96 protein-coding genes, 1 tRNA gene and 1 pseudogene (1 of these 98 running past the window's edge) are annotated in these 115,343 nt (G+C 64.3%); 62 read left to right on the top strand and 36 right to left on the bottom strand.

Annotation, left to right across the window (positions count from 1 at the left end; genetic code table 11):
* From AC066Y_RS21165 to AC066Y_RS21145, 5 genes are all read left to right on the top strand, one after another.
* A protein-coding gene (locus AC066Y_RS21165; protein ID WP_478275557.1) for an MFS transporter crosses the window boundary here: on the top strand, nt 1-284 show its 3' end. 1,129 nt of this gene lie to the left of the window's left edge; 284 of the gene's 1,413 nt are visible here — the last part of the coding sequence; its start codon lies off the left edge, out of view; the stop codon is at nt 282-284.
* A gap of 18 nt (nt 285-302) precedes the next feature.
* Nucleotides 303-1,493, top strand: a complete 1,191-nt coding sequence (locus tag AC066Y_RS21160) for a M24 family metallopeptidase (protein ID WP_478275556.1) — start codon at nt 303-305, stop codon at nt 1,491-1,493.
* A gap of 378 nt (nt 1,494-1,871) precedes the next feature.
* Nucleotides 1,872-3,419, top strand: a complete 1,548-nt coding sequence (ilvA, locus tag AC066Y_RS21155) for a threonine ammonia-lyase, biosynthetic (RefSeq protein ID WP_478275555.1) — start codon at nt 1,872-1,874, stop codon at nt 3,417-3,419.
* A gap of 102 nt (nt 3,420-3,521) precedes the next feature.
* On the top strand, nt 3,522-4,250 hold the full coding sequence (locus AC066Y_RS21150) for a class II aldolase/adducin family protein (RefSeq protein ID WP_478275554.1): 729 nt from the start codon (nt 3,522-3,524) through the stop codon (nt 4,248-4,250).
* A gap of 141 nt (nt 4,251-4,391) precedes the next feature.
* Complete coding sequence (locus AC066Y_RS21145; RefSeq protein ID WP_478275633.1) at nt 4,392-5,375, top strand: TRAP transporter substrate-binding protein; 984 nt, start codon at nt 4,392-4,394, stop codon at nt 5,373-5,375.
* Nucleotides 5,376-5,450: 75 nt separating this feature from the next.
* On the opposite strand, the gene AC066Y_RS21140 is transcribed toward AC066Y_RS21145, so the two are convergent.
* Nucleotides 5,451-6,236, bottom strand: a complete 786-nt coding sequence (locus tag AC066Y_RS21140; protein WP_478275553.1) for an acetamidase/formamidase family protein — start codon at nt 6,234-6,236, stop codon at nt 5,451-5,453.
* An 829-nt stretch (nt 6,237-7,065) separates the two neighbouring features.
* Between AC066Y_RS21140 and AC066Y_RS21135 the strand changes: the two genes are divergently transcribed.
* The 8 genes from AC066Y_RS21135 (at nt 7,066) to AC066Y_RS21100 (ending at nt 16,493) form a co-directional block, all read left to right on the top strand.
* Nucleotides 7,066-7,986 carry a CoA transferase subunit A gene (locus AC066Y_RS21135; protein WP_478275632.1) on the top strand — a complete coding sequence of 307 codons (921 nt, stop codon included), beginning with the start codon at nt 7,066-7,068 and terminating at the stop codon, nt 7,984-7,986.
* Complete coding sequence (locus AC066Y_RS21130; protein ID WP_478275552.1) at nt 7,979-8,749, top strand: CoA-transferase subunit beta; 771 nt, start codon at nt 7,979-7,981, stop codon at nt 8,747-8,749. Before AC066Y_RS21135 ends, AC066Y_RS21130 begins: the two co-directional genes overlap by 8 nt.
* A 27-nt stretch (nt 8,750-8,776) precedes the next feature.
* On the top strand, nt 8,777-9,730 hold the full coding sequence (locus AC066Y_RS21125) for an LLM class flavin-dependent oxidoreductase (RefSeq protein WP_478275551.1): 954 nt from the start codon (nt 8,777-8,779) through the stop codon (nt 9,728-9,730).
* Nucleotides 9,731-9,767: 37 nt separating this feature from the next.
* On the top strand, nt 9,768-11,045 hold the full coding sequence (locus tag AC066Y_RS21120) for an ArgE/DapE family deacylase (protein WP_478275550.1): 1,278 nt from the start codon (nt 9,768-9,770) through the stop codon (nt 11,043-11,045).
* A 156-nt stretch (nt 11,046-11,201) separates the two neighbouring features.
* Nucleotides 11,202-13,628 (top strand): xanthine dehydrogenase family protein molybdopterin-binding subunit, encoded by a 2,427-nt coding sequence (locus AC066Y_RS21115; protein ID WP_478275631.1) that lies wholly within the window; start codon nt 11,202-11,204, stop codon nt 13,626-13,628.
* Nucleotides 13,625-14,464, top strand: coding sequence for an FAD binding domain-containing protein (locus AC066Y_RS21110; RefSeq protein WP_478275549.1), 840 nt, complete (start codon nt 13,625-13,627; stop codon nt 14,462-14,464). The genes AC066Y_RS21115 and AC066Y_RS21110 overlap by 4 nt, the downstream gene beginning before the upstream one ends.
* A complete protein-coding gene (locus tag AC066Y_RS21105) occupies nt 14,461-15,681 on the top strand; it encodes a xanthine dehydrogenase family Fe-S subunit (RefSeq protein ID WP_478275548.1) in 1,221 nt (406 codons plus the stop codon). Before AC066Y_RS21110 ends, AC066Y_RS21105 begins: the two co-directional genes overlap by 4 nt.
* 53 nt (nt 15,682-15,734) lie before the next feature.
* Nucleotides 15,735-16,493 (top strand): GntR family transcriptional regulator, encoded by a 759-nt coding sequence (locus AC066Y_RS21100; protein ID WP_212316333.1) that lies wholly within the window; start codon nt 15,735-15,737, stop codon nt 16,491-16,493.
* Nucleotides 16,494-16,632: 139 nt separating this feature from the next.
* Here the strand turns inward: AC066Y_RS21100 and AC066Y_RS21095 are convergent, their stop codons facing one another.
* The gene (locus AC066Y_RS21095; protein WP_478275547.1) at nt 16,633-17,820 is read right to left on the bottom strand and encodes a diaminopropionate ammonia-lyase; all 1,188 of its coding nucleotides are present in this window, start codon (nt 17,818-17,820) and stop codon (nt 16,633-16,635) included.
* Nucleotides 17,821-18,075: 255 nt separating this feature from the next.
* On the opposite strand from AC066Y_RS21095, the gene AC066Y_RS21090 reads away from it, so the two are divergent.
* From AC066Y_RS21090 to AC066Y_RS21015, 16 genes are all read left to right on the top strand, one after another.
* Complete coding sequence (locus AC066Y_RS21090) at nt 18,076-18,852, top strand: LamB/YcsF family protein (protein WP_478275546.1); 777 nt, start codon at nt 18,076-18,078, stop codon at nt 18,850-18,852.
* A 21-nt stretch (nt 18,853-18,873) separates the two neighbouring features.
* Nucleotides 18,874-19,533, top strand: a complete 660-nt coding sequence (npdG, locus tag AC066Y_RS21085) for an NADPH-dependent F420 reductase (RefSeq protein WP_478275545.1) — start codon at nt 18,874-18,876, stop codon at nt 19,531-19,533.
* A 3-nt stretch (nt 19,534-19,536) separates the two neighbouring features.
* The gene (gene cofE / locus AC066Y_RS21080; RefSeq protein ID WP_478275544.1) at nt 19,537-20,310 is read left to right on the top strand and encodes a coenzyme F420-0:L-glutamate ligase; all 774 of its coding nucleotides are present in this window, start codon (nt 19,537-19,539) and stop codon (nt 20,308-20,310) included.
* The gene (gene cofD / locus AC066Y_RS21075) at nt 20,307-21,245 is read left to right on the top strand and encodes a 2-phospho-L-lactate transferase (RefSeq protein WP_478275543.1); all 939 of its coding nucleotides are present in this window, start codon (nt 20,307-20,309) and stop codon (nt 21,243-21,245) included. The genes cofE and cofD overlap by 4 nt, the downstream gene beginning before the upstream one ends.
* A gap of 8 nt (nt 21,246-21,253) precedes the next feature.
* Nucleotides 21,254-21,946: a 2-phospho-L-lactate guanylyltransferase gene (gene cofC / locus AC066Y_RS21070; protein WP_478275542.1), complete on the top strand. Its 693-nt coding sequence runs from the start codon at nt 21,254-21,256 to the stop codon at nt 21,944-21,946.
* Entirely contained in the window at nt 21,946-24,351 is a 2,406-nt protein-coding gene (gene cofH / locus AC066Y_RS21065) for a 5-amino-6-(D-ribitylamino)uracil--L-tyrosine 4-hydroxyphenyl transferase CofH (protein WP_478275541.1), read from the top strand. The genes cofC and cofH overlap by 1 nt, the downstream gene beginning before the upstream one ends.
* Before the next feature lie 358 nt (nt 24,352-24,709).
* Nucleotides 24,710-25,885 (top strand): pyridoxal-phosphate dependent enzyme, encoded by a 1,176-nt coding sequence (locus tag AC066Y_RS21060; RefSeq protein WP_478275540.1) that lies wholly within the window; start codon nt 24,710-24,712, stop codon nt 25,883-25,885.
* Nucleotides 25,886-26,162: 277 nt separating this feature from the next.
* Nucleotides 26,163-27,326, top strand: a complete 1,164-nt coding sequence (locus AC066Y_RS21055; RefSeq protein ID WP_176529640.1) for an ABC transporter substrate-binding protein — start codon at nt 26,163-26,165, stop codon at nt 27,324-27,326.
* A gap of 110 nt (nt 27,327-27,436) precedes the next feature.
* Nucleotides 27,437-28,309 (top strand): branched-chain amino acid ABC transporter permease, encoded by an 873-nt coding sequence (locus tag AC066Y_RS21050; RefSeq protein WP_092116278.1) that lies wholly within the window; start codon nt 27,437-27,439, stop codon nt 28,307-28,309.
* Entirely contained in the window at nt 28,306-29,340 is a 1,035-nt protein-coding gene (locus AC066Y_RS21045; RefSeq protein ID WP_478275539.1) for a branched-chain amino acid ABC transporter permease, read from the top strand. Before AC066Y_RS21050 ends, AC066Y_RS21045 begins: the two co-directional genes overlap by 4 nt.
* Nucleotides 29,341-29,345: 5 nt before the next feature.
* Nucleotides 29,346-30,143, top strand: coding sequence for an ABC transporter ATP-binding protein (locus AC066Y_RS21040; RefSeq protein WP_478275630.1), 798 nt, complete (start codon nt 29,346-29,348; stop codon nt 30,141-30,143).
* Nucleotides 30,130-30,834 carry an ABC transporter ATP-binding protein gene (locus AC066Y_RS21035; RefSeq protein WP_478275538.1) on the top strand — a complete coding sequence of 235 codons (705 nt, stop codon included), beginning with the start codon at nt 30,130-30,132 and terminating at the stop codon, nt 30,832-30,834. Before AC066Y_RS21040 ends, AC066Y_RS21035 begins: the two co-directional genes overlap by 14 nt.
* Nucleotides 30,835-30,864: 30 nt before the next feature.
* Nucleotides 30,865-31,047 carry a hypothetical protein gene (locus AC066Y_RS21030; RefSeq protein ID WP_478275537.1) on the top strand — a complete coding sequence of 61 codons (183 nt, stop codon included), beginning with the start codon at nt 30,865-30,867 and terminating at the stop codon, nt 31,045-31,047.
* A 140-nt stretch (nt 31,048-31,187) separates the two neighbouring features.
* Nucleotides 31,188-32,312, top strand: coding sequence for a Re/Si-specific NAD(P)(+) transhydrogenase subunit alpha (locus tag AC066Y_RS21025; protein WP_342713340.1), 1,125 nt, complete (start codon nt 31,188-31,190; stop codon nt 32,310-32,312).
* 11 nt (nt 32,313-32,323) lie between these two features.
* A complete protein-coding gene (locus AC066Y_RS21020; protein WP_016841609.1) occupies nt 32,324-32,641 on the top strand; it encodes a proton-translocating transhydrogenase family protein in 318 nt (105 codons plus the stop codon).
* 43 nt (nt 32,642-32,684) lie between these two features.
* The gene (locus AC066Y_RS21015) at nt 32,685-34,082 is read left to right on the top strand and encodes an NAD(P)(+) transhydrogenase (Re/Si-specific) subunit beta (protein ID WP_478275536.1); all 1,398 of its coding nucleotides are present in this window, start codon (nt 32,685-32,687) and stop codon (nt 34,080-34,082) included.
* A gap of 171 nt (nt 34,083-34,253) precedes the next feature.
* Here the strand turns inward: AC066Y_RS21015 and AC066Y_RS21010 are convergent, their stop codons facing one another.
* From AC066Y_RS21010 to AC066Y_RS21000, 3 genes are all read right to left on the bottom strand, one after another.
* Nucleotides 34,254-34,430 carry a hypothetical protein gene (locus tag AC066Y_RS21010; protein WP_478275535.1) on the bottom strand — a complete coding sequence of 59 codons (177 nt, stop codon included), beginning with the start codon at nt 34,428-34,430 and terminating at the stop codon, nt 34,254-34,256.
* 226 nt (nt 34,431-34,656) lie between these two features.
* On the bottom strand, nt 34,657-35,286 hold the full coding sequence (locus tag AC066Y_RS21005; protein WP_478275534.1) for a thiamine pyrophosphate-dependent enzyme: 630 nt from the start codon (nt 35,284-35,286) through the stop codon (nt 34,657-34,659).
* A complete protein-coding gene (locus tag AC066Y_RS21000) occupies nt 35,280-35,804 on the bottom strand; it encodes a thiamine pyrophosphate-binding protein (protein WP_478275533.1) in 525 nt (174 codons plus the stop codon). Before AC066Y_RS21000 ends, AC066Y_RS21005 begins: the two co-directional genes overlap by 7 nt.
* 199 nt (nt 35,805-36,003) lie before the next feature.
* Here AC066Y_RS21000 and AC066Y_RS20995 point away from each other — a divergent pair, with 199 nt between their 5' ends.
* The 5 genes from AC066Y_RS20995 to AC066Y_RS20975 all read left to right on the top strand — a co-directional run bounded on the left by AC066Y_RS20995 (nt 36,004) and on the right by AC066Y_RS20975 (nt 40,543).
* Complete coding sequence (locus AC066Y_RS20995) at nt 36,004-37,017, top strand: ABC transporter substrate-binding protein (RefSeq protein ID WP_478275532.1); 1,014 nt, start codon at nt 36,004-36,006, stop codon at nt 37,015-37,017.
* A 25-nt stretch (nt 37,018-37,042) separates the two neighbouring features.
* Nucleotides 37,043-37,894 carry an ABC transporter permease gene (locus AC066Y_RS20990; RefSeq protein WP_478275531.1) on the top strand — a complete coding sequence of 284 codons (852 nt, stop codon included), beginning with the start codon at nt 37,043-37,045 and terminating at the stop codon, nt 37,892-37,894.
* On the top strand, nt 37,894-38,715 hold the full coding sequence (locus tag AC066Y_RS20985; protein WP_478275530.1) for an ABC transporter permease: 822 nt from the start codon (nt 37,894-37,896) through the stop codon (nt 38,713-38,715). The genes AC066Y_RS20990 and AC066Y_RS20985 overlap by 1 nt, the downstream gene beginning before the upstream one ends.
* Before the next feature lie 12 nt (nt 38,716-38,727).
* Nucleotides 38,728-39,828: an ABC transporter ATP-binding protein gene (locus AC066Y_RS20980; protein ID WP_478275529.1), complete on the top strand. Its 1,101-nt coding sequence runs from the start codon at nt 38,728-38,730 to the stop codon at nt 39,826-39,828.
* Nucleotides 39,829-39,982: 154 nt separating this feature from the next.
* The gene (locus AC066Y_RS20975; RefSeq protein WP_478275528.1) at nt 39,983-40,543 is read left to right on the top strand and encodes a hypothetical protein; all 561 of its coding nucleotides are present in this window, start codon (nt 39,983-39,985) and stop codon (nt 40,541-40,543) included.
* A 155-nt stretch (nt 40,544-40,698) separates the two neighbouring features.
* On the opposite strand, the gene AC066Y_RS20970 is transcribed toward AC066Y_RS20975, so the two are convergent.
* On the bottom strand, nt 40,699-41,496 hold the full coding sequence (locus tag AC066Y_RS20970) for an ABC transporter substrate-binding protein (RefSeq protein WP_478275527.1): 798 nt from the start codon (nt 41,494-41,496) through the stop codon (nt 40,699-40,701).
* A gap of 186 nt (nt 41,497-41,682) precedes the next feature.
* Here AC066Y_RS20970 and AC066Y_RS20965 point away from each other — a divergent pair, with 186 nt between their 5' ends.
* From AC066Y_RS20965 to AC066Y_RS20955, 3 genes and pseudogenes are all read left to right on the top strand, one after another.
* Nucleotides 41,683-42,342, top strand: a complete 660-nt coding sequence (locus tag AC066Y_RS20965) for a helix-turn-helix domain-containing protein (RefSeq protein WP_478275526.1) — start codon at nt 41,683-41,685, stop codon at nt 42,340-42,342.
* 3 nt (nt 42,343-42,345) lie between these two features.
* A pseudogene (locus tag AC066Y_RS20960) lies at nt 42,346-43,271 on the top strand (iron-containing alcohol dehydrogenase); the annotation flags it as partial.
* A gap of 105 nt (nt 43,272-43,376) precedes the next feature.
* Nucleotides 43,377-43,934: a dehydroquinate synthase/iron-containing alcohol dehydrogenase family protein gene (locus AC066Y_RS20955; protein ID WP_478275629.1), complete on the top strand. Its 558-nt coding sequence runs from the start codon at nt 43,377-43,379 to the stop codon at nt 43,932-43,934.
* Nucleotides 43,935-44,026: 92 nt separating this feature from the next.
* Here AC066Y_RS20955 and AC066Y_RS20950 read toward each other — a convergent pair.
* A tRNA-Ile gene (locus AC066Y_RS20950) sits at nt 44,027-44,102 on the bottom strand.
* A gap of 115 nt (nt 44,103-44,217) precedes the next feature.
* Entirely contained in the window at nt 44,218-45,186 is a 969-nt protein-coding gene (locus AC066Y_RS20945; RefSeq protein WP_478275525.1) for a Bug family tripartite tricarboxylate transporter substrate binding protein, read from the bottom strand.
* Between the two features lie 119 nt (nt 45,187-45,305).
* On the opposite strand from AC066Y_RS20945, the gene AC066Y_RS20940 reads away from it, so the two are divergent.
* Entirely contained in the window at nt 45,306-46,274 is a 969-nt protein-coding gene (locus tag AC066Y_RS20940; RefSeq protein ID WP_478275524.1) for a TAXI family TRAP transporter solute-binding subunit, read from the top strand.
* A 144-nt stretch (nt 46,275-46,418) separates the two neighbouring features.
* Here AC066Y_RS20940 and AC066Y_RS20935 read toward each other — a convergent pair whose 3' ends face one another.
* Nucleotides 46,419-47,630 carry an ABC transporter substrate-binding protein gene (locus AC066Y_RS20935; RefSeq protein ID WP_478275523.1) on the bottom strand — a complete coding sequence of 404 codons (1,212 nt, stop codon included), beginning with the start codon at nt 47,628-47,630 and terminating at the stop codon, nt 46,419-46,421.
* Between the two features lie 184 nt (nt 47,631-47,814).
* Between AC066Y_RS20935 and AC066Y_RS20930 the strand changes: the two genes are divergently transcribed.
* Both AC066Y_RS20930 and AC066Y_RS20925 read left to right on the top strand, forming a co-directional pair.
* Nucleotides 47,815-48,948: a molybdopterin-binding protein gene (locus AC066Y_RS20930; RefSeq protein WP_478275522.1), complete on the top strand. Its 1,134-nt coding sequence runs from the start codon at nt 47,815-47,817 to the stop codon at nt 48,946-48,948.
* 9 nt (nt 48,949-48,957) lie between these two features.
* On the top strand, nt 48,958-50,907 hold the full coding sequence (locus tag AC066Y_RS20925; RefSeq protein WP_478275521.1) for a molybdopterin biosynthesis protein: 1,950 nt from the start codon (nt 48,958-48,960) through the stop codon (nt 50,905-50,907).
* A 708-nt stretch (nt 50,908-51,615) separates the two neighbouring features.
* On the opposite strand, the gene AC066Y_RS20920 is transcribed toward AC066Y_RS20925, so the two are convergent.
* Together AC066Y_RS20920 and AC066Y_RS20915 are read right to left on the bottom strand one after the other, a co-directional pair.
* The gene (locus AC066Y_RS20920) at nt 51,616-51,951 is read right to left on the bottom strand and encodes a hypothetical protein (RefSeq protein WP_478275520.1); all 336 of its coding nucleotides are present in this window, start codon (nt 51,949-51,951) and stop codon (nt 51,616-51,618) included.
* A gap of 529 nt (nt 51,952-52,480) precedes the next feature.
* Entirely contained in the window at nt 52,481-55,042 is a 2,562-nt protein-coding gene (locus AC066Y_RS20915; protein ID WP_478275519.1) for a fused MFS/spermidine synthase, read from the bottom strand.
* Between the two features lie 232 nt (nt 55,043-55,274).
* On the opposite strand from AC066Y_RS20915, the gene mobB reads away from it, so the two are divergent.
* The 4 genes from mobB to AC066Y_RS20895 all read left to right on the top strand — a co-directional run bounded on the left by mobB (nt 55,275) and on the right by AC066Y_RS20895 (nt 58,466).
* Nucleotides 55,275-55,820: a molybdopterin-guanine dinucleotide biosynthesis protein B gene (gene mobB / locus AC066Y_RS20910; RefSeq protein WP_478275518.1), complete on the top strand. Its 546-nt coding sequence runs from the start codon at nt 55,275-55,277 to the stop codon at nt 55,818-55,820.
* A gap of 21 nt (nt 55,821-55,841) precedes the next feature.
* Nucleotides 55,842-56,111, top strand: coding sequence for a sulfurtransferase TusA family protein (locus tag AC066Y_RS20905; RefSeq protein WP_478275517.1), 270 nt, complete (start codon nt 55,842-55,844; stop codon nt 56,109-56,111).
* 334 nt (nt 56,112-56,445) lie between these two features.
* Complete coding sequence (locus AC066Y_RS20900; protein WP_478275516.1) at nt 56,446-58,098, top strand: OFA family MFS transporter; 1,653 nt, start codon at nt 56,446-56,448, stop codon at nt 58,096-58,098.
* Nucleotides 58,099-58,187: 89 nt separating this feature from the next.
* On the top strand, nt 58,188-58,466 hold the full coding sequence (locus AC066Y_RS20895) for a hypothetical protein (protein ID WP_478275515.1): 279 nt from the start codon (nt 58,188-58,190) through the stop codon (nt 58,464-58,466).
* A 309-nt stretch (nt 58,467-58,775) separates the two neighbouring features.
* Here the strand turns inward: AC066Y_RS20895 and lon are convergent, their stop codons facing one another.
* From lon to corA, 3 genes are all read right to left on the bottom strand, one after another.
* Nucleotides 58,776-61,151 carry an endopeptidase La gene (gene lon, locus AC066Y_RS20890; RefSeq protein ID WP_478275514.1) on the bottom strand — a complete coding sequence of 792 codons (2,376 nt, stop codon included), beginning with the start codon at nt 61,149-61,151 and terminating at the stop codon, nt 58,776-58,778.
* 11 nt (nt 61,152-61,162) lie between these two features.
* Complete coding sequence (locus AC066Y_RS20885; RefSeq protein WP_092116215.1) at nt 61,163-61,570, bottom strand: Hsp20/alpha crystallin family protein; 408 nt, start codon at nt 61,568-61,570, stop codon at nt 61,163-61,165.
* 178 nt (nt 61,571-61,748) lie between these two features.
* Nucleotides 61,749-62,765, bottom strand: a complete 1,017-nt coding sequence (gene corA / locus AC066Y_RS20880; RefSeq protein WP_478275513.1) for a magnesium/cobalt transporter CorA — start codon at nt 62,763-62,765, stop codon at nt 61,749-61,751.
* Nucleotides 62,766-63,029: 264 nt separating this feature from the next.
* On the opposite strand from corA, the gene AC066Y_RS20875 reads away from it, so the two are divergent.
* On the top strand, nt 63,030-63,305 hold the full coding sequence (locus AC066Y_RS20875) for a hypothetical protein (protein ID WP_092116213.1): 276 nt from the start codon (nt 63,030-63,032) through the stop codon (nt 63,303-63,305).
* 1 nt (nt 63,306) lies between these two features.
* The gene (locus AC066Y_RS20870; RefSeq protein WP_171947520.1) at nt 63,307-63,471 is read left to right on the top strand and encodes a hypothetical protein; all 165 of its coding nucleotides are present in this window, start codon (nt 63,307-63,309) and stop codon (nt 63,469-63,471) included.
* Nucleotides 63,472-63,480: 9 nt separating this feature from the next.
* Here the strand turns inward: AC066Y_RS20870 and AC066Y_RS20865 are convergent, their stop codons facing one another.
* The 6 genes from AC066Y_RS20865 to AC066Y_RS20840 form a co-directional block, all read right to left on the bottom strand.
* Entirely contained in the window at nt 63,481-64,242 is a 762-nt protein-coding gene (locus AC066Y_RS20865; protein WP_478275512.1) for a slipin family protein, read from the bottom strand.
* A complete protein-coding gene (locus AC066Y_RS20860; protein ID WP_478275511.1) occupies nt 64,239-65,636 on the bottom strand; it encodes an NfeD family protein in 1,398 nt (465 codons plus the stop codon). The genes AC066Y_RS20865 and AC066Y_RS20860 overlap by 4 nt, the downstream gene beginning before the upstream one ends.
* A gap of 119 nt (nt 65,637-65,755) precedes the next feature.
* Nucleotides 65,756-66,697 (bottom strand): 4-hydroxy-tetrahydrodipicolinate synthase, encoded by a 942-nt coding sequence (gene dapA / locus AC066Y_RS20855; RefSeq protein ID WP_478275510.1) that lies wholly within the window; start codon nt 66,695-66,697, stop codon nt 65,756-65,758.
* 12 nt (nt 66,698-66,709) lie between these two features.
* Entirely contained in the window at nt 66,710-66,964 is a 255-nt protein-coding gene (locus AC066Y_RS20850; protein WP_171947704.1) for a hypothetical protein, read from the bottom strand.
* Between the two features lie 114 nt (nt 66,965-67,078).
* Nucleotides 67,079-67,354 carry a hypothetical protein gene (locus AC066Y_RS20845; protein WP_478275509.1) on the bottom strand — a complete coding sequence of 92 codons (276 nt, stop codon included), beginning with the start codon at nt 67,352-67,354 and terminating at the stop codon, nt 67,079-67,081.
* A gap of 13 nt (nt 67,355-67,367) precedes the next feature.
* Nucleotides 67,368-67,832 carry a hypothetical protein gene (locus tag AC066Y_RS20840; protein WP_478275508.1) on the bottom strand — a complete coding sequence of 155 codons (465 nt, stop codon included), beginning with the start codon at nt 67,830-67,832 and terminating at the stop codon, nt 67,368-67,370.
* A 418-nt stretch (nt 67,833-68,250) separates the two neighbouring features.
* Here AC066Y_RS20840 and AC066Y_RS20835 point away from each other — a divergent pair, with 418 nt between their 5' ends.
* The 7 genes from AC066Y_RS20835 (at nt 68,251) to AC066Y_RS20805 (ending at nt 76,857) form a co-directional block, all read left to right on the top strand.
* On the top strand, nt 68,251-68,340 hold the full coding sequence (locus AC066Y_RS20835) for a K(+)-transporting ATPase subunit F (RefSeq protein WP_016846764.1): 90 nt from the start codon (nt 68,251-68,253) through the stop codon (nt 68,338-68,340).
* Between the two features lie 119 nt (nt 68,341-68,459).
* On the top strand, nt 68,460-70,163 hold the full coding sequence (kdpA, locus tag AC066Y_RS20830; RefSeq protein ID WP_478275507.1) for a potassium-transporting ATPase subunit KdpA: 1,704 nt from the start codon (nt 68,460-68,462) through the stop codon (nt 70,161-70,163).
* Between the two features lie 24 nt (nt 70,164-70,187).
* Nucleotides 70,188-72,299, top strand: a complete 2,112-nt coding sequence (gene kdpB, locus AC066Y_RS20825; protein ID WP_478275506.1) for a potassium-transporting ATPase subunit KdpB — start codon at nt 70,188-70,190, stop codon at nt 72,297-72,299.
* A 113-nt stretch (nt 72,300-72,412) separates the two neighbouring features.
* Complete coding sequence (locus AC066Y_RS20820) at nt 72,413-73,018, top strand: K(+)-transporting ATPase subunit C (protein WP_478275505.1); 606 nt, start codon at nt 72,413-72,415, stop codon at nt 73,016-73,018.
* Between the two features lie 39 nt (nt 73,019-73,057).
* Nucleotides 73,058-75,769, top strand: a complete 2,712-nt coding sequence (locus AC066Y_RS20815) for a DUF4118 domain-containing protein (protein ID WP_478275504.1) — start codon at nt 73,058-73,060, stop codon at nt 75,767-75,769.
* Nucleotides 75,766-76,455 (top strand): response regulator, encoded by a 690-nt coding sequence (locus tag AC066Y_RS20810; RefSeq protein WP_478275503.1) that lies wholly within the window; start codon nt 75,766-75,768, stop codon nt 76,453-76,455. The genes AC066Y_RS20815 and AC066Y_RS20810 overlap by 4 nt, the downstream gene beginning before the upstream one ends.
* 162 nt (nt 76,456-76,617) lie before the next feature.
* Nucleotides 76,618-76,857 carry a DUF6496 domain-containing protein gene (locus AC066Y_RS20805; RefSeq protein ID WP_478275502.1) on the top strand — a complete coding sequence of 80 codons (240 nt, stop codon included), beginning with the start codon at nt 76,618-76,620 and terminating at the stop codon, nt 76,855-76,857.
* A gap of 115 nt (nt 76,858-76,972) precedes the next feature.
* Here the strand turns inward: AC066Y_RS20805 and ku are convergent, their stop codons facing one another.
* Entirely contained in the window at nt 76,973-77,860 is an 888-nt protein-coding gene (ku, locus tag AC066Y_RS20800; RefSeq protein WP_478275501.1) for a non-homologous end joining protein Ku, read from the bottom strand.
* Between the two features lie 124 nt (nt 77,861-77,984).
* On the opposite strand from ku, the gene ligD reads away from it, so the two are divergent.
* A complete protein-coding gene (ligD, locus tag AC066Y_RS20795; protein WP_478275500.1) occupies nt 77,985-80,615 on the top strand; it encodes a DNA ligase D in 2,631 nt (876 codons plus the stop codon).
* 179 nt (nt 80,616-80,794) lie between these two features.
* On the opposite strand, the gene AC066Y_RS20790 is transcribed toward ligD, so the two are convergent.
* Nucleotides 80,795-80,959 carry a DUF3309 family protein gene (locus AC066Y_RS20790; protein WP_021080901.1) on the bottom strand — a complete coding sequence of 55 codons (165 nt, stop codon included), beginning with the start codon at nt 80,957-80,959 and terminating at the stop codon, nt 80,795-80,797.
* A 166-nt stretch (nt 80,960-81,125) separates the two neighbouring features.
* Here AC066Y_RS20790 and AC066Y_RS20785 point away from each other — a divergent pair, with 166 nt between their 5' ends.
* Nucleotides 81,126-81,434 carry a polyhydroxyalkanoic acid system family protein gene (locus AC066Y_RS20785; protein WP_092125961.1) on the top strand — a complete coding sequence of 103 codons (309 nt, stop codon included), beginning with the start codon at nt 81,126-81,128 and terminating at the stop codon, nt 81,432-81,434.
* A gap of 9 nt (nt 81,435-81,443) precedes the next feature.
* Here AC066Y_RS20785 and treY read toward each other — a convergent pair whose 3' ends face one another.
* The 6 genes from treY to AC066Y_RS20755 are packed head-to-tail and all read right to left on the bottom strand — an operon-like array spanning nt 81,444 to nt 95,468.
* Complete coding sequence (gene treY, locus AC066Y_RS20780; protein ID WP_478275499.1) at nt 81,444-84,227, bottom strand: malto-oligosyltrehalose synthase; 2,784 nt, start codon at nt 84,225-84,227, stop codon at nt 81,444-81,446.
* A gap of 4 nt (nt 84,228-84,231) precedes the next feature.
* Nucleotides 84,232-85,986: a malto-oligosyltrehalose trehalohydrolase gene (gene treZ, locus AC066Y_RS20775; RefSeq protein ID WP_478275498.1), complete on the bottom strand. Its 1,755-nt coding sequence runs from the start codon at nt 85,984-85,986 to the stop codon at nt 84,232-84,234.
* Nucleotides 85,983-88,055 carry a glycogen debranching protein GlgX gene (gene glgX / locus AC066Y_RS20770; RefSeq protein WP_478275497.1) on the bottom strand — a complete coding sequence of 691 codons (2,073 nt, stop codon included), beginning with the start codon at nt 88,053-88,055 and terminating at the stop codon, nt 85,983-85,985. The genes treZ and glgX overlap by 4 nt, the downstream gene beginning before the upstream one ends.
* Nucleotides 88,056-88,058: 3 nt before the next feature.
* Nucleotides 88,059-90,206 (bottom strand): 1,4-alpha-glucan branching protein GlgB, encoded by a 2,148-nt coding sequence (gene glgB / locus AC066Y_RS20765; protein WP_478275496.1) that lies wholly within the window; start codon nt 90,204-90,206, stop codon nt 88,059-88,061.
* A complete protein-coding gene (treS, locus tag AC066Y_RS20760; protein WP_478275495.1) occupies nt 90,203-93,508 on the bottom strand; it encodes a maltose alpha-D-glucosyltransferase in 3,306 nt (1,101 codons plus the stop codon). The genes glgB and treS overlap by 4 nt, the downstream gene beginning before the upstream one ends.
* Before the next feature lie 10 nt (nt 93,509-93,518).
* Nucleotides 93,519-95,468: an alpha-1,4-glucan--maltose-1-phosphate maltosyltransferase gene (locus AC066Y_RS20755; RefSeq protein WP_478275494.1), complete on the bottom strand. Its 1,950-nt coding sequence runs from the start codon at nt 95,466-95,468 to the stop codon at nt 93,519-93,521.
* Nucleotides 95,469-95,671: 203 nt separating this feature from the next.
* Here AC066Y_RS20755 and malQ point away from each other — a divergent pair, with 203 nt between their 5' ends.
* Both malQ and AC066Y_RS20745 read left to right on the top strand, forming a co-directional pair.
* Nucleotides 95,672-97,618 carry a 4-alpha-glucanotransferase gene (gene malQ / locus AC066Y_RS20750; RefSeq protein ID WP_478275493.1) on the top strand — a complete coding sequence of 649 codons (1,947 nt, stop codon included), beginning with the start codon at nt 95,672-95,674 and terminating at the stop codon, nt 97,616-97,618.
* Between the two features lie 18 nt (nt 97,619-97,636).
* Nucleotides 97,637-99,445, top strand: a complete 1,809-nt coding sequence (locus AC066Y_RS20745) for a glycoside hydrolase family 15 protein (protein ID WP_478275492.1) — start codon at nt 97,637-97,639, stop codon at nt 99,443-99,445.
* Between the two features lie 42 nt (nt 99,446-99,487).
* On the opposite strand, the gene AC066Y_RS20740 is transcribed toward AC066Y_RS20745, so the two are convergent.
* The 8 genes from AC066Y_RS20740 to AC066Y_RS20705 all read right to left on the bottom strand — a co-directional run bounded on the left by AC066Y_RS20740 (nt 99,488) and on the right by AC066Y_RS20705 (nt 108,259).
* Nucleotides 99,488-100,294 carry an HAD family hydrolase gene (locus tag AC066Y_RS20740; RefSeq protein WP_478275491.1) on the bottom strand — a complete coding sequence of 269 codons (807 nt, stop codon included), beginning with the start codon at nt 100,292-100,294 and terminating at the stop codon, nt 99,488-99,490.
* Nucleotides 100,291-100,779 carry a gluconokinase gene (locus AC066Y_RS20735; RefSeq protein ID WP_478275628.1) on the bottom strand — a complete coding sequence of 163 codons (489 nt, stop codon included), beginning with the start codon at nt 100,777-100,779 and terminating at the stop codon, nt 100,291-100,293. Before AC066Y_RS20735 ends, AC066Y_RS20740 begins: the two co-directional genes overlap by 4 nt.
* Before the next feature lie 41 nt (nt 100,780-100,820).
* On the bottom strand, nt 100,821-101,573 hold the full coding sequence (gene pgl / locus AC066Y_RS20730; protein ID WP_478275490.1) for a 6-phosphogluconolactonase: 753 nt from the start codon (nt 101,571-101,573) through the stop codon (nt 100,821-100,823).
* 2 nt (nt 101,574-101,575) lie between these two features.
* Nucleotides 101,576-103,069 (bottom strand): glucose-6-phosphate dehydrogenase, encoded by a 1,494-nt coding sequence (gene zwf, locus AC066Y_RS20725; protein WP_478275489.1) that lies wholly within the window; start codon nt 103,067-103,069, stop codon nt 101,576-101,578.
* A gap of 20 nt (nt 103,070-103,089) precedes the next feature.
* Complete coding sequence (gene gnd, locus AC066Y_RS20720; RefSeq protein ID WP_478275488.1) at nt 103,090-104,073, bottom strand: phosphogluconate dehydrogenase (NAD(+)-dependent, decarboxylating); 984 nt, start codon at nt 104,071-104,073, stop codon at nt 103,090-103,092.
* Between the two features lie 12 nt (nt 104,074-104,085).
* A complete protein-coding gene (locus AC066Y_RS20715; protein ID WP_478275487.1) occupies nt 104,086-106,932 on the bottom strand; it encodes a bifunctional transaldolase/phosoglucose isomerase in 2,847 nt (948 codons plus the stop codon).
* Nucleotides 106,933-107,150: 218 nt separating this feature from the next.
* Nucleotides 107,151-107,600: a DsrE family protein gene (locus AC066Y_RS20710; protein ID WP_478275486.1), complete on the bottom strand. Its 450-nt coding sequence runs from the start codon at nt 107,598-107,600 to the stop codon at nt 107,151-107,153.
* A 41-nt stretch (nt 107,601-107,641) separates the two neighbouring features.
* Entirely contained in the window at nt 107,642-108,259 is a 618-nt protein-coding gene (locus AC066Y_RS20705; protein WP_478275485.1) for a hypothetical protein, read from the bottom strand.
* Nucleotides 108,260-108,757: 498 nt separating this feature from the next.
* On the opposite strand from AC066Y_RS20705, the gene AC066Y_RS20700 reads away from it, so the two are divergent.
* The 5 genes from AC066Y_RS20700 to AC066Y_RS20680 all read left to right on the top strand — a co-directional run bounded on the left by AC066Y_RS20700 (nt 108,758) and on the right by AC066Y_RS20680 (nt 115,079).
* Nucleotides 108,758-110,701, top strand: coding sequence for a PrkA family serine protein kinase (locus tag AC066Y_RS20700; RefSeq protein WP_478275484.1), 1,944 nt, complete (start codon nt 108,758-108,760; stop codon nt 110,699-110,701).
* Nucleotides 110,702-110,812: 111 nt separating this feature from the next.
* Nucleotides 110,813-112,081, top strand: a complete 1,269-nt coding sequence (locus AC066Y_RS20695) for a YeaH/YhbH family protein (RefSeq protein WP_478275627.1) — start codon at nt 110,813-110,815, stop codon at nt 112,079-112,081.
* A 4-nt stretch (nt 112,082-112,085) separates the two neighbouring features.
* On the top strand, nt 112,086-113,630 hold the full coding sequence (locus AC066Y_RS20690; protein WP_478275483.1) for a SpoVR family protein: 1,545 nt from the start codon (nt 112,086-112,088) through the stop codon (nt 113,628-113,630).
* A 72-nt stretch (nt 113,631-113,702) separates the two neighbouring features.
* Complete coding sequence (locus AC066Y_RS20685; protein ID WP_478275482.1) at nt 113,703-113,846, top strand: hypothetical protein; 144 nt, start codon at nt 113,703-113,705, stop codon at nt 113,844-113,846.
* 42 nt (nt 113,847-113,888) lie between these two features.
* Nucleotides 113,889-115,079 (top strand): ABC transporter substrate-binding protein, encoded by a 1,191-nt coding sequence (locus AC066Y_RS20680; RefSeq protein WP_478275481.1) that lies wholly within the window; start codon nt 113,889-113,891, stop codon nt 115,077-115,079.
* Nucleotides 115,080-115,343: the final 264 nt, after the last annotated feature.

The raw sequence follows: 115,343 nt of genomic DNA, 5'->3' as shown, positions 1-115,343 counted from the left end.
CGGGGCGCGCGGTCGGCCTTGCCCAGCTCTCGAACGGGGTCGGCAAGATCGTCGGGCCGCTGTGCCTCGCATTGATCGCCGGCGCGGACAATGTCGTGCATCCCAGCGCGACCGCCTCGGCGGTGATGCCGGCGTTTCTTTTTCTTGCCGGCGCGGGTCTCTTGATTGGACTCGCCTTTACGTTCCTCGGCGTCGAGCCGCACGGACGCCCGGTGGCTCTGTTTGGCGAAAACGCAGGTGCGAGCAGTGCATCGAAGTCACTGGCCGCGAAAACTGCAATGTGAAAGACGGAAAGTTTCACGATGGACCATGCACCCGACACGATCGCAACGGCGACGCCGTTCGATACTGCAAAGCTCGATCGGCTGATGGATGAGGCGGGGCTCGACATCCTGATCGTCACCTCGCGTCACAATGTGCAATATCTGCTCGGCGGATATCGCTTCTTCTTCTTCGACGTCATGGAGGCGATCGGCACCAGCCGCTATCTGCCTGTCTTCGTCTACCAGAAAGGGCACCCTGAGAATTCCGTCTACATCGGCAACCGCATGGAGAAGTTCGAGCGTGAACTCGGACGGATATCGGCGCCGATCGTTAAAGCGAGCGCATGGGGAACGATCGATGCGATCGGCCTCGCCATTGATCATGTGAGAAAGCTCGGGGGATCCGCCAAGTGCGTCGGCATCGAGGCCGGCTTCCTGCCGGCCGACGCCAGGGATCACCTGCTTGCCGGTCTTGGCAACATCGAGGTCCGCGAGGCTCATTTCACGCTGGAGCGGCTTCGCGCCGTAAAGTCGCCGGCCGAACTGGATCTCATCAGAGAGGCTTCCGAACGGGTCGTCGATGCGATGCTGGCCACGCTCAAGAGCTGCGCGCCGGGCATGACCAAGAACGACGTCGTCGCCCGTCTGCGTCGTGAGGAGCAGCAGCGTGATCTCGTCTTCGAATACTGCCTGATTGCCGCGGGCAAGAGCCATAACCGCGCGCCGTCGAACCAGCGTCTTGAAGAGGGCGACGTGATCTCGGTCGATTCCGGCGGAAACTACCGGGGCTACATCGGCGACCTCAGCCGCACGGGCATTCTGGGCGAGCCCGACAGCGAGCTACGCGAGTTGCTGCAACAGGTCGAGGACATCCAGCAGGTGGCCCGGCGCGCGATCCGGCCGGGCGCCATGGGCGGCGACATCATTGCGGCGGGCGAGGCAGCCGTCAAAGGCTCTCCGCATCGCGCCGTGCTCGACTTCACCGCACACGGTATTGGGCTTGTCAGCCACGAAGCGCCGCGCCTCACCGCGACCGGCCCGGTACCTTACGCGCCCTATGACGCCGGCCGGCCGCTCGAATGCGGGATGGTGATCTCGATCGAAACCGCGCTGCTGCATCCGGCGCGCGGCTACATCAAGCTCGAGGACACGCTGCTCGTCTCCGAGGTGGGCTGGGATGCGCCCGGCGACCACGGCAGGGAATGGAATTCGTCGCGTCTCATGGCGTGAAGCGGTCGACGCCAGGGCGGCATTTTTGGCTGGGGAACCGATTCAGCTGCGGTGCTGGAGGCGTTCGCCGGCAATTTCGGAACAATAGAAATATATCCCTGAGTTGCCCGACGTGTCAAGTTGCCCGGTCGCGGCCGGCTGCTTTGCATGGGGTTGTTTTCGATATTTTGGCAGCGCCCCCTGCGACGGCCCAGATGACTTCATGTGCGCTCGGCCAGGGGATTGATCCGGCGGTCTTTGCTTCACTCGAGCCTCCGGTCATGCGATGCTTTAAGCTGGATGTAGCGGCGGCTCCGTGCCGTCTGCTCGCCGGGTCGGCGCCGACGATGGGCAGGTGCAACCGATATGGATTGCCTCCCCATCGACAGAAGCGACCTGATGACCACCGCCGCCAACGCGCTCCGCGACTACGCCCAACGCATCCTGACCGCCCGTGTCTACGACGTGGCGGTCGAGACGCCGCTCGATCCGATGCCGCGGCTCTCGGAGCGCCTGTCGCGCGCCGTCTTGCTGAAGCGGGAGGACTTCCAGCCGATCTTCTCCTTCAAGCTTCGCGGCGCCTACAACAAGATCGTCAGGCTGCCGGACGCGCAGCGAAGACAGGGCGTCATCTGCGCGTCGGCGGGCAATCACGCACAAGGGGTGGCGCTGGCGGCGCGCAAGCTCGTCATTCCCGCGACGATCGTGATGCCGCGGACGACGCCCGCGATCAAGGTCGAAGCCGTCCGGCGTCTGGGCGGCGACGTTGTGCTGCATGGCGACACGTTCGACGATGCGCAAACCAAGGCCAGGGAGATCGAGGTCGCGCGCGGCCTGACCTTCGTGCATCCGTTCGACGATCCCGACGTGATTGCCGGCCAGGGGACCGTCGGGATGGAAATCCTGCGCCAGCATCCCGATACGATCGAGGCGATCTTCGTGCCGATCGGCGGGGGTGGGCTGGCGGCCGGCGTCGCCGCCTTCGTGAAATTCCTGAATCCCTCGATCAAGGTCGTCGGCGTGGAGCCGGCAGACGCTGCGTCGATGGCGGCGGCGCTCGCCAAGGGCAGCGTTGTCGCGCTGGATCAGGTCGGACTGTTCGCCGACGGCGTCGCGGTCCGCAAGGTCGGAGCCGAGACGTTCCGGCTCTGCCGCGATCTGCTCGACGAGGTCGTCACCGTTGACACCGACGCCATGTGCGCGGCCATCAAGGATATCTTCGACGACGTGCGATCGGTTGCCGAGCCCTCCGGGGCATTGGCGCTCGCCGGCCTCAAGGCCTACGCCGAGCGCGGCGCACTGAGCGACGGAAGCCTGATTGCCGTCAACAGCGGGGCCAATCTGAATTTCGACCGGCTGCGCACCATTGCCGATCGCGCCGAGGTCGGCGAACACCGGGAGGCGCTGATTGCGGTCACGGTGCCGGAGAAGCCGGGCAGCTATCGGCACTTCATCCGCATCCTCGGTTCGCGGGCCATCACGGAATTCAACTACCGCTTCGCCGAGACGACGGCGCCGGCGCAGCTGTTCGTCGGCATCGCGCTGAGTCGCGGCGAGGCCGAGAAGCGGGAAGTCATGGAGTTGCTCCGCCGCGAGGGCTATCCGATCCTGGATCTGAGCGAGAACGAGATGGCCAAGGACCATGTGCGCTACATGGTGGGCGGCCGCGCGCCGCTTCTCAAGGACGAGGTGATCTACCGCTTCGAGTTTCCGGAGCGTCCCGGCGCGTTGCTGAAATTCCTCGAGAGCCTGGCGCCCGACTGGAACATTTCGCTGTTCCATTACCGAAATCACGGCGCCGATTACGGACGCATCCTGGCAGGCATCGAGGTCAAGCCTTCCGAGCGCGCCCGGTTCGTTCAGGCGCTGGATGCGCTCGGCTATCCCTACTGGAACGAGAGCGAAAATCCGGCCTATCGGCTGTTTCTCTCCGCCGAGAAGAGATGAAGCGGCGAGGTCCTACGCTGGTCCAGAGTAAAGAGGACGGTTGGCGGTGCAAGACATCGGCGAGCCGCCACGCAATCCGTGCTGAAGAGAAAGGCAGTCCGTATGACCCGTGAGGAACGACAATTGCGCGAGGCGATCATTGCCAAGTGCCGATGGATGAATGCGTCGGGTCTCAACCAGGGGACATCAGGCAACATCTCCGCCCGCTACAAGGACAGGATGCTGATCACGCCCTCGGCGACCCCGTATGATTCGATGAAGCCGGAGATGATCGCGTCGATGCCGCTCGAGGCCGACGATGGGACGTGGGAGGGGCCGTTGCAGCCCTCCACCGAATGGCGCTTCCATCTCGACATCACGCGCGCCCGGCCCGATGTCGGCGCCATCGTCCATACCCACTCGACCTATGCAACCGTGCTTGCGATCGCGCGCAAGCCGATCCCGGCCTGCCACTACATGATAGCGGCATTCGGCGGCACCGACATCCGCTGCGCCGGCTACGCGCGCTACGGCACCAAGGAACTTTCCGATCATGCGATCGCCGCGCTGGAGGGCCGCAATGGCTGCCTGCTCGCCAATCACGGCATGATCGCGCTCGGCGCCAATCTCGACAAGGCGATGTGGCTCGCAGTCGAGCTCGAGACCCTCGCGCGGCAATACTACCTCTCGCTTGCGCTCGACTCGCGAATCATCCTGAGCGACGAGGAGATCGCCGACACCGCGAAGGGGTTCTCGACCTACGGGTTGCAGGCGCCAAAGCCGAGCGAGGCCCGTGCGACGGCAAAGGCGGTGCCGCGCCGCGCCGAGAAGCGGCGTAGCAGCAAGCGATGACGGGCACTCGCCGGTCTAGGACGGCATGTTTGACGGCCCCGTCAGCATAGGCAAGACTGATCGAAGTCAAACTGTGCCTGCGGGATATATCCGGTGCGCGATTCCGATTCTGATTTGCCTTGGTCGACCAGTTGGGCCGGTCTGCGCTCTGCCATCGCGGCGCTTCTCATCGCGTCGACGGTCATCTTCAGCCTACCTGCGTCCGCTCAAGTGGCGTGGCAGATGGCGACGGAATATCCTCGAAGCAATATCTCCGGACTTGGCTTGGCAAAATTCGCGGAGCTCGTGTCCGCGCAGACGAACGGATACGTTACGGTCCGCAATGCGTTCGATAACGAGTTGAAGATCAGCTCCGGCGAAATGTTGCGTGCGGCCCAAGAGGGACGGATTGCCGGTGGCGACGCATTCGCGGGGCCGCTCGAAGCGTCCGATCCGGTATTTGGCCTGCCGTCGCTGCCGTTTGTCGTCCAGTCCATCGAGGCGGCGCGGACCATCAACGAGCGCGCGCGGCCACTCTATGAGAAGGCGTTGGCCGCACAGGGCCTCAAGCTCCTGTACATCACCATTTGGCCGTCCACCGGCCTCTGGAGTGTCCAGCCAATCTCGACGCCGGCGGACCTGCGATCCATTGCCGCGCGGACGTATGACTACAATTCGGCCGAGGTGATGCGCGCGGTCGGTGCAACGGCGGAGTATCTTCCGTTCAACGAGGCAATCGCCAAGGTAAGAAGCCATGAGCTGAATGCCATCCTTACGTCGGGCGACGGCGGGGCCGGCCGAAAGCTCTGGCAGGATCTGACCCATTTCACGGCGATCAACTACGCGATTCCGATCTCGATTGCCTTTGTACGGACCGATGCCTTTGAAGCGCTCCCGGAATCGGTTCAACGCCAGGTGATGCAGGTGGCTGCCGAGACGGAACAAAGCCAGTTCCAGCTTCTGGCCAATCGCACGGCCGAGAATTATGCGCGCATGCGTGCTAACGGGGTTGAGATCGCAGAGCCGGCGCCGGCTCCCGTTCTCGCCGCGCTCGAGCAAGGTGCGTCGGCACCCATCGCAATGTGGAAGGCCAAGGCTCCTCCGGAAGCCGTGGCTATCGTCGAGCGGGCGTTGCAGCAGCAATAGACGGTGGTGGCATCGCGCCGGCCGCGATCAGCCGCCATGGACGATGAGCCGTGGAGCTGTGCGCGGCGTGCAACACTAGTTCGTACGTTGGCTGCGGCCTTGCGGTGCATCCGCATTGACGGTCGATGTGCTGGCCGACCCGGATGCGGTCTCGACCCGAGGGATCGCAAGATGCAGATTGCGGCGAATGTGAAATTCGAACGTGCCGGCGAGCGCCGTTTCGATGGCGGAGAGGTGCGCAGCTCCATCGTCCAGCAACGCATGACCATGACCCGCCGAGAACAGTGCGCCCGCGACGAAGATCGGAAAATAGGCGGTGCATCCGACGCCGAGATCCCTGTTGTCGATGCGCCCGCTGAAACCGTTCGCTTCGTTCGGCTTGCGGGGGTCCCAGTTCACCGGCGGCGCGACACCAAAGTTGCCAAAGCACGGCGACAACCTCAGCTCCCGTCCCCAGGGCAGGCGCGCGATATTGCGCGCGCGATCGAGCGGGACATGCCGGCAGCAAAAGTCCAATGAGGTTTCCCGCGCAGCGCTCGTCGGGGCCCTCATGTTCCAACCCCAGTCCGATCGCAGGCGAACATCGAGGACACGAACCTCGAGCACGTCGCCTGGTTCGGCGCCCTCGATGTGGATTGGTCCGGTCAATAGCCGCGGTGCGGCTCCGTGGGACGCGGGGATGTCGCTGCAGCCAAGCGGTTCGACCAGGTCGCTCACGTGATCGAACGCTTCATCCGGCTCGGCCGATAGCGTTTCGATCGTCACCCGATCACCGGACGCTATTCTGATGACGGGACTGAGCCGACCATCCCACAGTCCCCAATGAAGATGATCTGGTGTCGAGGTAAGATAATGCTCCACGGTCCATCCTCTCTTGTTGGTTCTTGTTGACGCCTGTGCGCCCGCTGCGTCACCAGGCGGGCCACTTCAACCGGGTGATCGCTGTGGAAGCAGGGCGCTGCATGGCGACGCTTTCGAAAGTGACGTTGGCTCATAAGCACGATCTGTGCCAAGAGCCGTGATGCAGGACATCCTATCTATCGGCTTATGGTCCTAATACCCTCCGCTTCGAGCCGAGATTTTGAGCTGGCCAGGTCAACCATGTGGCAGTTCCGTCCGCTCGCGTAGCGGCTAGTCGGAACCGTGATAGGCGGGACGTCAAGTTGGAACAGTGCGCGCTGCTCGTCTCACGTGCAGCCGACCTGTCGTCTTCCGTCGCGGATCATCTGAGACGTGAGCAAACTCGCGCGTTCGACTCGTGATCTGCGATTCACCAAGCGGCACAATGATGCCGTAGCGCCTATTTCGAGGGCTTCGGCCTGTTTCGCGTCAAGGAATGGTTCAGCTTTGCCGAGTTGCCTGGTGATTTGGACGTTCTCAACCATCCGGCTGAAGGAGCGGCGATGACGCGCCGAGCAATTGCCACCGGACGCAGCAGCTCATCTCCCGCGGCAAGGACTCCTGCGGTCCTTCGATGGCCACTTGCTTCGCCATGGCATGTCGCGGCTGCTGTATCCGCCACGATTGGCTGTAGCGAAGATTCTGCTAGACGTATGGGACTAACATTAGTACGATAGTTTCAATTGGCAGGAAGGGCCTGCGGTTCGCTCCTCAGCCGCTGCCGGTTGCCGACAAGGAGGATGTTTTGCCGGATACCCTGGTGGAGCCGTACACGCGGCTCAGAGAGAAGATGGCGCAGCGCGACCGCAGCCTGCGCGAGAAGGTGGTGTCGCTCGAGGAAGCGGCAGGCTTCGTCCAAGACGGCATGAAAGTGGGTATTGGCGGGTCGACCATGTCCCGCACGCCGATGGCGCTGCTCTGGGAGCTGATCCGTCAGCATCGCAAGGATCTTTCGATTTCGCGCTGCATCGTCTCGACGGACGGCGACCTCGTGTTCGGATCCGGCATCGCGAACCACGTCGTCACCAGCTGGTTCGCCCAGGGGATTCTCTGGGGCCTGTCCAAGGTGATGCGGCACCACGTGGAGAATGGCGGCAAGCGCTACGAGGAATGGAGCCACATGGCCGTCGGCATGCGCTTTCGCGCCGGCGGCATGGGCGTTCCGTTCCTGCCGACCCGCGCCATGATGGGGTCGGATATCGTAGGTCAGCGTCCCGAAGCCAAGCAGATCGACTGTCCGTTCACCGGCGAGAAGCTGCTGCTGGTCCCCGCGCTCAATCCTGACGTCGCGCTGATCCACGTCCAGCGCTGCGACCCCTACGGCAACGCCCAGATCGACGGCCTGCAATTCATGGACATCGATCTCGCGCTCGCCGCCAACAGCGTGATCCTCACGACCGAGCGGATCGTCTCGAACGACCAGATCCGGCGCGCGCCGGACCAGACCAAGATCCCGTTCTTCTGCGTCGATGCCGTGGTCGAGGTTCCCTACGGATCGGCACCGCACGAGTGCTACGGCCTCTATGAGCCGATGATGCGGCACATGGAAGCCTATGTCGCGCAGGTCAACGCGGATCCCGTGAAGGGCATGCAGGAATATCTCGATCGCTATTTTTACAGCCCGAAGTCCTGGAACGAATATCTCTCGCTGATCGGCATGGATGAGGTGTTGGAGGCGACGCAGAAGGGCAGGAGCATCTATAATGACTGAGGCGCAGCGCTACACCGCAAGCGAAATTCTCGCGATCTTGAGCGCGCGCCAGCTGCAGGACGGGCAGGTGGTCTTCGCCGGCATCGGCGTGCCGCTGCTCGCTGCAACCCTGGCCCAGCGCACCCGCTGTCCAGCCCTGACCATCCTGTTCGAGGGCGGCGTGGTCGGCGCCTTCGTCGAGCCGGGCAAATTGCCGCCGTCGACCAATGACCAGCGCTGCACCAAGCGCGCCAACATGGTCCTCGGCAGCGCCGATGTCTTGCTGCTGCTCCAGCGCGGTTACGTCGATGTCGGCTTCATGGGCGGCGCCCAGATCGATCAGTTCGGCAATCTGAACTCGTCGTTCATCGGCGATCCGGCGAAGCCGAAGACGCGCCTGCCGGGTACCGGCGGCGGCAATGACATCTCCAGCCTGACCAACATGATCGTCGCGATGAAGCACGAGAAGCGTCGCTTCGTCGAAAAGGTCGACTTCATCACCAGCCCCGGGTTCATCCGTGGCGGCACCAGCCGGCGCGACTCCGGCCTGCCGAGCGGCGGCATCTGGCGCGTGATTACCGAGCTCGCCGTGTTCGGCTTCGACGACAGAACCCGCCGCATCAAGGTGCTCGCGCTCAATCCCGGCGTCAGCCGCGAGGAAGTGCAGGACAATACCGGCTTCAGGCTCGACTTCGACGAGAAGCTCCACGTCACGTCGCCGCCGACCGACCACGAACTCGAGACGCTGCGGATGCTCGATCCCGACCGTCTCTTCACCGCTTAAAGCTACACCAAGTCCGGAGATCTATTGATGACCACGCTTGCCAACACGTTTGGTATTGCCGCGCGCAACTTCACCGCTTATCCCGAAATGCCCAACGCCCGGGCGCTCGTCGAGTATGGCGTTCGGGTCGAGGAGCTCGGCTACGATTCAGTCTGGGTCTGGGATCACATGCTTCTCGGCGTGGATCCGAACTTCCCGATCATCGACTCCCTGACGACGCTGACGGGCATTGCCGCGCGCACGAAGCGGATCAAGATGGGCACCGGCATCCTGGTGCTGCCGCTCCGCAACGCGGTGGCGCTCGCCAAGCAGCTCTCGAGCATGGATCAGCTGTCCGACGGCCGCCTGATCATGGGCATGGCGTCCGGATGGTACAAGCGCGAGTTCGACGCGCTCGGCATTCCCTTCGAGAAGCGCGGCAAGATCATGGATGAAAATCTTGAGATCATGCGCCGGCTGTGGACCGAAGAGTCGGTTACCGGCGAGTACATGCGCCATAACATTTCGAAGGCGGTGATGTACCCCAAGCCGGCGCAGCCGCAAATTCCGCTGCTGATCGGCGGATACGCCGATCCCGTGCTGAAGCGCGCCGCTCTGAACGGAGACGGCTGGCTCACCTACTTCTATCGTCCTGCCGACTTCAAGAAGTCCTGGGACAAGATCATCAACTTCGCCAAGGAGGGCGGCAAGGATCCGTCGATTTTGAAGAACGCCTCGCAGCTGCCGATCATGATTGGCAAATCGCGGCAGGCGGTCGAAGCCGACATGATGGACTGGCTCAACAAGGAGTGGGATTTCCCGGCTCACAGCGACTGCAGCCGCGAGAGCGCCATCATGGGCTCGGTCGATGAGTGCGTCGCCCAGCTTCGCGAGCACATCGCGCTGGGCGTCCAGAAGATCATCTTCGTTCCGTACAAGTATCAGGCGGACCAGGTCGAGACCATCGCGCGTGAGATCATCCCGCGCCTGCGCGCCAAGTAACGAAACCGGAAAAACGCTCAACACAGGCGACAAGCAGATGACTGACCCCGTACGCAAGAAGATCCTCGACAAGGTCGACGCTTCGAAAGATCACGCGATCAAGTTCCTCCAGGATATGGTCGCGATCCCGAGCGTGACCGGCGACGAAGCCGCGATCCAGAAGCACATGCACGGCTACCTGACCGAGGTCGGTCTCGAGGTCGACATGTGGGAGACCAATTGGGACCAGCTGAAGAAGCATCCCGGCTATCGCCCGGTCGACCGCGGCTACGAGAACCGGCCCAACATCGTTGCCACTCTGAGGGGCACCGGCGGTGGCCGCTCGCTGCTTCTCAACGGTCATACCGACGTGATCCCCGTCGGCAACGGCGAGGGATGGAGCGACAATCCGTGGTCGGCCTCGATCAAGAACGGGCGCATCTATGGCCGCGGTTCGTGCGACATGAAGAGCGGCGTTGCCAGCCACGTGCTCGCGGTCCAGTACTTGAAGGAGCTTGGGCTCACTCCGAAGGGCGATGTCATGATCAACATCGTCATCGACGAGGAAGTCAGCGGACACGGCACGCTGGACACCGTCATCCGCGGATACAAGGCGGACGCCGGCATTTCCGGCGAGACCAGCGACCTGTTCGTGCAGCCGGCTTGCATCGGGCGTATCTGGTTCCAGATCGACATCGAAGGCAAGCCCGCCGGTATCCAGCAGCGCTACCTTGGCATCAGCGCCATTGAGCTCGGCAACAAGATCGTGAAGGCCGTGCAGGAGCTGGAAGACGAGCGCGTTGCGAACGTCAAGCACGCGCTCTATCCGAGCGCCATCGACTCCTTGCCCTGCATCATCGGCAGCTTCCAGGCCGGCAACTATCCGAGCGCCTTCCCGGCGAGCGCCGTTCTGAAGGGATCGATCGGCACGGTTCCGAGCGAGGACCATGAGGGCGTCAAGCAGAGCCTCGTCAAGAAGATCGCCGAAGTTGCGGCTCAGGATCCCTGGATGAAGGACCATCCGCCCGTGGTGAAGTTCGTCGGCTACGACGCCGAAGCCTCGGAGATTCCGGTCCAGCATCCGATCGTGCAGACCGTCTGCGACGTCTATACTGAAGTGACCGGCAAGAAGCCGACGATCTCGGGGCGCCAGGGTGCCGCGGATACGCGGTTCTTGAACAAGTACGCGAATACGCCGACCGTGATCTTCGGACCCGGCTCGACGGCGGTCATGCATGCGAACGACGAGTATGTGTCGATCGATGATTATCTGACGGCCATCAAGGTCATGGCGCTCAGCATCTACGACTGGTGCAATTCCGCCCCAACCAAGTAATCAAGGGGCCGGATCGATCGGGAAGGGGTCCATGATTTGGGCCCCTTTTTTGGCGGCGTCGGTGGTGCGAACTCGCTATTGTCGTATGCGGGAGGGTTCTCGAGACTCGACGCTCAATCCTGGTGATGCTATCTTTGCGATAATAGAATGAATTTGATGTTCGAGCCGTCGATCGCTCCGGACACGGACGACAAGAGGGGAGACGGAGTGGCAAAGCAGGGCGTTGGAGCTTCCATTCCCCGAAAGGAAGATGATCGCTTTCTCCGCGGACGAGGCGAATATGTCGGCGATATTCGTTTGCCCGGCATGCGCGACGTTGCGTTCGTCCGTAGTCCGCTTGCACATGCGCGGATCAAGGACATCCGTATCCCGCCGCATCTCCGCGGCAGCGTGTTCATTGCGTCGGATATCGCGGCCGATACGCGTCCCATTCGCGCTGTGTCCGGACTGCCGGGCTTCAAGCCTTCCGATCAGCCGATCCTCGCGTTCGAGAAGGTCCGTCAGGTCGGCGAATTGATCGCGATGTGCGTCGCCGATACCCGCGCGGAAGCCGAGGACATTGCGGCTGCGGTCGAAGTTGATTTCGAGGAATTGCCGGCCGTGCATGACATGCTGCTGGCGCGCCGTCCGGGCTCGGCCCTGGTGCACGAAGAGTGGGGCGACAATGTCTTCCTCGAGACGTTTGTCGACATCAACATGGAAGCGGCCTACGACGCTCCGATCAAGATCACGCGCGAGATATCGACCGCGCGACAGAGCATGGCGCCGATGGAGGGCCGCGGCACGGTTGCCGTCTGGCACAAGCGGATGGACCAGCTCGTCCTCTACACCGGCAATCAGCAACCGCACATCGTGCGCAACGGCCTGTCGGAATGCCTCAATCTCGATCAGCTGAAGATCCGCATCGTCTCGCCCGATGTCGGCGGCGGCTTCGGCTACAAGGGTATCGTGCTGACGGAGGATGTCTGTCTTGGTTGGCTCGCCATGCGCTGCGGCTATCCGGTGCGCTGGATCGAGGATCGCCGCGAGCATTTGACGGCAGGCGCGAATTGCCGCGAGCATCATTACAACATCACCGTCTATGCCGATCGCGACGGGAAATTGCGCGGCGTCGAGTGCGAGGCCTCGGTCGATTCCGGCGCCTATTCGTCGTATCCGTTCTCGGCATGCCTGGAGGCTGCGCAGATCGCCAGCATCCTGCCCGGACCGTACGACTTCCCATCCTATCGCTGCCGCACATGGTCGGTGTCCACCAACAAGTGCCCGATCCTGCCTTACCGCGGCGTTGCCCGCACCGGCGTTTGCTATGCGATCGAACTGATGATGGACGCCATCGCATACGAATGCGGTCTTGAGCCGTACGAGGTGCGGCTCAAGAACCTGGTACGGCCGGAGCAGATGCCGTTCGACAACATCACCAAGAAACATTTTGACAGCGGGAATTATCCGGAATCGCTGCGGCAGGCTCTGGCAAAGATCGATTTGGCTGGCCTCCGCGCACGCCAGAAGAGGGGCGAGCCGGACGGTCGGTTGATCGGGGTCGGGCTGTCAGTCTATTGCGAGCAGGGCGCGCACGGCACGTCGGTCTACGCAGGCTGGGGCATCCCGATGGTTCCGGGACACGAACAGGCGACCGCGCGGATGACTCCCGACGGCGGCCTCGAGCTGCGCATCGGCGCGCATTCGCACGGTCAGAGCATGGAGACCACGCTTCCGCAGGTCGCGCACGAGATCCTTGGCATCGACATCGCGCGCATCAAGCTGGTTCACGGCGACACCGAGTACACGCCCTACTCGACGGGCAGCTGGGGATCGCGCTGCGCGGTGATGTCCGGCGGCGCGGTCGCGACCGCCTCGCGTGAGCTCGCCAAGCTCATCAAGGGGATTGGCGCGCATCTGCTGCAGACGGAGGTCGAGAACGTCAAGCTCGAGAACGGCGCGGTCGTTGGTCCGTCCAACAGCGTGAAGATCGATGAAATTGCGCACACCTGGTACCGCAGGCCGCAGGATCTGCCGGCAACTGTCGATCCGAGGGGCCTTGAGGTCACCATCGGCTACAAGCCGGCGCGCGATTCCGGCACGTTCAGCTACGCGACCCATATCGCGGTGGTCGCTGTCGATCCGGAGTTGGGCGATATCGAGCTGATCGACTATGTGGTCGTCGAAGACGGTGGCCAGCTGATCAATCCCATGGTTGTCGACGGGCAAATCTATGGCGGGCTGGCGCAAGGCATCGGCACCGCAATGTATGAAGAAATGAACTTTGACACGTCGGGGCAGCCGCTCGCATCGACCTTTGCCGACTATCTGCTGCCGGGCCCGACCGAGGTGCCGGCACCCAAGCTTGGCCACATGGAGACGTTGGCGCCATATACGGAGTTCGGTGTCAAAGGTATCGGCGAGGGCGGTGCCATTGCGCCTCCCGGCGCAATCGGCAATGCGGTCAATGATGCATTGCGGCCTCTTGGAGCCCAGGTCTTGCACACACCAATGACGCCACGACGTGTCCTCGAGGCCATTCGGGCCGCAGCCGAGAGCCGCAAGGCGAAGGCGCCCGAACTTGCGGAAGGGTTGCCGGCGTGAAACCTGTCAATTTCGATTATGCGCGCCCCGATGCGGTCGATGCAGTGATCAGGCTCATCGCGGACGACAGTAGAACCGTCAAGATGATGGCCGGGAGCCAGTCGCTCGGGCCGATGTTGAACCTCAGGCTCGTGCAGCCTGATCTGATCGTCGATCTGACCGGGATCGAAGAGCTCCGTTGCTTCAGTGACGGCGCGGACGAAATCTCGATCGGGGCTTGCGTCACGCATGCCGATATCGAGGACCTTCGCGTCACCGACGTCACGCGCGGTGCGCTGCCGACGGTGGCCAATGGCATCGCATACCGCGCGGTGCGCAATCGCGGCACCATCGGCGGAAGCTTGACGCATGCCGATCCGTCCGCCGACTGGCACTCGATGCTCGCCGCAGTTGGGGCAAAAGTCGTGCTGCGCGGCCCGGCTGGAGAGCGGACCGTGGCCGTTGAGGACTACATGGTCGGCGCGCTTGAGGCCGACCTGCAGCCTGGCGAAGTTCTCGTTCGCGTCGTGGTGCCGCGACTGAGCAAATCGGCGCGCTGGGGCTATTACAAGAGCTGCCGCAAGACGGGCGAATTTGCCCACGCGATCGGCGCCTTCATGACCGACCCCGATCGCGGCGTCAGCCGTGCGGTGATCGGCGCGACGCAGAGCCGCCCGATCGTCATTGCCAAGGCAGGCAATGTGATCGGCGACGGCCGCGCGCCGCGTCTGAGCGACAATTTCAACGGCGGGGCCGTCGACGAAATTCTGGAGAAGGCAGGGATGGTCGACCCCCTGGACAAGCAAACCCATGTCGTCGCGCTGCGCCGCGCGATCGAGCAGGCACGGCCGCAATGAGCATCTGCAACCTCAACGTCAACGGGAGCGCCGTCAGCGCGGAGATCCAGCCGCGGACGCATCTTGCGGACTTTCTCCGCGAGAAGCTCAATCTGACCGGCACCCATCTGGGCTGCGAGCACGGCGTCTGCGGCGCGTGCACATTGCTTGTCGATGGTGTGCCCACGCGCTCCTGCATCACCTTCGCGCTGGCCTGCCAACAGGCCGACGTCACGACGATCGAGGGGCTCGACGACGACGAGATCACACGCGAGTTGCGCGCGGCCTTCACGAGGGAACACGGCCTTCAATGCGGCTATTGCACGCCGGGGATGGTTGTGTCGGCGCGCGATGTCGTGCTGCGCATGCAGGACCCCAGCGAGCGCGATATTCGCGTGGCCATGAGCGGAAACCTTTGTCGCTGCACCGGCTATGTCGGCATCGTCCGCGCCATCCAGGGTGTGATCGCAGACCGCAGGGGGCGAGGGATCGCGGCGATTCCAAACGGAAACCGGACGCGTCTTGGGCCTTCGGGCTCCGGCAATGCGACCGCGGTGACCGCGGCTGCGGCTCGGCCCAAGGCAAACGCCGCACCAACGGCGAAAAAGGCGGAAGCTCCGGCAGCGGCGGCGGCCTCGCTCAGGGATACGAGCTGGAAGCCGCAAACGACGTTCACGCAGAGCTTCACCGTCGGGCATCCAGTCGATGACGTCTGGAATTTCTTCTCCGACATCGGCGCGGTCGCCGCCTGTCTGCCAGGCGCATCGTTGGCCGGAGAGCCGGTCGACGGGCACGTCGACGGTCAGATCAAGATCAAGGTCGGGCCGATCTCTGCCGAATTTCAAGGCATCGCCGATGTGACGCGCGATGATGCGAGCCGCACGGGCACGATTGTCGGTGCAGGCAAGGACAAGCGCAGTAACTCGTCAACCCGCGGTTTGATCGGCTATGCCGTCAAGCCGGGTGACGTGGAGAACCAAACCAAGGTCGATCTCAGCATTGGCTTCACCTTGACCGGGGCACTGGCGCAGTTCAGCCGCTCCGGCCTGATCCAGGATATGGCCGGACGAATCATCGCTGTCTTTGTCCAGAACCTCGAGACGCGGCTCTCCCATCGATCGGGTGGAGGCGAGGGCGAGCCGGCCATGGTCAGGGAATTCGACGCCGGCGCGCTCATGCGCTCGATGGCGTTGGATTATGTGAGACGATCGCTTCGATGGCTCTTGCGACGATCCTAGTTGTTCGGCGATAAAAACTCGCCTTTGGCGATGAAATGGACTATCTTACTATCATGAATAAGGTAGTCCCAAATTACGAGCGCAGTCGGGTCCCCCTCTACGTGCAGGTTGCATCGGTCATGCGCCAACGGGTCGAGTCCGGGCGATGGCAAGAGGGCGACAAGATCTCGACCATCGAGGAGCTCGAAACCGAATTCGGCGTCGCGCGCGTTACGATCCGGCAGGCGATCGAGATGTTGCGGAACGAGGGGCTCCTCGACGCGCAGCAGGGACGCGGGACGTTCGTGTCCGGAAGACCCAAGAATCGTCACTGGCTGAACCTGGCCAACGATTTCGAGTCGATGGTCGATTCCGTCAGGAACAACGTCCTCAAGCGCGTTTATGTCGAGGAAAATGCGGATCCGCCCCGGCTCGCCGCGCATGAAGGCCGGCCCGCCGCCAGCTACGCGTTTCTCAGAAGCGTGCAATACAACGAGGACGAGCCGTTTTCGGTCGTCAACCTCCATCTGGCGCGCAACCTCTACCTCAAGGATCGCAAGCGCTTCACCCACACGGCCGCGCTGACGAAGATCATGGAGATGGACGACATAACGCTCGCCCATGCTCATCAGGTCGTGACGATCGGCGTGGCCGATCCCGAAACGGCTGAACTGCTCAAGATCGGCCTCGGCGAACCAACGGCCGATTGTCGCCTGGTGCTGGTCGACAGCAACGACATCGCCGTCTACGTCGCCAATATCCACTATCATCGTAGTTGCTTCGCGCTCCGTTCCGACCTTCTCGAAAAATCGAAGAAGCGAACGAAGGCCTGACGAACGAGCGGGCGCAAGGCCCGCTCCGAGGCCGCGCTGGAGCGTTTTCGAGCGAAGTGGCCACCGGTTCGAGTGAAGAAAACGCGTCAAAACAAGAATCTAGAGCTTCGGTTCTGATGTAATCAGAACCGAAAATGCTCTAGGCGAGGATGCTGGCCGGCGAAGCGCCCACGATTTCCGTGTAGCGCTGTTGGTCGGTCGCACCTTCAGTGTTGACCAGCAGGACGCGCGACGCCTGGTTCAAGCCCAGCGATTCACGCGCGGCGCTGCTCTTGGCGGCGCGCCAAAGGCCGGCCAATCCAGCTGCGCCACTTTCGCCGGCCACAATGGCTGGATCATCGCCCGTCGGATGCGCGAGGCGGCGCATCGCTGCCGCGGCATCCTCTTCGCCGACCATCATGAATGCGTCCGCCTTCCGCGACAGGATGCGCCAGGCAACCAGAGAAGGCTCGTAGCATTCCAGCATCGCCATGATCGTCGGCTCGCCATGGGCGATCTTGATCGGCGCGCCCGCGATGGCGCTTTGATAGAGGCACGCAGCCCGTTCGGGTTCGACGACCACGAATGTCGGCCGGCTCTTGCCAAAGACGACATCAAAGTAACCCGCGACCGCGGCCGCGAGGCCGCCAACGCCGGCCTGGATGAAGACGTGGGTGGGCGCCTCCGGCTGCTGCCGGAGGATCTCGTTCAGCATCGCCGTATAACCCTGCATGACCAGTCCGGGGATGCGCTCGTAGCCGGGCCAGGACGTATCAGAGACGACGATCCAATGGTTGTCCTGGCAGACCTTGTCGGCGACCGCGACGGAGTCGTCGTAGGTGCCGGGCACCCGCACGATTTCCGCGCCGAAGCGGGCAATCGCCTGCACGCGCTCATCCGTGACCCCGGAATGCACGAAGATGACCGCCTTGGCTCCGACCATCTGCGCGCCGGCCGCGACCGATCGCCCATGATTTCCATCGGTGGCGCAGCCGACCGTCAGGCTGCGCGCGATCTCGCGTATCGCTGGCGTCCCGATCTCGCTGATATCCACCGCGCGGCCCAGCTTGTTGCCGGCATGCTCCAGCAGTAGCCTGACGACGGCGTAGGATCCGCCCAGAGCCTTGAAGCTGCCGAGGCCGAGCCGATGCGATTCGTCCTTGATATGGATGGACTTCACCTCGAATTCGCGGGCGAGCGCCGGCAGCGATCGCAGCGGCGTTTCCGCGTGGTTCGGTCGGAAGGCGAGAAAGCGCTCGACTTCGCTCGCCTCTTCACGCGCCAGCGTGGCGGCATCCGCCGGGTCAAGTGGTTGGTCGTGAGATGAACTTGTATTCGACAGGAACATTCGAACCGGCCTTCGCGATGAGCTGTTTGGTGGGAGCTGCCGCCGCTGATCGGACGTGTCATCGTCGGGCAGCGTAGCTTGCCAGGATTGGAGATACATACTATCATTGGGATGATAGTTCAATGCGGATCTCGTGAAACGGCCGCTTGCTGTCGCCGCTCCAAAACGGTCTTCGGAAAAACGGGAAAAATGGTTTGCAAAAGAGATTGTCTTACCAATGATAGGACATTATAACTCAAGCAGACGAGGTGACGGATGACCATATCGATCAACTTGAACGCCGACATGGCCGAAGGATTCGGCGCCTACGACGTCGGTGACGATGCCGGAATCCTCCAGATCATCGGATCGGCCAATATCGCCTGCGGCTTTCACGCCGGTGACCCGCGGGTGATGCGCAACGTCGTGCGCGAAGCCAAGCGCCTCGGCGTCACGATCGGTGCTCATCCCGGTTTCAACGATCTCTGGGGCTTCGGACGTCGGCGCATCGATATGCGCCCCGATGACCTCGAATACATGGTCGCCTACCAGATTGGCGCGCTGCAGGCGATGGCGGCCTACGAAGGCGAGCGGGTTACCCACCTCAAGCCGCACGGCGCGCTCAACAACATGGCTGCCGAAGATGCCGAATACGCCCTTGCCATCGGCCGCGCCATCAAGGCCGTCGATCCGCGCATCATCTATGTGGCTCTCGCTGGGTCCGAGATGGAGAAGGCCGGCCGCAAGCTCGGGCTTCCGGTTGCCATCGAGGGCTTCTGCGATCGCCAGTACGACGACGACGGCAATCTGACGTCGCGCAAGATCGCGGGCTCCGTGATCAAGGACGCGACGGTCGCCACACGACAGGTGCTCGATATGGTGTTGAACAACACCATCACCTCCCGCAACGGCAAGAAGATCAAATGCAAGGTCCACTCGCTGTGCGTCCATGGCGACGAGCCGACGGGCGTCGCCACGGCGCGTGCGGTGCGGGAGGGCCTCGAGAAGGCCGGCGTCAAGCTCGTGCCGCTCACCGAAATGCCCCTCGACTAATCCCGGAAAGGCCACCGAGACATGAACACGAAACCGACAATTGCCATCCTTGGAGGAACCGGCGATTTGGGATCCGGCCTCGCGAAATGCTGGCTTGCGGCGGGCTACAAAGTCATTCTCGGTTCACGCTCCGCGGAGAAGGCCAGGAGCGCGGCCCAGACCATGACCGGCGACGTCGCGGGTGACGACAATTCCGCCGCCGCCCGGGCTGCCGACATCGTGGTCGTTGCCGTGCCGTTCGCGAGCCATGATGCGACGCTGAACGAAGTCAAGGACGTGGTTCAGGGCAAGATCGTCGTGGATGCCGCAGTGCCGCTGGTGCCGCCGAAAGTGTCCGTCGTCCAGCTTCCGCCGGCAGGTTCGGCCGCGCAGATCGCGCAGCAGTTGCTCGGGCCCGGCGTGCGGGTCGTCTCCGCCTTCCACAATGTGGGCGCGACAAAGCTGCATCAGGGCAGCCGGGCGGATTGCGACGTTCTGGTCTTTGGCGACGACAAGGCGGCGCGCGACATCGTCATCGGTCTCGCGAATGAAGTCGCATCCGCCGGCATCGACGGCGGCGTGCTGGCAAACTCGGCGGCCGCCGAGGCGCTGACATCCGTGCTGATCGGGATCAATCGGCGCTACAAGGTGCCCGGCGCCGGCATCCGCATCACCGGCCTGTCCACTAGCCCGGGTACCTGATCCATGCCTGTGGGGACGCGAGTCGAATACATCGCCGTGCAGGACATTCGGCGCGTCGAGCCGGGCGAGGATCTTGCCGCGCTCATCAGGCGGAGCCTCGCCGGGATGTCTCTCGAGCTCAAGCGCGGTGACATCCTCGTCATTGCGCAGAAAATCGTCTCGAAATCGGAAGGGCGGTACGTTCGGCTGAGCGACGTCGAGCCGTCCCCCCAGGCGATCGAACTCGCGGCGACGGTCGGCAAGGACCCGCGCTTCCTCGAGGTCGTGCTGCGCGAATCCTCCGAGGTCGTCAAGACGCGGCCGAACGTCGTCATCGCCGCGCACCGGCTCGGCTTCGTCATGGCCAACGCCGGCATCGATCAATCGAACATCGAGCACCGTGAAGGCGAGGAGCGCGTCCTGCTGCTGCCCAAAGATCCCGACGGATCCGCGCAGAGGCTGAGGGGCGCGCTGGACGCCGCCGGCGACCTCAATCTTGGAATCATCATCAACGACAGCTTTGGCCGTCCCTGGCGCAATGGTGTCGTCGGCGTGGCGATCGGCGCTGCGGGCATTCCGTCGCTGCTGAGCCAAATCGGCGTCCCCGACATGTTCGGCCGGGCGATGCGCGTCACCGAGATCGCCATCGCCGATGAGATCGCCGGCGCCGCCTCGCTCCTGATGGGGCAAGCGGGCGAGGGCATGCCGATCGTCCTCGTCCGTGGCCTCACGCTTGATGGACCGGTTTCACCTGCAGCTGCGCTCGCGCGACCCAAGAGCCAGGACATGTTCCGATGAGTGGCGCTGACCTCAACGTTGTTGCGCTGTGCGGCGGGGTCGGGGGCGCCAAGCTTGCCTATGGTCTCAATCGCCTGCTGGGCGCCAAGCTCGCCGTCATCGTCAACACAGGCGACGACTTCGAGCATCTCGGCCTCACGATCTCGCCGGACATCGACACGGTCGTCTATACGCTGGGCGAGCTTGCCGACGAAGAGCGTGGCTGGGGACGAGCCGGCGAAAGCTGGAACTTCATGGAGGCGCTCGGCGGCCTGAACGGCGAGACATGGTTTCGTTTGGGAGACCGCGACCTTGCCATGCACGTCCTGCGCTCGCGCGCGCTGAGCGCCGGCGTGACCTTGACCGATTTCACGGGCAGGATTGCATCGCATCTCGGCATTGAGGCGAGCATCCTGCCGATGACGGACGATCCGTTTGCGACGATCGTCGTGACGGCCGATCAGAAGCTCGCGTTTCAACGCTATTTCGTCGAGCTGCAGGCGCGGCCCGAGGTCAGTAAGATCGAATTCCAGAGCTCCAGCGGTGGAACGGCGACCAGCGCCGCATTGCGGGCCATCGGCGCCGCCGATGCCGTCATCGTCTGTCCGTCGAACCCGTATCTCAGCATCGATCCGATCCTGGCTGTACCCGGTATCCGGGCGGCCCTGGATGCGACCGAGGCTCCCATCGTTGCAATCTCGCCGCTGGTCGGCGGCCGCCCCATCAAGGGGCCGACCGCAAAGATCATGAACGAGCTCGGCGTCGCGACGAACTGCGCCTCGATCGTCAGGCACTATGGCTTCCTCGACGGTCTGGTGATGGATCGCGAAGACCAGGCCGACGCCGATGCGATCGGCATTCCCGTGCATGTGACGAACACGATCATGCGCTCGAAGGATGAGCGCGTTGAACTGGCACGCGAGTGCCTTCGATTTCTTGATCGACTAAACAGCTGAGCGGAGCGATGGACGATTCCGAAACCTGGGCCCTGGTGCCTGTCAAGCGGTTCAGTCAAGCAAAAGGCAGGCTGGGCGATATCCTGGTGGCGACCGAGCGCGCAAAACTGGCGCAAGCCATGCTGTGCGATGTTCTCGGAAACCTGCGGGATACGCGCGCGCTGTCGGGCATCGCCGTGGTGAGCGCCGATCCGGAAGCGTTTGCGATCGCCAAGCGCTTTGGCGCGGCCATGATCTTCGACGAGGTCGAGACCGGCGTTAACGCCGCGGTGCAGCGTGGCCTCGATGCGTTCCAACCGTACGGGCGGCGGGTTCTTGTTGTCCCCGCCGACATTCCGTTCGCCCGTCCGGAGGACTTCGAGCACGTCATCCGGCTGCTGGACCACACGCCGATCGTGCTCGTACCTGCGCTTTACGACGGTGGCACAAATGCCCTGGCGATGCGGTCGCCCGACATGCTGGAGCCTCGGTTTGGCGAAGACAGTTTCCGCGCCCACCGCTCCCTGGCGCGGCAGCGGCAACTGAGCTGCAGCGTGTTCAAGTCGCATGGCATCGGCAAGGACATCGACTGCCCGATCGATTTTGGTCCGTATCTGATCTCGTCGCAAAACCTCGGAACGACAGGTTCGTTTCTTGATGAGCTCAAGATTGCCGAGCGCTTCGGCAGCGACGACCATCCCGTCCCCGTGAGGCTGTTCTGATGACGTCCGTCTTGAATCTCCCGTTCGACCGTCGCCTGTCCCGAAGCGAGGCCTACGAGCTCATCGATCTTGCTGACATTGATGAGCTCCTAATGGCCGCCGCCAGGCGAAGGGATGCCGCGCACGGCGACGTCATCACCTATTCGCCCAAGGTGTTCATCCCGCTCACCCAGCTTTGCCGCGATGTCTGTCACTACTGCACGTTCGCTCACGCGCCGCGTTCGAACGTCAAGCCGTATCTCTCGATCGAGGAGGCGGTCGCCATCGCCAGGGCCGGCAAGGAGGCCGGCTGTCACGAGGCGCTATTTACGCTCGGCGACAAGCCCGAGCTTCGCTACCGCGTCGCGCGTGAGGAGCTGACAAGGCTGGGCCACGAATCCTCGCTGTCGTATCTCGCCGAAGTCGCCAGGGCCGTCTTCGAGCAAACCGGCCTGCTCCCTCACGTCAATCCCGGGATCATGAGCGAGCGCGACCTTGCCATGCTGCGCAAGGTATCGGTCTCGCAGGGCATCATGCTGGAGTCCGCGTCCGACCGGCTTTGCGCCAAGGGCGGCCCCCACTTCGGATCGCCGGACAAGGTGCCCGCCGTCAGGCTTCAGACGATCAAGACTGCCGGTGAGCAGGCCATTCCGTTCACATCCGGAATCCTGATCGGCATCGGGGAGACCAGGGCCGAACGGATCGATGCATTGCTCGCGCTGCGGGACTTGAACGATGCGCATGGCCATCTGCAGGAGATCATCGTCCAGAACTTCCGGCCGAAGGTCGGGACACGCATGGCCAATGCGCCGGCGCCCTCCGTGGACGATCATCTCTGGACCGTCGCTGTCGCCCGCTTGATATTCGAGCCGGAGATGAACATTCAGGCGCCGCCGAACCTCAGCCCGGCGGCCCTAGGGCGCGTCGTTGCGGCAGGGATCAACGATTGGGGCGGCGTGTCGCCGGTCACGCCGGACCACGTCAATCCCGAAGCACCATGGCCGCATCTGCGGCTCCTGGAGGCTGCAACGCGGTCAACCGGCAAGCGGCTCGAGAAGCGGCTGCCGATTTATCCGAGTTTCGCGCGCTATCCGTCGCGCTGGCTCGACAACAAGCTGCTGAAGTCGGTCCTCGATCGCATCGACGGCGACGGATTTCCGCGCACCGACGACTGGCATCCCGGCCACATCGGCGGGCTTCCATCGCGCGAGCTCGGATGGTTGAAATCCGCTCAGCGCACCCCGCACGGCGGCGAGGTCACATCCGTCATTGCCAAGGCCCAGCGCGGCGATGAGCTTTCGGAGGGCGAGATCGTCAGGCTGTTCCGCGCTCACGAGCGCGACTTTACCAGCGTCTGCCGGGCGGCCGACGAATTGCGGAGCAGCGTCAACGGCGACGTAGTGTCCTACGTCGTATGCCGCAACATCAACTACACCAACATCTGTTCCTTCAAATGCCAGTTCTGCGCCTTCTCGAAGGGGAAGATGAGTGAGAATCTGCGCGGGCGTCCCTATGACCTCGAGATGTCCGAAGTCGCGCAGCGGGTCACCGAGGCCTGGGACCGCGGCGCCTCCGAGGTGTGCATGCAGGGCGGCATCCATCCTTCCTATACGGGGCAGAAATATCTGGATATCTGTCGGGCCGTGAAGGGCGCCGTCCCGGCCATGCATCTCCATGCGTTCTCGCCGCTCGAGATCCATCAAGGGGCGCACACGCTTGGTATTTCTGTCGCCGAATTCCTGCAGGAGCTGAAGGCGGCCGGCCTGGGCACGCTGCCCGGAACGGCCGCCGAGATCCTCGACGACGAGGTGCGCGAGACGCTCTGCGCGGACAAGATCAGGACCCAGCAGTGGCTCGAAGTCATGCGCACGGCGCACTCGATCGGGCTCCGATCGACGGCCACCATCATGTTCGGCCATATCGAGCGCTACGACCATTGGGCGCGGCATCTGCTCCGGCTGCGGCGCTTGCAGGCGGAGACCGGCGGATTTACCGAGCTCGTGCCGTTGCCGTTCGTTCACATGGAAGCGCCGGTCTATCTCAAGGGCCGGGCGCGACCGGGGCCGACATTCCGTGAGGCGATCTTGATGCACGCGGTGTCGCGCCTCGTCCTCAACCCGCACATCACCAATATCCAGGCGTCCTGGGTCAAGATGGGACCGGAGGGGCTGCGGCACTGTCTTTCGGCTGGCGTCAACGACCTCGGCGGCACACTGATGGATGAGAGCATCTCGCGGTCGGCCGGCGCCTCGCACGGCCAGGAAATGACGCCGGAGGAGCTCGAATCGATCATCATTTCGGCCGGCCGTGTGCCGCGTCAGCGCACGACGACGTATGGCGTCGCGGATGACGTTCGGAGGCAGCGTTCATTTGACGCGGTCCATGAGCGGCAGACCAGCACGGGCATGCGATCCGCGGGGTGCTAGAGGACCCGGGCGAGGCCGTGAGATTCAACAGGGATGATTGGAAATGGCGTTTGTAATCGAGCCGAATGTCGTCGACAGGAAAGGCTGGCGGCAAGCCGCGGCGCAAGCGCGCAAACTTAACCTGAAGCTGCCGACCTTCTCGCAGCTCGCGCACCCGCCGCTTCCGTCGGCCAGGGTATGGGAGGACATTGCGGCGGTAGGGCCGGATGAGCCGAGCGCCGCGAACCTCTGGCGCATGCACTGGTACAATGCGGAAGACCGCAGGGGCAGGGACCTGGTGCCGGGCCATATCGTGCTGCCAAAAGAGATCTCCGGCGTCGATGCCAAGATCATCGTGTTGCTCGGCGATCGCTTTCCGATGATCGGCGCGCACAAGGTCCTGCCGGCCTATGCCGCCTTGATCGAGCAGCTCGTGACCGGGCGGTTCGATCCATCCAAACAGAAGGCTGTTTGGCCTTCCACCGGCAATTACTGTCGTGGCGGTGTCGCCGTTTCGCGGATCCTCGGCTGTCGCGGCGTTGCCGTCTTACCCGAAGGGATGAGCCGCGAGCGCTTCGAATGGCTCGAGAAGTGGGTGACGGAGCCAGGCGATATCATCCGGACACCCGGCACCGAGAGCAACGTCAAGGAGATCTACGACAAGTGCGCGGAGCTCAGGCGCGACGACAGCAACGTCATTCTCAACCAGTTCTCGTCGTTCTCGAACTACCTCATCCACTATGAGTGCACGGGGCGCGCGGCGGAAGATGCCTTCAAGGCGTTCAACCAGGACGATAACCACGAATTGGCGGCCTTCGTCTCAGCAACCGGATCGTCGGGGACGATCGCCGCGGGTGATTTTCTCAAGAGACGCTGGGGCTCGAAGGTCGTTGCGGTCGAGGCGCTCGAATGTCCGACGATGCTCAACAATGGCTATGGCGAGCACAACATTCAGGGGATCGGCGACAAGCACATCCCGCTCATTCACAATGTCATGAACCTCGACTTCGTTGTCGGGGTCTCGGACCGAACCACAGACCAGCTCAATCTGCTGTTCGGCTCGAAAGCGGGCCGGGATTATCTCGAGACGCGCCGCAGCCTCGAACCCGCGCTCGTGTGCGCCTTTGACCATATCGGCATCTCCGGGCTCGCCAACATCATCGCCTCGATCAAGCTGGCCAAGCAGATGAATTACGGGCCCGAGAAGGCCATTGTCACCGTGGCGACGGACAGCGCTTCCATGTACCGCAGCGAGCGCAAACAGTTCGAGGAGAAGCACTACGCGCGTGGCCTTGATCAGGTGAACGCCGCCGAAATCTTCGGCGCCTGCCTGCTCGGGGCCGCCTCCGACAACGTCGTCGAGCTGACGGAGCATTCGCGCCGCGCCGTCTTCAACCTCGGCTACTACACCTGGGTCGAGCAGCAGGGGGTTTCAGTCGCCGATTTTGAGCGGCGCCGTTCGCAGTCCTTCTGGAGCAAAATTCAGGACAGTTTGGGCGAATGGGATCAACTCACCATCGAGTTCAACAAAGAAGCGAATTTGGCGAACGCTTGACCGGCACGCGCGGCATCGTGTCCGTCGAAGGAGTTTCGAAATTGGTCTAGGCGAAAGCAATCGCGCAAATGATGAGCGGCTGCGTCAAATGAGGGCACTGCGAAAACAAAAATAGAGCAGGGCGCCTGCTTGACGACGGATTAGAAGTATCTTTAAGATACTAAGAATAGGATGATAGGATCATCCCGGCGGTGACAAATGGCCAGCGCCCATAAGCTGGCGCGCTGCACTGGTGTTTCGTTCCCTAGGCACGGCTCATGCGAGCACAGGAGGAAAGATGAAGCGAGCACACGGATTGATTACGGGCGCGGCCCTCGCCGCGGCGATGTCGACCGCACTGGCGACGGGCGCAGCGGCGCAGACCATCAAGATCGGTGTCAATGAGCCGCTCACCGGTCCGTTCGCCGCTTCCGGTACCTATGTCGTGAACGGCGCAAAGATTGCCGCCGACGAAATCAACGCCAAGGGCGGCTTGCTCGGTCGCAAGATCGAGCTGGTCATCGAAGACAACAAGAGCAATCCGACGGAGGCCGCTGCCGTCGCCGAGAAGCTGATCACCGGCGACAAGGTGCCCGTGATCATGGGTGCCTGGGGCTCGAGCCTGACGCTCGCGGTGATGCCCAAGCTCATGGAATACAAGGTCCCGATGGTGGTGGAGACCTCCTCCTCGAGCAAGATCACGACGTCGGGCAACTCCTACATCTTCCGCATCTCGCCGCCGTCGTCGGTCGAGGCGACCGAGTTCAAGTCCATCATGCCGTCGCTCGGCATCAAGAAGGCCGACTTCCTCGTCATCAACAATGACTGGGGCCGTGGATCAGCCGAGGACTTCGGCAAGATCATGAAGGCCCAGAACATTCAGGTCGGCCTCGTGGAGATCATGGATCAGGCCGCCCAGGACATGAGCGCGCAGCTTGCCAAGATCAAGGCAACCGACTCGGACACGATCATGGTCACGACCGCGGTCGAGCAGCTGACCCTGGTGTTGAAGCAGGCCGCAGCGCTCGGCATCACCAAGCGGATCGTCACCACCGGCGGCTCGCAAAATCCGGATCAGCTGATCGAGCAGGCCGGCGCCGCAGCGAACGGCTCCATGCATTTGACGACCTTCGCGCCCTGGTATCCGGACAAGACCCCGGACCCGGCAGCGACGAAGTATTTCCTCGGCGAGTGGAAAAAGCGTGGCTATGCGATCGCCGGCGCGACTGAAAGCTTCCGCGGCTACGACGGAATTCGCACGATCGCCAATGCGATCCAGCGGGCCGGCAAGGCAGAGCCCGCGGCGATCACCGATGCGCTTTGGACTACCGACTTTCCCGGCCTGAATGGTCAGATCAAGTTCCAGAAGCAAGGGCCGACCGGCAAGGAAAGCGGCCAGAGCATGCCCAACCTCTATCTGATCAAGATCGAGAACGAAAAGATCATCCTGTCGGGCTCCTGAGCTCGACGATAGCGGAAGGCGCCACCAAAATTGGTGGCGCCTTGGCATTGCCTCGCCCATAAACATGCTCTGAAGAGAGGATCAGCGGTCTTTCGGCCGAAAAAATCAGCATGACCGAGCTTCTGCAACACATCGTCAACACGCTCATTCTGGGCAGCACCTACGCGCTGCTGGGCATCGGGCTCACGCTCATCTTTGGCATCATGCGCGTCGTCAATTTCGCGCATGGTGAGCTTTACTCCTTCGGAGCCTATGCGCTGTATTTCGTCGGCGTGATGCTCGGCCTCAACTTCTTCCTTGCGCTGATCGTGGCGGTCGTCCTGGGCTGCTTTGCCGGTGCGCTGATCGAGGTCGTCTTGCTGCGCCCGATGCGTGGTGCGGACATCGATACGACCATGCTGGTCATGATCGGCGCCATGATCGTGATGCAGAATGGCGAGCAGTTCGTCTGGGGTGGTGTCGCGAAGTCGGTTTCGACGCCGTTCCCGGAACTTCCGCTCGTCATTGGTTCGATTTCGGTGTCCTGGTTGCGCTTGTTCGTCTTCTGCGCTGCCCTTGCCCTGATCGGCGTGTCCTATCTCCTGATCAACCGCACAAAACTCGGCAAGGCGATGCGCGCCACCTTCCAGGATCGTGATGCTGCTTCGCTCATGGGCGTCAACATCCAGTTCATCTACATGGCGACGTTCGCGATCGGCTCGAGCCTCGCGGCAGCGGCGGGTGCATTGCTCGGACCCGTCTACGTCATCTCCCCGCAAATGGGCAATCTCGCTTCGCTGAAGGCTTTCGCCATCGTCATCCTGGGCGGTCTCGGCAGCATCGGCGGGGCCACCATCGGCGGCTTCTTGCTGGCGTTGGCCGAGGAGCTTGGTGCCGGATACGTTTCGTCGGGTTACCGCGATGCCATGGGCTTTCTGATCATCATCGTCGTTCTCCTCTTCAAGCCGACCGGCCTCTTTGCACGCGCGGAGCGGATCGGATGAAGCGATTGATCCCCTATATCGCGCTCGCCGCATTCGCATCGGTCCCGCTTTGGCTGCACGATCCGTATCTGCTGAACGCCTTCATCACGACGGGTATCCTCATTGTCGCGGCGATGAGCCTCAATCTCCTGCTCGGATACACCGGACAGCTGAGCCTTGGTCACGTCGCATTCTTTGGAATTGGAGCCTACACCAGCGCGCTGGTGTCGCTGGGCTTCGATGTCGAGTTGATCGGCGGTATCCGAGTGGTTCACGAACCCTGGCCGGTCTGGACCGGGTTTGTGATCGGCACCCTGATTGCAGCGCTCTGCGGCTATGCCGTCGGTAAGCTGTCCTTCAAGGTGCGGGGCGCCTACTTCGTCATCGTGACCATCAGCTTTGCGGAAGTGGTCCGGCTGGTCGCCCTGAACTGGGTCGAACTGACCCAAGGGCCGCTGGCCTTGACCTCGATCCCGCCGATGACGCTGGGGCTGCCCGGAGTTGGCTATCTCGATTTCTACAGCAAGCAATCCAACTATTATCTCGTGCTTGCCGTCCTTGTGGTGTCCTACATCGTCATCCAGCGTCTCGTCTACTCCCGCGTCGGGCGCGCGATGATTGCGCTCAAGGAGAACGAGTCGCTGGCAGTCTCGGTCGGGATCGACGTCACCCGCTATTTGGTGCTGGCCGCGGTGTTTTCGGCCGGCATCGCGGGGGCGGCCGGCAGCCTCTACGCCCATTACCTCAAGATCATCGATCCCGACGTGTTTGCGTTTCTTTACACGGTCACGATGGTGATCATGGTCATCTCGGGCGGCAAGGGGACCCTTGCGGGACCCATCGTCGGCGGCCTCATCTTCGGCTTCATTCCCGTCGCGGCCCGGTCTTTCGCTACGCCTGAGATCCAGTGGATCCTCTATGGCCTGCTGATGATCATCATCGTCTTCGTGTTGCCGAAGGGCATTGTCCCCGCCATCGAGAAGTGGTTCGCAGCACCTAGCACCCGCGCGGATCCGGAGCCTCTCCAAGCCAAGATGCACGACACGCCATGAGCACCATGCCCTCCAACGCCCCGCAGCCAGTTCTGTCCGTTGAACATATCGCCGTGCATTTCGGCGGACTGATTGCGATCACCGACATGAGCTTCGTCGTCAACCAGGGTGAGATTGTCAGCCTGATTGGACCAAACGGCGCCGGCAAGACGACCGCCTTCAACGTCATCACCGGCTTTCTCCGGCCGACCAAGGGCGAGGTGCGCTATAAGAATACCTCGCTCAGCAACCTCAAGCCGCATGAAGTCACGTCGCTCGGCCTGGCGCGGACCTTTCAGCGCACCAGCGTGTTCCAGAGCGTGACTGTCTTCGAGAATGTGATGATCGGCTTGCATCGGCGGAGCCGGTCGACACTGCTGGATACGCTGCTGGCGCTGCCGCGCGAAGGGCGCGCCGAGGCGGAGTTGAGGAGTCTTGCGCACGAGCTGCTCGAGATCGTCGGGATCGCGCGCCGGGCCGACGAACTCGCCGGGTCGCTGTCTTACGGCGACCAGCGTCTGCTCGGCGTCGCCCTTGCACTTGCAACCGACCCGTCGATGCTTTTGCTGGATGAGCCGGTGTCGGGCATGAATGCGACGGAAACCGCCCGGTTCATGGAGCTGCTCAACAAGTTGCACGGCCGCGGCATGTCGATCCTGCTGGTGGAACACGATGTGCCCATGGTCATGGGCGTCTCCGATCGCATCGTCGTGCTCAACTACGGCCGCATCATTGCCGAAGGGCCGCCTGCGGTGATCCGCGGCAATCCCGAGGTCATTCGTGCCTATCTGGGTGAAGGAGCCAGCCGGCATGCTGCACATTAACGGTCTTGTTTGCCGGTATGGCAAGGTCGAAGCCCTCAAGGGCGTCACCTTGTCGATCGGGCAGGGGCAGCTGGTCGCTCTGATCGGAGCGAACGGTGCGGGCAAAAGCACGACATTGCGGGCGATCTCGGGAATCCTGCCTTCGGCCGCCGGACGGATCACGTTCGATGGGCACGACATTACGAAGTGCTCGGCGCAGGAAATCCTGAGCAAGGGAATCGCACATTGCCCCGAGGGGCGGCGGGTGTTCCCGGACATGACCGTCGACGAAAATCTCGATATGGGCGCCTATCTGCGCTCCGACCGTCGGGAGATCGCGGCGGATCGGGAGCGGATCTTCGGGATGTTTCCGCGACTTGCCGAGCGCCGGCATCAGGTGGCGGGAACACTGTCCGGCGGCGAGCAGCAGATGCTGGCGATCGGGCGCGCGATCATGTCCAAGCCCAGGCTCATGATGTTTGACGAACCATCGCTCGGCCTGGCGCCCAACATCGTCGAACAGGTGTTCTCGATCATCGATGGCATCAGGAAATCTGGGACGACGGTCTTGATGGTCGAGCAGAACGCCTACTCGGCCCTTGAGATGTGCGACTACGCCTATCTTCTGGAGACCGGTTCGATCGTTCTTTCCGGCAGCGGCAAGGATCTCATCGACGATGAACACGTGCGATCTGCCTACTTGGGTGGATGACGGTCAGTGAGCAGGAATGACGAGACTCTCATGGGCGGTGCGGCGCGAGCGAGGGGCGAGGTGGGTTCCGACGAATGCCTGGTGCTTCTCGCGTCGTTCATGAGGGTGCGGGATCGCAAGGCTCGTGCTGAGATCGTCAAGTTTGCGCAACGATGCGCCGACTTCGAGCCCGGCGGAATTGTCTCCTTTGGGCTCGAGACGCCGCGCGATTGATGCGTCGGCGTTGCCAAGCCCGAAAATCCTGCGACACGGGCGGCCACCCTGGGATCGAGGACGATCCTCTGGGAAATGCCGAGCTTGCGTCGCGGATCTGGTGAATGACCTCGTTGGTTCTCAAGAGTGGTGCTGTGAGCGTGAAGATCGCCGTTGCCAAGGAAATCGATGCGTCGGAGCCGCGGGTTGCGGTTTCGCCCGATACCATCAAGAAGTTCAAGGCGCTCGGCGCCGAGGTCGCGGTCGAGCCGGGCGCGGGCGTCAAGTCGGGGCTGCCCGATTCGGAGCTTGTCGCGGCCGGCGCCACCGTCAGCGCCGACGCGCTCAAGGATGCCGACATCATCATCAAGGTGAAGCGGCCGGAGGCCTCCGAGCTGGCGAAGTACAAGCGCGGCGCGCTGGTCATCGCGATCATGGATCCCTATGGCAACGAGGCGGCGCTGAAGGCGATGGCCGATGCCGGCGTGTCGGCGTTTGCGATGGAGCTGATGCCGCGCATCACCCGCGCCCAGGTGATGGACGTGCTGTCCTCGCAGGCCAATCTCGCCGGCTACCGGGCGGTGATCGAGGGCGCCGAAGCGTTCGGCCGGGCCTTCCCGATGATGATGACCGCCGCCGGCACCATTCCGGCCGCCAAAGTGTTCGTGATGGGCGTCGGCGTCGCCGGCCTGCAGGCGATCGCGACCGCGCGGCGGCTCGGGGCCGTCGTCACCGCGACCGACGTGCGGCCCGCCACCAAGGAGCAGGTGGAGAGCTTGGGCGCCAAGTTCCTCGCCGTCGAGGACGAGGAGTTCAAGAACGCGCAGACCGCCGGCGGCTACGCCAAGGAGATGTCCAAGGAATATCAGGCCAAGCAGGCCGCGCTGACCGCCGAGCACATCAAGAAGCAGGACATCGTGATCACGACCGCGCTGATCCCCGGCCGTCCGGCGCCGAAGCTCGTCTCGGGCGAGATGGTGAAGTCGATGAAGCCGGGCTCGGTGCTGGTCGATCTCGCGGTCGAGCGCGGCGGCAATGTCGAGGGCGCGAGGCCCGGCGAGGTGGTCGAGACCGACGGCATCAAGATCGTCGGCTACACCAACGTCGCCGGCCGGGTCGCCGCCTCGGCCTCGAGCCTCTACGCGCGCAACCTGTTCTCGTTCATCGAGACGATGGTCGACAAGGCCAGCAAGGCGCTCGCGGTCAACTGGGACGACGAGCTGGTGAAGGCCACCGCGCTGACCAAAGACGGCGCCGTCATCCATCCCAACTTCCAGCCGAAGTAAGGAGAGAAGCCATGGAGCATCTCGCGCAGGCCGTCGATCCGTTCGTGTTCCGGCTGTCGATCTTCGTTCTTGCCGTGTTCGTCGGCTACTTCGTGGTGTGGTCGGTGACCCCCGCGCTGCATACGCCGCTGATGAGCGTGACCAACGCGATCTCCTCGGTGATCGTGGTCGGCGCGCTGCTCGCGGTCGGCGTCGGCATGGTGTCGAGCGGATCGGGCTGGGCCCGCGGCTTCGGCTTCGTGGCGCTGATCTTCGCCTGCGTGAACATCTTCGGCGGCTTCCTGGTCACCCAGCGCATGCTGGCGATGTACAAGAAGAAAGCCAAGTGAGCGGCGTGCACCTCGGGGTGACGAAGACAAAGGGGGACCTGAGATGAACGCCAATCTGGCTGCTGTTCTGTATCTCGTGGCGGGGGTGCTGTTCATCCTGTCGCTGCGCGGCCTGTCGAGCCCGGCATCGTCGCGCCAGGGCAATTTCTTCGGCATGATCGGCATGGCGATCGCGGTCGCCACCACGCTGGCGAGCCATCCGCCGGCCGACGGCATCGCCTGGCTCCTGGTGATCGTCGCGATCGCGATCGGCGGCAGCATCGGCGCCGTGATCGCGCGCCGGGTGCCGATGACCTCGATGCCCGAGCTCGTCGCCGCGTTCCACTCGCTGGTCGGCATGGCCGCGGTGCTGGTCGCCGCCGGCGCGTTCTACGCCCCCGAGGCGTTCGATATCGGCACGCCCGGCAACATCCATCCGCAGAGCCTGGTCGAGATGTCGCTCGGCGTTGCGATCGGCGCCTTGACCTTCACCGGCTCGGTGATCGCGTTCCTGAAGCTGTCGGCGCGGATGAGCGGCGCGCCGATCATCCTGCCGTTCCGCCACGTCATCAACATCGTGCTCGCCCTGGCGCTGGTGTTCTTCATCGTCGGCCTGGTGATGAGTGGCAGCGCGCTCGACTTCTGGCTGATCACCATCATCGCGCTGGCGCTCGGCGTCTTGATGATCATCCCGATCGGCGGCGCCGACATGCCGGTCGTGATCTCGATGCTGAACTCGTACTCCGGCTGGGCCGCGGCCGGCATCGGCTTCACGCTCGGCAACTCGGCGCTGATCATCACCGGCGCGCTGGTCGGCTCGTCGGGCGCGATCCTGTCCTACATCATGTGCCACGCGATGAACCGCTCGTTCATCTCGGTGATCCTCGGCGGCTTCGGCGGCGAGACCGCGGCGGCCGGCGGCGGCTCGGGCGAGCAGAAGCCCGCCAAGCTCGGCTCGGCGGATGATGCGGCCTTCATCATGAAGAACGCCTCCAAGGTCATCATCGTGCCCGGCTACGGCATGGCGGTGGCGCAGGCCCAGCACGCGCTGCGCGAGATGGGGGATATCCTGAAGAAGGAAGGCGTCGAGGTGAAGTACGCCATTCACCCGGTGGCCGGCCGCATGCCCGGCCACATGAACGTGCTGCTGGCCGAAGCCAACGTGCCCTATGACGAGGTGTTCGAGCTCGAGGACATCAACTCGGAGTTCGCCCAGGCCGACATCGCGTTCGTGATCGGCGCCAACGACGTCACCAACCCGGCGGCGGAAGAGGACAAGACCTCGCCGATCTACGGCATGCCGGTGCTGCAGGTCTGGAAGGCCGGCACCGTGATGTTCATCAAGCGCTCGCTGGCCTCGGGCTATGCCGGCATCGACAACCCGCTGTTCTACCGCGACAACACCATGATGCTGCTCGGCAACGCCAAGAAGGTCACCGAGAACATCGTCAAGGCGATGTAGGGCGGGCGGCGTATGGCGCCAGCCTGTGCCAGGGCCTTGCGATTGGCTAAGCTGGAAGCAGACGGCCTATGAAGCGCCGGATCCGATCGGGCTCCGCGGCGACAGCGTGCGGCCCAGAATGAGTTCGAGGGAAGGCCATGCCTCACCGGATGACGAGCAAATCCACATGAGCTAGGCTTGGGGCACCGGCATTCGATGCTCGCTGCGTTGCGGCTGACCCGCAGCCGCTGTCTCACCAAACTTGTTCGTCTCGACCGCGGAGCCGCCGTCATTGAAGTGAATAACCGGCATGCCGACGGAAATCGACGCGGCCACATCGATCCGCAAGGCGTCCTGATTGCTGTGCATCGTTGTCGTCGTCCTTATCAAGAGCGAGCGAACCGGGGAGTAGTCTATCGTCCTATACATCGTACTAAGTGACGAACGGCGGACAAGTTCAAAGTTTCGACGTCCTATGCCTAAGATCGCAGCGTCTTCCGGCGGCCGGGTGGCATGTGGGAACATGTGAAAACGGCGGCCCGCTTCGGCAATGAAGCGGACCGCCATGGATTTGTGCAAGGGAAGTGCTGGTCGACTAGGGCCGCTCGAGCATCCCGCCGCCGAACAGCGTCGGGACGTAACGTGGTGCCTCGATCGCAGCCAGGAAGCGATGTTTTGTCGCGACCGGATCGAGTGAGATCGGCGGCCGCACGACTTCGATGTCGGGCTCTGTCGCCAGAACCAGGACTCCGACGCCATCGCGCCTTTCGGCCGCGGCGATGCCGGCGGCGAGTGCGCTCGGCGCATTTAGGTTCTCGGCGTGCTTGATTCCCGAGGCCCGCGCCAGTTGTGCCAGATCGAGCGTCGCGTTGGTCAAGGCTTGGCCACCCGAAGCTGCGTGAACGCCGTTCTGGATCAGGAGGATGGTGAGATTTGACGGGTTCATGGCGCCAATCGTGACGAGCGCGCCCATGTGCATGAGCAGGGCGCCATCGCCTTCGACAGCAATGACCGGACGGTCCGGTTGAGCGAGCGCCAGGCCCAGCGCCAGCGGGAGTGTCAGTCCCATGGCGTCTTCGAAGTAGAAGTTCTCTGGCGCGTGATGCACCGATGCCCACAAATACGAAGCATTGCCGAGCGACGTCACGACGAGCGCGCGGGACGGCAGACTGCCGGCAAGCGCTCTGTAGTATTCCGCCCGGGTCGGTCGTGCATTGGTCACCACTGGATATCCTCCCGACCCATGAGCAGGGCAAACGGACATGAGGCTTCTTCCGCATAGGTTGCGGCATGTTCGACCTGGGGACCGATCGGGCGGTATCGGTCGGTGCAGGCATGGGCGAGGCCGATGCCGCGGAAGACCAGCTCCGTCGCTCGGCCCTTCGGCACATGATAGAAGACCGGATCATCCGGCGTGCCGCGGTAGGACACCAGCATCAGAAGCGGAAATTGATAACGCTGCGCGAGCGACACCATGCCCGCACCCATGCTGAGCACACCGGCATTCTGCACAAGCAGGGCGGTGCGGACGCCACCCAGCCGGCTTCCACAAGCGATTGCAAGCGCCTCTTCTTCATGCGTTGCGCGCACCAGCGTCATGCCCGGCTCCTGGTCGATGCGAATGAGGATTTCGCCCAGCCAGCTGTCGGGGACAGAGACGACGGTGCCGAAACCTAGACGCTTGAGCGTATTGAGAACGGCAGACGGCCGATGGGCCTCTAAAGCTTCCGTCGATGTCGTCATCGACTGCCTCCGTGATTTCAACCAACGTGGTGCGCAGGCTAATCGCAAAAGGTACTATTGTCGATAAGACAAACCTATTGCGGGTCGATGAGGTGCCTGATAAAAGGTACTATTAAGCAGATGATAATTTTAATTTCATGACCGAGGATTGCAGCTGGAGCCGGGCGCTGCATTCCCTCGCTGGAGGGAGACTGCAGCTATGCTTCGCCGTTGGTCCGTGTTGATCGCTGTTCTGATTGCATTGCCGGCTCATGCACAAGACAAGCTCGTTGTCAGTATCTGGGGCGGCAGCTGGCGCGATCTGGTGGCCGAGACGGTGGCCAGGAAATTCACCGCCGAAACCGGCGTCCCGGTTGAATTCATCACCGGCGGCACCATCGATCGACTGAACAAGGAAAAGCTCGCCAAGGGAAATCCCGAAAGCGACGTGACGTTCACGACGTCGCATGTCGGGTGGCTCTATGCCAATGACGGGTTGTTCGAGACGATCGATACCACGAAGATCCCCAACGCGAAGAACCTCGCGGACGAGGCGCGGATCAGTCCCTACCACCTCGGCGCCTGGGCCTATGTCTACACGATCGGCTACCGGCCCGATCTGATCAAGGATACCAAGTTCGAGAGCTGGAATGATCTCTGGAAACCGGAGTTGAAGGACAGGCTTGCCGCTCCGGATTTCGACCCCGGCCACATCATTGCGGTCGCCGCCATTCTTGCCGGCGCCGACCCGGCGCATTGGGAAAAAGGCGAGGAGAAGCTCAAGGCGCTCAAGCCGAACTTCAAGGCGTTCTACACCAATGACGCCAACAGCCAGCAACTGCTCGCGAGCGGCGAGACGCCGGTGCAGATCGTGCTTTCGATGAACGCCTACTACATGATCGGGCAGGGCATTCCGATCACGCTCGCGATGCCGAAAGAGGGCGCGGTGCTGGGAATCGACACCGTCGCGGTCATGAAGGGGTCAAAGAAGGTCGATCTCGCATACAAGTTCATCAACGCGCTCTACGACCCCGAAATTCAGGCCGAGATCTCGAAGCAGAAGAAGGGAAGTCCGGCAGTCCTCAACGCGAAGATCGATCCTGAAATCGCCAAGCTTCCGGGCGTCTTCACGTCGGCGGAGCAATGGAAGCAGCAGATCAACATCGACGCCAAGCTGCGCGCCAACAAGACGGCGGAATGGCGCAAATGGTTTGCTGAAAACATCATGAACTGATCCGTTGCCAGATCGGTCCCGCATCATGAATCAGCAGCCATTTCTGCGCATCTTCACGGCGCCGGCGACGCTCTGTGCGATCGGGTTCCTCGCGGCGATGGTTGCGGTTCTGCAATACAGCCTCAGGGCATATGTGCCGGGATCGCTCGACCCCGGCGGATTTACGCTGGGGAATTTCGCCGACCTTCTCAAACCGCTCTACGCGCGCGTGTTTCTCGATACCGTCGTCTTGTGCGCGATGACCGCGGTCGTAACGTTGATCGTCGGATATCCGCTGGCCTATGCGCTTGTGCGCGTCGAACAGCCGATCCTCCGCTCCACTCTCCTCGTGATTGTCGTGACGCCGCTGTTTCTGGGCGAGGTCGTTCGCACCTATGCGTGGATCATCGTCCTTGGCAACAATGGTTTCATCAATTCCTTGCTGCTGTCGCTCGGCGTCATCGGCAAGCCGCTGCAGCTGATGTTCACGCCATTCGGCGTTGTGGTTGCTCTCGTGCACGTCACGCTGCCGGTCATGGTCATCATGCTGGCCGCCGGATTGTCTCATATCGACCGCGACTATTCCCGGGCGGCTGAAAGCCTGGGAGCCGGTCCCATTCGGGTGTTCCTGACCGTGACGTTGCCGTTGTCCTTGCCCGGCGTGGTCGCCGGCACCACGACGGCGTTCGCCTGGACGTTCTCGGCATTCGCCACGCCGCAACTCATCGGCGGCGGCCGCGTCAATATGATCTCCAATCTGGTCTACCAGCTTGGATTTTCAAGCTTCAACTTTCCCTTCGCCGCGACATTGTGCGTGGCTGGGCTGGCCTTGACGGCCCTCGTGCTTGGACTGCTTCAGCTTGCCTCCCGACCGCTTCAGAAGATCGAGGTGCATTGATGATTCCGCGCTCGACCTATCAGAGAGTGGTCGGCTGGGTGGGATTGTTGACGGTGCTCGTCATCATCGCTTTTCTTGTGCTGCCGGCGGCGGTCGTGACGATCGCCGCGTTCAACGACAAGCCTATCCTGTCGTTTCCGCCGCAGACCTGGTCGTGGCGATGGTTCGGTCGGGCCCTCGCCTACGGGGATTTTCGACAAGGGTTCTTCAACGGCCTGATCGTCACGGCCTGGAGCTCGACGATCGCGCTGTGCGCTGGCGGCATGTTCGCGTTTGTCATCGACCGGTACAAGTTTCCGCTCAAGTCCGCCATCGAGGGAATCCTCATTTCGCCCTTGGTAATTCCGCACTTCACGGTAGGGCTCGGCTTTCTCATCCTCGCGGCGCAAGTCGGCCTGAGCCGCGGTTTTGCGGTCGTCGTGATCTGCCACGTTATCCTCGTGCTGCCGTTCGTGCTGCGCAGCGTGTATGTCTCGCTGAGGAATCTCGATCAGAGTTATGAACACGCTGCTGCGAGCCTCGGCGCCGGGCCGCTTCGCGTGCTGACCACCGTCACCCTGCCGCTGCTGCTGCCCGGGCTCGTCAGCGGCTGGCTGTTCGCGGCGATCCTCTCGTTCAACGAGTTCACGGCCTCGCTGTTCGTGACCTCGCAGCGTACCCAAACGCTTCCTGTCGCGATGTACAATTACGTGCGCGAGTTCGCTGATCCCTCGATGGCGGCACTGTCGGTCATGTATATTGTCGGCACCGCCGCCTTGATCGCCTTTGCCAATGCGTTCCTGGGCCTCGGCAAGGTCCTCAATATCGAGCAGTCTCACTAGGGAGCACGGATTTTGCAGCCGTCTGCGAATGTTGAAGGGGAACAAACGGCGGTCCATTTCGACGCCGTGACCAAGCGATTTGACGATGTCGTGGCCCTGAGCGCCGTTACGCTCGGCGTTGGCCGCAGCGAGTTCGTGACGCTGCTTGGTCCATCTGGATGCGGTAAGACCACGCTGCTCAAGCTGGCCGCGGGCTTTCTGGGGCCGGACGGCGGTTCGATCTCGATCGAAGGCAAGTGCGTGAATGACATTCCAACCTACCAGCGCGGCATCGGCATGATGTTTCAGAACTACGCGCTGTTTCCGCATATGAGTGTGGCGGAAAACGTCGCCTATGGTCTGAAGACGCGGCGGGTCCCCAGGGTTGAGCGGGACAAGCGCGTCGCCGATGCGCTGGCGCTGGTCAAGCTGAAGGGCATGGAGAACCGCAGGCCCCGGCAATTGTCCGGCGGCCAGCAGCAGCGCGTTGCGCTCGCGCGCGCACTCGTCATCAACCCGACCGTCTTGCTGCTCGATGAGCCGTTCTCGGCGCTGGACAAGAGCCTGCGGACCTCGATGCAGGTGGAGCTGCGGGAAATTCAGCGCAACCTTGGTCTGACCACGATCTTTGTGACGCACGACCAAGGCGAGGCCTTGAGCATGTCCGATCGTGTGGCTGTCATGTCCGAGGGCCGGATCAGGCAACTTGGAAGCCCTGTCGACGTCTATCGCAGCCCGGCGGACCCATTCGTGGCCGGCTTTGTCGGCGACAACAACAGGCTGCGTGGCCAGCTTGTGAGCATGCAGGCCAAGCAAGCGACCGTCGCGCTTGGCGATGCCCTGGTGAACGTGTCGGGCGAGAGCCTGTCCGGGCTCGAGAAGTCCGCGGCGGTTGACCTGTTCGTCCGCCCCGAGCAGTTCAGTGTTGTGGCGCCCGAGGAGCCGTGCGCCATCAAGGGCAGCGTTGTTGCTCAGATCTACCAGGGCGGCCACGTCGATCTTCAGATCGAGTGCGCCGGGGAGCGGCTGCTGGTGCGATCCCCGGGCGAGCAGGCCGTTCTGCGCTGGCCAATGGGGGCGCCTGTCGGCATCGCCATTCAGGCAGATCGGTGCTCGGCATTTCCGGCAGCCTGATCGCAATCGTCTTTCGCAGCGGTGCGCGGGTGAAGGAATCGAGCTTGCGGTATATTGTGGGGCTTGGTTTAGCGGTGTCGACCTCGTTGTTTCCCGCGGCGTCGTTGGCGCCGCCGTCACCTGGCATCTGTTCGTGCAGCCGTGGAGAGAATTCTTGAGTGAGCCCCAATCGATCACCGCAGCCGAGGCGATCAGCACGTACATCGAGGCCAAGGACCGAAACCTGCCTCAGCTCATGGAGCGTGCGTTCGTGCAGGATTGTGAACTCCAGATGCAGCTCCTGACCGACGCAATCTCTTTTCCAAGCTCCGCTCATGGATTGGAGAGCGTGACCGACGTTCTCGTGCGAAACTTTGGATCGCAGTATGAGAATGTGCGCACCTTCTGCCTCTCGCGCCCCGAGTCCAATCGCCTTCTAGGGTTTCAATGCGACTGGCTGGTGGGGATGTCAAACAAGTCCGATGGCGACGTACGCGTCGGTTGCGGTGAGTACACCTGGGATTTTGATGCCGCCGGGGACGGTCGCGTCAAGCGGCTGCTCATCAAGATTGAGTTCATGTGTGTGCTGCCGGCTAGCTATCAGGCGTCTGTCCTGCAATGGCTTTCGGCTATCCCCTATCCCTGGTCGTCATGCCATGAGGCGCGCGCAGGTTTACCTTCGATCGACGCCTTGATGCCGATTGCTCAATTTCTTCGGCGGCAGGCGCGCAACTGACTTCGGCGGTTGAGCGCTGGACGGCGGTCGAGCGATCTCAGCCTTCGACGGCGAAGGCACGCCTGACGCAGCCCGAGAGACGTCGCTCGCCACCTGCATACAGGCCGTCATGGGCGATGGCGGACGATGGTGTTTGCCACCGTCCGCCTGCGTCGTCAGCCGATCGCGTCGACGTCGGTGAGGAATACGGTCGGCGCCACCAATGCCTGCCCGCGTGTGATGCCGAACTCGGCGGCCTGCTTCACCGAGTTGGTCATGTCGGCGCCGGCGTTGGCCAGCGCGATCACCTTGGCGCCGGACGCCTCCGCCTGCAGCAGCACCGAACTGAAGTCGGCGGTGTTGAGCGGGTGGCGCACCTCGCCGATCACCTTGCCGCCGCCGTTCTCGACCGCGCGGCGCATGTCGGCGGCGAAGGCGTGGCCGAACGAATAGTCCACCGCAATCAGGAACCAGCTGTCGAGCTTCTGCGCGGTGAGCGCCCGCGCGAGACCGTAGCCGTTGGTATAGCTCGTGTAGACCCACTGGAACGAGGTCCGGGCGCAGGCCTTGCCGGTGAAGTCGGAGGAGGCCGACGCGTTCAGCACGATCTTGCTGCGTTCCTTGGCGAGAGCGGTCACCGCGAAACCCACGCCCGAATTGGAAATGTCGGCAACGGCATCGACTTTCTCCGTGTCAAACCAGCGCCGCACGATGCCAAGTCCGATGTCCGGCTTGTTCTGGTGATCGGCCGAGACGATCTCGACCGGCACACCACCGATCGCGTTGCCGAATTCCTCCGCCGCCATCTTCGCCGCGATGACCGAGCCTTCGCCGCCGAGGTCGGCATAGGCGCCGGAGCGGTCGTTGAGGACCCCGATGCGGATCACATTGTCGGACATCGCGGCGTGCGCGAGCGGGACGTGCAGCAGCGTCGCCGTCATTGCCGCGCATAGCTTTCTGAGAGTGGTTGTCATGGTCGGGTGCTCCTCCGGAGGTCGTGTTGTTTGCTGTTTGGCTTTGTTGCGTGATACGCAATTTGCTCGTGCATCGATGCGGAGAACCCCCGGCATTTCCCGCAGTTTCAACATCGGACACAATGAAAATTGCTTGTAGGGCAATTTATATTGACAAGGAAGCAAATTCAGGAGAGGGTCGAAGCAATGAAAACGCAGGCCGAGACGCTGGCGAGGCTTGGAGCACGCATTCGCTCGCTGCGGGAGGAGCGTGGCATGAAGCTGAAGGATCTGGCCGACACCACCGGGCTGTCCGACGCCTTCGTGTCGCGCCTCGAGCGCGGGCAGGTGTCGAGCTCCGTTGCCAATCTGATCCAGATCGCGCAGGCGCTCGACATTGGCGTCAGCGAATTGTTCGCCGCGCCGCAGGACCAGTCGCGCAGCCACGTCACGCTGCATCGCCATGGCGACGATGGTGAAGACCAGAGCATCCCGAGTACCGGCTATCGCTGGCGATTGTTCGCGGGCGGCATGCCGAATGATGATCTGGAGGTGTTTCACCTCTCGTTCCCGCGCAAGAACCGGATGGACCTGATGGTGTCGCACCCGGGGCAGGAATACTGCTACGTGATCAGCGGGCGTATCCGCTTCCACGTCGGCGCTGAAGTATTCGATCTCGCGCCCGGCGAAGGCATTTTCCTCAATTCCGAGCTGCCGCACCGCGCCGACAACATCAGCGAGGACGAAGCGCGCATCCTGATGGTGGTCGCGAAGTCGCCGCAGAAGGCCGAGCATTTCGACTGGTGGCGCGTGCCGAGCGCCGCCGCCCCGCCTCGATCACCCAAGAGCAAGCCCCAAGGAGACTGATCCATGCAGACCGCAACCGCGACCGGCAGGCACCTGCCGTATGAGGCGAAGCACATCGACGATGTGGAGTGGGCGGCGATCCGCTGGCCTGGCGAGACCGGCAAGATGCTGTTCCACCCGCGGCCCGAGCGGCCGACCGAGCCGAACGCGGGCATCCTGCGGCTGGAGCCGGGCGCGCATCATCCGATCCACAATCACGAGTTCGCGCAGGTCTGGTACATCCTCAGCGGTGAATTCAGGATCGACGACAGTCTCTACACGCCGGGCACGATGATCTTTCATCCGGACCCGCATTTCGAAGGCAAGTTCGAGACCGCGACCGGCGGCGATATCCTGATCGTGCAATATCCCGGTCCGACCACCGGCCGGCGGGCGATCTATGCGGGGCGCTTCAACATGGAGAAGCGTCGCGACATCGCCGAAGAACGCACCCGATCTCTGATCGGTCGACGCAACGGACGGCAAGCCATGGCGCTGATCACCTATCTCACCACCATTCGCTTCGGCTTCGGCGAGGCGGACGCGCTCGGCGACGAGATCGCAGCGCTCGGTATCCGTCGACCGATGCTCGTCACCGACCGCGGCATTGTCGCGGCCGGCCTGGCGGAGCGCGTGACCGGCACACTTGGTACTGCGCCGGTGGTGTTCGACGCGACGCCGCCCCGACCGAGCGTGCGACGCTGCAGGCGCTCGCACGCTATCGCGAGGCCGGATGCGACGGCCTCGTCGCGCTCGGCGGCGGCTCGCCGATCGATCTCGCCAAGGCGGTGGCGCTGCTTGCCACCCATGAAGGCCCGCTGGCGCAATATGCCGCGATCGATGGCGGTGTCGCGCGGATCACCGCCGCCGTCGCGCCGGTGATCGCGATTCCGACCACCGCCGGCACCGGTAGCGAGGTTGGTCGCGCGGCTCTCATCACGCTCGAGGACGGCCGCAAGGTCGGCCTGATCAGTCCGCATCTCATCCCGGCGCGGGCGATCTGCGATCCGCTGCTGACGCTCGGCCTGCCGCCGGCATTGACGGCCGCAACCGGCATGGACGCACTGTCGCATTGCGTCGAGACCTTTCTCTCGCCGCGCTTCAATCCGCCGGCGGATGCGATCGCACTCGATGGCGCGGCGCGCATCGTCGGCCATCTCAAGCAGGCGGTGACGGCGGGCGATGACCGCGACGCCCGCGCCGAAGTGATGATGGGCGCGCTGCAGGGCGGCCTGTGCTTCCAGAAAGGCCTCGGCGCGGTGCACGGGTTGTCGCACCCGCTTGGCAGCCTGGCATCGCCGAGCCTGCATCACGGCACGCTCAATGCGGTGCTGATGCCTGCGGTGATGCGCTACAATGGTCCGGCGATCGCGGGCAAGCTGCCGCGGCTGAGGCTGGCGCTCGGTCTGCCCGAAGCTGCCGACATCGCCGCGTTCTTCGCTGCTCTCAATGCCGAGCTCAATCTGCCGCGCGGCCTGCGCGCCATGGGTGTACCGGCCTCGGTGCTGGACGACATGGCGGAGAAAGCGGCGAGGGATCATTCCACCGCCACCAATCCGCGTCCTGTGGATGCCGACGGCTATCGCGCCATTTTCCAGGCGGCCTGGGAGTGAGTGGACCGCAGCGAGATGATGCCGCGAGCGCGATGCCGGACGGCTCGATCGACGCGGCGTGCATGGGTCCCGGAGCCAGGGCTTTGATCGAATGGTGGGCCCGGCAGGACTCGAACCTGCAACCAGACCGTTATGAGCGGCCGGCTCTAACCATTGAGCTACAGGCCCCGCCGCCTTGCGGGCCGCGGGGCGCGGCCGGCAACGGTGCGGGCTCCGTTTACAGGGTGCGTGGCGTTTCGGCAATGCCGCCGCGAGGCCCCAGCGCCGCCGCACCATCGGCCGCTCAATCCACCGAGACGCCGGCGAACTCCACCACCTTGCGCCATTTCTCGGTCTCGTCGGCGACCAGTTTGCCGAATTCGGCCGGGGTCATCGGCTTCGGGATGCCGCCGACCTCGGCGAGGCGCGCCACTAGCTTGGGGTCCTTGAGGGCCTCGCCGACCGCCGTGTTGAGAGTATCGATGACTTCCGGCGGCGTGCCCTTCGGCGCCGATATGCCGTAGAAGCCGACTGCCTCGAAGCCCGGCACGGTCTCGGCGATCGCCGGCACGTCGGGCACGCCCGGCCAGCGCTGCGGCGAAGTCACGCCGAGCGCTCGGACGCTGCCGCCGCGCGACTGCTCGAGCGCCGACGGCAGGTTATCGAAGATCAGCTGCACCTTGTTGGAGATGATGTCGGGGAAGGCGATCGCGGATCCCCGATACGGCACGTGCTGCATGTCGCATTTGGTCATCGCCTTGAACAGTTCGGCCGACATGTGCACCGAGGTGCCGTTGCCGGACGAGGCGTAGGCGATCTTGCCCGGATTGGCCTTGCAGTAGTCGATGAACTCCTGAACCGTCTTTACCGGCATCGCGTTCGCGACCACCAGCATGTTGGTGAGCTGCATGATGCTGGCGACCGGGGTGGTGTCGAGCAGGAAATCGTAGGGCAGCTTCTTGTAGAGCGAGGTCGAGATCGCGTTGTTGGGCGCGACGAACAGCAGCGTATAGCCCTCCGCCGGCGAGTTGATCGCGGCGGCGGCGGCGATGTTGCCGCCGGAGCCGGCGCGGTTCTCGACCACGAATTGCTGGCCGAGATGATCCGACAGCCACTGGCTCATGATGCGCGCCACGATGTCGACCGGGCCGCCGGCGGCAAACCCGATCAGCCAGCGCACCGGACGGTTCGGATAGTCGGATGCGGCGGAGGGGGCAACCAAGGCAAGGCAACAGATCAAACCAAGCAGCGCGGCACGTGCGAACCGGAACATCGTCTCTCCCGTCATTTTCTTGTGACTGTTGCCGTCATGGTTTCACAAAACGCTGGCTTTGCCTACGACCCCGCCCGTGCGACGATAGTCGCGCTCATGTGCAATGCTTGAGGCTCGGGATGAAATTCGCTGTTATGATTTGCGCCGGCGCGCTGCTGCTCGCGGGCGGCGCGGCGGCGCAAGAGGGGAGCAAGACCATTTCCAAAACCACGATCAGTTTCGCCACGGCGACGCCGGGCGGCGGTTTTCCGCTCTATGGCAATGCCTTCGCCGAGGTGATGAACGCGGCCGATGCGACGCTGTCGATCGAGCCGCGCAACACCAAGGGCTCCAACGAGAACATCCCGCTGCTCGAGGCCGGCAGCGTCGATATCGCAACCGTTGCGGGCGAGCCGTCCTATGAGGCCTTCATGGGCATCGGCCGGCCGAAGGCCACCAGGCTGAAGATCCTCACCGCGATGTATTCGAGCCCGGGCATGTTCGTGGTGCGTGCCGACAGCCCCTACAAGACGATCCAGGACCTGGTCGGCCAGCCCGTCGCGTTCGGCGCCAAGGGCTCCGGCCTGCCGATCCTGTCGCGCTACATCCTCGACGGCATCGGGTTGAAGCAGGACGAGGACTTCAAGTCGATCTATCTCGATCGCGCCGGCGATGGGCCTGCGATGGTCGAGGACGGCCGCGCCGCGGCGCTGTGGGGCGCCGGCATCGGCTGGCCCGGTTTCAGCAAGATGGCCGAGAGCACGACCGGCGCTCGCTTCATCGCGCCGACCGCGGACGAGATGGCACGCATCCGCGCCAAGCACACGTTCCTGAAGCCGCTGACGATCCCGGCCGGCAGCTATCCGAAGCAGAGCGAGGCGATTTCCTCGGTCGGCTCCTGGAGCTACATCCTGGTGCGCGAGACGTTGCCCGACGATGTCGCCTACCGGCTGGCGAAGACGCTGCACGGCGTCGAGGCGACGTTCTGCAAGAAGCTCGCCCAGGCTTGCGAGACCACGGCAGCGAACACCGTCGCTGCCGCGCCGGACATCAATCTGATCCACCCCGGCGTGCTCAGATATTTCCGCGAGATCGGGGTGACGAAGTGATCTTTGCGGAGACGTTATCGCGTCTCCGCAAAGGTCATTCCGGGATGGTCCGAAGGACCAGACCTCAGATGCACAATTGTGCATCGGGGAATCTCGAGATTCCGGGTTCGCGCGTTGCGCGCCCCGGAATGACTGCTTGCGCAGTCACTTCTTGATGAGCGGACACGCCGGGTCCGGCGGGCCGAACGCGTCCTCGCCCGAGATCTTGGCCAGGATCTTGTAGTAGTCCCACGGATACTTTGACTCGGCCGGGGTCTTGACCTGCACCAGCCAGAGATCGTGCACCATCAGATTGTCCTCGCGCAGTTTGCCGTTGCGGGCGAAGAAATCCTCGACCGGCTTCTCGCGCATCTTGGCCGCGACCTTGAGCGGATCGTCGGTGCCGCTGTCCTTGATCGCGTTCAGATAGGCGGTCACCGAGGAGTAGACGCCGGCCTGCCACATCGTCGGCATCCGGTTCATCTTGGCGAAATAGCGCTTCGACCATTCCCGGGTCTTGTCGTCCATGTCCCAGTAGAACGACGTGGTCAGCAACAGGCCCTGCGCGGCCGACAGCCCGATCGAGTGGACGTCGGTGATCAAGGCCAGCAGCGCCGCCATCTGCTGGCCGCCGGCGAAGACGCCGAACTCGGCGGCGGTCTTGATCTCGTTGGTGTTGTTCGGCGGTCCGCCGGCAATGCCGATGATCTTGGCCTTCGAGGCCTGGGCCTGCAGGATGAAGGACGACAGATCGGGCGTCGCGAACGGCGGCCGCACCGCGCCGAGCACCTTGCCGCCGTTCTTGGTCACGATCGCGGAGGCGTCCTTCTCCAGCGAGTGGCCGAAGGCATAGTCGTCGGTAATGAAGAACCAGCTGTCGCCGCCGCGCTTCACCACTTCCTGGGCGGTGCCGACCGCGAGCGCGCGGGTGTCGAACACCCACTGCATCGCATAGGGCGAGCAGAACTTGCCATGGAAGTCGGTCGCGCCGGTCGAATGCGTGATGAACAGCTTCTTCTTCTCGTTGGCGATGTTCTGCACCGCGAGCCCGACCGCCGAGACCGGCACGTCGACGATCAGATCGACCTGATCGATGTCATACCAGCGCCGCGCGATGGTCGCGCCGATGTCAGGCTTGAGCTGATGATCGCCGACGATCACCGAGATCGGCTTGCCGAGCACCTTGCCGCCGAAATCGTCGACCGCCATCTGCGCGGCGGTGACCGAGCCCTGTCCGGTCGGCGTCGAGGCCGGGCCGTTCATGTCGGTCAGCACGCCGATCTTGACGATGTCGTCGGATACCTGTGCCGATACGGCCGAGGAGGCCAGCAGCGCGGCTGCGAGCGTCCCGAACATGGCTAGTCTGGTGGCGATCATTCTGTCTCCCTCCTGAATTGGCGCATTGGCCATTATGGTTGTGCCGGGCCTTCTGGAACCCGGTCATATTGGTTTCTTTTGCAACTACTTTGGGGTCCGCGTCAACGCGCCATCGGTCTAATGGCGATGCCCCGGCACGGCGCAAGCCGGTTTCTTTCGGGGCCGATTCAGTCCATAGCGGGCCATGATCACCGCCCAGCGCCTTCCGGCTTCGCTCACCCCGCTCGATGCGGCGCTGGCCGCCGTGTTGCGCGACCTCGCGCCGGTCCAGCCGATCGAGCTGCCGCCGGCCGATGCGTTGCATTGCATTGCGGCCGAGATGCCGGCCTTGCGCGCCTATCCGCCGCACGATGTCGCCGTCAGCGATGGCTGGGCGATGCGCGCCAATGATTTGGTCGGCGCGTCGTCCTATGCGCCGCTGCCGCTGGCCGCACTGCCGGTCTGGGTCGCGGCCGGCGCAGCGATGCCCGACGGCACCGACTGTGTGGTCGATGCCGATGCCGTCGACACCTCCGGTCCGCTTCCGCAGGTGCTCGCCGAAGCCATCCCGGGGCAGGGCGTCCGGCGTGCCGGCAGCGACATTGCGGCTGGGCGTGCCGTGATGCCGGCGGGAGAACCGCTGCTGCCGCGCGACCTGCTGTTCGCGCGCGCGGCCGGACTGGAGCTGTTGCGCGTACGGCGGCCTCGGCTTCGCATCGTCAACATCTGCAATGGCCAGCTGACCGCGCCACTGATCGCCGACACCGCGCGCCTCGCGGGCGCTGAGATCGTCTATGCCGAGGCGGCGCCCGATGTGGGGGCGATTGCAAACGCGCTCGAGGCAGATGGTTGCGACCTGTTCATCACGATCGGCGGCACCGGCGTTGGTCACACCGATGCGGCGGTGAATGCGCTGGCGACGCGTGGAGCGTTGGTCGCGCACGGCATTGCCCTGCAGCCCGGGCGCACCACGGCGGTCGGCCGGATCGATGCAACGCCGTTCGTCGCCTTGCCGGGCGCGCCGGATCAGGCTTTCGCAGCCTGGTGGGCGATTGCGCTTCCGGTGCTCGATCGCCTTTCGGGCCGGCGCCCGCGCAAATCGCTTGCCCTGCCGCTGGAACGCAAGATCGCCTCCGGCGTCGGCATCGCCGAGGTCGTGCTGCTGACGCGTCGGCAGGATTCTCGGCAGAGTTCTCAACAGGGTTTTTGGGCGGTGCTTGCGATCGGGGACCTGTCGCTCGATGCCATCGCGCGCGCCGAAGCCCTTCTGATCGTGCCTGGCGCCGCCGAGGGTTTCGCTGCGGGCACGGTTGTCGATGCCTATATGTTGCGGGAGTGAGTTCCCGAGATGACCAACACGTTCACGCCGAAACCCAACCCTTCCGTCGAGCAGGACCAGTTCCTGACCATCCTGTCGCGCGAGGAGGCGATCGCGCGCTTCGAGGCGGCGCTGTTCCCGCGCCGCTTGCCGTCCGAGACGCAACGGCTCGCCGACGCCCTCGGCCGTGCGCTGGCGGAGGACGTGGTGGCGCCGATCGACGTGCCGCCGTTCGATCGCTCCAATGTCGACGGCTTTGCGGTGCGCTCCGCCGATCTTGCGTCCGCCGGCGAAGCCACGCCGGTGCAACTCGCGCTGAACGACGAGATCATTTCGTGCGGCACCGCGCCGACCCGGCCGGTGCTGCCGGGCACCGCGACCGCGATTGCGACCGGCGGTCCGGTACCGCGCGGCGCGGATGCGATCGTGATGGTCGAGCACACCCAACCCGCGGGCAATGGCGCCATCGAGGTCCGCCGCGCGGCGTCGCCCGGGCAGTTCGTGTCCTATGCCGGCTCCGACATCGCGCGCGGCGAGGCGCTGTTGCGCGCGGGAACGATGATCGGGTCGCGCGAGATCGGCATGCTCGCGGCCTGTGGCATTGCCGACGTTCAGGTGGTGCGCCGGCCGCGCGTTGCGATCCTCTCCACTGGCGATGAACTGGTGCAGCCGGGGGAGACGCTGCGGCCGGCCGCGATCTACGACACCAATGGCGCGATCGTCACCGCGGCGATTGCCGAGAATGGCGGTGATGCGGCGTTCCTCGGCGCGATCGCGGACAACGAGGCGATGCTCGAAGCTGCGATGCGCAAGGCGCTGGCGGACAGCGACATGCTGGTGCTGTCGGGCGGCACCTCCAAGGGCGCAGGCGACGTCTCGCACCGGATCATCACAAGGCTCGGCAAGCCCGGCATCATCGCGCATGGCGTGGCGCTGAAGCCAGGCAAGCCGCTGTGCCTTGCGGTCTGCGACGGCAAGCCCGTGGTCATCCTGCCGGGCTTTCCGACCTCGGCGATGTTCACCTTCCACGACATGATCGTGCCGGTGCTGCGGCGGATGGCCGGCCTGCCGCCGCGGTCGGATGCCAGGGTGGCGGCGAAGGTGCCGGTGCGGATCGCCTCCGAGCTCGGGCGTACCGAGTTCGTGATGGTGTCGCTGGTCGAAGGCGCCGACGGCCTGATCGCCTATCCCAGCGGCAAGGGCTCGGGCGCGATCACCTCGTTCACCCAGGCCGACGGCTTCCTGAAGATCGAGGCGCTTGCCGACCAGCTGCCGGCCGGCAGCGAGGCCGAGGTGACGCTGTTCACGCCGCATGTGCGGGTGCCCGATCTCGTCATCGTCGGCAGCCACTGCACCGGGCTCGATCTCGTCACCGCGCCGCTGGCGCATGCCGGCCTTGTGGTGCGTTCGATCGCGGTCGGCAGTCTCGGCGGGCTCGCCGCCGCCAGGCGTGGCGAATGCGATCTCGCTCCGATCCACCTGTTCGACGACAAGACCGAGACCTACAACACGCCGTATCTGTCCGACGGCCTCGAGCTCGTGCCCGGCTGGCGGCGCATGCAGGGCATCGTGTTCCGCAAGGACGACACGCGCTTTGCCGGCCTGAGCGCAGAAGAGGCGGTGCGCGCCGCGCTCGCCGATCCCGCCTGCATCATGGTCAACCGCAACCAGGGCGCCGGCACCCGCATCCTGATCGACCGCCTGCTGGCAGGCAGCCGGCCCGACGGCTACTGGAATCAGCCGCGCTCGCACAATGCGGTCGCGGCCGCGGTGGCGCAGCATCGCGCCGACTGGGGCATGACCATCGCGCCGGTCGCGCGCGCGTCCGGGCTCGGTTTCATTCCGCTCGCCGAAGAGCATTACGACTTCGCGCTGGTGACGGCGCGCAAGCAGCGGCCGGCGGTACAGGCCTTTCTCGACGCGCTGGCGTCGGACGAGGGCCGCGCCGCGTTGACGGCGGCGGGGTTCAGGCCGGCGTAGCGGCGATCCGCGCCAGCTCCACCGCTATCGTCCCTGCGAAAGCAGGGACCCATAACCACAGGGTTGTGTTGTTGAAGAGGGCTGTGGCCCCAGCGTCGCGCAACGACTTCCATTTGTGGTTATGGGTCCCGGGTCAAGCCCGGGACGACACTGAATTTGTTGCACGGCCCGTGAGTCAAACATTCGCATTCTCGCGACATGATCTGCCCGAGCTTTGCTCTTCGTTCCGCCCTCTCTTGAAGAGGGCGCAGGGAAAGCCGGGTGCCGATCGCACCCATGGGCCCCGTGCAAAAGGTAGAAAGCACGGGGGTAGGACCACAGGTGTAACCGGAAACAACCCGGCTTTCCCTGCGCGATGGGTTACGGCTTACTTCGTGCTCTCCCCGGCGAGACTGGGCTTGCTTGTCACCGCCTTCGCAACACGCGTTGCATCTTGCGAGAGGACACCTGCCGCTAGGGCGTCAGGACCACACGACTTCACCGTCCGCATCACATGCTTTCGTCTTCAGCATGATCAGCGTCCACCGCATCTCACCGCAACACCCGTGACGATGCGCAGCGCCCCTCGATCGGGTGAGACGGGCAATTCATACACTGAGTTTTTTTCTGATAAAGCGAAATATTTTTGCGCGCGAGGATTGACAGGTTTTTGCTGAGTTGCCCGTCGGGTTGTTTTGCCGCAGGTCTCGGTGCGACAGCGGATCCGGCTCAGTGCCGCATGGCCGTCTCGACGAACTCCAGCACGGAGCGCGGGACCTCGTCGTATTCGACGAAACGGCGCCGAAGCTCGTCGGCAATATCGGTCGTGACGTCGCGCGACCATCCTTCGCTGGTATTGAAGGCCACGATGCGGACCGGATGGCTGTAATGGTCATCCAGCAGGCGGCGGATCAGCGTTTTCCGGTCGGTGCCTTCTTCATCGGTTTCGCACCAGGCGCGGCCAAGCCGGCCAAAATCGTTCAGCACCAGATAGGTGTCGTGGTCGATTTGGTGCGGCACGATCGAAGGCGAGCGAGGCATGGCTGGTGCTCCGGCACCGCACATTATCGTGTTCCGGTCGCCCCGTGCATTGGAAACTTCGAGGTATATCCGCTGGATAGTCGGATGGCGCCTGATGTGAGACGAAGGTGCAATGGTTCTTTTGGAGCAAAGCGTGCGGTCGTTGGTTATCTTCCGTCACCGACATGAGCCCTGTCGAAGGCGTCGGTCACTGAGCTACCAATGGGGCTCCCACCCGCTCAGGGAGCGGTGCGATGTTAAGAAGGCTTCGCTTTAGGAACACAACGTTGGAAGAGGTGCTGTCGGTCGAGACGCAGCGCCCGCGAAAGCGGTTCCGGGTGCGTGACCAGCCCCCGAGAGAGAGCCGACCGGTAAGGCTTGCCAAGCCGGGGCGACCTGTCGGTCACGGACCGACTGATCCTGCAGGGTAACGAGCCCACGCGGGGTGAGCCCGAGCCGGGCGGCGGCCCGTGAACTGGTTCGGGGATATCGCGACTGTGGCCTGATCGCGTTCGCGCTGCTGTGGGCGCATCTGCTCCAGGAGCTTCCGAGGGCGATCCTCCAGGTTGCCCGATCACTCACGCAGCTTGCGGTCCAGGAAGCCGACATAGGAGTTATCCGGATCCAGCTTGACGGCCAGGCGAAGCGCGGCACGGGCGGCGGACTTGTCGCCCTCAGCCGTGGCTTGGTGCTCATCCAGAATCGCATTGGCCACCCTGCGCGCGGTGTCGAGACGGGCTTCCTCGATCGAGCGGTCGGCAAGATGGGCTTCCACCGGCTCGCGCAGGCGCTTCAATTCGTCCACGCTGATCGAACTCAGCGGATACCAGTTATAATATTCGAGGCGCGGCCGATCGTCCGTGAGGCTCGGCACATTCCCGACAAAGGCCGCGAGCTTTTCATCGGCGGCGATGAATGTCGCCAGGAAATCCTCGGGCGAGCGCAGGCCGTTTGCTGTCAAGTCTTCAGCCACCCCCGGCTTCGACATGCGCGTGGCGAGCACGCGAGGATCGATTTTCAGCGGTTCATCGGAGGCGATGGCCACGCCTTCCATTCTGGACGGCAACCACAGGGAGACGTGCTTGAACTGGCCCATCATCGCCTTGAGGATCATCTTCGGAAGAATGCCGCGGTTGAAATCCAGCGGCACCCATTGCGCGAGAACGGCGCCGGGGCGCATCTTCTGCTTTGCCAGCGCATAGAATTCCTCTGTGTAGAGGTTGATGACGCCGGCATCATGGGGCGGCGGGGGCTCGAGGGTGATGACGTCGAATGTCTCGTTTGTTCCCAGCAGGAAGTGGCGCCCGTCCGCGACGATCTGATGGACCTTGGGATTTTGATAGAACTGCTTGTTGATCGGCACGAAGCGGGGCGCAACCTCGAAAACCGTCGAGGCCAGATCGACCGCGTCGATGGATTGTAGTTCCTGATGGGTGCTGACCGCACCCACCGTGGTGCCGGTCCCGATGCAAATCACGACCGCCGTTTCAACCGGGCCCGGGTGCAGCAGAATGGGATAGTGCCCCATCGCGGCCATGTAGCGTCGGCCCTCGGGACGGTTGTTGGCATAGCTCTTCGAATTCACCACCAATTGCTGATAGGTGCCCGCCGCCTTCTCGCGATACTCGACCACCGCAAATGTTGCTTGTTTGGTCTCGCGCAACTCGAGGACATTGCCGCCTTCGATCGCGGTCAGGACCCGTTCCAGATAGTGCGGGGTGAAGAGCAGGAGCGCTGCGGCGATGATGCTGGCGGCGACTGCCCCTTGCCGCCACAGGCTCCTCTCCCTCAGAAGACCCGGTTGCGATACGGTCGTCGCGACGAAGAGCAGGACGTTCAGAACAATCAGTGCGGTGAGCGCGCCCTGGCTGCCCAGATAGGGGATCAGAAGAAACCCGGCCGCCAGGGAGCCCAGCACGCCGCCGATCGTGTTCAACGCGTAAAGCGTGCCGATCCGGCGGCCCAGCGCGCTCATCTGCATCACCGTCAGTTCGCTGGCCAGCGGAAAGCTGACGCCGATCAGCGTGGTCGGCAGCAACAGGGCAACGGCACAGATCAGGAAGAATGAAACGTCACCTCCCATGAGCTCCTGCGCCGGGACTGGAACCAGGCCCGATACGATGGGAGACAGCACGGCTTCCACGGTGCGCGCCTTGCCGAGAATTCCGACGGTCAGCGTGGCCGCAACCGCGATGAGCAGCTGTGTTACGGCGAAGTATCGCAGCAGTTGATCCTTGCGGGGTGCGAGCAGCCTCGCGCAGATCAGGGCGCCGATCACCAGGCCCAGCAGGTAAACGCCGAGCATGCCGGAGAAGGCGTAAACGCTCGAGGTGCTGACATTGGTCAGGAAGCGGAACCAGACGACTTCATAGGCGATGGACACGAATCCGGAGCACGCGAAGATCGCGATGAGGATGGACGTCCCGCGATGCCCCGGCCCGGCGGTTTGCGCCGGCGCTTCCGCCGTGACCGGCGACAGCGGGCTTGCGCCGCGCGCGAGGAGCAGGGCGACGCCGCCGACGCAGACATACAGGCCTGCTGCGACCAGGCTCGATCCGGTGATCCCCCAGAGGCCCATCAGAACAAAGCCGACAGCCAGGGTGCCGATCGCGGCGCCCAGGGTGTTGAACCCGTAGAGCAGGCCGATGCGATTGGCGAGGTCGGTTTGCGTGCGGGTCAGGAATTTCACGAGGAAGGGCAGGGTTGCGCCCATCAGCATCGTCGGCAGCGACAGGATGGCGAGCGACAGCGCGACCATGAGCGGCAACCGGAATGGGGACTCCAGGTCCAGCATGGGCGACAGCCAGCCCACCCATGTCGACCAGTGCGACAAGAACGCGGTCACCGCCAGGGAAACGACCGCGAGCGCAAGTTCGAGAAAGCCGTAGATTTTCAGGGGGCGGCTGACGGTGTCGGCGATCCGGCCCCCGAAAGCGCTGCCCAGGGAGAGACCGAAGAAGAAGCTCGCCACCGTCACGCTTACGGAGACGGTCGCGCTTCCCAGCACGAATTGCAGTTGCTTGAACCAGAGGACCTGGAGGATCAGGGATGCCGCGCCCGATGCCAGGAAGATCGCGGTGACCAGAACCCTGTTCTTCAGGCTTATGGCGTCTCGAACACCATCACGATTGGGCACTGGACAGGCCTCCCATTGATCGGGAGAACTGGTACGGCAAATGCCGTTAATATTGCCCTTATGGGGCGGCCAGGTCGCGTTCGCGCTGCCGTGGGCGCAGCTGCTCCAGGGGTTTCCGAAGGCGATCCCCTTGGGGGCCTGATCGATCGCCATCCGCCGGCGGGGCTGGCATGACATTGCGTCAAGGCTGATATAAGCAGCATTGGACGTTATATGTCTGCGGAGATTGCGAATGAAAGTGATAGGCCTCGCGGGCTGGAGCGGTGCCGGCAAAACCACGCTGCTGTCGCGGGTGATCCCCTATCTGCTGGGCCGGGCCTTGCGCGTCTCCGTGATCAAGCACGCCCATCACGAATTCGATGTCGACATTCCCGGCAAGGACTCCTGGGTGCACCGGCAGGCCGGCGCGACCGAGGTGCTGGTGTCCTCGACCCGGCGCTGGGCGCTGATGCACGAGCTGCGCGGCGCCAGCGAGCCGCGGCTGCCGGAACTGCTCGCCAAGATGGCGCAGGTCGATCTGGTCGTGGTCGAGGGCTTCAAGCGCGAGCCGGTCAACAAGATCGAGGTGTATCGCGCCGCCAACGGCAAGCCGCTGCTGTTCCCCGACGACCCGCGCGTGGTCGGGATCGCCAGCGACGTCGCGGTCGAAACCAGGCTGCCGGTCGCGCATCTCGACGACATCGAGGACGTCGCCGAACTGTTGCTGCGCTCCGCTATTCCGGTCGACGACGTGCTGGCTTCGGCCGCGGCGGAAAGTGCCGCCGTTGACGATGCATGACGGCTTCGCCATGGTCGAACCATGACCACGACAAAGCTCGATCTCACCGGCCTGAAATGCCCGCTGCCCGCGCTGAAGACGCGCAAGGCCCTCAAGAGCGTGACGGCGGGGGATTTCCTCGAAGTGCACTGCACCGATCCGCTTTCGGTGATCGATATCCCGGCGCTCATCCAGGAGACCGGCGACAGGGTCGAGATCACCGAACGAAGCGACGTCCGGATCGTTTTCCTGATCGAGAAGGCGAATGGAGCGATAGACAATTCAAATGCTGCAGCGCCGCGTACGCGCTAGATCCGGCTTGATATCTACCTTTTGCCAATCGACACCTATTTTCCATTCTGCGCGAATTGATAATCTCCGCCGGGTTGCGGAGATAGAGCTGTGCCCGGATGTGGGGCACAGCGACGGACGACGGCCGGCCTGCATCCAGATCACCGGCTGCACGGCTGGGCATATCGAGTCGTATCGGGGGTTAGCATTTGCGGAATGCGCGTGGTTGGTCCCGGCGCATCGAGGAAATGTGCGGAGCAGCCGCCTGACGGTGGCCGCAAAGGGCTGAGACCGGGTTGAGACGGGATCGAAGACGCAGACGCGCCTGACAACGGTGGCTGCAGGGGAGGAGTCAATGACCACAGTGAGCAGCGCCGCGCGCGTATCCGCGGCAGGTGCAGGTTTCCTCGACAAGGAACACACGATCGCGACCGCCGGCTTCAACCGCTGGCTGGTGCCGCCGGCGGCGCTGTGCATCCACCTGTGCATCGGCATGGCCTATGGCTTCTCGGTGTTCTGGCTGCCGCTGTCGCGGGCGATCGGGCTGACCGCGCCGAAGGCGTGCCCCGATATCTCGCTGGTGCAGGAATTGTTCACGACGACCTGCGACTGGAAGGTCGCGAGCCTGGGGTGGATGTACACTCTGTTCTTCGTGTTGCTCGGCGTCTCCGCCGCGATCTGGGGCGGCTGGCTTGAGAAGGTCGGTCCGCGCAAGGCCGGCTTCGTCGCAGCACTGTGCTGGGCCGGCGGTCTCGTGATCGGCGCGCTGGGCGTGTACACGCACCAGCTCTGGCTGATGTGGCTTGGCTCCGGCGTGATCGGCGGCGTCGGCCTCGGCCTCGGCTACATCTCACCGGTGTCGACGCTGGTGAAATGGTTCCCTGACCGGCGCGGCATGGCAACCGGCATGGCGATCATGGGCTTCGGCGGCGGGGCCATGATCGGCGCGCCGCTCGCGGACAGACTGATGAATTATTTCAGGACCCCGACCTCGGTCGGCGTCTGGGAGACTTTCCTCGCCATGGGCGCGATCTATTTCGTGTTCATGATGATCGGGGCGTTCCGCTATCGCCTGCCGCCGAGCGGCTGGCAACCGGACGGTTGGACACCGCCGGCGAAGGCCAACGCAATGATCTCGAGCAAGAACGTTCATCTCGACAACGCGCACAAGACGCCACAGTTCTGGCTGATCTGGGGGGGGCTGTGCCTGAACGTGTCGGCCGGCATCGGCGTGATCGGCATGGCCTCGCCGATGCTCCAGGAGATCTTCGCCGGCAAGCTGATCGGGCTGCCCAATATCGGCTTCAACGCGCTCGATGCCTCGCAGAAGGCGCAGATCGCGGCGATCGCCGCCGGCTTTGCCGGCCTGCTGTCGCTGTTCAACATCGGCGGCCGTTTCTTCTGGGCGTCGCTGTCGGACAAGATCGGCCGCAAGAACACCTATTACACGTTCTTCGTGCTCGGCATCGTGCTCTACGCACTGGCGCCGACCTTTGCCGCGATGGGCTCGAAGCTGCTGTTCGTGCTCGGTTTCGGCATCATCCTGTCGATGTATGGCGGCGGTTTCGCCACGGTGCCGGCCTATCTCGCCGACATGTTCGGCACCCAGTTCGTCGGCGCGATCCATGGCCGTCTGCTGACGGCGTGGTCGACCGCGGGCATCATCGGTCCCGTCGTGGTGAACTACCTTCGCGAATTCCAGCTTGCCGCCGGCGTGCCGCGCGACCAGCTCTACAACACCACGATGTACATCCTGTGCGGCATGCTGATCGCCGGCTTCATCTGCAACTATCTGATCAAGCCGGTCGATCCGAAATGGCACATGAGCGACGCCGAGGTGGCCAAGCTGCAGGCGGCGACGGCGACCGGCGGCAACGGCGCGACCGGATCGTTCGGCATCGGCAAGGGCGGTCTGGACGGCAGGGCGGCGCTGTTCTGGCTGTTCGTCGGCATTCCGCTGGCCTGGGGCATCTACATGACGCTGCTCAGCGCGGTCAAAATCCTCTGATCGCGACCATCATCGCCGCGGGCCGCCGATTCCCGGCGCCCGCGGCATTCGCTCTATTCCTTGAACAGAAATCGGATTGGGGGATTTCAATGTTTCGCACCCGGATTTGCCTTGCCGCCGCGCTGCTCGCCGTAGGGCTGCATGCCGCGTCGGCCCAGACCGCGGCGCCGACCGCGCCGGCACCGGCCGCCACCACCACGGCCAAACCGTCGAAGATCAAGCTGACGATGGAGAAATTGAAGGCCATGAAGGAGCAGTGGCGCGCCAACAAGCCCAAGCTCAAGGCCTGCCGCAAAGAGGTGAAGCAGAAGGGACTGACCGGCGACGACCGCTGGTTCTATATCTCGGACTGCATGGCCAAGAGCTGAGCGCGACCGCTTCCAATGCGTTGAACTTGAGCGGAGAGAGTACGCCGCGCGGTACCCCTCTCCCTAACCCTCCCCCGCAAGGGGGGAGGGAACCCTTCCGCCGGTGACTCCCTTACGTTCGGGGCTGTGTTGGTCGTTAGCGCCGTGAGACGGTGAACGGCGAGAACAAACCAATCATTGTCGTCCATCCAGTGATCCAATGGGACCATCTGCATCTGAGGTGAGCACGCTCGTCAGGCTCCCTCCCCCCTTGCGGGGGAGGGTTGGGGAGAGGGGTGAGCCGCATGGGCGGTGCTCGATGCGCAGCAATCACTCCGCCGCGGCGGGGGTTGCCTTGGCGGGCTCCAGCGCCGCGGCGATCGCCTCGTCGACGCGTTCGAGCCAGATGAACTCGAGCTTGGCGCGGGCGCCGGCGGGGATGTCGTCGTAGTCGCGCTTGTTGCGCGCCGGCAGCATCACGCGCGTCAGGCCCGCGGCCGCGGCGGCGACCACCTTCTCCTTGATGCCGCCGACCGGCAGCACGAGGCCGCGCAGCGAGATCTCGCCGGTCATCGCGGTGTCGCTGCGCACGGTGCGATCGGTCAGCAGCGAGGTGAGGGCGGTGAACATCGCGACACCCGCGCTCGGGCCGTCCTTCGGCGTGGCGCCGGCGGGAACGTGGACGTGGATGTCGCTCTTCTCGAACACCGCGGGGTCGATGCCGAGCTGGGAGGCGCGGCTCTTCACCAGCGTCAGCGCGGCCTGCACGCTCTCGCGCATCACGTCGCCGAGCTGTCCGGTGATCATCAGCGCGCCGCGGCCCGGCGTGCGCGAGGCCTCGATGAACAGGATGTCGCCGCCGACCGGCGTCCAGGCAAGCCCGGTGGCAACGCCCGGGATGCTGGTGCGCATCGCGATCTCGTTCTCGAACCTGGGCTGGCCGAGCAGCGAGACGATGTCCTTCGGGGCGATGGTGACGTGGCTGGTGCTGCCATCGGCGATCTGCACCGCGACGTTGCGCAGCACCTTGCCGATCTCGCGCTCCAGATTGCGGACGCCGGCCTCGCGGGTGTAGCTCTTGATGATCAGCCGCAGCGCGTCCGGATCGATCTCGACCTGCTCGGCCTTGATCCCGTTGGCCTCGAGCTGGCGGCGCACCAGATAGCGCTTGGCGATCTCGAGCTTTTCGTCCTCGGTGTAGCCGGGGAGGCTGATCAGCTCCATGCGGTCGAGCAGCGGGCCAGGGACGCCGTCGAGCATGTTGGCGGTGGCGATGAAGACGACGCGCGAGAGGTCGAACGGCACGCCGAGGTAATTGTCGCGGAAGGTGCCGTTCTGCTCGGGGTCGAGCACTTCGAGCATCGCGGCCGACGGATCGCCCTGGATGCCGCGGCCCATCTTGTCGATCTCGTCCAGCATCATCACGCAATTGCGCGCGCCGGCCTTCTTGATCGCCTGGATGATGTTGCCGGGCAGCGCGCCGATATAGGTGCGGCGATGGCCGCGGATCTCGGCCTCGTCATGCACGCCGCCAAGGCTGACACGCACGAACGGCCGCGACATCGCGCGCGCGATCGATTGGCCGAGCGAGGTCTTGCCGACGCCGGGCGGTCCGAGGAAGCAGAGGATCGGCGCCTTGCCGCCGGGCGCGAGCTTGCGCACCGCGAGATATTCGATGATGCGGCTCTTGATCTTCTCGAGGCCATAATGGTCCTGGTCGAGGATCTTGCGCGCCTCGGCGATGTCGATCGGCTTTTCCTCCGGAAGGCTCCAGGGCAGGTCGATCAGCCAGTCGAGATAGCTGCGCACCATGCCGGACTCGGCCGCCGCCTCCGGCATCCGCTCGTAGCGGCGCAATTCCTTCTGCGCCTGGCTCTCGGCCTCCGGCGGCATCTTGGCATCTGCAATCGCCTTGGTCAGCTCGGCGACTTCGGCGGCCTTGCCGTCGCCTTCGCCGAGCTGGCGCTGGATGGTCGCCATCTGCTCGCGCAGGATCGCCTCGCGCTGCCGCTCGTCGAACACGGCCCTGGTCTTCTGCCCGATCTCCTGGCTCAGCCTGAGCACCTCGATGCGCTCGGCGAGATGCCGCGAGACCTTGTCCATCCGCGCCACGAGGTCGACGGTTTCCAGGATATCCTGCTTCTCCGCCGGCTTGATGTCCATGTAGGAGGTCGCAAGGTCGGCGAGCGTCGCCGGCGACGTCGTGCCCTGCAGCGCGGCGATCAACTCGGGCGGCGTCTGCGGCAGCAATTGCGCGGCCTCCAGCGCCTGGCGCTGCAGATTAAGGAAGCGCGCCTCGATCTCGGGCGAGGTCGTGGTCGGCTCGGGGATCTGCAGCACGCGGGCGGCGAGGAACGGCGTGCCGGGCAGATAGTCGAGCACGCGCATGCGCTGCACGCCCTGGCAGACCAGATGGTGGCTGTCGTCGGCGCCGGTGATGTAGCGCACGATGTTGGCGACGGTGCCGACCCGGTAGAGCCCGTCGGGGCCGGGATCGTTGGTCTCGGGATCACGCTGCAGCAGGATGCCGATCGGCCGCTGCTCGCGCACCGCCTGCTGGGCGGCGGCAATCGAGGTCGCGCGCGCGATCGTGATCGGGATGATGACGTCCGGAAATAGCACGGTATTGCGCACCGGGACGATGATCGTTGCGTCGCTCGGGATCGGCGCCGAGCTCGCCGGATTTGAGACGTCTGTTGCAGCCATGTCGAAATCCCTCAGCTCGATTTTCCGAGCCGCAGGCCGACGCAACCATGCGCGGCAAAGCGGCTGATGGTGTAGCGGCCGGTCGGCAGCGCGATGCGGCGCTCGAACCGGCCTTGCGGCAGCTCGAGGCGCAGGATGCGGGCGTTGCGGAGCTCGGCGGGCAGGATGCGGCGGCCGGAGATCACCAGCGTGCCGCCGTCGAGCGCGGCCTCGACCTCGTCGGGATCGACCCCCGGTAGCGCGACCAGGATCAGGATTTCCTCCTCGGTCTCGATCACGTCCATCGGCGGTTCCCAGCTCGGCTCGCTGCCCTCCCCGCGCGGGTGCAAATTGAGGAAGCTCTGGTGCAACCGTTCGGCGCGGGCGAGCGCCTCGATCGCATCCGTCAGCATCCAGTTGGTCTGATCCTTGGGCCGCATGGGCACTCTCCACGTCGCATTGGGAGGCGACGTTACCGGTCTTGCCGCCGACGGTAAACCGGCTTCGGGCGGGGTCGTTCGAGGGAAAAATTGTCCAAGTTGTTGACGATTTGCACATGGTCGCGCTGCGCCGCTGTGCTTTGCCCAGACCAGACCGGCTCGATGTTCGGATCGCCGCCTACAGCCAGCCGGAACGCCTGAATCGCCAGAACAGCCCGGCGCATGCGGCCAGCATCAGGCCCATCACGACGAAATAGCTGTACTCCCATTGTAGCTCCGGTATGTACTTGAAATTCATTCCGTAGATACCGGCGACGGCGGTCGGCACGGCAACAATCGCCAGCCATGAGGCGAGCTTCTTGGAGATCGCCGTTTCCTGCGCCTGACCGACCAGCAGGCTTGCTTCAAACGCAAAGGCAAGCACCTCGCGCAGCGAGTCGATCCGTTCCTGGATGGTGCGGACGTGATCCGTGACGTCGCGGAACAGGGGCCGCATCGTGTCGCGCACCATCGGCAGATCGTCGCGCTCCAGCCTGCGGCAAACTTCCACCAGCGGTCCAATCGCGTTGCGCAGCCGCAGCAGATCCCGCCGCAACAGATAGAGCCGCTCGATCTGCGCCCGCGTCATCGCGCTCGCCAGCACTTCCGCCTCCATCGCCTCGACCTCGTCCTGGATCGTCTCGAGCACCGGCGAGTAGTTGTCGACGATGAAATCGAGGATGGCATAGAGGATGTAGTCCTCGCCCCGGGCAAGCGCGCGCGGGCAGCTCTCGCAGCGCTCCCTGACCCGCGTGTAGGACGTCGAGGCGCCATGTCGGACCGAGACGATGTATCCCTCGCCGACGAACAGATGCGTCTCGCCGAATGCGATACTTTCGCCGTCGAGCTGCGCGGTGCGGGCCACGATGAACAGCGCATCGCCGTATTGCTCGATCTTCGGCCGCTGATGCGCGTGATCCGCATCTTCGATGGCGAGGTCGTGCAGCTGGAATTGCCGCTGCAAGCTGCTGAGTATTGCCATATCGGGCTCGTGCAGGCCGATCCACACGACGTGATCCGGCCTGTTGCGCCAGTCCGCTGCTTCATCGATCGCGATATTGGCAACGCGTCGTCCCTCGACGTAGACTCCTGCCGCGATGACGCCATCGGAGTGGACGGGCCCGGCGGTTGCGACAGTTGGCGATGCGAGGTTCATGATCTCCACCCTCGACGCGGTTATCGAATCCGCTTGACGACAATTCACGATCAAAAGGCTAGCACCGAATGGGCGCTGGTCAACACGCGCGGGTCCGTCCTGTTCCGACGGTCCGGGGGCGCCCCGTCACAGCAGGCGGCGCGGCCGGTCTTTATACGGCGCCTATGCCGCACCGCGGCGGGTCCTCTCGAATTCCTACGGCCTTCCCAGCATCCTCTGGCGTGACGCGGTGCGTTCGCGCGCCGCCTACCAGGAAGGTGGGACATGACCTTGCTCCATGTACACGATGCCCGGCCGCACGGCTCGGCCGGTGCCATGCCGGCGACGCTGCGGCGGACCATCCGGCGGATCGGTCTCGCGTTCCGGACTGTTCACCGCGCCATCGCGGCTGCCAAGATCCATCGGCTGCGCAATGAGCTGTTGCTGCATCGCGGCCACGAGGATTGGGCGCGCAGCCATCTCCATGTCGGCATGCTCGGCGGCGATGCCGAGAAATATCCCCGGGCGCCGGTCGTGCTCGGCGAGAAGTGGGATTACTGAGATGCGCGCCGCTTCATTCATCGCTGCCCTGCTGCGCCGCGCCGCGGAAGGCATGCTCAAATTCCTCGCCTGGATCGGCGAGGAGCCGATCAGCGGCTACCGGCCCGAGGCGCATTATATGCGCGGCCCGGGTCCGGCGTGGCGGGCCAAGCATCACGGGCACTAGCAAACCGGATTACGTCGTTCCACCGCGCGGCTTCAGGTAATCGAGCAGGTTCATCGGGAGCGGGAAGACCACGGTCGATGAGCGTTCGCCGGCGATGTCATGCAGCGCGGCGAAATAGCGGAGCTGCATCGCCTGCGGCTCCTGGGCGAGGATCCGGCCGGCCTCGACCAGCTTCTCGGCGGCCTGCTGCTCGCCCATGGCGTTGATCACCTTGGCTCGCCGCAACCGTTCCGCCTCGGCCTGCTTGGCGATCGCCCGCACCATGGTTTCGTTGAGATCGATATCCTTGATCTCGACCGCGGTGACCTTGATGCCCCAGACGTCGGTCTGCTTGTCGAGGGTTTCCTGGATATCGGCGTTCAATTTGTCGCGTTCCGCCAGCATCTCGTCGAGCTCGTGCTTGCCAAGCACCGAGCGCAGCGTGGTCTGGGCAAGCTGGCTGGTCGCAGCCATGTAGTCGCCGACCTTGATGATGGCGCGCTCGGGGTCGACGATGCGGAAGTAGAGGACGGCGTTGACCTTGACCGAGACGTTGTCGCGGGAAATCACGTCCTGCGGCGGCACCACCTGCACCATCACCCTGAGGTCGACCTTCACGATCTGCTGCACCACCGGAATCAGGATGATGAGCCCCGGGCCCTTCACTCCGGTGAAGCGGCCGAGCGTGAAGATGACGCCGCGCTCGTATTCGCGCAGCACGCGCACGGCCTGGGTCAGGAAGATGATGACGAGCAGAACGACCGCCGCATAGGTGAAATAATCAAGCATCATGCTGTACCTCCTTCGCCGGCGGAAACCGGCGCACGCCGTACCACCAGCGTCAAATCGACGATGTTGGCCACCTCGACCGTCTCTCCCGCCTTGAATGTCTCGGTGCCGCGCGCCTGCCAGCGTTCACCATTGGTGAAGACGTGACCCGTGGTCTCGGACCAGTCGAGCACCTCGGCCGGTAGCCCGCGCATGGCTTGCGCACCTGTCCGGAGCGGACCGTTGCGCGCGCGGCGCAGCGCCCCGAGCACCACCAGAATGAGGCCTGCGAACATCGCCGCGACGATGCCGATGAGCGGCCATGACAGCTGGTATCCGGGCGCCTCGATCCGAAACAGCATGGCGGCTCCCAGCACAAAGGCGACGATGCCTCCGAGGCCGATCACGACGGTCGGGTTGAAGGCTTCGATCGCGAGTAGCGCCATCCCGACCAGCATCAAGGCGAAGCCCGCATAGTTGATCGGCAGCATGTTCAGCGCGTAGAGCCCGAGCAGCAGGCAGATCGTGCCGACAACTCCGGGCGCCACGGCGCCTGGCGACATGAACTCGAAGATCAGGCCGTAGATGCCAACCATCAGGAGAACGAATGCGATGTTGGGGTCGGTGATCACCGCAAGCACGCGCGAGATCCAATTGGGATCGATGGCTTCGATCACGGCATCTTTGGTGGCCAGTCGTTGGGTCTTGCCGCCGGCGAGCTCCACTGTCCGGCCGTCGATCTGCTTGAGCAGGTCGGCCGGATCATGCGAGGTGAACTCGATGACATGGGCCTGCAGCGCGGCGTTGGCGGAGAGGGTGGCGGCGTCGCGGACCGCCTTCTCGGCCCAGTCGGCATTGCGGCCGCGCAGCTCGGCGAGGCTGCGGATGAAGGCAACGGCATCGTTCGTCACCTTCGCCGTCATGGTATCCTTGGTCGTGGACGGGTTGCCGCCGTCCTTCTGGTCCTTGCCGTCCTTGTCCGGGGTGCTGCCCGGCAGACCCGGCAGCGGGCCGCCGATCTGCACCGGCGTCGCGGCGCCGATATTGGTGCCGGGCGCCATGGCTGCGAGATGGGTCGCATAGAGAATGTAGGTCCCGGCGCTCGCGGCATGGGCGCCGGAGGGCGCAACATAGCCGATGACGGGAACGGGCGAGGCCAGCACGTCGGTGATGATCTCGCGCATGCTGCTGCTGAGACCGCCCGGCGTATTCAGGCGCAGAATGACGATCTCGGCGTGCCGCTCGGCGGCCTTCGCCAGGCCGTCCCTGACGTAGCTGGCCGATGCCGGCCCGATCGCTCCGTCGATTGAAATGGTCAGGGCAAGACGGTTGTTGTCCGCGGCCGTACCGGGACCAATGGAAACAACCAGAGCGACCAGGGCGATCGCCACAACGAGAGCCGCCTTGAAGGTCTGCACGGCAAGCACTCCCTTGCCGTGGATATGGGATGCCGTTCCGGAACCTCAATATGGCGCGGTGTCACGGACGTGGTGGGCGGACTCCATTGTGCGTTGCGATGGCCTGCGTTGTGGCACGCTCAGTGCGCGACGGCCAGATATTCGTCGGCGATTTCGGTCATTGCCTGCGCGATCTCGGCCTTCGCTGGTCCGTTGAGCTGAACGATCGGCAGCCGCGTCGCCGGCTGCATGAACCCCAGCAGCGCCAGTGCGAATTTCAGGGCGGCGGGGTGCTCGCGCTCCAGCAGCGTCGCGAGCGGCACCAGCCGCTGATGCAGCTCGCGCGCCTGATACAACCGGCCTTCACGCAGATGCCGGACCACTGCCACGCACAGATCGGGCGCGACATTCGAGACCGACGAGATGCAGCCATCACCGCCGGCGGCCATATAGGCGAGCGACATGGTGTCGTCGCCGGTCAGCATCCGGAATGTCGCTGGCAGGCGTGGACGCAGGCGCCTGAGGCGGGCGACATCGCTGCTGCCATCTCGGAGGCCAATGATGCGCGGGGTGTGCGCCAGCTCCAGCAGCGTCTCGTCCGCGAGGCCCTTCACCGTCCGCGACGGGATGTCGTGCAGGATCACGGGCAGTGTCGTGGCCGCGGCGACGGCGCGGAAATGCGCCGCCATGCCCCGCGGCATCGGCTTGTTGTAATAGGGCACGACCGACATGATGGCGTCGGCGCCGGCCGCCTCCGCGGCCTGCGTGAACGTGACGGCGCGATCCGTCGCGTTCGACCCGGCGCCGGCGATGATGCGGACCCGCTTGCGCGCGACACGGGCCGCGATGTGAACCAGCTGCGCGCGCTCCGCAGGCTGAAGCGTCGAGCTTTCACCCGCGGTCTCGCCGACCACCAGCGCCGTGGCGCCGGCCGCGATCTGACGCTCGCAGAGCCGGCCGAACGCCTCGGTGTCGAGTTCGTCCCGGTGGTTGAAGGGGGTTGGAAGGTCGGGGATGAAGCCCGACAGCCATGCCGCCGAATCCGCCTTCGCAGCCGTTTTCAAAGTGACTTTCGCAGTCATGAGGTGAGTGGCTCAGGCCACGCGGATGGTGGGGAGGCTTGCGGTCTCGCCGCGCATATCGAGCTCGAGTTCGCGCGACAGCTCGACGATCATTTCGGGGTGCTGGCCGTTCTCGAACAGCGCGTATTTGACGGCCTGGGCGCGGTTGACGAACAGGCCGCCATAGAGGCCGTTTTGCTGCTGGGCGACCCACTGGCCGCGGTGATTGCGGCCGATGAAGACAATGGTGGACACAGCGCTACACGAGGGAGGTTCGACGAGTTTCACAGTGATAGTCCTTCAGGTGGAAGTCACGCGTTCAATGTCTGTTTTGCCGGATATGAAATCGAGCGCGGCGGACGGCCGACTTCATAGGAGCGGCATAGGATTTGAGGGGGTGGCTTAGATGTGCTGGACGATGCCGGTGCCGAGCGCGCACAGCGCGACATAGGCGGTCATCTCGTCCCAGTGATTGAGGTTTGTCGCGAACGGCATCTCGCGCTTGACGAGGCCAGCGAGCGCGCAGATCAGCGCCGACATCCAGAGCAGCGTGACGAGGCCTCTGCCGAAGCCTGCGCCCGCGAAGACGGCGAATCCGATCATGATGGCAAGCCGGAAACCGAACCGGACCATGACCTGGACCGACTGCAGCTGCTGCGGCAGTTGCTTTGCGTTCACGACGGCGCCGCCATCAGCCGATATTGTCGACGAGCATCGGCTCGTAGAGCGAGCTGATGCCGCGACGGACGGTGGGCACGCTGGTGCGGTTCTCGGGTGTCGTGATCCGCTGCGCCTCGACGAAGGCGCTGAGGATCGCGAGCGCGAGGTCCGCATGGTGGGCCTCGATCGATTGGTCGAGCCAGTCGGGCAACTCGCGTTCGCGCGACAACGCGCAGTACCACTCGCCCTCGTCATAGACCAGGCGGCGGATCTGCCATTGCGGCAGCTCGAGATCGAGCAGCGCGATCGCGGCGTCGGTCCAGGCGCCGGACTGGATCAGGTGCTCGACACGGGAGGTCTTGCCGCTCTGTCCGACCGAGGGAAAGCGCCGGCAGGTCTGGCTGATGATGTCGGCCATGAACTCGGCGGTGACAGTATAGGCATCGCGCAGCCGGTCGCCGAGGTCGGCGGAGGTGTTTTGGGATAGCACGGACATGGGCGTCATCTCGTCGAAGGCGCGGCCCAAGAAAGCCAGGCTCAAGGCATTGGCCGCAGGCCCAAAATGGCCTGATGGCCATTTGAAAACGAGATGAGGCGAGGGGCGGAGATATAGGGATTCCATAAAGGATTATGCGTCGTCCCGGCCTTCGCCGGGACGACGGCTGAGAGCGTTGGCAGCACTTAGGCCTTTATAGGATTCCTATAACGTCCTTATGCGTCACATCTCGAAAACCTATGCCTCGGATGGCACCTCACGGTCATCCGGCGCGGAGCGCTTATACGGTCGTCCCGCGCCCCTCGGATGCATAGGAGTCTCACATGATGGACATTCTCATGGCGGCGCTCGCGATCGGCTTCTTCGCGGCCGGCATCGGTTATGCCTACGCCTGCGAACGGCTTTAAGGGAGGCGGCGATGATCTTCGATTACTCGCTCGCCGGCCTCGTCTCGCTCGGCCTGCTGTTCTACCTCACCTACGCACTGCTGCGGCCCGAACGCTTCTAGGCGTCCCGCGATGTCAGCGCTTTGCACAATTCTGTTGGCCGACGCGGTGCTGACCGGGCTGTTGCTCGGCGTGTTCGCGTCGCTGCTGCGCTTCGCACCCATTCGAAAGGTTTGACGCAATGACCGTCATCGGTTGGATTCAAATTATTCTGTTCTGCGCGATCGTGGTCGCGCTGGTCAAACCGCTCGGCTGGTACATGACCCGCGTGTTCAACGGCGAGCGCACCTTCCTCTCACCCGTGCTGCGCCCGGTCGAGCGCGGCATCTACTGGGTCGGCGGCGTCGACGAGCGGCGCGAGCAGCACTGGCTGACCTATACGGTCGCCATGCTGCTGTTCCATGTCGGCGGCTTCGCTCTCATTTACGGCCTGATGCGGCTGCAGGCGGTGCTGCCGTTCAACCCGGCCGGCCAGACGGCGGTTGCGGAGGATCTCTCCTTCAACACCGCGATCTCCTTCATCACCAACACCAACTGGCAGAACTACGGCGGTGAGAGCACGCTGTCCTATCTGGTCCAGATGCTCGGCCTGACCCACCAGAACTTCCTGTCGGCGGCGACCGGCATCGCGCTGGCAATGGCGCTGATCCGCGGCTTCACCCGTTCGTCGATGCGCACGGTCGGCAATTTCTGGGTCGATGTCACGCGCTGCACGCTCTATGTCCTGCTGCCGATCTGCATCGTCTATGCGCTGTTCCTGGTCTGGCAGGGCATGCCGCAGACCCTCGGCGCCTATGTCGACGCCACCACGCTGGAGGGCGGCAAGCAGACCATCGCGCTCGGGCCGGTGGCCTCGCAGGTTGCGATCAAGATGCTCGGCACCAATGGCGGCGGCTTCTTCAACGCCAACGCCGCGCATCCGTTCGAGAATCCGACCGCGCTGTCGAACCTGGTGCAGATGATCTCGATCTTCGCGCTCGGCGCTGCGCTGACCAACGTGTTCGGCCGTATGGTCGGCAACCAGCGCCAGGGCTGGGCGATCCTGGCCGTGATGGGCATCCTGTTCGTTGCCGGCGTCACCGTCACCTATTGGGCGGAAGCCAACGGAACCTCCGCGCTGCAGGCATTGGGTCTCACCGGTGGCAACATGGAGGGCAAGGAGGTCCGCTTCGGCATCGTCGCGTCCTCGCTGTTCGCCGTGATCACCACTGCGGCCTCCTGCGGCGCGGTCAACGCCATGCATGACAGCTTCACCGCGCTCGGCGGCATGATCCCGTTGATCAACATGCAACTCGGCGAGATCATTGTCGGTGGCGTCGGCGCCGGCTTCTACGGCATGCTGCTGTTCGTCGTGCTGGCGATCTTCGTCGCCGGCCTGATGGTCGGCCGCACGCCGGAATATGTCGGCAAGAAGATCGAGGCGCGCGAGGTCAAGATGGCGATGCTCGCGATCCTGGTGCTGCCGCTGATGTATCTCGGCTGGACCGCGGTCGGTGTGGTGCTGCCGTCGGCGGTGGCCTCGATGGCCAATGCCGGCCCGCACGGCTTCACCGAGGTGCTGTATGCCTACACGTCCTCGACCGGCAACAACGGCTCGGCCTTCGCGGGCCTCACCGGCAACACCCTGTTTTATAACCTCACGCTCGCCTCGGCGATGTTCGTCGGCCGCTTCTTCATGATCGTGCCGGCGATGGCGATCGCGGGATCGCTGGTCGAGAAGAAGTCGATCCCGGCCTCGGCGGGCACCTTTCCGACCACTGGCGGGCTGTTCGTCGGCCTCGTCATCGGCGTGATCCTGATCATCGGCGGCCTGACCTTCTTCCCGGCGCTCGCGCTCGGGCCGATTGTCGAGCACCTCGCGATGAACGCCAACACCCTGTTCTGATCGAATACGTCCGGAGTGACATCCATGGAAACCATGAAACTGCAGAAACAGGTGACGGCGTCGACCATGCTCGACCCGAAAATCCTGGTGCCGGCGATCTGGTCGGCTTTCGTCAAGCTCGATCCACGGCTGATGATGAAGAACCCCGTGATGTTCGTGGTGGAGGTGGTGGCCGCATTGACCACAATCATCTTCGTGCGCGATCTCGTCACCGGCGGCGCCAACCTCGGCTTCACCTTCCAGATCATCCTCTGGCTCTGGTTCACGGTGCTGTTCGCCAATTTCGCCGAAGCCGTCGCCGAGGGCCGCGGCAAGGCGCAGGCGGAATCACTGAAGAAGACCCGCACCGAGAGCCAGGCCAAGCTGCTCACCGGCACCGACCGGACCTATCGCATGGTGCCCGGCACCTCGCTGAAGGTCGGCGATATCGTCTTGGTCGAGGCCGGCGACAACATCCCGTCGGACGGCGAGGTGATCGAGGGCGTTGCCTCGGTCAACGAAGCTGCGATCACGGGTGAGTCCGCCCCTGTTATCCGCGAGTCCGGCGGCGACCGTTCGGCGGTCACCGGCGGCACCCAGGTGCTGTCCGACTGGATCCGCGTCCGCATTACCGCGGCGCAGGACTCGACCTTCATCGACCGCATGATCAGACTGGTCGAGGGCGCCGAGCGGCAGAAGACGCCGAACGAGATCGCGCTCAACATCCTGCTCGCGGGCCTCACCATCATCTTCGTGTTCGCGACGGTGACGATCCCGAGCTATGCGGCCTATGCCGGCGGCTCGATCTCGGTCGTGGTGCTGGTGGCGCTGTTCGTCACGCTGATCCCGACCACGATCGGCGCGCTGCTGTCGGCGATCGGTATCGCCGGCATGGATCGCCTGGTGCGCTTCAACGTGCTGGCGATGTCCGGCCGCGCGGTGGAAGCCGCCGGCGACGTCGACACGCTGCTGCTGGACAAGACCGGCACCATCACGCTCGGCAACCGCCAGGCAACCGCGTTCCGTCCGATCCGTGGCGTCTCCGAGCAGGACCTCGCCGACGCGGCGCAGCTCGCCTCGCTCGCCGACGAAACCCCGGAGGGCCGCTCGATCGTGGTGCTCGCCAAGGAGAAATACGGCATCCGCGGCCGCGACATGCACGAGCTTGCCGCGACCTTCGTGCCGTTCACGGCGCAGACCCGCATGAGCGGCATCGATGCCGGCACCTCGTCGGTCCGCAAGGGCGCGGTCGACGCCATCCTCGCCTATGTCGACGGCGGTTCGCCCCGCACCGTCGCATCGGGCAACACCGTCCGTGCGGTCGCGGCGACGATGAGCGCCGAGGCGCGCGAGATCCAGTCGATTGCCGACGAGATCGCCAAGGCGGGCGGCACGCCGCTGGCGGTCGCCAAGGACGGCAAGCTGCTCGGCGTCGTGCACCTCAAGGACATCGTCAAGGGCGGCATCCGCGAGCGCTTTGCCGAGCTGCGCCGCATGGGCATCCGCACCGTGATGATCACCGGCGACAACCCGATGACCGCGGCCGCGATCGCGGCCGAGGCCGGCGTCGATGACTTCCTGGCGCAGGCAACCCCGGAGGACAAGCTCAAGCTGATCCGCGACGAGCAGTCCAAGGGCAAGCTGGTCGCGATGTGCGGCGACGGCACCAACGACGCGCCGGCGCTCGCGCAGGCCGATGTCGGCGTCGCCATGAACACCGGCACGCAGGCGGCCCGCGAGGCCGGCAACATGGTCGACCTCGACTCCAACCCGACCAAGCTGATCGAGGTGGTCGAGATCGGCAAGCAGCTCCTGATGACCCGCGGCGCGCTGACCACGTTCTCGATCGCCAACGACGTCGCAAAGTACTTTGCGATCATCCCGGCGATGTTCCTCGCATTCTATCCGCAGCTTCAGGTGCTGAACATCATGCACCTGGCGAGCCCGCAAAGCGCGATCCTGTCGGCGATCATCTTCAACGCGCTGATCATCATCGCGCTGATTCCCTTGGCGCTGAAGGGCGTCAAGTATCGCGCCGTCGGTGCCGGCGCGCTGCTCAGCCGCAACCTGATGATCTACGGTCTCGGCGGCATCATCATCCCGTTCATCGGTATCAAGGCGATCGACCTCATCGTCGCCGCCCTTGGCCTCGCGTAACCACAACCGTCATTGCGAGGAGCGAAGCGACGAAGCAATCCATCGATCCCCGTGCTGAACCGTGGATTGCTTCGCTTCGCTCGCAATGACGAAGCAGACTGAGGAGACCTACAATGCTTAGAGAAATCCGCCCCGCCATCCTCGTGCTGGTCCTGCTGACCGCGATCACGGGCCTTGCCTATCCGCTCGCCATGACGGCGATCGCCGGCGTCATCTTTCCGAAGCAGGCGCAAGGCAGCCTGATCGAGAGGAACGGCAAGGTGATCGGCTCCGCCCTGATCGGGCAGGAGTTCAAGGAGGATAAATACTTCCACGGCCGGCCGTCGGCGACGGTCGCGCCCGATCCGAACGATTCCACGAAGACCGTGCCGGCGCCCTACAATGCGGCCAATTCCGGCGGCTCCAACCTCGGCCCGACCAGCAAGGCGCTGAACGACCGGGTCAAGGAGGATGTCGAGAAACTGAAGGCGGAGAATCCGACTGCCAACGTGCCGGTCGATCTCGTCACCACCTCGGCCAGCGGCCTCGATCCCGATATCTCGCCGGACGCCGCGCTGTTCCAGGTGCCGCGGGTGGCCAAGGCGCGCAGCATGTCCGAGGACGCGGTGCGCGAGCTGGTGACGCAGAACACGCAGGGCCGCTTCGCCGGCGTGATCGGTGAGCCCCGCGTTAACGTTCTTGCGCTCAACCTGGCGCTCGACGCGGCAAAGGCGAAATAGGGGAGTAGGCCCGCTCTCGCAGGATGACTATATTGCGGTATGGCCAATCAGCGTGACCCCGATAAACGACCCTCGCCGGATGCGTTGCTGGAAGCGGCGCGCCGGGAGACCGATCGATCGGGGCGGCTGAAGATCTTCATCGGCGCCGCCCCCGGCGTCGGCAAGACCTACGAGATGCTGCAAAGCGCCCACGCCCGCCTCAAGGCGGGCGTCGACGTCGTGGTCGGTGTCGTTGAAACCCACGGACGGGCGGAGACCGAGGCACTGCTGAAGGGCCTTGAGGTCATACCGCGGAAGCGGTTGGCCTATCGCGACCAGACGCTCGAGGAGATGGACCTCGACGCCCTGATCGCGCGGCGGCCGCAGCTCGCGCTGGTCGACGAGCTCGCACATACCAATGCGCCGGGCAGCCGGCATCCCAAGCGCTATCTCGATGTCGAGGAATTGCTGTCGCACGGCATCGACGTCTATACCGCGATCAACATCCAGCACATCGAGAGCCTCAACGACGTCGTCGCGCAGATCACCCATGTGCGGGTGCGCGAGACCGTCCCCGACTCGGTGGTCGATCGCGCCGATGCCATCGAGCTGATCGACCTCACGCCCGACGACCTGATCCAGCGGCTGAAGGAGGGCAAGGTCTATGTGCCCAAACAGGCCGAGCGGGCGCTGGAGCACTATTTCTCGCCGGGCAATCTCACCGCGCTGCGTGAGCTCGCACTGCGCCGTACCGCCGAGCGGGTCGACGAACAGCTGCTCACCCACATGCAGGCCAATGCCATCCAGGGGCCCTGGGCCGCCGGCGAGCGCATCCTGGTGTGCCTGAGCGAGGATCCGCGCGCGGCCGGCCTCGTGCGCTACACCAAGCGTCTGGCTGACCGGCTGCATGCGCAATGGACCGCCATCAGCATCGAGACCCGCCGCAGCCTGCAACTGAGCGACGAGCAGCGCGACCGGCTGGCCGACACCATGCGGCTAGCCGAGTCACTCGGCGGCGAGGCGCTGACCATTCCCGGCGTCGGCCGCCGCATCGCCGACGACGTCATCAATTTCGCCCAGGCCAACAACGTCACCCAGATCATCATCGGCAAGTCGACGCGCTCGCGCTGGTTCGAGCTGACGCGCGGCTCGGTGGTGCACGATCTGGTGCGCCGCGCCGGCAATATCAGCGTCAACGTGATCGCCGGCGACGAGCTGCCGGTCGGCAAGGCGGCGGTGCAGACCGCGCAGCGGCAGGAGCCGTTCAACCCGCGGCCCTATCTGATGGCGCTGCTGCTGACGGCCATCGGGCTCGGCGCGGCCAAGCTGATCCAGCCGTTCTTCGGCATCGAGAATGTCGACCTCGTCTTCATCACCGCCGTGGTCGGCGCGGCGGCGCGCTACGGCCTGTGGCCGTCGCTCTTGGCCAGCGTCGCGGCCTCGCTGTGCTACAATTTCTTCTTCCTGCCGCCGGTCTACACCTTCACCATCACCGACCCGACCAACGTCGCTGCGTTCTTCTTCTTCATGCTGATCGCGCTTCTGGTCTCCAACGTCGCGGCGCGGGTGCGCGTGCAGGCCGACACCGCGATCGGCCGCGTCCGCACCACCGAGTCGCTCTATGCGTTCAGCCGCAAGCTCGCCGGCACCGCGACGCTCGACGATGTGTTGTGGGCAACCGCCTACCAGATCGCCCTGATGCTGAAGGTGCGCGTGGTGCTGCTGCTGCCGGAGGACGGCATGCTGACCGTCAAGAGCGGCTATCCGCCGGAGGACCAGCTCGATCAGGCCGATCTCGCCGCCGCCAACTGGGCCTGGGACAACGATCGCCCGGCCGGCCGCGGCTCCGACACGCTGCCGGGCGGCAAGCGCTTGTTCCTGCCGATGCGCACCGGCCGCGGCCCGATCGGCGTGATCGGCATCGACGACGACCGCACCGGGCCGCTGTTGACGCCGGACCAGCGTCGGCTGCTCGACGCGCTGGTCGACCAGGGCGCGCTGGCGATCGAGCGCGTGCTGCTGGTCGAGGACATGGATCGCGTCAAGCGCACGGTCGAGTCCGATCGGCTGCGTGGCGCGCTCTTGACCTCGATCTCGCACGACCTCAAGACGCCGCTCGCCTCGGTGCTCGGCTCGGCCTCGGCGCTGCGCGATCTCGGCGCGAGCCTGAGCGATGCCCAGAAGCATGATCTGCTGGCGACCGTGATCGACGAGTCCGAGCGGCTGAATCGCTTCATCGCCAATCTCTTGGACATGACCAAGCTGGAATCCGGCGCGATCGTGCCGAATACCGCGCGACACGATGTCAGCGAGATCGTCGGCAGCGCGCTGCGCCGCGCTGCCAAGATATTGGTGCATCACCGGGTGTCTCTGGAGCTCGCGGCCGACCTGCCGATGCTGGAGCTCGACGCGGTGCTGTTCGAGCAGGTGCTGTTCAACCTGCTCGACAATGCCGCCAAATACGCCCCCTGGGATACCACGATCTCGATCCGCGGCGCGCGCGACCGCGACACCATTGCGCTGCAGGTCCTCGACGAGGGCGACGGCATTCCGGCCGGCGAGCTCGAAAGCGTGTTCGACAAGTTCTACCGCGCCGAGAAGGGCGACCATGTCCGCCCCGGCACCGGCCTCGGCCTTGCGATCTCGCGCGGCTTCGTCGAGGCGATGCGCGGCAGGATCGCGGCGGCCAATCGCTCCGACCGGAGCGGCGCCGTCATCACCATCCGCCTGCCGATCCCGGCCGACACCAACGCGCTGGACACCGCCGCATGAACGCGACGCCGATTAAGGTCCTAGTCATCGATGACGAACCGCCGATCCGCAAGCTGCTGCGGATGGGGCTGAGCACGCAGGGCTACGACATTCTTGAAGCCTCCAACGGCAGAAACGCGCTGGAGATGCTGGACGAGGGGCCGGCACTGATCATCCTCGATCTCGGATTGCCCGACATCCAGGGCCACGATCTCTTGCGCATGATCCGCGGCCGCAACGAGAGCGTGCCGATCGTGGTGCTGTCGAGCCGCGGCGACGAGGCCGGCAAGGTGCAGGCGCTCGACCTCGGCGCGGACGACTACCTGACCAAGCCGTTCGGCATGGACGAATTGCTGGCGCGGCTGCGCGCGGCGCTGCGCCACCAGTTGCAGGTGCAGGGCGAGCGGCCGGTGTTCCGCTCCGGCGATCTCTCGGTCGATCTGGTGCGCCGGATCGTCAAGGTCGGCGACAGGGAGATCAAGCTGTCACCGAAGGAGTATGATCTCCTGCGCGTGCTGGTGCAGCATGCCGGCAAGGTGCTGACCCACCGCTTTCTCCTGAAGGAATTGTGGGACGAGCTGACCGACGCGCAATATCTGCGCGTCTATGTGCGCCAGCTCCGCCAGAAGATCGAGGCAGACCCCGAGCGTCCGCAATTCGTGCTGACCGAGACCGGCATCGGCTATCGGCTGCGCGCGGCGGACTGACCTGTCATGCCCCGCTTCAAGCGGGGCATCCAGTACGCCGCGGCTTCTCCGCTCAACCATTGGCGTCTCTGGAATACTGGGTCGCCCGGTCGAGCCGGGCGACGACATGGTCGGAACTTTCATCCCGATCGAGGCTTGTTTTCCGTTACCGGGAGAGAAGCCATGGCAAGAAAATACTCGCGAAAGGCATCAAGCGATGTCGAGCGTGTGATGAAGAAGCGCAAGGCCGGCACACTGCGCAGCGGCCGCTCCAAGAAAAAGGTGACGAGCCGCAAGCAGGCGATCGCGATCGGTCTGTCAGAGGCCCGCGCCAAGGGACGGAAGGTGCCGAAGAAGGCGTCCAAGAAGAAGGCGAAGACGCGCAAGACGTCGAAGAAGCGGAAGAGCTCGAAGAAGAAGTAGGACGCCAAACGTATCCTGTCGTCATTGCGAGCGAAGCGAAGCAATCCATCTGTCCACGTCTGCGGAAAGATGGATTGCTTCGTCGCTTCGCTCCTCGCAATGACGCGGAGAGGGCTTACCCCGCCTTCCGTGACCGCGCACTTGACCGGTGTGCCTTCTTGGTAGGACGGCGGTGCGAGGCCGGGCGCCGTGCGGCGGGGCCCGAGCGCCGTGCGCCACCTTTTCGGTCCTTCAGGCTCTGCTTCAGCGCGTCCATCAGGTTCACCACATTGCTCGGCTTCTCCTCGCGCGCGGCCGCCTTGATCGGCTTGCCGGCGGCCTTGCGGCGGACCAGCGCCTTCAGCGCGGTCTCGTACTCGTCCTTGAATTTCGACGGATCGAAATGCGCGGCCTTGCTCTCGAGGATGTGGCCGGCGAGCTCTATCATGTCCTTGGTCACCTTCGGGCTCTTGATATCGTCGAAATAGTCGCCGGCATCGCGGACCTCGTAAGGGTAGCGCAGGGTGGTTCCTAGCATGCCCTTGTCGAGCGGCTCGATCGCGATCACGTGCTCGCGATTGGTCAGCACGATGCGCGCCAGCGCGACGCGGTCCTGGTCCTTCATGGCGTCGCGGATCACCGCGAATGCGTCGACGCCGGCCTTGCCGTCCGGCCTGATGTAATAGGGGTGGTCGAGATAGCGCTTGTCGATCTCGCCCTCGGGCACAAAGCTATCGATGTCGATGGTGTGGTTGCTTTCGATCTGGACCGCATCGAGCTCGTCCTTATCGATCTCGACATATTTGCCCTTGGTGACCTCGTAACCGCGGCCCTTCTGGTCGCCCTCGACGACGTCGCCGGTCTCGGTATCGACCATCTGCTGCTTCAGCCGGTTGCCGGTCTCCCGGTTGATCATGTGGAAGCGGGTCTTCTCGACCGTGGTCGAGGCCGGGTAAAGCGCCACGGGGCACGACACCAGCGAGAGTTTGAGCGTGCCTTTCCAGTAGGCGCGGGGAGCGGCCATGGTCGTCTCCAAACAGCTTGAGTTTGGAACTTGAACGGATACCGTAGGTTTTGGTTCCTGATGGCCGCACCGGGACGGCGGCCGTGGTTTGCGCCGAGGCCTGGATGTGTCGCTGAGAAATCACGTGTCGCTGAGAAATCTCACCACCTATCGCAAGAAGCGCGACTTCGAGAAGACCAATGAGCCGTCGGGCGACGTCAAGGTGGCGCCCGGCAAGCAGCGGCGCTTCGTCATCCAGAAGCATGACGCGACGCGGCTGCACTATGATTTCAGGCTGGAGTTCGACGGCGTCTTCAGGTCCTGGGCGGTGACACGCGGACCCTCGCTCGATCCGCATGACAAGCGGCTGGCAGTCGAGGTCGAGGACCATCCGCTCGACTATGGCGACTTCGAAGGCACCATTCCGGAAGGCCAGTATGGCGGCGGCACGGTGCAGCTCTGGGATCGCGGCACCTGGGAATCGGACGATCCCGAACGCGGCTTCAAGAAGGGCGACCTGAAGTTCACGCTGCACGGCGACAAGCTGCATGGCAGCTGGGTGCTGGTGCGGATGAAGAACGACCGCTTCGGCGGCAAGCGCACCAACTGGCTGTTGATCAAGCATCGCGATGAATACGCTGTGGACGGCAACGGCGACGCGGTGCTGGGCGAGGACCGCTCGGTCGCCTCCGGCCGCTCGATGGCAGAGATCGCGGCCGGCAAGGGCCGGGCACCAAAGCCGTTCATGCTGGCGAAGGGCAAGGGTAAGGGTAAGGTCAAAGCGGATGCGGTCTGGCAGTCCAATCACGGCATGGCCGCCGGCGCGCGCGCCAGGACCAAGGCGCCGGCGCCCCAAGAAAAATTGAAAGCGCAATTGAAGGCGAGGACGAAAGCGCAACCGAAGCAGGTGGCGGAGATGCCGGACTTCGTTTCGCCGCAGCTCTGCGCCGTGGTCGAGAGTCCGCCCAATGGCGCGGGCTGGTGCCACGAGATCAAATTCGATGGTTACCGCGTGCAGCTTCGCATCGAGGACGGCAAGGCCGTGGTGAGGACCCGCAAAGGGCTCGACTGGACCGACAAGTTCGACGCGATCGTGAAGGAGGCCGGCAAGCTGCCGGATGCCCTGATCGACGGCGAGATCGTCGCGCTCGACGAGAACGGTATCCCCCATTTTTCGGCGCTGCAGGCGGCGCTGTCCGACGGCAAGACCGACCAGCTGATCTTCTATGCGTTCGACCTGCTGTTCGCCGGCAACGAGGATCTGCGCCCGCTGCCGCTCACCGAGCGCAAGGCGCGGCTGCAGGCGCTGCTCGCCGCGCGCAAGGGCACGCTGATCCGCTATGTCGAGCATTTCGAGGAGCGCGGCGAGGCCGTGCTGGATTCCGCGCGCAAGCTCGGGCTGGAAGGCGTCGTCTCCAAGCGGCTCGACGGCGCCTATCGCTCCGGCCGTTCCGACGACTGGACCAAGGCGAAAATCCGCGCCGGCCATGAGGTGGTGATCGGCGGCTGGAAGACCACCAACGGCAAATTCCGCTCGCTGATGGCGGGCGTCTATCGCGGCGATCATCTGGCCTTTGTCGGCATCGTCGGCACCGGCTTCGGCCAGGACACGGTCCGTCGCATCATGCCGGCGCTGAAGGCGGCAGCGTCCGACACCAGCCCGTTCGGCGGCAAGGATGCGCCGAAGAAGACCCGCGACGTGCACTGGCTGAAGCCGGAGCTGGTCGCCGAGATCGAGTTCGCCGGCTGGACCGACGCCGGCAATATCCGCCAGGCGGCCTTCAAGGGCCTGCGCCAGGACAAGCCGGCGCATGAGGTCGAGGCCGAGCGGCCGGTCGTAACCAGAGTGGTGAAGCCGATGGCCAAAGGAAAATCCAGCGAGGTGATGGGCGTCGCCATCTCCCACCCCGACAAGGCGTTGTGGCCGGATGCCGGCGACGGCGAGCCGGTGACCAAGCTCGATCTCGCCAATTACTTCGAGGCGGTCGGCGCATGGATGATCTCCTACCTCAAGGGCCGGCCGTGCTCGATCGTGCGCGCCCCCGATGGCATCAAGGGCGAGACGTTCTTCCAGCGCCATGCGATGGCCGGCACGTCGAAGCTCCTGAAGCTCGCCAAGGTCTCCGGCGACCGCAAACCCTATCTGCAGATCGACCAGGTCGAGGGCCTCGCGGCGGTCGCGCAGCTCGGCGGCCTCGAGCTGCATCCCTGGAATTGCGCGCCCGATGCCTATGACACGCCGGGCCGGCTGGTGTTCGATCTCGATCCCGCGCCCGACGTCGCGTTCTCCGACGTGATCGACGCGGCCAAGGACATGCGCCAGCGGCTGACGACGGTCGGTCTGGAGAGCTTCTGCAAGACCACCGGCGGCAAGGGCCTTCATGTCGTGGCGCCGCTGCTCGCAGGTGCTAAGGACAGAGTGACCTGGAAGGAAGCCAAGGCGTTCGCGCAGGCGATCTGCCAATGGATGGCGCAGGATGACCCCGAGCGCTATCTGATCAACATGTCAAAGGCCAAGCGCACCGGAAAGATCTTCCTCGACTATCTGCGCAACGACCGGCTTTCGACGGCGGTCGCGGTGCTGTCGCCGCGGGCGCGGCCCGGCGCGACGGTGTCGATGCCGCTGACCTGGACCCAGGTGCGCGGCGACCTCGATCCGAAGAAATACACGGTGCGGTCGGTGCCGGCGCTGCTTGCGAAGAGCAAGGCGTGGGGCGGCTATGAGGATGCGGCCTCGTCGATCAAGGCGGCGATGAAGAAGCTCGCGGCCGAGTAGCAAACGTTTAGGCAAGCTTGTGCCGCTGGCTTAGCCGTCATACCTCGCGAAAGCGGGGTATCCAGTACGCCGCGGTTGATCCATTCAATCACGAGCGCCTCTGGAATACTGGATCACCCGCTTTCGCGGGTGATGACAGTTGTTGATGCGGATAGTGCGCAACACGCGTCCGGGCGGCGCTAGAGGCGTCCCAGCAGGAGCAGGATCAGCAGGATCACGATCACCAGGCCGAGGCCGCCGCCGCCATAGTAGCCTGTCCCGTAGAACGGTCCGCCGCCGATGCCGCTGAAGCCGCCAAGCAGCGCAATGACCAGAATAATGAGAATGATCGTTCCAATTGACATTGAGTCTCTCCTCAGCCCGTGGGCCCATTGATCTCTGCCCTTCGGGAAAGGAAACACGTGGGAACTACGAAGGTTCCGGATTCGGCGGCGCGATAAACCTGTCTGGTCCTTCCGTTTGCGCTGGAACACAATTACATCAGCGGAATCCATGGAGGAGTGCACCGCGATGTCGGCTCCGCTGATCGTCTCGATTCCCCACAGCCTCGGCCGCGACGAGGCGATGCGCCGCCTGAAGACAGGCCTGTCGCGCGCAGCGGCGAACGTGCCCGTGATGAGCGTCGACGAAGAGCGCTGGGAGAATAACCGCATGAGCTTCCGCGTCCGCGCGCTGGGACAGGTCGCGGCCGGACATCTCGATGTCGAGGATACCCATGTCCGCCTGGAAGTGACATTGCCGTGGCTGCTGCAGCGCTTCGCCGAGGTCGCGCAGGCCGCGATCCAGAAGAGCGGGCAGTTGCTGCTGACCAAGCGTTGACGCGCGACGTTAGCTGTGTACGCGTGCGCGTCTTGCGGCTTGCTTCGGTCCAACCGCAGCCTTCGCCTCCAGCACCGCGACCGGCAGCCTAGCGAACAGCGTCGAGAGCTGAATCCTGCTGTCGCCGGCCGGGAGCGCGTATCCAGCCACGTCGATCTCGCCTTCAAAGGCTTCGGGGCGCGGCCAGCTGCGCCCGCCCTGCGTGAACGGGGCAAGTGATTTCGCCACCGCGACGATGACCGCCTCGCGGCCATGGCGCCGTGCGAAGGCGATGACATGATCGCGATGCGGGCCACTGACCGTGAGCGGCTGGTAGTCGCCGCTGGTGAAGACCTCGGGCAGCTCGTTGCGCAGCCGCAGCAGATGCCGCGTCCATGCGAACTTCAGGCGGCCATCGTGCCAGCTTTGCGCCAGCGCGTCCCAGTCCGGCGCCTCCAGCGCCGGGAGCATGTCCGCTCGTCCGGCGAAATCGACCGGACGGCGGTTGTCGGGGTCGACGAGCGAAAGATCCCAGCTTTCGGTGCCCTGATAGAAATCCGGCGCCCCCGGCATCGTCGCCTTCAGGGTGATCTGGCTCAGCGAGTTCAGCGCGCCGATCAGCGCGGTGCGTTGCGCCAGCGTCTCCAGCGCATCGAGGAATTCAGGCGAGACCTTGCGATCGAGGATCCGCGCGATGAAGGTCTTCACGCTCGCTTCGTAAGCTTGGTGCGGATTGAGCCAGCTGGTCTCCTGCTTGCCCTCGCGCGCGGCCTTCAGGGCATAGGCCTGAATACGCCCGACCAGCGATGTATCGTCGGGGTCCCAGGCGCCGAGCAGGGCCTGATACAGCATGTATTCGAACGTCGCCGATGGGGCGCGCATCTCGCCGTCGAGCACCAGATGCGGCGCGTTGAGCACCTTCCAGCGCGCCACCGCGCTGGTCCATTCGCCGGGGATCTCCGCGAGCGCCATGATCCGGGCGCGGGCGTCCTCGCCGCGCTTGGTGTCGTGGGTTGCGGTCGCCGTCATGCCGTGCGGCCATTCGCGGGCACGGGTCTGCATCATGGCGTGGAAGGTCTCAGGCGTAATCGCGCTCGCCGCCGGATCGCCGCCGACCTCGTTGAGTGCCAGCAGGCGGTGGTAGCGATAGAAGGTGGTGTCCTCCAGCGACTTCGCCATCATCGGCCCGGTGAATTGCTGCACCTTCAGCGCGAAGCGCCGCACCCGCGGCGCGCTGTGCGGCGGCCGGCCCGGCTTCAAGAGGTCCATGGTCAAGGCATCGCGCAGGAAGTCGAAGATGCCTTCGTCGGCGGCGAACCAGTCGGCGCGGGCGCGCTCGATAGTCGCGCTGATCAACGCGCGGTCATGCGCGGCTGGTCCCGAGGCGGTGAGATAGGTCCGATAGACCGGGAAGTGCAGCACATAGAGCTCGAGCGCCTGCCGCAGGCTGTCGGCGGAGAAATCGCGGGTCGAATAGTGCCCGCTGGCGATACGCGCCAGCAGCCGCGCCAGCACGGTGAATTCGCTGGTCAGCAATGTCTCCAGCACGCGGCGCTTGGCAGCGCGCAGCACCGGCGTCAAATTCGGCGACTGATTGCTGACCTGACGCCAGATCTCGTTGAGTGGGTCGAGGCCACCGCCTTCGACCAGCGCCCGGCTGATCGTGTTCATCCATTCATAGCCGGTGGTGCCATGGACGCCGTTGAATTTCGTCAGCTTCTCGTCCTCGCCGAGGATCTTCTCGATCACCATGTAGAACGGCTTGGCCTTGGCGCCCTGCGCGGAGCGGATCAGGCGGCGCAGGCGCTGGAAATACTGGGCGGGATCGCGCAGGCCGTCGATATGATCGAGCCGCAGGCCTTGCAGCCGGTCTTCCCCGATCAGACGCTTCACGAGACTATGGCTCGCCTCGAAGGTGGCGGCATCCTCGACCCTGAGGCCGGCGAGGGTGTTGACGTCGAAGAAGCGGCGATAGTTGATGTCGCTGGAGGCAAGCCGCCAGTGGCCGAGCTTGTAGTGCTGGCGCTCCAGAAGGTGATGCAGCGCCAACGTCTGCGTGGGCCGGTCCTCGCTGGCGCGATAGGCATCGAGCCCGCGCGCGATGATCTCGGCACTGCCCTCGATCGCCTGGATGGCCGCCTTCAGGGCCGGCGCTTCCTTGCGGTTCGGGTGACGCAGCCCGCGGTACCGCGCCGCGAGTTCGAGCAGCGCCCGTCCGGCTGCGCTGTCTTCTGCGCAGGCCTCGCGGGCGACGGTTCGCAGCACCTCGCCATAGCGCTCCGGCGCGATCGGCAGGCGGTGCTCGAAATACCAGGCGGAGAAACTGCCTTCGCTCGCATCGTAGCGCAGCTCGATCTCGCCGCGCTCCAGCGCCTGGCCATAGGATGAGCCGAGGATCGGCAGCAGCACGCCGCCGCGCGCGCGATAGGGCAGGAGGTCCCAATCGATGTCGAAGGAGATCGCGTGCGGCGACACCGGCCCCCATTCCAGCACGTCGAGCCACCACGGATTGTCGGCAAAGTGCACGCCGACATGGTTCGGCACGAAATCCAGGATCAGGCCGAGATCATTGCGCTTCAGCGCATCGCTGAGCCGCGCAAAGCCCTCTTCGCCGCCGAGCTCCGGGTTGAACTTGGTGTGGTCGACGACGTCATAGCCATGGGTCGATCCCTTGCGCGCCTTCATGAAAGGCGAGGCATAGACATGGCTGATGCCGAGCGCCTTCAGATACGGCGCCACGGCGGCGGCGGCATCGAAGTCGAAATCGGCAGTGAGTTGCAGTCGGTAGGTTGCGATCGGGATCGCCGGAGGCATTGTACTATCCGATGTGCCAGCGCACCGCCCAGCCGGGGAGGTCGCTCGACAACGCGCCGCCCCAGATCGCAGTTCCCTTCGGTTCCGCTGCGCCGCTGATCTCCCGATCCGACAAATTGGCTGTGAGCCACAGCGTGCGGCCGTCACCCATCCGCCAATGCGCGGTCAAGAGATCGCCCGTGACGCGGTCGCCGCCGAAGCGTGCCCCGATGAGCCGCGGCGTGATCTCGCGCCGGCGCACGGCGAGCAGGTCGCGCACCAGCGCGAGCCGCGCGCGCGCGGGATCGTGGCCAAGCGTCGACCAGTCGAGTACGGCCGATCGCACCGTCGCCTCGGCAAGCGGGTCGGGTATGTCGTCGCCGTATTTGGCATAGGCCCAGGCGAATTCCTTGCGCCGGCCGGCGCGGACGGCGTTGGCGAGGTCGCCCTTGAAATCGCAGAAGAACGGGAAGGGCGTGGTCGCGCCCCATTCCTCGCCCATGAACAGCATTGGCGTGGTCGGCGCGATCAATGTGACCGCCAACGCCGCCTCGATCGCCTGCGGCTTTGCGATGCTCTCGAGCCGATCGCCCAGTGGCCGGTTGCCGATCTGGTCGTGGTTCTGCAGGAAGTTGATGAAGCAGGTCGGTGACAGCGCGCCGCTCGGCTCGCCGCGGGCCTTGCCGCCCCAGAATGTCGAGACTTCGCCCTGATAGACGTAGCCGGACGACAGCGCGCGTGCGAGGTCCTGCTTCGGCGTCCGGTAGTCGCCATAATAGCCCTGCGCTTCGCCGGTCAGCAGCACATGCCAGGCGTGATGATAGTCGTCGTTCCATTGGCCGCGGAATTTGCCGCGCGGCGGGTCCTCGGCGGCATCGAGCAGGCTTGCAATGTTGTCGCCGTTCTCGAGCACCAGGTTGATGTGCCGGCCGGTCTCCGTGGCGAGCTTGCCGGCAGCCATGCTGAAGTCATGCAGGATGGAGATTTCGCCGGCTTCGACGATGGTGTTGACCGCGTCGAAGCGCAGCCCGTCGAAGCGATAGTCGCGCAGCCAGCTGACGACGCTGCCGATCGCAAACGCGCGTACCTCGGGCACGCGGTAATCGATCGCGCTGCCCCATGGCGTATGCGCGTCGCTGAAGAAGGTGGGCGCATAGCGGCCGAGGTAATTCCCTTCGGGGCCGAAATGGTTGTAGACCACGTCGAGCATCACCATCAGACCGCGCAGATGCGCTTCGTCGATCAGGGTCTTGAGGTCCTCGGGGCGGCCGTAGGCACTGTCGGGTGCATACCACAGCACGCCGTCATAGCCCCAGTTACGCTTGCCTGCGAAATCCGCCAGCGGCATCAGTTCGAGCGCGGTGATGCCGGTTGCCACCAGATGATCGAGCTTGTCGATCATGGCGCGGTAGGTGCCCTCCGGCGTGAAGGTGCCGACATGGGCCTCGAGGATGACGGCCTCGTGCCAGGGACGGCCGCGCCACCCGGTCGCGCGCCATTTGAAGGCTGAGTGATCGATCACCTGGCTCGGGCCGAACGCGTCGTCCGGCTGGAACGCGGAGGCCGGGTCGGGCACGTCGACGTTGTCATCGATGCGGAATTTGTAACGCGTGCCGGCGCGCGCGCCCGTGATCTCGGCGACGTACCAGCCGGCGGCATCGCGCGTGAGCGCGTGCGGCTTGTCGAGCAGGAGGTCGACACGTTTGGCCGCCGGCGCCCAGAGCCGGAAGCGCGCACCGTCCGCGGTCAGTTCGGGTCCGAAATGCTGCGCACTGCTCATGCGGCGCCTGCAAATGCCAGCACCGAGCGCGGCGGTGCCGTGTTGTCGGCGCCGGCCGCAAATTGCTCGGCCGTCTGTTCTGCCTTGGTCGTATTCAAGACCTGCTGCCAGCTCCTGTATTCCGCGATCCTCGGCATCCTGAACACGATCTCCTGCGGCGCGGCATTGAGCACGATAAAGATCGGCGCCTGACCTTGTTCCATCGGCCCCAGCACGTAGGCGAGGAACCGGCTTTCCGGGAATTTCCAGTCGGACTCCTTCATTTCCTCCGCTGATGGCGTCAGCCAGATCACACCATAGCTGCCGTCGGCGCGGCGGCCGTCGAGCCAGCTCTGGCAGCGGATCTGGCCGAAGCGCTGGCGGAGCGCGGTGAGATGACCGATGAAGGCGATGGCGTCGTCGTCGGTGCCGAGATTCTCCCAGCCGATCCAGCCGGTCTCATTGTCCTGGCAATAGGCGTTGTTGTTGCCGGCTTGCGTGTTGGCGACCTCGTCGCCGGCGAGGATCAGTGGCGTGCCCTGTGCGAGCAGCAGGCAGGCCAGCGCGTTCTTCCTGAGCTGGCGGCGCAGCGCGATGATGGCGGGATCATCGGTCGGGCCTTCATGACCGCAATTGTTGCTGTGATTGTCGTTGGAGCCGTCGCGATTGTCCTCGCCATTGGCCTCATTGTGCTTCTCGTTGTAGCTGAAGAGATCGGCGAGCGTGAAGCCGTCATGCACCGTGATGTGATTGACGCTGGCGCGGGTCGCGCGGTTGTCGTGGTGAAACAGATCCGAGGACGCCGTCATGCGGCCCGAGATGTCGCCGATCAGGCTGCCTTCGCCGCTCCAGTAGCGCCGCATCGCGCTGCGATAGCGGTCGTTCCATTCCGACCATTGCGACGGAAACGCGCCGACCTGGTAGCCGCCGAGACCGAGGTCCCAGGGCTCGGCGACCATCTTGGCGGTCGCCAGCACCGGGTCCTGGCGGATCGCGGTGAGGAAGGGATGGTTGCGATCGAAGCCGTTGGGCCCGCGCGCCAGCGTCGTGGCGAGATCGAAGCGGAAGCCGTCGACATGGCAGACCTCGACCCAGTAGCGCAGCGAATCCATCACCATCTGCAGCACGCGCGGATGGGTGAGGTTGACCGAGCTGCCGCAGCCGGTGAAGTCGTCGTAGAAGCGCGGGTTCTCGCGGTTCAGCCAGTAATAGGAGGCGTTGTCGATGCCGCGGAAGCACAGCGTCGGGCCCATGTGGTTGCCCTCGGCGGTGTGGTTGTAGACGACGTCGAGCAGCACCTCGATGCCGGCATCGTGCAGCCGCGCCACCGTGGTGCGAAACGAGTCCAGCGCATTGTCCTGGGCGTAGCGTGCCTCCGGCGCGAAGAAGGCGATGGTGTTGTAGCCCCAGTAATTCGACAGCTTCTTCTCGACCAGGACACGGTCGTCGATCAGGCCGTGGATCGGCAACAGCTCGATGGTGGTGACGCCGAGCCGCTTGAGGTGGTCGATCATCGCCGGCGACGACAGCCCGCCATAGGTGCCGCGCAGGTTCGGCGGCACGTCCTCGCGCTTCTGCGTCAGGCCCTTGACGTGGGCTTCATAAATGATGGTGTCTTGCCAGGGAACCTGCGGCCGGATCTCGCGGCGGCCCCAGTTGAAGGTCTCGTCGACCACCACCGCCTTCGGCATGCCGCGGGCATTGTCGCGCCGGTCGAACGAAAGGTCCTCACGCGCGCTGCCGGTGCGATAGGCGAAATGCGCATCGCTCCACACCAGCCGGCCGGCGAGCCGCTTGGCATAGGGATCGAGCAACAGCTTGTTGGCGTTGAAGCGGTGGCCGCGCTCCGGCGCGTAGGGCCCGTAGACGCGATAGCCGTAGAGCTGGCCCGGCGAGACGTCGTTGAGATAGCAATGCCAGACGTCCTCGGTGCGCTCCGGCATCTCGATCCGCTCGAGCTCGCGGCGGCCCTGGCCGTCGAACAGGCACAGCTCCACCTTCTCCGCATTCGCCGAGAACAGCGCAAAATTGGTGCCTCTGCCGTCCCAGCTTGCACCGAGCCGTGCGGACGTACCCCCGGTCAGTCGCATGAATCAGCTTTCCGGTACAAGAAAGATCGCAGCCAGCGGCGGAATGGTCAGGCTCAGCTCGGGCGTGGCGCCCTCCGAGGCACGGACCTCGCCGATATTGCCGACATTGGTGCCGCCGTAATAGGAGGAATCCGAGTTGAACACCTCGTGCCACTTGCCCGCGAACGGCACCCGGACGCGATAGTTGCGGTAGACGTTGGGCGAGAAGTTCAGGACCACGAGGCAGCGGGCGCGCGCATCATTGCCCTTGCGGATCCAGCCGAACACATTGTTGCTGGCGTCGTCGGTGATGACCCATTCGAAGCCGGCCTGGTCGCAGTCGAGCTCGTGCAGCGCCGGCAGCGCGCGATAGAGCCGGTTGAGGTCGCGGACCAGGTTCTGGATGCCGCCGTGCCTCGGCTGTTGCAGCAAATGCCAGTCGATCGAGTGGTCGTGATTCCACTCGCGCTCCTGGCCGAACTCGCAGCCCATGAACATCAGCTTCTTGCCGGGATGGCCGAACATGAAGCTGTAATAGGCGCGCAGATTGGCGAAGCGCTGCCAGTCGTCGCCGGGCATGCGGCCGAGGATCGAGCGCTTGCCGTGCACGACCTCGTCGTGGGACAGCGGCAGGATGAAGTTCTCCGAGAAGGCGTAGTGCAGGCCGAACAGGATGTCGCCGTGATGGAATTTGCGGTGGATGGGATCCTTGCTGATATATTTCAGCGTGTCATGCATCCAGCCCATGTTCCACTTGTAGCCGAAGCCGAGCCCGCCATATTCGACCGGCCGCGACACCTGCGGCCACGCGGTGGATTCCTCCGCCGCCGTCATTGCCTGCGGGAAGTGTGCGTAGAGTTCGGTGTTGAAGCGGCGCAGGAAGTCGATTGCCTCGATGTTCTCCCGGCCGCCATATTTGTTCGGAATCCAGCCGCCGGCGGGACGGCTGTAGTCGAGATACAGCATGGAGGCGACCGCATCGACGCGCAGCCCGTCGATGCCGTAGCGATCGAGCCAGAACAGCGCGTTCGACACCAGGAAGTTGGTGACCTCGGTGCGCCCGTAATTGTAGATCAGCGTGCCCCAATCGAGGTGGCGGCCCTGCAGCGGATTGGCGTGCTCGTAGAGCGCGGTGCCGTCGAAATTGCCGAGACCGTGCGGATCATCGGGGAAATGCCCGGGGACCCAGTCGAGCAGCACGGCAAGGCCTGCGCCATGGCAGGCATCGATCAGCGCGGCGAAATCATCGGGCGAGCCGAAGCGGCTGGTCGGCGCGAACATACCGGTCGGCTGATAGCCCCACGAGCCGTCGAACGGATGCTCGGTGATGGGCAGGAATTCGATATGGGTGAAGCCCATGTCGCTGGCGTAGGCCGGAAGCTGCTCCGCCATCTCGCGATAGGTCAGCCACTCATTGCGACCCTTGCGGCGCCACGATCCGAGATGAACCTCGTAGATCGACATCGGCGAGCTCAGCGCGTTGACGCGATCGGGCGCCGGGCGCGGATGCGGGATCTTGCGCTCGTCGATCACGATCGAGGCGGTCTTCGGACGCACCTCGGCGGCGAACGCCAGCGGATCGGACTTCAGCGGCAGATGCTGGCCGTTGCGCCCGATGATCTCGAACTTGTAATGGTCGCCGACGCGTGCGCGCGGGATGAACAGCTCCCAATAGCCCGGGCCGCGCACCCGCATCGGATGCCGCCGTCCGTCCCAGAAATTGAAGTCGCCGACCACGCTGACCCGCCGCGCATTCGGCGCCAGCACCACAAAGCCGATGCCGTCGACGCCGTCGAGCGTCATCGGATGGGCGCCGAGCGTGTCGTAGACGCGCAGATGCGTTCCTTCACCGAGCAGATAGAGATCGAAATCGCTCAGGATCGGGGGAAAGCGGTAGGCATCCTCCAGTTCGACGACGTTGTCGCCGAAGCGGGCGCGGAGCTGGTAGCGCGTCGAGCCGTTCGGCAAGGGACCCGCGAACAGGCCGGCGTCATGGATTCTGGCCAGCGGCGCCGCCTCGCCATGCTCTCCGATCGCCTCGACATAGCTGGCATCAGGCAGGAAGGCGCGCACGACGTTGCGATCCCCCTCGGCATGAAGCCCGAGATAGTGGAACGGATCGGAGTGGCGGCCCTCGATGATGGCATAGGCCTCGGCGGGCAGTTTGGTCATGCAACCTCATGCGGCTGTTGGGCCAGGAGTCTCAACAGGCCAGTCAGTGGGACGCGGAGCCAATCCGGCCGATTGGCCAGCTCATACTCGATCTCGTAGAAGGCTTTCTCAAGCAGGAAAAAGTTGAGCAGGCGGTCGGCCGCCCTGGCGTCGGCGGGCCACAGCCGCTGCCCGGCCATGGTCTCGCGATAGGCCGCCAGCACAGTATCCGCGGCCTGGTCGCGCCATTCGGCCAAAGCGAGGCTCAGCCTGCCGCTCTCGTCGGGCGCGACCTTGAGGGCCCGTTCCAGCGCGGCGGTCGCAGCATAGTCGATCGAGCGGATCAGGCCGGCGACGTCGCGCGCCGCCGGTGCCTTGCGGCGCCGCTCGGCGATGGTGCGGCCCGGTCCGCCGTCGAAATCGATGATGAAGACGTCGTCCTTGACGACCAGCAGCTGGCCGAGATGCAGATCGCCATGATGGCGGATGCTGAACCCGTCGGTCTCGCGCGGTAGCAGCGCTTTGAGCCGTTCCGGCAGCATGTCGTGCTGGGCCTGCAACTGATCGGCCAGCAGCCGGTCGGCCTCTTTCAGGGAGCCGCGCCGCTGCTTCAGCGTGTCGAACACGCGTTCGGCGCGCGCCATGATCTCGTCGCTCCAGCGCTGCAGATCTTCGGGCCTGGTCGGTTCGGGCGCGAAGTCCGGCAGGTCGCGGTTGCTGGCGAGCGCGATGTGCAGCTCGGCGAGACGTTTTCCGCTGTGCGACAGATGGCGCAGATAAGTCGCATGATCGCCGTTCTCGTCGGGATTTTCGCTCGCCGCCAGCAGGCGCTGCCGCTCGACGAGGCGATCGAGGTGCGCAGCGGCGACGGTCCAGAGGTCGCCCTGGTTGACCACCATGGCGTGCAGCACCGCGATCGCGCTGCGATTGTCACCCTCCACCAGTTCCGATGTGCCGAGCAATGCGGGTGTGTTGGGGAAATTGATCACTTCGGTCAGGAAGCGGCCCATCTCGATCTCCGGATTGATGCCGACCTCGAGCTTCCGGTAGATCTTGGTGACATATTCGTTGTCGACCAGCGCGGTCGAATGCGGCTGATCGTTCTCGAAGACGCGGATCCGCTCGGGCTGCCGGACCGGGCGGTCGGAGAAGCGGCTGGTCGGCCGGAATTCGAGCTTCAGGCCCTGTTCGCCCTCGTCGACCGTGAGGTTTTCCCTGAGATTGCGCAGGAACAGGCCGGTGAAGATCTGGTCGGTGGCGACATCGAGCAGCGTGCCCTCGCGCGCGCCCTGACGGATCGCGGCAAAGGCGCGCGGGTTGTAGCGCTCGCGGTCGAAGCGCACCCATTCGATCTGCATCGGCAGCACGTAGCGGCTTGTGGTGCCGCGCTCCGTGGTTTCGAAGAAGATCAGCCAGGGCCGGTTGTCACCGATGTCGCAGAACGGGATCGCGGACACCAGCGTCGGCTGGATCGCTTTCGCGGAATGCTCCGGGTACCAGCGCGAGCGGGCGAGATGGCCGGGCAGCACGTCGTGCTCGAACACGCCGCGCTCCCGCGCCAGCGACGTCCAGGTCGAACCGAGCGGCACGACCAGCGTCTCGAACTCCGGCACCGCCCGCGGCTTCACCGGCTCGGACTTGTCGCGCTCCTGCAGCTGGAACCAGTAGAAGCCGTAGGGCGCCAGCGTGATCATGTAGGGCAGCTCGCCGATCGCCGGGAAGCGCGTGCGTCCGAGCATCTCGAGCGGAATGCGGTCCTTGAAGGCGGAGAGGTCGAGTTCGGTGGCCTGCGCCGAGCGCGACAAATTGGCGACGCACAGGATCGCCTCGCCCTGGTACTGCCTGACATAGGCGAGCACCGAGCGGTTCTCGGGGCGGATGAAGGTCATGGTGCCGCGCCCGAAGGCAAGCGTCGACTTGCGCACCGCGATCAGCCGCTTGGTCGCCGACAGCAGCGACGACAGGCTGCGCGATTGAGCCTCGACATTGACGGCCTCATAGCCGTAGACCGGGTCCATGATCGTCGGCGCGTAGAGCCGCGCCGGGTCGGCGCGCGAGAAGCCGCCGTTGCGGTCCGGCGACCATTGCATCGGCGTCCGCACGCCGTTGCGGTCGCCGAGATAGATGTTGTCGCCCATGCCGATCTCGTCGCCGTAGTAGATGATCGGCGTGCCGGGGAACGACAGCAAGAGCGAGTTCATCAGCTCGATCTTGCGGCGGTCGTTGTCCATCAGCGGCGCAAGGCGGCGGCGGATGCCGACATTGATGCGGGCGCGCGGATCGTTGGCGTAGGTCGACCACAGATAGTCGCGCTCGACGTCGGTGACCATTTCCAGGGTCAGCTCGTCGTGATTGCGCAGGAACAGCGCCCACTGGGCGGCTGCCGGAATGTCGGGCGTCTGCCTGAGGATGTCGGTGATCGGAAAGCGGTCTTCCTGCGCGATCGCCATGTAGATGCGCGGCATCAGCGGGAAGTGATAGGCCATGTGGCATTCGTCGCCATGGCCGAAATATTCCTGCACGTCCTCCGGCCATTGATTGGCTTCGGCCAGCAGGATCTTGCCCTTGGCATAGGCGTCGAGCTCCTGGCGCAGCCGTTTGATGATGGCATGCGTCTCCGGCAGGTTCTCATTGTTGGTGCCGTCGCGCTCGCACAGATAGGGAATGGCGTCGAGCCGGAAGCCGTCGACGCCGGTGTCGAGCCAGCGCTTCATCACCTGCACGATGGCGCGGACCACGCGGGGATTGTCGAAGTTCAAGTCTGGCTGGTGCGAGAAGAAGCGGTGCCAGTAGAACTGGCCGGCTTCCGGATCCCAGGTCCAGTTCGACTTTTCCGTGTCGGTGAAGATGATGCGGGTATCGAGGTATTTCTGGTCGGTGTCGCTCCATACATACCAGCTACGCGCGCTCGAATTCGGCGGGCTGCGGCGCGCGCGCTTGAACCAGGCGTGCTGGTCCGAGGTGTGGTTGATGACGAGCTCGGTGATGACGCGCAAGCCGCGCTTCTTGGCCTCCTGGATGAAGCGCTTGAAGTCCTTCATCGTTCCGAAATCGGGGTTGATGTCGCCGTAATCGGCGATGTCGTAGCCGTCGTCGCGGCCGGGCGAGGGATAGAACGGCAGCAGCCAAAGCGCGGTGACGCCGAGCTCCTGCAGATAACCAAGCTTCTCCGTCAGGCCTGCGAAGTCGCCGATGCCGTCATTGTTGCTGTCGGCGAACGCCTTGACGTGCAGCTGGTAGATGATGGCGTCCTTGTACCACAGCTGGTCCGCGGTCTCGGTCGCGACCTTCTCCTGGCTATTGACGGAGGAGAATACGTTCATGACGGCTCCTTCAGGCGACACAGCGCAACAGCAACGCGGGATCGCGCGCAGGATCCAGACGCAGGCGGATGCCTCCCCATTCGAGCACATGACGCTCGCCGGTGACGAGGTCTTCCACGGCCGTGACGGGGCGGCGGGCATCGCCAAGGCCGACCGTGACGTCGCCGAGCGGAAGCCAGACGTCGCGGGGCTCGGCCGACAATGCAATCGCGGCCGCGATCACATTGCCCTGATCGGCCGCCTCCTTGACGAAGCCGATCACGCCGCCGTCATCGACATTGATAAAGCGCAGATCGGCGAATTGTTGCAGGGCCGGATTGCCGCGCCGGATTTGGTTGAGGGCCGCGATATAAGGCTTGATGTTCCCGGCCTGATCCCAGTCACGAACCCTGATCTCGTACTTCTCAGAGTTGAGATATTCCTCGCGGCCGGGCACCGGCGTGTGCTCGAGCAATTCGTAGCCGCTGGTGATGCCGTAGTTGCTTGAAAGCGTCGCGGCCAGCGCGAGACGCGACTTGAACATCCAGGATTCGCCGCTTTGCAGGTGGAAGGGCAGGATGTCAGGTGTGTTGACGAAGAAATTCGGCCGAAAAAAGTCGCGATCGGGATAGGATATCAACTCGCCGAGATACTGTTCGAGCTCGGAACGCTGCGTGCGCCAGGTGAAGTAGGTGTACGACTGCGTGAAGCCGAGCTTGGCGAGACCCTTCATCAGTTTCGGCCGCGCGAAGGCTTCCGAAAGGAACAGCACGTCCGGATCGCGATCCTGCACCTCGCGGATCAGCCATTCCCAGAATGCCAGCGGCTTGGTGTGCGGATTGTCGACCCGGAATATCTTCACGCGCTGTTCGACCCAGAACAGCACGACATCGCGCAGCGCGCGCCACAGCGCTGCGGCATCCTCGGATCCGAAATCCGGATTGACGACATCGTCCCAGCGCTGCGGCGGATGTTCGGCCGTGCACATCGATCCGTCCGGACGCCGCTTGAACCACTCCGGATGTGCCGTCAACCAGGGATGATCGGGCGAGCATTGCACCGCGAAATCGAGCGCAACCTCGAGGCCATGGGCCTGGCATGCCGCCACGAAAGCGCGGAAGTCATCGAGCGTGCCGAGCTCCGGATGGACCGCGTCGTGGCCGCCCTCCGCCGCGCCGATTGCGTAGGGGCTGCCGGGATCGCCTGCCTGGGCGATGGCGGCATTGTTGCGGCCCTTGCGATGGGTGCGCCCGATCGGGTGGATCGGCGCCAGCAATACGACGTCGAAGCCCATCGCGGCGATGTCGGGCAGCCGTGCGATGCAGTCGTTGAAGGTCGCGTGTGCGCCCGGTGTCTTGCCCTGGCTGCGCGGAAACATCTGGTACCAGGCGCCGCTGCGCGCCCGCGGCCGGTCGGCGGTGAGAGGATAGAGCTGCGATCGCACCAGGTCGCGGCGAAACTGGCTGCCGGCCATCGCCTCACGCAATTCCGGTGCGAGCAGCGCGCCCGGCTCGCCGGTTTGCAGAAAGATTTCGCACTGCCTGATGATGACGGCAGCCGCGGCTGGGCCACCGGCCTGCGCCCGGGTCAGCATGCCCGCGCCTTCGACCGCATCCAGCGTGTGGTCGCCACCGTCGCGCTGCTTCTGCTCGAAGCGATGCCGCCAGCTGGCGAATTCGTCGGTCCAGGCCTCGATCGCGAAGCTGTAGCGGCCGGGCCGATCGGGCACGAAGGCGCCGCCCCAGCGGTCGTCGCTGTGCAGCGCCATCGGCGCGTGTTGCCATTCGCTGTCGCCCTCATGCCGCCACACCAATGCCGCTGCGATCACATCATGTCCGTCACGGTAGATGTCGGCCCACACCTCGACAGGTTCGCCCGCGATGCGCTTGACCGCAAAGCGGCCGCCATCAACCGACGGATAGACATCGGTAATATGAAAAGTGCTGTGGGCACTCTCGACAGGCCGGGCGGTTTTGTTCACGGTGATGCCGCCATTGAATAGGCAAATGAAGTCCCGGCGCCGGGAAGGAGGCACGCCAGACCCATATAGAAAGCCGCTCGCCGGGCAATGGTTCCCGGTGGGAACGCCGGATAGGGTAGAGCGTTGAACATCAACTATCCCTTTCCCGTATCTGTACAATTTAGCAACGATCCCAATACCGTTGCGAGCAAGCAGCGTGCCGAATGGACCTTTACGCCAAAGCCCAGACCCTGGGAATCCAGACCGAGTATATCGATGGGAGCGGTCACCGCCGTGTGACAACCCCCGAGGCGCTGACGGCGATCCTCGCGGCGCTGCCGCCCCAGACGCCGCGGCGGATGATCGCCGATCCCGTGGTCGTCAGAGGCGGCCACGGCGGACAGACCCAGTTCTCCGAGGCGGCCCGGCTTCCGGTGCAATGGAAGCTCACCAACGGCACTGCGGTGCTCGCGCAAGGCGAGGCGCATGAGCGGAACGTGACGTGGCCGTCGGGCCTGCCCGAGGGCGTGCACCGGTTGCAGCTCAAGGACGCATCGGGCAGCGAGGAGCTGCCGCTTTTGGTGGCGCCGGACGGCGCATTCGGCGGCGCGTTCGACCGCTGCTGGGTGATCGCGGTCCAGCTCTATGGCGTGCGGTCCGCGCGCAACTGGGGCATCGGCGACTTCACCGACCTGCAGGGCCTGCTCGAATTCGCCCATCGGCTCGGCGCCGATGGCATCGGGCTCAATCCGCTGCATGCGCTGTTCGACGATCGGCCTGGGGATTGCAGCCCGTACTCGCCGAACAGCCGGCTGTTCCTCAACGCGCTCTATATCGACGTCGCGAAGATTCCCGAATTCCGCGCCGATGGCGAGACGCAAGCCGCGCTGGCGCAGCTCCGCAGCCGTGACATGGTCGACTATGTCGGTGCCGCGGCGCTGAAATGGCCCGCGCTGCGCGCGGCCTTCGCGGCCTTCAAGGGCAATCCCGGCCTCGGCCGCTGGCAGGATTTCGAGGCCTATCGCAAGGAGCAGGGCGCGCTGCTGTCGCGCTTCGCCTGCTTCGAGGTGATGCGGCACAAATTCAACACGCCGTGGTGGGAATGGCCGGACGAATGGCGGCAGCCCAACGATACGGCGTGCGCGAAATTGCGCCGGGCGCGCGACATCGCCACGGAGGTCGAATTCGTCGAATTCGTGCAATGGACCGCGGACCGGCAGCTCGGCGCCTGCCAGGCGCTCGCGCACAAGCTCGGCATGCGGGTCGGGCTCTATCTCGACGTCGCCGTCGGCGTGCAGTCGGATGGCTTCGACGCCTGGAATGAGCAGGTCGCGATCTCGCGTCATCTCGGCGTTGGCGCGCCGCCCGATCCTCTCAACACCGCGGGCCAGGATTGGGGGCTTGCCGGCTTCAATGCTGCGGGTCTCGAGCAGCGCTCGTTCGAGCCGTTCAGGCAAATGTTGCGCGCCTCGATGCATCATGCCGGCGCGATCAGGCTCGACCACGCCTTCGGGCTGAAGCGGCTTTATCTCGTGCCGCGCGGGTTCGGCCCGGCCAATGGCGCCTATGTGCTGATGCCGTTCGAGGCGCTGCTGGCGGCGACCGCGCAGGAGAGCACAGCAAGCCGCTGCGTCGTGATCGGCGAGGACCTCGGCACCGTGCCCCCGGGGTTCCGCGAGCAGATGAACGGCTGGGGCATCTGGTCCTATCTCGTGATGATGTTCGAGACCGACGACCAGGGCGTGTTCCGCAACGCGGACTACTATCTGCCGAACGCGCTGGTGACGTTCAACACCCACGACCTGTCGACCTACGCCGGCTGGCGCTCGTTCAGCGACCTCAAGACCAAGCGCGCGCTCGGGATCGATCCCGGCGAGACCGACCAGGGGCGCTGGGATGCGCTCGGCCATCTCGACGACGTGCTGCGCCGGCACGACATCCACCACAATGATTTCTATTCGGTGGTGAACTTCATGACACGGACGCGGTCGCGGATGATGGCGGTTTCGATGGAGGATTTGCTCGGCATCGTCGAGCAGCCGAACATCCCGGGCACCGTCTACGAGCATCCGAACTGGAAACGGCGGCTGCCGGTCTCGATCGAGCATCTCGCGTCGGCGATCGACGTCGACGCACTCAAGCGTGCAACCCGCGAGCGGTCGCACGCCTGACAACGCGGAGCACGGCGCGTGGCCTCTCGTATCGAAGACTATGGATTGATCGGCGATTGCGAGACCGCAGCGCTGGTCGGCCGTGACAGCTCGATCGACTGGCTGTGCTGGCCGGCGTTCGATTCCGACGCCTGCTTTGCGGCGCTGCTAGGCACGTCGCGGAATGGCCGCTGGCTGCTGGCGCCGGCCGGGGAGGTCAGACAGACCTCCCGCCGCTATTGGGACGATACGCTGATCCTCGAGACGCGGTTCGAGACCGAGGACGGCGTAGTCGCGCTGATCGACTTCATGCCGCCGCGCGGCAATGCCTCCGACGTGGTCCGCCTGGTTCGCGGCATCAGCGGCCGCGTCAAGATGCACATGGAGCTGGTGATCCGCTTCGGCTTCGGGGTCGATGTCCCCTGGGTGAAGAAGAACCCGGTCGGCGAGGGGCTACTGGCGATTAGCGGCCAGGACATGACCGTGCTGCGCACCCCAGTGAAGACGTCGGGCAAGGACCTGACCACGATTGCCGAGTTCGAGGTCGGCGAGGGCGACACCGTGCCGTTCGTCCTGACATATGGTGCGTCGTATCAGCCGGTGCCGGAGCCGATCGATCCCGAGGCGGCGCTGAAGGATACCGAGGCATACTGGAAAGAATGGTGCAGCCGTTCGACCTATGACGGCAGCTATCGGCGTGACCTCGTGATGCGCTCGCTGATCACGCTGAAGGCACTGACCTTCAGGCCGACCGGCGGCATCGTCGCCGCACCGACCACGTCATTGCCGGAAAAGCTGGGTGGCGCGCGCAACTGGGACTACCGGTTCTGCTGGCTGCGCGATGCCACCTTCACGCTGCTGGCGCTGATGAATTCGGGCTACACCGAGGAAGCGGCGGCCTGGCACAACTGGCTGCTGCGGGCCGCGGCCGGCGCTCCTGCCGACATGCAGATCATGTACGGCATCCTGGGACAGCGGCGCCTCCTGGAATGGGAAGCCGGATGGCTGCCCGGCTATGAAGGCGCGCAGCCGGTCCGTGTCGGCAATGCCGCACATGCGCAGCTGCAACTCGACGTCTATGGCGAGCTGATCGACGCCTTCCACCAATCCCGCATGGCCAAGCTGAAGCTCGACGAGGAGAACTGGTCGCTCGAATGCACCGTCGTCGCTCATCTCGCCGACGTCTGGGACCAGCCGGATCACGGCATCTGGGAGCGCCGCGGCACGCCCAGACACTACGTGTTCTCCAAGGTGATGTGCTGGGTTGCCTTCGACCGCGCCATCAAGAGCGCGGAGCGGTTCGGCTTCAAGGGGCCGCTGGTCAAATGGCGGGTCTTGCGCGAGGCCATTCATCGCGACGTCTGCCTGCGGGGCTTCGATCCTGGTCTCGACAGTTTCGTCGAGAGCTATGGCTCAAAGCTGCTCGACGCCAGCCTTCTCTTGCTGCCGTCGGTCGGCTTCCTGCCGCCGGACGATCCGCGCATCCGCGGCACGATCGACGCGGTCGAGCGGCACATGATGCGCGACGGGTTCGTGCTGCGGCACGATCCACGCGAGGTGTCCGACGAAATCCAGCCGATCGAGGGCGCGTTCCTGGCCTGCAGCCTGTGGCTTGCCGACGCCCATGTGCTGGCAGGAAATCTCGACAAGGCGCAAACCATGTTCGACCGCGTTGTCGCCGTCGCCAACGATCTCGGGCTGCTGGCGGAGGAGTTCGACTCCGGCGCCGGCCGGCAGACCGGCAACTTTCCGCAGGCGCTGACCCATATCGCGCTGATCAACACGGCGCACAATCTCAGCGCCGCCAGGGCCGACGCTGAGAAGCCCGCGGTGCAGCGGTCGACCTGATCGTGGCTTTTGCTTTGCACACGATCTTTTTAGAAGGCCGCCCTAACGGCCCATCGTCAGCACCGTGTCCATCGCGCGCGCGAAACCGTCGTGCTCGTTGGTTTCGGTGACATGCGTGGCGCGCGCCTTCACGTCATCGCTGGCATTGCCCATCGCGAACGAGACGCCGCTTCTCGCAAACATCGGCAGATCGTTCTGCATGTCGCCGATTGTGGCGACATTCTCCAGCGCCACGCCGAGGCGCTTCGCGATGCCCTCGACGAAGGTGCCCTTGTCGTGGCCGGGCGGGGTGACGTCGAGATAGTAGGTCTGCGAGCGGACCGCGGTCGCGTCATTGCCGACCATCTGCTGCATCTCCGCCTCGCAGCGCTGCAGCAGAGGCGCATCCGAGCTCGCGCCGACGATCTTGCAGGCCTGGTCGAGATAGGGCGTGAAATCGCTGACGATGGTCGGATCATGCTTGATCGTGTGCTGCTCGTGGGCGGTGTATTCGCCGTCCGGATTGCGCGTCAGCCAGCGGTCGTTGGTGAACAGCCAGATGTCGACGCCGCGCTCGCGGAGCAGGTCGACGCAGCGCCTGGCCACGGCCGCGGGGATCAAATGCTGTTCAATCGGCTTCAACTGCGGATCGACGATCGAAGAGCCGTTGAAGGCGCCGATCGGCAGGCTGATCGCGAGCGGAGGGACGAGGAAGCTCATTCCGATCGTCGGCCGGCTGGAGACGATGGTGAAGCCGATGCCCGCTTCATGCAGCTTGCGCACCGCCGCCCTGGCGCCGTCGGTCAGGGTCTTGTCCTTGGTGAGCAGCGTGCCGTCGACATCGGATACGACAAGGGCGATGCGGGTCATGGGAGGTCCAGCTTCAGTTGATTGACAATGTCTTCGACGATGGTGTCGACCGAACGGTCGATCGCAACCGTGATCGGGCGTTCATCCGGCGTCGGCGGCTCCAGCGTCTTGAACTGGCTGGCGAGCAGCCCCGGCGGCATGAAATGGTCCTTGCGCGCGGCCAGCCGTGTGGCGATCAGCTCCTGCGTGCCGTCGAGGAAGACGATGCGGATGTCGTCGCGGCCATGCACCAGGATGTCGCGATAGGCGCGCTTCAGCGCGGAGCAGGCGATGACGGCGCGTTCGCGGACGCCGCAGGTGCGGTCGATCTCGTTGGCGATGGCGCGCAGCCAGGGCCAGCGATCCTCGTCGGTGAGCGGCTGGCCGGAATGCATTTTCGCGACATTGCTCGGCGGATGAAAGCTGTCGCCGTCCTCGAAACGCCAGCCGATTCTGATTGCAAGGCGGTCGGCAATGGTGCTCTTGCCCGAGCCCGAGACGCCCATCACGACCAGTGCGCAGGGGTTTTGCCCGTCACCCAAGAGAGTCACCCAAGAGAATCCTCCGGCAGCGCGGCCTGATCGATCAGCCAGACGGTTTCGCCCAGCGATCGCGCGCGGTTTGCCGGCAGGTTCTCGCCTGCGAACAGGCGCGTCAAGATCGCGCGCTTGCTTTCTCCCGCCACCTCGAACAGCATCTCGCGGCAGGAGGCGAGGGCAGGCAGCGTCAAGGAGACGCGCGGCACGAACGGCTCGACATTGGCCTTGGGCACCCCGACCACCCAGCGCTGGGTTTCGTCGACCGCGGGATAGCCGGGAAACAGTGAGGCGGTGTGGCCGTCGGGCCCGATGCCCATCAGCACCAGGTCGAACAGCGGCCGCTTCGGATCGAGCTGTTCGGCGCCGTAGAAGGCCATCAGCTCGTTCTCGTACAGCGCCGCGCTGACGTCTGGATCCCTGAGATCGGCGGTGTCGGTTGCGATCGGATGGACATTCGCGGCCGGAGCGCAGCGGTCGAGGAAGGCCTGGCGCGCCATGCTCATATTGTGCAGCTTGTCCTGGCGCGGCACCAGGCGCTCGTCGCCGATGAACCAGTCGATGCGATCCCACGGAATCCGCCGGCGATAGTCCGGTGTCGCCAGCAGCTGGTAGAGCGCCTTGGGGCTGGAGCCGCCGGTGAGGCAGACCGCGATCCGGCCGCTGTTCTGGTCGATCCTGGCGATCACCCGTTCGGCGGCCGTCTGCGCCAGTGCGGCCGGATCGGCGACCGTGATGATCTTGCGCTCGCCGCTCGTGGTCATGGTCAGCTGAGCTTCCGCCAGCTGCGGCCATCGCGCGTCAGCAGCGCGTTGGCCGCCTCCGGGCCTTCGCTGCCGGCCTTGTAGGGTTGCAGGCCACGCCCGCCGGCAGTCTTCCAGGCGTCGAGGAAGGGCTGCACCGCCTGCCATCCGGCCTCGACGCTGTCGGCGCGCTGGAACAACAGATTGTCGCCGATCATGCAGTCGTAGATCAGCGTCTCGTAGCCGGTCGACGGCTCGGCCTTGAAGTAGTCCTTGTAGCGGAACTTCATCTCGACGCCGTCGATGTTGATGGCCGGGCCCGGCACCTTGGTGTTGAACTGCAGCTCGATGCCTTCGGTCGGCTCGGTCGAAATGACGAGGTAGTTCTGCGACAGGCGGTCGACCGCGGTATCGCGGAACATCGCGAACGGCGCCTGCTTGAACTTGATCGCGATCTCGGTGCGCTTGGTGGTCAGTGCCTTGCCGGTGCGCAGGTAGAACGGCACGCCGGCCCAGCGCCAATTGTCGATGGTCAGCTTCAGTGCCGCATAGGTCTCGGTCCAGCTGTCGGGCTTGACGTCCGGCGTCTTGAGATAGTCCTCGATCTCGGTGTCACCGATCCGGCCGCCGCGATATTGGCCGCGCACCGAATTGGACAGCGCCTCCTGCGCACTCTGGATCTGGATCGCGCTCAGCACCTCGGCCTTTTCCGAACGCACCGCATGGGCGTCGAAGCGCGCAGGCGGCTCCATCGTCACCAGCGACAGCAGCTGGAACAGATGGTTCGGCACCATGTCGCGCAGCGCGCCGGTGGCGTCGTAGAAGCTGCCGCGATGGCCGACGCCGAGCTTCTCGTCCACGGTGATCTGGATGTGGTCGATATGGTTGCGGTTCCAGATCGGCTCGAACATGCCGTTGGCAAAGCGCAGCACCAGGATGTTCTGGACGGTTTCCTTGCCGAGGTAATGGTCGATCCGGTAGATTTGGTGCTCGTCCATCAGCTTCAGCAGCGCGGCGTTCAGCGCCCTAGCCGACGCCAGATCGGTGCCGAACGGTTTTTCGATGATCAGCCGCCGCCAGGCGCCGTTCTCCTCCAGCATGCCGGTGCGTCCGAGCTGCTCGCTGATCGGCAGGAAGGCGTTCGGCGGCGTCGCGAGATAGAACAGCCGGTTGCCGCCGGTGCCGCGTGCCGTCTCGAGCTTATCGAGCCGTTCGTTCATGGCGTCGAACGAAGCGGGATCTCTCGGATCGGCCTCGATCGAGGTGACGCATTCGAACAGCCGCTTCGCGATCGCCTCGTCGACGGGGCGGGTAGCGAACTTGCGAAGCCCCTGCATCAGGCTGTCGGTCAGCTGCTCGCTCGACATGCCCTTGCGGACAATGCCGACGACGCAGAATTTCTCCGGCAGCAAATTGCCGGCGGCGAGATTGTAGAGCGCCGGAACGACCAGCCGGTGTGTCAGATCACCGGTGGCGCCGAAGATGATGAAGGAACAAGGATCGGGTTTCTTCTGCACGTGACCTTCCGCGGTTCGTTTTAAGCCTTCTTCGGCGGCTCCTTGTGGCCGCCAAACCCTGCGCGCATCGCCGAGAGGATCTTCTCGGCGAAGGTGTGGTCCTTGCGCGAGCGGAAGCGCGTGTAGAGCGCCGCCGTCAGCACCTCGGCCGGAACCGCCTCGTCGACCGCGGCATTGACGGTCCAGCGGCCTTCGCCGGAGTCCTCGACGAAGCCCGAATAATTGTCGAGCGTGTGGTTCTGCGCCAGCGCCGAGGCCGTGAGGTCGAGCAGCCAGGACGGGATCACGCTGCCGCGCCGCCAGACTTCGGCGATGTCGGCGATATCGAGATCGAAGCGATGGTCCGGCGGCAGCGCCTCGATATTGGCGTTCTTCAGGATGTCGAAGCCTTCGGCATAGGCCTGCATCAGGCCGTATTCGATGCCGTTGTGGATCATCTTGACGAAATGCCCGGCGCCGATCGGGCCGGCGTGGATGTAGCCCTGTTCGATGCGCGGATCGCGGCCGTCGCGGCCGGTGGTGCGCGGGATGTCGCCGATGCCGGGCGCCAGCGTCTTGAAGATCGGATCGAGCCGGTCGACCACGCCCTTGTCGCCGCCGATCATCATGCAGTAGCCGCGCTCGATGCCCCAGATGCCGCCGCTGGTGCCGACGTCGACGTAATGCAGCCCACGCTCCCGCAGCGCCTTGCCGCGGCGGACGTCGTCCTGCCAGAAGGTGTTGCCGCCGTCGATGATGACGTCGCCGGGCTGCATCAGCTTCGACAGCGCCTCGATGGTGGCTTCGGTGATCTTGCCGGCCGGCAGCATCACCCAGGCGGTGCGCGGCGCTTCCAGCTTGAGGACGAAATCCTCCAGCGACGAGGAACCGGTGGCATTGTCGGCGACCAGCGCGGCGACCGCCTTCGGATCCTTGTCGTAGACCACGGTGGTGTGGCCGTTGCTCATCAGGCGGCGGACGATGTTGCCGCCCATCCGCCCGAGGCCGATCATGCCGAGTTGCATTGCTCGCCTCCGTCAGTTCAGTGCGGCCGAGATCGCGGCATCGAGTGCCGCAAGCCCGGAGGCGAGGTCGCCCTTGAGATGCACGCGCAGCGCCCGCCGGCCGCGCTCGGTGAGCACGTCGAAATCGCCGCGCGCCTGCGCCGCCTTGATCACGCCGAAGCTCGCCTTCTGGCCGGGCACGGCCAAGTCCTTGCTGTCGTCGGTCGTGACCTGCAGGAACACGCCGCTGTCGGGGCCGCCCTTGTAGGCCTGTCCGGTCGAATGCAGGAAGCGCGGGCCGAATTCGGCGCAGGTCGCAAGGTGTTTCGCGTCGCGCACCTTCAGCCGCATCGCCTGCATGGCATCGATAGTGTCGCCGTCGCGCTCGATATAGGCGAGCAGGGCAACATAGTCGCCGCGGCCGGAGCGCGAGAGGTGGGCCTTGATCCAGGAATTGAGGTCGCCATTGGCACCGGCCTTGCGCAGCTCCTCGGCGTTCTGCGCGTCGGTGTAGAGCTCGAAGCCATCCGCCGACACCACCGGCTGCTCGGCCGGCAGCGACCCGGTCTTCTCGAAGGCTGCCGTCAGCTCGCGCGTCTTGATCTTGGCGGCCTCGACGTCGGGCTGGTTGAACGGGTTGATGCCGAGGATCGCGCCTGCGACCGCGGTCGCGATCTCGAAGCGAAAGAACTCCTGGCCGATATGGTCGATCGATTTCATCACGATCCGGACCACGGGATGGCCGGCGGCCTCGAGCGCGGCGAGCTTGGCCTCATGCGCGGCGTCGTGCTCGCCCTCGGTGCGCAGGTCGATGAAGAAGCGGTCGCTGCCGTAGACCGCGGCATCGCCGATGGTTTCGCCCTCGATCGGGATCAGGCCCTTGCCGTCCTTGCCGGTCGATTCCGCGATCAGCTGCTCGGCCCAGGCGCCGAAATCGGCGACGTCGGGCGAGGCGAAGATCGTCACCTTGTCGCGGCCTTCGAGCCCGGCGATGCCCATCGCAAGCCCGAGCTGGACGCCCGGGTTTTGCTGCGGCGGCACGTCGGCGCCGCAGGAGCGCACCATGGCGAGCGTGTGCCCGAGCAGGCTGCGGACGTCGATGCCCGCGGCGGCCGCCGGCACCAGGCCGAATGGCGACAGCACGGAATAGCGGCCGCCGATCGCGGGATCGCCGTAGAAGATGCGGGCAAAGCCCTGCTTGATCGCCACCTTCTGCAGCGACGAACCGGGATCGGTCACCGCGATGAAGCGATGGCCGGCCTTGTCCTTGCCGATCGCCTTGGCCACCCGGTCGAAGAAATAGTCCTTCATCACGTTCGGCTCGGTGGTGCCGCCGGATTTGGAGGAGACGATGAACAGCGTCTTCGCGATGTCGACATACTCCTCCATCGCGCGCACCTGCGCCGGATCGGTGGAATCGAGCACGTGCAGCCGCGGGAAGCCGGACTTGTGCGGAAAGGTCTGCGCCAGCACCTCCGGCCCGAGGCTCGATCCGCCCATGCCGAGCACGACGGCGTCGGTGAAGTTCTGGCCCTTCACGCGCTTGGCGAAATCCTCGTAGTCGGCGACGTCGGCGGTTGCGGCGCTGGTCAGCCAGCCCAGCCATTTGTCCTCGTCATCGCCGGTCCAGACCGACTTGTCCTTGTGCCAGAGCCTGCGGATCTTGGCCGACGCACGCCATTCCTCGGTGCTCTTCTCGACCGCCTTCTCGATGCCGGCGCCGAGCGCCAGCTTCTGGTGGTCGATGCCGCCGCCGAGCGAGGTCGCGCGCTTGTGGGCGACCGCGCCGTACAGCTTGTCGGCCGCGTCGGCGAACAGCTTGACGCCGTCCTTGACCAGCTCCTCGGTGATCGCATCGAGCGAGATGCCGGACTTCTCCAGCTCCTCCAGCACGTGGCGGGCGTCTTCGACATTCTCCTCGAGGCTGTCGCGGACCTTGCCGTGGTCGCGGAAGGCGTCAAGCGTTGCCGGCGGCACCGTGTTGACGGTGTCGGGGCCGATCAGCTCCTCGACATAGAGCACGTCGCTATAGTCCTTGTTCTTGGTGCCGGTCGACGCCCACAACAGCCGCTGCGGCTTGGCGCCCTTGGCCGTGAGCTTGTCCCAGCGCGGGCCGGAGAACAGGCGCTTGTAGTCCTGGTAGGCGAGCTTTGCATTGGCGATCGCGACCTTGCCCTTCAAGGCCGCGAGCCGCTCCTTCTCGGACGGGTCGTTGGCGCGCGCGATCTTCTCGTCGAGCTGCTTGTCGACGGCAGAGTCGATGCGGCTGACGAAGAAGCTGGCGACGCTTGCCACATGGGAGGGGTCGCCGCCCCTGGCGACGTACTTCTCCAGGCCCTTGAGATAGGCTTCCGCGACCTGGCGATAGACCTTCTGGGAGAACAACAGCGTGATGTTGATGCTGATGCCTTCGCCGATCAGATACTCGACCGCCGGCAGGCCCTCCGGCGTCGCCGGCACCTTGACCATCAGGTTCTTGCGGTGGACGTCCTTCCAGAGCCGCTCGGCCTCCGCAATCGTGCCCTTGGTGTCCATCGCGAGGTAGGGCGACACTTCGAGGCTGACGAAGCCGTCGCCACCATGGCTCTGGTCGTAGACCGGGCGCAGCACGTCGGCGGCGTGCTGGATGTCCTCGACCGCAAGATGTTCGAACAGGTCGGCGACCGAGCGGTCGCCCTTCTTGAGGGCCTTGCCGATCGCCCCGTCATACTCGTCCGAGCTGCCGATCGCCTTCTCGAAGATCGAGGGGTTGGACGTCACGCCTTTGACGCCGTCGGTCTCGATCAGCCGCTTCAGGTCGCCCTTGGCGACGAAGCCGCGGGCAAGGAAGTCCAGCCAGACGGCCTGGCGGTGATTTTCGAGTGCTTTGACGGGGTTCATGGGTGCCTGTTCTCGTTCGATCGAGGGTCGATTTTTGGGTTCCCGGCCAGCTTTCGGGGGTGGAGGCGGATTGTCAACATGGCTGGGGGCCCGGACGGAATATCGGCATTCCAAAGGGATAACGCCATTCACAACAGTTCGATCCCCCCGGACGCCGGTGCGAGGAGACCCTGATCTCGGCACATTTTTATGACGCGTTGCGGGCGCGCGGCTGCGCGTCAGGGCCGCAGGTAGAGGTAGCCCTGGGATTGCAGCTCGGCGAGGCGGACCACGCCGCCGTGCTCGGCGGCGACGAAGCCGGGAAGCAGGTCCTTCAGGCCGATGTTCTGCGATTTCATGGTGTTGCGCCAGGCGGCGAGCTCAATCCCGTCCTTTGCGAACTGCCCGACATGCTTCGACAGGTCGGGATTGGCGGCCGCCGAATGGAAAGCTTTCAGCGCCTGGCCATGCACCACGAGCGCGAGCGTCACATTGCCGGGGCCGCCGACGCCGTCGAGATGGTTCTGGATGTTGCCGATCACGAAATTGACCTTGCCGAGGTCGTCGAGGTGATAGACCACCTTCAGCTTTCCCGGTGGTTGGGTCTCAGTAGCGGCGTTCGCCCGTGACGCCGCAAAGGCAGCGCCGATCGCCGAGAGAGTGCCCCACAGGATGCCGCGTCGGTGCATGGCGTCCCTTGCGCAATGATTGTCGACCGGCGCAAAGCCTATCACTTGTGGCGGAGCGCAGCGAGTTCCTTGCGGTCGGTCACAAGTTCGGCGCATTCGCCCAAGTCCGCGCGATCGACGCGGAAGATCTTGTCGTCGGCACCGGCGAGCAGCGCTTCGGCCGCGTCATCGTCGGGCTTGTTGCGATTCCACATCCTGATGCTGCTCAGGCGTGCGATCGCGGATTTATCGTCCTTCGACAACGCCACGGTGATACCGCCGCCCTCACAATCCACGCTGCATTCGAAGCGTATCTCGTGTCCGGATTCGGTCGCGATCGCGTGGTTGCAGTAGCCGCTGGAGTCGAAATTGCCGGGGCGGTGGCGGTAAGCGACGCCGAGCCGGAACGAGTAGTTGGTGGTCTTGTCTTCCGGCGCAAATTCGGCGGCGACGAGCAGCTTCATCGCGCTGACCTTCTGCTTCGGATGCTGCGCCAGATGATTTGCATCGTATCGCCGCACGAAGCAGGCATAGGCTTTCGCGCCGGGCGGGCCTGCAAACATCCTGTTGTCGAAGGCGGCCGCCTTGGCCTTGTCGACGCCTTCCTGCGCCTCGACGGTTAACACCGCGCCGGCGCAGGCTGCGGCGCCAAGTGCGACAACAAGGAGCGTCTGCTTCATGACCGCCTCGGGAATAGCCCGTGCCTCCAAGGTGTCATCTTTACAGCGCGGCAATGGTGCCGCGTGGAACTGCGCGGGCTCGTTGCCTTAGTCGCGGCGACAAGGAGGCACGTTCAACCTCGTCTGACAGTTTGTTCATGCGAGTCTGTGACGTACACATCTTGACGCCAAGGCAGGACAGCCACACCTTTTCAGGGAGCCCAACGTTCATCGCCGGACGGGGAAGTTGCCCCGCTCGGATGTCCGCTTCGAAGGCCTGGGCCCCGGTAAACCACGGATGTGGCGAGGGGGTTACAGACACCAAAAACAAGGGGATATTGATGAACCATTAAGCTTCCTGCCTGTTGATAAGGCAGAGGCTGCACGCGCCGTGCATTGCCGAAATGAGTCGGTCGAGTGTCCAATGGACCCAGCGTGCCGACGCTGATTCGATCCTAGGACGCTCTGGTTGCGACTCGTGTCAGTCGTGCGGCGATACATATCGTGGAGAGAGGGATCATGTACAACGATTCTTTGTTCAACGCCTTCGCAAGGTCGTTTGAAGCGCGAAGCCAGACCGACATGTCGATGGCCGAGTATTTGGAGTCGTGTCGAAGTGATCCGATGCGATACGCCAATGCGGCCGAGCGGTTATTAGCGGCAATCGGTGAGCCACAGATGATCGACACGGCCAAGGACCCACGCCTTGGCCGTATCTTTTTGAACCGTACGATCAGGTCGTATCCGGCCTTCGCCGGCTTCTTCGGCATGGAGGACACGATCGAACGCCTGGTCGGCTTCTTCCGCCACGCCGCACAGGGCCTCGAAGAGCGCAAGCAGATCCTCTATCTGCTCGGACCGGTCGGCGGCGGCAAGTCGTCGCTCGCCGAGCGCATCAAGGCGCTGATGGAAATTCATCCGATCTACGTGCTGAAGGCGGGCGACGAGCTGTCGCCGGTGTTCGAGAGCCCGCTCGGGCTGTTCGACCCCGAGCAGCTCGGGCCGATGATCGAGGAGAAGTACGGCATTCCGCGCCGCCGGCTGAGCGGGCTGATGTCGCCCTGGGCCTACAAGCGGCTCGAGGCCTTCGGCGGCGACATCTCGCAATTCCGCGTCGCGCGCATCCAGCCCTCCCGGCTGCGCCAGATCGCGGTCGCCAAGACCGAGCCCGGTGACGAGAACAACCAGGACATCTCCTCGCTGGTCGGCAAGGTCGACATCCGCAAGCTCGAGACCTACGCCCAGAACGACCCGGACGCCTATAGCTATTCCGGCGGCCTCAACCGCGCCAACCAGGGCGTGCTCGAGTTCGTCGAGATGTTCAAGGCGCCGATCAAGATGCTGCACCCGCTGCTGACGGCGACGCAGGAGGGCAACTACATCGGCACCGAGAACATCGGTGCGATCCCGTTCACCGGCATCATCCTCGCGCACTCGAACGAAGCCGAGTGGCAGAGCTTCAAGACCAACAAGAACAACGAGGCCTTCATCGACCGCATCTGCGTCATCAAGGTGCCGTACTGCCTGCGGGTCACTGAGGAGCAGAAGATCTACGAGAAGCTGATCCAGACCTCCGAGCTTGCCGCCGCGCCGTGCGCGCCGGCAACGCTGGAAACGCTGGCCCGCTTCTCGGTGATGTCGCGGCTGCGCAAGCACGAGAACTCGACGCTGTTCGCCAAGATGCGGGTCTATGACGGCGAGAGCCTGAAGGAATCCGATCCGAAGGCGCGCAGCGTGCAGGAATACAAGGACGCGGCCGGCGTCGATGAAGGCATGGACGGCGTCTCCACCCGCTTTGCCTTCAAGGTGCTGGCCTCGACCTTCAATCACGACACCACCGAGGTCGGCGCCGACGCGGTGCATCTGATGTATGTGCTGGAGATGGCGATTCGCCGCGAGCAGCTGCCTGACGAGGTCGAGAAGCGCTATCTCGAATTCATCAAGGCCGATCTCGCGCCGCGCTATGCCGAGTTCATCGGCAACGAGATCCAGAAGGCCTATCTGGAATCCTACGCCGACTACGGCCAGAACCTGTTCGACCGCTATGTCGACTACGCCGATGCCTGGATCGAGGACCAGGACTTCAAGGATCCCGACACCGGCCAGCTGATGAACCGCGAACTCCTGAACCAGGAGCTGACCAAGATCGAGAAGCCGGCCGGCATCGCCAACCCGAAGGACTTCCGCAACGAGGTCGTCAAGTTCTCGCTGCGTTCGCGGGCGCACAATGGCGGCAAGAACCCGAGCTGGACCTCCTACGAAAAGGTTCGCGACGTGATCGAGAAACGGATATTCTCCCAGGTCGAGGATCTGCTTCCGGTCATCTCGTTCGGCTCTAAGAAGGACGGCGAGACCGAGAAGAAGCACGGCGAGTTCGTTGAGCGGATGGTGGAGCGCGGTTATACCGAGCGCCAGGTCCGCCGGCTCGTCGAGTGGTACATGCGGGTGAAGCAGGCCGGCTAGTGCACGATCCGGAAAGCCGGCAGCGGCTTTCCGTCTCATTTCGTCCCGTCCAATAAGAATGCGATGCGACTGTCATGATCGCATCCGGCGTGAGGCAGATGCAACGTGGTCATGCATATCGTCGATCGGCGGTTGAATCCGGGTAGCAAGAGCCTGGAGAACCGGCAGCGCTTCCTGCGGCGCGCCAAGGCGCTGGTGCAGGGGGCCGTCAAGAAGTCGTCGCAGGACCGGGACATCAAGGATGTCCTGGAGGGTGGCGAGGTGACCATCCCGCTGGACGGCATGGATGAGCCGCGGTTCCGGCGCGAGGGCGGCACGCGTGACATGGTGCTGCCGGGCAACAAGAAATTCGTCGAGGGCGACTGGCTGCAGCGTCCGAACCAGAGCGGCGCCAAGGGCTCCGGCGCGGGCGAGGGCGACAGCGAGGACGCCTTCCGCTTTGTGCTGAGCCGCGAGGAGTTCGTCGATCTCTTCCTCGACGACCTCGAACTGCCCGACCTTGCCAAGCGCAAGCTCGCGCAAACCGAGAGCGAGGGCATCCAGCGCGCCGGCTATGCGACGTCGGGCTCGCCCGCCAACATCTCGATCAGCCGCACGGTGAGCCGGGCCCTGGCGCGTCGCGTGGCGCTGCGCCGGCCGAGCAAGGACGAGATCGAGGCGCTCGAGGCGGAGCTTGCGGCGTGCGAGGACGAGACGCGCCGCCGCGAGCTGCTGGCGCAGCTCGAAGCGCTGAAGGCCAAGGCCAAGCGGATTCCCTTCATCGATCCGATCGACATCCGCTACCGCCGCTTCGAGACGGTGCCGAAGCCGGTGGCGCAGGCCGTGATGTTCTGCCTGATGGACGTCTCGGGCTCGATGTCCGAGCACATGAAGGATCTGGCCAAGCGGTTCTACATGCTGCTCTACGTCTTCCTGAAGCGGCGCTACAAGCATGTCGAGATCGTGTTCATCCGGCACACCGACCGCGCCGAGGAGGTGGACGAGGATACGTTCTTCCATGGACCGGCGTCCGGCGGCACGCTGGTGTCGAGCGCGCTGGTTGCGATGAACGACATCGTCCGCACCCGCTTCCGTCCCGCCGACTGGAACATCTACGCCGCGCAGGCCTCGGACGGCGACAACATGACCTCCGACAGCGCGGTGACCGGGCATCTGTTGACCGACAAGATCCTGCCGGTCTGCCAGTTCTTTGCTTATCTCGAGGTCGGCGAGGCCGCCAACTACACCTTCGACATGCCGGACTCCTCGCTCTGGACGCTCTATGAGCGTCTGCGCAACGACGGCGCGCCGTTGTCGATGCGCAAGGTGAGCGAGCGGGGCGAGATCTTCCCGGTGTTCCAAGACCTGTTCAAGCGCCGCACCGGCCAGGAAAGGGTTTAGTTTAATGGGGTCTTCCGGCGAGCTGCTGTTCGAGGGCGCTGATTGGGATTTCCAGATCCTGCAACGGGTTCACGACGCCTGCGAGAAGATCGCGCGCAAGGAGCTCGGGCTCGACGTCTATCCCAACCAGATCGAGGTGATCACCGCCGAGCAGATGCTCGACGCCTATTCGTCGGTCGGCATGCCGCTGTTCTACAAGCACTGGTCGTTCGGCAAGCAGTTCGCGTTCCAGGAGGCGTCCTATCGCAAGGGCCTGATGGGCCTCGCCTATGAGATCGTGATCAACTCGTCGCCGTGCATCTCCTATCTGATGGAGGAGAACACGGCGACGATGCAGACGCTGGTGATCGCGCATGCGGCGTTCGGGCACAATCACTTCTTCAAGAACAACTATCTGTTCAAGCAGTGGACCGATGCCGACGGCATCCTCGATTATCTCGAATTCGCCAAGGGCTACATTGCAGCCTGCGAGGATCGTCATGGCCGCGAGACGGTGGAGCGGACGCTCGATGCCGCGCATGCGCTGATGTCGCACGGCGTCGACCGCTATCCCGGCAAGAAGACGCTCGACTTGCGTGCCGAGGAGAAGCGCGCCGGCGAGCGCCGGCAGCACGAGGAAGCCGTGTTCAACGATCTGTGGCGGACGGTGCCGAACACCAAGGCCAAGAGCAAGGCTACGCTCAGCGCCGAGCGCCGCCGCGCGCTGCTCGGCCTGCCCCAGGAAAACATCCTCTACTTCCTCGAGAAGACCGCGCCGCGCCTGCAAGGCTGGCAGCGCGAGCTCATTCGCATCGTGCGTCACATCGCGCAGTACTTCTACCCGCAGGGCCAGACCAAGGTGATGAACGAGGGCACCGCGACCTACGTCCATTACCGCATCATGAACCGGCTGCATCAGCAGGGCCGGATCACCGACGGCAATTTCCTCGAATTCCTGCAGTCGCACACCAATGTGGTGTTCCAGCCCGAGTTCGACGACCGTCGCTATTCCGGCTTCAATCCTTACGCGCTCGGCTTCGCCATGATGCAGGACATCGAGCGGATCGTGAAGACTCCGGAGGACGAGGACCGCGCCTGGTTCCCTGATATCGCCGGCAAGGGCGACGTCGAGGGCGTGCTGCGCGAGATCTGGAGCAACTACCGCGACGAGAGCTTCATCAACCAGTTCCTCAGCCCGGCGCTGATCCGGCGCTTCCGCATGTTCCATCTGCATGACGACCCGGCCGAAAGCCAGGGCATCAAGGTCGATGCGATCCATGACGAGCGCGGCTACCGCCGGGTGCGCCGCGAGCTGGCGCGGCAATACGACGTCGGCTTCGTCGACGCCAATATCGAGGTCGTGGATGTCGATCTCGACGGCGATCGTCGCCTGATGCTGCGCCACACCACCGTGAAGGGCGCGCAGCTCAACGAGACCGACACGCGGCGCGTACTGCAGCATCTCGCTGATCTGTGGACCTACGACGTGGCACTCACCGAACTCGACGGCACCGACAAGGTGCTGAAGGAATACGTCGTCAGCCCGCGCGCGGCTGCGGTCGCTGCCTGAGGCGTGCGCTCACGCAGCGATCAGCGCGCGGTGACCGTCGCGCGGAATGCGAGTCTTGCTTGGTGAACCTTAGTGTCCACCGAAGGCTCGCATCATGAACATCCCGGCAACATTCCGGATTTGAAAGCGCATCATGTTCCACGCGCGAACGTGATTGCCGGCATGCGGAAACTTCATTGCAGTCTTCTTGGTGATTGCCTGCGCGGGCGCGATTGATAATGTGCGCCGCGTCAAGAAAACCAAGAAAAGGATACGCTCTTGTCAACGCGCTCCCGCCTGGCGGGCTTTCTCGCCTTCACCGCGCTTACAGCCTCGTCGATCTCGCCGTCCGTTGCGGCCGATTCCGCGATCAGAATAGGAAACACCGCGCCCTATAGCGGCCCGGCGTCGGCCTACGGCACGATCGCGCGCGCCGAAGCCGCGTATTTCCAGATGCTCAACGATCAGGGCGGCATTGGCGGCCGCAAGATCGACTTCGAGAGTCTCGACGATGCCTATTCGCCGTCGAAGACCGTCGAGCAGACCCGCAAGCTGGTCGAGCAGGATGAGGTGCTCGCGATCTTCAGCGCGGTCGGCACCGCGCCCAACATCTCGGTGCAGAAATATCTGAACATCAAGCACGTGCCTCAGCTGTTCGTGTCCTCAGGCGCGACGCGCTGGAACGATCCGAAGCAGTTCCCATGGACGGTCGGTTTCAATCCGACCTACGAGCTCGAAGGCCGGCTCTATGCAAAGTACATCCTGAAGACCAAGCCGGACGCGAAGATCGCTGTCATCACGCCGAACGAAGACGCCGGCAAGGACTATCTCAGGGGCTTCAAGGACGGGCTCGGCGAGCATGTCGGCCAGATCGTTGCGGAGACCACGTACCTGACGACCGATCCGACCATCGATTCCCAGATGGTGACGATGCGCGAGTCCGGCGCCGACGTGTTCTTCGCCGAAGCGACGCCGAAATTCGCGGCGCAGGCGCTGCGCAAGGCGGCGAGCATGGGCTGGAAGCCGCTCACCATTCTGCCGACCGTCTCCAACTCCGTCTCTGCGGTGCTTGAACCCGCCGGGCTCGAGAACGTCATCGGTGTCGTGACCGGGCTCTATCTGAAGGACCCGACCGATCCGCGCTGGGCCGACGATCCGGCGCAGCAGGAATTCTCGGCCTGGATGAAGAAGTATCAGCCGAATGCGAGCGCGGGCGACCTCTTCAACGTGCAGGGCTACACCGTCGCGCAGGTCATGACGGCGGTGCTGAAGAACTGCAACGGCGATTACAGCCGCGACAACATCATCAAGCAGGCGACCAATCTGAAGGCGCTCGAACTGCCGATGCTGCTGCCGGGCATCAAGGTGCAGACCGAGCCCGACAATGTGACGCCGATCCGACAGATCCAGATGGCGCGGTTCGACGGCAAGTCGTGGGCCCTGTTCGGCGACGTCTTAAGCGACAAGTAGCCGTCACGAGCTCCGCTGTCGTCCCTGCCTAGTGCGCAATTGCGCACAAAAGCAGGGACCCATACGCCGCGGCTGCTGTTGTGAACGGGACTCGTCGTTCCAGCGTAGCCCGACAATCTGCATCGGTGGTTATGGGCCCCTTGGGTTCACGACACAAGTGCAACACCTGCTAGGGTGTTGTGGCGATGGGACAATGTTATGGCCAGCTCAGCCTTGAAGAGCGCGTTGAGATTTACCGCCTGCATGCAGGCGGTAAATCTCAAA

It is taken from the genome of Bradyrhizobium sp. USDA3010 (assembly GCF_056429065.1).
The sequence above is the reverse complement of the archived record's forward strand: the minus strand, read 5'-3'. Positions and strand labels throughout refer to the sequence as shown.

What these genes read in the sequence shown, in the direction of transcription:
- AC066Y_RS20835 (WP_016846764.1), top strand. Translation starts at nt 68,251, where the DNA reads ATGATCTTCGATTACTCGCTCGCCGGCCTCGTCTCGCTCGGCCTGCTG.
- AC066Y_RS20955 (WP_478275629.1), top strand. Translation starts at nt 43,377, where the DNA reads ATGGACGCACTGTCGCATTGCGTCGAGACCTTTCTCTCGCCGCGCTTC.
- malQ (WP_478275493.1), top strand. Translation starts at nt 95,672, where the DNA reads ATGGACCTTTACGCCAAAGCCCAGACCCTGGGAATCCAGACCGAGTAT.
- AC066Y_RS20965 (WP_478275526.1), top strand. Translation starts at nt 41,683, where the DNA reads ATGAAAACGCAGGCCGAGACGCTGGCGAGGCTTGGAGCACGCATTCGC.
- AC066Y_RS21060 (WP_478275540.1), top strand. Translation starts at nt 24,710, where the DNA reads ATGATCGGCGCGCACAAGGTCCTGCCGGCCTATGCCGCCTTGATCGAG.
- AC066Y_RS21130 (WP_478275552.1), top strand. Translation starts at nt 7,979, where the DNA reads ATGACTGAGGCGCAGCGCTACACCGCAAGCGAAATTCTCGCGATCTTG.
- AC066Y_RS20695 (WP_478275627.1), top strand. Translation starts at nt 110,813, where the DNA reads ATGCATATCGTCGATCGGCGGTTGAATCCGGGTAGCAAGAGCCTGGAG.
- AC066Y_RS20940 (WP_478275524.1), top strand. Translation starts at nt 45,306, where the DNA reads ATGAAATTCGCTGTTATGATTTGCGCCGGCGCGCTGCTGCTCGCGGGC.
- treZ (WP_478275498.1), bottom strand. Translation starts at nt 85,986, where the DNA reads ATGAGCAGTGCGCAGCATTTCGGACCCGAACTGACCGCGGACGGTGCG.
- AC066Y_RS20930 (WP_478275522.1), top strand. Translation starts at nt 47,815, where the DNA reads ATGATCACCGCCCAGCGCCTTCCGGCTTCGCTCACCCCGCTCGATGCG.
- AC066Y_RS20810 (WP_478275503.1), top strand. Translation starts at nt 75,766, where the DNA reads ATGAACGCGACGCCGATTAAGGTCCTAGTCATCGATGACGAACCGCCG.
- cofE (WP_478275544.1), top strand. Translation starts at nt 19,537, where the DNA reads ATGCCTGTGGGGACGCGAGTCGAATACATCGCCGTGCAGGACATTCGG.
- AC066Y_RS20990 (WP_478275531.1), top strand. Translation starts at nt 37,043, where the DNA reads ATGAATCAGCAGCCATTTCTGCGCATCTTCACGGCGCCGGCGACGCTC.
- treS (WP_478275495.1), bottom strand. Translation starts at nt 93,508, where the DNA reads ATGAACGTATTCTCCTCCGTCAATAGCCAGGAGAAGGTCGCGACCGAG.
- AC066Y_RS20740 (WP_478275491.1), bottom strand. Translation starts at nt 100,294, where the DNA reads ATGACCCGCATCGCCCTTGTCGTATCCGATGTCGACGGCACGCTGCTC.
- AC066Y_RS21095 (WP_478275547.1), bottom strand. Translation starts at nt 17,820, where the DNA reads ATGTTCCTGTCGAATACAAGTTCATCTCACGACCAACCACTTGACCCG.
- npdG (WP_478275545.1), top strand. Translation starts at nt 18,874, where the DNA reads ATGAACACGAAACCGACAATTGCCATCCTTGGAGGAACCGGCGATTTG.
- AC066Y_RS21055 (WP_176529640.1), top strand. Translation starts at nt 26,163, where the DNA reads ATGAAGCGAGCACACGGATTGATTACGGGCGCGGCCCTCGCCGCGGCG.
- AC066Y_RS20885 (WP_092116215.1), bottom strand. Translation starts at nt 61,570, where the DNA reads ATGCGGCCCAAGGATCAGACCAACTGGATGCTGACGGATGCGATCGAG.
- AC066Y_RS21150 (WP_478275554.1), top strand. Translation starts at nt 3,522, where the DNA reads ATGACCCGTGAGGAACGACAATTGCGCGAGGCGATCATTGCCAAGTGC.
- AC066Y_RS20700 (WP_478275484.1), top strand. Translation starts at nt 108,758, where the DNA reads ATGTACAACGATTCTTTGTTCAACGCCTTCGCAAGGTCGTTTGAAGCG.
- glgB (WP_478275496.1), bottom strand. Translation starts at nt 90,206, where the DNA reads ATGACCAAACTGCCCGCCGAGGCCTATGCCATCATCGAGGGCCGCCAC.
- AC066Y_RS20815 (WP_478275504.1), top strand. Translation starts at nt 73,058, where the DNA reads ATGGCCAATCAGCGTGACCCCGATAAACGACCCTCGCCGGATGCGTTG.
- AC066Y_RS20710 (WP_478275486.1), bottom strand. Translation starts at nt 107,600, where the DNA reads ATGCACCGACGCGGCATCCTGTGGGGCACTCTCTCGGCGATCGGCGCT.
- AC066Y_RS21115 (WP_478275631.1), top strand. Translation starts at nt 11,202, where the DNA reads ATGTTCGAGCCGTCGATCGCTCCGGACACGGACGACAAGAGGGGAGAC.
- kdpB (WP_478275506.1), top strand. Translation starts at nt 70,188, where the DNA reads ATGGAAACCATGAAACTGCAGAAACAGGTGACGGCGTCGACCATGCTC.
- AC066Y_RS20945 (WP_478275525.1), bottom strand. Translation starts at nt 45,186, where the DNA reads ATGTTCCGGTTCGCACGTGCCGCGCTGCTTGGTTTGATCTGTTGCCTT.
- gnd (WP_478275488.1), bottom strand. Translation starts at nt 104,073, where the DNA reads ATGCAACTCGGCATGATCGGCCTCGGGCGGATGGGCGGCAACATCGTC.
- AC066Y_RS21030 (WP_478275537.1), top strand. Translation starts at nt 30,865, where the DNA reads ATGGGCGGTGCGGCGCGAGCGAGGGGCGAGGTGGGTTCCGACGAATGC.
- AC066Y_RS21125 (WP_478275551.1), top strand. Translation starts at nt 8,777, where the DNA reads ATGACCACGCTTGCCAACACGTTTGGTATTGCCGCGCGCAACTTCACC.
- AC066Y_RS21090 (WP_478275546.1), top strand. Translation starts at nt 18,076, where the DNA reads ATGACCATATCGATCAACTTGAACGCCGACATGGCCGAAGGATTCGGC.
- AC066Y_RS20690 (WP_478275483.1), top strand. Translation starts at nt 112,086, where the DNA reads ATGGGGTCTTCCGGCGAGCTGCTGTTCGAGGGCGCTGATTGGGATTTC.
- treY (WP_478275499.1), bottom strand. Translation starts at nt 84,227, where the DNA reads ATGCCTCCGGCGATCCCGATCGCAACCTACCGACTGCAACTCACTGCC.
- AC066Y_RS21035 (WP_478275538.1), top strand. Translation starts at nt 30,130, where the DNA reads ATGCTGCACATTAACGGTCTTGTTTGCCGGTATGGCAAGGTCGAAGCC.
- AC066Y_RS20920 (WP_478275520.1), bottom strand. Translation starts at nt 51,951, where the DNA reads ATGTGCGGTGCCGGAGCACCAGCCATGCCTCGCTCGCCTTCGATCGTG.
- AC066Y_RS20715 (WP_478275487.1), bottom strand. Translation starts at nt 106,932, where the DNA reads ATGAACCCCGTCAAAGCACTCGAAAATCACCGCCAGGCCGTCTGGCTG.
- kdpA (WP_478275507.1), top strand. Translation starts at nt 68,460, where the DNA reads ATGACCGTCATCGGTTGGATTCAAATTATTCTGTTCTGCGCGATCGTG.
- ku (WP_478275501.1), bottom strand. Translation starts at nt 77,860, where the DNA reads ATGGCCGCTCCCCGCGCCTACTGGAAAGGCACGCTCAAACTCTCGCTG.
- AC066Y_RS20905 (WP_478275517.1), top strand. Translation starts at nt 55,842, where the DNA reads ATGACCACGACAAAGCTCGATCTCACCGGCCTGAAATGCCCGCTGCCC.
- AC066Y_RS20870 (WP_171947520.1), top strand. Translation starts at nt 63,307, where the DNA reads ATGCGCGCCGCTTCATTCATCGCTGCCCTGCTGCGCCGCGCCGCGGAA.
- AC066Y_RS21105 (WP_478275548.1), top strand. Translation starts at nt 14,461, where the DNA reads ATGAGCATCTGCAACCTCAACGTCAACGGGAGCGCCGTCAGCGCGGAG.
- AC066Y_RS20995 (WP_478275532.1), top strand. Translation starts at nt 36,004, where the DNA reads ATGCTTCGCCGTTGGTCCGTGTTGATCGCTGTTCTGATTGCATTGCCG.
- AC066Y_RS20805 (WP_478275502.1), top strand. Translation starts at nt 76,618, where the DNA reads ATGGCAAGAAAATACTCGCGAAAGGCATCAAGCGATGTCGAGCGTGTG.
- AC066Y_RS20925 (WP_478275521.1), top strand. Translation starts at nt 48,958, where the DNA reads ATGACCAACACGTTCACGCCGAAACCCAACCCTTCCGTCGAGCAGGAC.
- ilvA (WP_478275555.1), top strand. Translation starts at nt 1,872, where the DNA reads ATGACCACCGCCGCCAACGCGCTCCGCGACTACGCCCAACGCATCCTG.
- cofD (WP_478275543.1), top strand. Translation starts at nt 20,307, where the DNA reads ATGAGTGGCGCTGACCTCAACGTTGTTGCGCTGTGCGGCGGGGTCGGG.
- lon (WP_478275514.1), bottom strand. Translation starts at nt 61,151, where the DNA reads ATGGCTGCAACAGACGTCTCAAATCCGGCGAGCTCGGCGCCGATCCCG.
- cofC (WP_478275542.1), top strand. Translation starts at nt 21,254, where the DNA reads ATGGACGATTCCGAAACCTGGGCCCTGGTGCCTGTCAAGCGGTTCAGT.
- dapA (WP_478275510.1), bottom strand. Translation starts at nt 66,697, where the DNA reads ATGACTGCGAAAGTCACTTTGAAAACGGCTGCGAAGGCGGATTCGGCG.
- AC066Y_RS21040 (WP_478275630.1), top strand. Translation starts at nt 29,346, where the DNA reads ATGCCCTCCAACGCCCCGCAGCCAGTTCTGTCCGTTGAACATATCGCC.
- AC066Y_RS20840 (WP_478275508.1), bottom strand. Translation starts at nt 67,832, where the DNA reads ATGTCCGTGCTATCCCAAAACACCTCCGCCGACCTCGGCGACCGGCTG.
- AC066Y_RS21010 (WP_478275535.1), bottom strand. Translation starts at nt 34,430, where the DNA reads ATGCACAGCAATCAGGACGCCTTGCGGATCGATGTGGCCGCGTCGATT.
- AC066Y_RS20785 (WP_092125961.1), top strand. Translation starts at nt 81,126, where the DNA reads ATGTCGGCTCCGCTGATCGTCTCGATTCCCCACAGCCTCGGCCGCGAC.
- AC066Y_RS20985 (WP_478275530.1), top strand. Translation starts at nt 37,894, where the DNA reads ATGATTCCGCGCTCGACCTATCAGAGAGTGGTCGGCTGGGTGGGATTG.
- glgX (WP_478275497.1), bottom strand. Translation starts at nt 88,055, where the DNA reads ATGCGACTGACCGGGGGTACGTCCGCACGGCTCGGTGCAAGCTGGGAC.
- AC066Y_RS21100 (WP_212316333.1), top strand. Translation starts at nt 15,735, where the DNA reads ATGAATAAGGTAGTCCCAAATTACGAGCGCAGTCGGGTCCCCCTCTAC.
- mobB (WP_478275518.1), top strand. Translation starts at nt 55,275, where the DNA reads ATGAAAGTGATAGGCCTCGCGGGCTGGAGCGGTGCCGGCAAAACCACG.
- AC066Y_RS21020 (WP_016841609.1), top strand. Translation starts at nt 32,324, where the DNA reads ATGGAGCATCTCGCGCAGGCCGTCGATCCGTTCGTGTTCCGGCTGTCG.
- corA (WP_478275513.1), bottom strand. Translation starts at nt 62,765, where the DNA reads ATGAACCTCGCATCGCCAACTGTCGCAACCGCCGGGCCCGTCCACTCC.
- AC066Y_RS20865 (WP_478275512.1), bottom strand. Translation starts at nt 64,242, where the DNA reads ATGATGCTTGATTATTTCACCTATGCGGCGGTCGTTCTGCTCGTCATC.
- AC066Y_RS21050 (WP_092116278.1), top strand. Translation starts at nt 27,437, where the DNA reads ATGACCGAGCTTCTGCAACACATCGTCAACACGCTCATTCTGGGCAGC.
- AC066Y_RS20970 (WP_478275527.1), bottom strand. Translation starts at nt 41,496, where the DNA reads ATGACAACCACTCTCAGAAAGCTATGCGCGGCAATGACGGCGACGCTG.
- AC066Y_RS20705 (WP_478275485.1), bottom strand. Translation starts at nt 108,259, where the DNA reads ATGAAGCAGACGCTCCTTGTTGTCGCACTTGGCGCCGCAGCCTGCGCC.
- AC066Y_RS20875 (WP_092116213.1), top strand. Translation starts at nt 63,030, where the DNA reads ATGACCTTGCTCCATGTACACGATGCCCGGCCGCACGGCTCGGCCGGT.
- AC066Y_RS21015 (WP_478275536.1), top strand. Translation starts at nt 32,685, where the DNA reads ATGAACGCCAATCTGGCTGCTGTTCTGTATCTCGTGGCGGGGGTGCTG.
- AC066Y_RS21135 (WP_478275632.1), top strand. Translation starts at nt 7,066, where the DNA reads ATGGCGCAGCGCGACCGCAGCCTGCGCGAGAAGGTGGTGTCGCTCGAG.
- AC066Y_RS20935 (WP_478275523.1), bottom strand. Translation starts at nt 47,630, where the DNA reads ATGATCGCCACCAGACTAGCCATGTTCGGGACGCTCGCAGCCGCGCTG.
- AC066Y_RS20900 (WP_478275516.1), top strand. Translation starts at nt 56,446, where the DNA reads ATGACCACAGTGAGCAGCGCCGCGCGCGTATCCGCGGCAGGTGCAGGT.
- AC066Y_RS20895 (WP_478275515.1), top strand. Translation starts at nt 58,188, where the DNA reads ATGTTTCGCACCCGGATTTGCCTTGCCGCCGCGCTGCTCGCCGTAGGG.
- AC066Y_RS20820 (WP_478275505.1), top strand. Translation starts at nt 72,413, where the DNA reads ATGCTTAGAGAAATCCGCCCCGCCATCCTCGTGCTGGTCCTGCTGACC.
- AC066Y_RS21045 (WP_478275539.1), top strand. Translation starts at nt 28,306, where the DNA reads ATGAAGCGATTGATCCCCTATATCGCGCTCGCCGCATTCGCATCGGTC.
- AC066Y_RS21160 (WP_478275556.1), top strand. Translation starts at nt 303, where the DNA reads ATGGACCATGCACCCGACACGATCGCAACGGCGACGCCGTTCGATACT.
- AC066Y_RS20790 (WP_021080901.1), bottom strand. Translation starts at nt 80,959, where the DNA reads ATGTCAATTGGAACGATCATTCTCATTATTCTGGTCATTGCGCTGCTT.
- AC066Y_RS21120 (WP_478275550.1), top strand. Translation starts at nt 9,768, where the DNA reads ATGACTGACCCCGTACGCAAGAAGATCCTCGACAAGGTCGACGCTTCG.
- pgl (WP_478275490.1), bottom strand. Translation starts at nt 101,573, where the DNA reads ATGACCACGAGCGGCGAGCGCAAGATCATCACGGTCGCCGATCCGGCC.
- AC066Y_RS21000 (WP_478275533.1), bottom strand. Translation starts at nt 35,804, where the DNA reads ATGACGACATCGACGGAAGCTTTAGAGGCCCATCGGCCGTCTGCCGTT.
- AC066Y_RS20735 (WP_478275628.1), bottom strand. Translation starts at nt 100,779, where the DNA reads ATGGGCGTCTCGGGCTCGGGCAAGAGCACCATTGCCGACCGCCTTGCA.
- cofH (WP_478275541.1), top strand. Translation starts at nt 21,946, where the DNA reads ATGACGTCCGTCTTGAATCTCCCGTTCGACCGTCGCCTGTCCCGAAGC.